We start from the raw sequence: 115343 nt of genomic DNA on the forward strand, positions 1-115343 counted from the left end.
CCTGATGCCGATAGCAGGTTTTATGTGCTTCAGAAGGGACATTACAACAATTATCTACTTTCAGGCAATGGCATCCCGTTGTATCGCTTTTACGAATATGTCTTTCCGGAACACCATGATAGCTAAAAAGTATATGATCATAGTCTAATTGTAAATAGGGTTGAATGCTGGAAGCTAATGCATGAATGTATTCGGGATGATTATAATAAGGTTGAATAGTTTGTAATTGAAATGTATAGCCATTTTTCCGATGTACTTCCTTCATATATTCTACAGCAGTTTCATAACTACTCATGGCGTAATGCGGGTATAAAGGAAATAAAAGTACCTCTTCAATATCGGGGCTTTGTTGCAACAAAGCCTGATATGCCGCTTCGGGTGTTGGATTCCCGTAACGCATGGCAATGGTTACCGGCACATGTACAGTTTGTTGAACAGCCTGTTGTAATTGATGGGTTAAAACAATGAGTGGTGAGCCTTCTTTAGTCCAAATAGTTTTATAAGCCTCAGCCGACTTGGGTGCACGAAAAGGAACTATAATTCCGTTAATTAATAAAAATCGAGATAAATAGGGCATATCAATCACCCTTTCATCCATTAAAAATTCTTTCAAATATTTCTTAACATCGCTTACTGAAGTTGAATCGGGCGAACCCAAATTCATTAATATAACACCTCTTTTTTTTGCTTTCATACTATTTTAATATTGGCAAATGTATTATTTCAAAAATTGTTTTCAACTATAGAACCCAATAACATTTAGGGCAATCAACAAAACATTTTTTATTTGGTTTGAAAAAACCTTAAAAAGGGGCAGTAAAACCTGAAATGAGGAAAGAAACAAGTAAAATGACAATTAAATGACAAAGACATGACTTAAGTCATACATTTCTGCCATCTATCCGAGATACTTTTGCGTAAGTAATTAGACCAATATTTAAGAATAACAGATGATGAATCTTTCCAACTTTTTTGCAATAGGCATTAACTACAAAAAAAATGATGCTTCCGTTAGAGGGCAGTTTGCCATTAGCTCAGAACAATATGCCGCTATTTTGCAAAAAGCAGTTGATTACGCTATAAAAGAACTGGTAATTTTAAGCACTTGCAATCGTACAGAAATTTACGGCATAGCTCAACAACCGACAGACTTAATTCATTTGCTATGTAGTGAAACCATTGGTAGTGAAGAGCTTTTTATGGAACGCTGCTACATTAAGCAAGGCGAAGAAGCTATTCACCATATTTTCACAGTTAGCGCCGGGTTAGACTCTCAAATTTTAGGTGACTATGAAATTGTTGGCCAAATGAAACTTGCAGTAAAATTTGCCAAAGAAAAAGGCTTTGTAGGCTCATTTTTAGAAAGACTTTTTAATACAGTATTACAATCATCCAAAACCATCAAAAATCAAACGGCATTAAGTGGTGGAACTGTATCGGTTTCATTTGCTGCTATACAATATTTAAAAGAACATTTAACGGATATTCCCAATAAAAATATTTTGTTGATTGGTACAGGAAAAATTGGCAAAAACACTTGTAAAAATTTAATTGATTATTTAAATACCACTAATATTACACTCATTAATCGTACCAATGAAAAAGCAGTTGAGTTGGCAAATGAGTTAGGCATTGGTACTGCCAATTTCCATCACCTCCCTACTCTAGTAAACAACGCCGATGTTATTATTGTTGCTACCAATTCAGAAACTCCCATTCTTTTTAAAGAAAACTTTGAACAATCCGGTAAAAAAATTCTGATTGACTTATCTATCCCAAACAATATTGATCCTAATACTGCACAGTTACCGCATATAGCATTAGTAAATGTTGATGATCTTGCTAAAATTAATGATGCAACTTTACAAATGCGCAAAGCAGAAATACCCAAAGCACTTACTATAATTCAAGAATTTGAAGCAGAGTTTACAGAATGGTTAGATAGTAGAAAATTTGTACCCGTAATTAAAGCCGTTAAAAAGAAACTAGAAGACATGAATAACTGCGAAATGTTTCATGCAGTGTATGCAACAAAACAACACCAAACTACCACAGATGAAGCATTACAAAAAGCAGTAAAGAATATGGCAGTAAAATTGCGCACCCAGTATCAACCGGGTTGTAATTTTATAGAAGCCATCAACGATTTTATTACCATTAGCAGTAATTGATTTTATTAATATCATGGCAATTATTAAAATTGGAACCAGAGAAAGCCAATTAGCTGTATGGCAGGCCACACTGGTTCAAACAATATTAGCACAACACCAAGTTAAAAGTGAATTACATTATATTAAAAGCGATGGAGACATTGATTTAATTACACCACTATATGCACTTGGCGTACAAGGTGTTTTTACAAAAACTTTAGATGCAGCACTATTAAGTAAAAAAATTGACATTGCTGTTCACTCAATGAAAGATGTACCTACGCAATTAGCGAAAGGTATTGTACAAGCTGCCGTATTACCACGTGCCTCTTTTAATGACATACTAGTTTATAAAAATGATACAAATTTTTTAGAAAACACACAATTACCGGCAGTTATAGCCACCAGTAGTATTCGCCGAAAAGCACAATGGCTACACCGTTACCCTAACCATACCATAGAAAATTTAAGAGGCAATGTAAATACACGTTTACAGAAAGTAGCTAATAGCCAATGGCATGGAGCCATATTTGCGGCTGCCGGCTTGGAAAGAATATATTTAAGACCGGAAAAATCTATAGACTTAACTTGGATGCTACCTGCACCGGCTCAAGGAGCAATTATGGTTGTTTGCCGAGAAGAAGATATAGCAACCTATCAAATGATTAATGCAATTAATGATGTTCCTACTGAACTTTGCACAAAAATTGAACGCGATTTTTTACAAGCATTAATGGGCGGATGTTCAACACCTATTAGTGCTTTAGCAACATGCACAGACAAGGAAGTGATTTTTAAAGGGAATATTACCGCTACTGATGGTAAACTTCAATACAATATTGAAAAACGAGCCGCTATTAATTTGGCAAAAAATTTAGGATTTGAGGCTGCCAATGAATTATTATTAACCGATGCTAAAATGTTGATAGAATCTATTAAAAATGCAAAATAATAATACGATACAGGTTTTATGTACCCGGCCATTAGACTCACTTTTGGTTACGAATGCATTTAACAGAGGTATAAGCATTGATACTATACCTTTTATTGAAACCATTCCCTTAGCCGATGAGGACATTTCAAATACCATTAACGACCTGGCACAAAAAAAAATTACGGCCATTTTTACTAGCATGAATGCAGTTGATGCAGTTACGGCTCGCTTAAATCATGTGCCCAAATGGGATATCTTTTGTTTAGGTGGAGTTACAAAAGAGAAAGTGTTACAATTTTTTGGCGAAAAACATTTTAAAGCAAGTGCAAAAAGTGCAGGATTACTGGCAGAAAAAATTATTGAACACAAACCAGAAAATCAGCTAGTATTTTTTTGTGGCGATCAACGCATGGATGAACTGCCTGAAACCTTAGCCGTTAATGGCTTTCCAACGCAACAAGTGGTTGTATATAAAACCATTCAAACACCGGGTGAAACCTCAAAAAATTACCAAGGCATTGTATTTTTTAGCCCCAGTGCAGTACATAGTTTCTTCTCCGTAAATACCATACCGCTATCAACTGTTTTATTTGCTATTGGAAAAACTACCGCTGCCACCATTCAAACCTATGTTCAAAATAAAATTATTACCAGCGAATGGCCCGGTAAAGAACAAATGATTGATGTGGTACTAAACTATTTTAAACCTATTAACATTAATGCATGAGTGTAATAAAAAACGATTTAATATTAAGAACATTACGTGGTGAAAAAACTGAAAGAGTGCCTGTTTGGATGATGCGACAAGCGGGTAGATATTTACCTGAATACATGGAATTGCGGAGAAAGTACGGTTTTTTTGAACGTTGCCAAACACCTGAATTAGCTTGTGAAATTACTTTACAACCTGTTGATATTATTGGCGTTGATGCGGCTATTTTATTCTCAGATATTTTAGTTGTACCCCAAGCAATGGGGCTTGAAGTACAATTAATTGAAAGCAAAGGACCTATATTACCCAACCCCATTCAAACAAGTAATGATTTACAACGCATACATACACCCGATGTACATGAATCATTAGGCTATGTATTTAAAGCCATTCATTTAATTAAGCAAGAATTAAATGGACGAGTACCCTTAATAGGTTTTGCCGGAGCACCTTGGACATTGTTGTGCTATATGGTACAAGGTAAAGGTTCAAAAACATTTGATGAAGCTAAAGCCTTTTGTTATCAACAACCACAACTGGCACACCAACTTTTACAAATGATTACCAATACTACTATTGCCTACTTACATCAACAAGTTGCTTCCGGTGCTGATACGGTTCAAGTGTTTGATAGTTGGGGCGGACTATTAAGTAAAGCTGATTTCGAAACATACTCATTGCCCTATTTAGAACAAATTGTAAAAGCCATACAACCCATTGCACCCGTTATTCTGTTTGCAAAAGGAGCATGGTATAGCCTAACTGAAATGGCAAACACCGGTGCTGCAGCTTTGGGTATTGATTGGTGTACGCCTCCCAATATAGCACGGCAATTGGCCGGAGAAAAAATTACCCTTCAAGGCAATTTCGATCCCGCAAAACTATTATCACCGATTTCTGAAATAAAAAAAGAAGTGAAGAATATGCTTCAAGCATTTGGTGGCCAACACCATATTGCCAATTTAGGACATGGCATTTTACCGAATGTACCGGTTGACCATGCCAAAGCTTTTGTTGATACCGTAAAAGAATGGCAACCTAATTAATGTTTAATGTTTTGCACATGAGTAGCAATAACAATTTTAAAAATGAGTGGATTGATTTTATTCACAATTTGCAAGACACTATTTGCCGTGCATTAGAGTTAGCTGATGGTAAAGCTAAATTTATGCAAGATGAGTGGCTGCGCAAACCCGATGGAACAGGCGGTGGTGGAAAAACAAGAGTAATTGCCAATGGAAATGTGTTTGAAAAAGGTGGTGTAAATACTTCAGTAGTATATGGTAATATAACCGATGCTATGCGCAATCAATTACAAATGGATGGCGATGAATGGTTTGCTTGCGGCTTAAGTTTGGTTATTCATCCTTACAATCCATTTGTTCCTACAATACATTGTAATTATCGCTATTTTGAATTATATAAAAACAACAACGTAGTTGATAGATGGTTTGGAGGAGGTACAGATCTTACTCCTTATTATTTATTTCCGGAGGATTCTATTCATTTTCATCAAACTCACAAAACAGCTTGCGATCGGTTTGATGCTTCCTTTTATCAATCCTTCAAAATAAATTGCGATAACTATTTTGTAAACACACATCGGCAAAATGAGCGGAGGGGCATTGGCGGAATTTTTTATGACCACCAACGCCCTACTGAAGAAAAAAATGAACAATTTTGGTTAAACTTTGCCAAAGCTTGTGGTGAAGCCTTTATAAAAGCGTACATACCAATAGTAGAAAAAAGAAAAAACACCTACTTTTCTCTTGAACATAAGTATTGGCAAGAAATAAGACGTGGTCGCTATGTTGAATTTAATTTATTACATGACCGCGGCACCATATTTGGATTAAAAACCAACGGAAGAACTGAAAGCATTTTAATGAGCCTGCCGCCTACCGTTAGGTTCGATTACAACTACCAACCACAACCCAATTCTGCCGAAGCAAATTTATTAGCGGTATGCTTACAGCCAATAGATTGGCTAAGTATACAACAACCCACTTCCGTTAGTGAAGAAAAATGGGCAAAAAAAACGAACCAATGTTAACCATTTAAATACGATTTTATGTATTTACAAAAACGAAATAGAATTTTACGGAAATCGGCTGCTATTAGAAGTTTGGTAGCTGAAAGCATTTTAACACCCAATGATTTTATTGCCCCCTTATTTATACAAGAAGGCCACAATGAAAAAAACCACATTCCTTCCATGCCCGGGTATTTTAGAAATAGTCTCGATATTACCGTTAATGAGGTAAAAGAACTCTATAATCTAGGCATTAAAAGCGTACTGCTTTTTGTGAAAGCATTAGATGAAACAAAGGATAATGAAGGTAAAGAAGCATGGAATCCAAATGGGCTAATGCAAAGAAGCATAAAAGCCATAAAAGAAGCTGTACCGGAAATGTTTGTAATGACAGATGTTGCTCTCGATCCTTATTCCATTTATGGCCATGATGGCATTGTTAAAGATGGAGAAATTGTAAACGATGAAACGGTTGATGCATTAATTAAAATGAGTGTAAGCCATGCAGCAGCCGGAGCAGATATGGTTGCCCCAAGCGATATGATGGATGGAAGAATAGGTGCAATAAGAGAAGCATTAGAAGAAAGCGGTTTTACCAAAACAGGCATCATGAGCTATAGTGCTAAATACGCTTCCTGTTTTTATGGACCATTTAGAGATGCATTAGACAGTGCTCCCGGATTTGGTGATAAAAAAACCTATCAAATGAATTATGCCAACCGAATAGAAGCAATTAATGAAACACTACAAGATGTTGAAGAAGGAGCAGATATCGTAATGGTTAAACCTGCTATGGCTTATTTAGACATAATTCGAGAAGTAAAAAATGCAGTAACAATTCCTGTGAGTGCTTATCATGTAAGTGGTGAATATGCCATGATTAAAGCTGCAGCAGAACGTGGTTGGCTTGACGAAAATAAGGCTATTATCGAAAGTTTAACTTCTATAAAACGTTCCGGAGCCGATTTAATTGCTACTTATTTTGCTAAACAAGCAGTTTTATTATTAAATCAATAATTCTTAAAGCCATGTTTATCATTAATATTACCTACAAAGCACCCGTACAAGAAATTGACCAACACATGGAAGCACATGTGGCATTTTTGGAAAGGTATTATCAATTAGGAAAATTCATTGCTTCAGGAAGAAAAGAGCCAAGAACCGGCGGAATTATTTTGGCAATAGCTGAAAGTAAAAAAGAAATAGAAACCATTATGGCAGAAGACCCTTTCTTTACCAACAACTTGTCGGAATTCAGTATTATTGAATTTAAACCTACCAAAGCCGTGAAAGCTTTTACTGCAATGTTAGATAACTACCACTCATAAATTTTATCATATGCATATTAAGAATAGTGAGCAATTATTTCAACGGGCACAAAAAAGTATTCCGGGTGGTGTAAACTCACCGGTTCGTGCATTTAAAAGTGTGGGCGGTAATCCCATTTTCATTCAAAAAGCCAAAGGGGCATATTTGTATGATGAGGATGAAAATGCCTACATAGATTACATTGCTTCATGGGGACCCATGATTCTTGGACATGCCTACGAACCGGTAATAAAAGCTATTCAGGAGAAAGCTGTTTTTTCAACTTCATTCGGTGCACCTACACAACTTGAAATTGAAATGGCAGAATTAATTATCAGCATGGCACCTAATGTTGATTTAATAAGAATGGTTAGCAGTGGAACCGAAGCTTGTATGAGTGCTTTACGATTAGCGAGGGGTTATACAGGCAAAAATAAATTTATTAAATTTGAAGGTTGCTATCATGGGCATGCCGATGCATTTTTAGTAAAAGCAGGTAGTGGTGTAGCCACTTTTAACATTCAAACTGTGCCCGGTATACCTGCAGCAGTAAGTGATGACACATTAACTTGCGCTTACAACGATTTAAATGCTGTTGAAAAAATAGTAGCCGATTATCCAAATGAAATTGCAGCTATCATAGTTGAACCAGTTGCCGGAAATATGGGTTGCATTTTACCGGAACAAGGATTTTTAGAAGGTTTAAGAAAAATTTGTACACAGCATAACATTGTGTTAATTTTTGATGAGGTAATGACCGGTTTTAGGTTAGCTGCCGGCGGTGCCCAACAACGTTTATCTATTGACGCAGATTTGATTACCTATGGTAAAGCAATTGGCGCAGGTATGCCGGTGGGGGCATTTGGTGGTAAAAAAGAAATAATGCAACATATAGCTCCCTTAGGCAATGTTTATCAGGCTGGCACTTTAAGCGGTAATCCAATTGCAATGATTGCAGGCTATACTCTATTAAATGAATTAAAAAACAATCCTAGCATTTATAAAGAACTAGATGATAAGACTGCTTATTTGCACAAAGGATTGGATGAAGTATTTGCAGCATCAAAGACCCCATATACCATTAACCGATTAGGTTCCATGATTAGTGTTCATTTTAGCAATAAACCTGTAACTAATTTTGAAACTGCTGCTGCTGCCAATAACGATTTATTTAAAAAATATTTTCATGCCATGTTGAAGCGTGGTATTTATTTACCCCCTTCGCCATTTGAAAGTTGGTTTTTGAATAATGCACTTACCTATGCCGATTTAGACAAAACAATAGCAGCAAGTAAAGAAAGTTTGCAAGAGATTTTATAGAGCATTTAAATACTACAACGAAAAGGCAACTACGTTAGTGTTAGTTGCCTTTTTATTAAGTTACAAAATATTTTAGGGATTATTTCAACAAATCGCAAGGTTTTAAGCCGGTATGTTTTTTAAATGCCGCAGAAAAATGCGATATGGAAGAATATCCCAACAATGCTGAAACGTCGGTAACACTCAAGCCTTTTTCATACAACAAATATTTAGCATGTTCCATACGCTGTTGTTGGTAAAAATCAAAAATAGTTGTACCAAACACTTCTTTAAAACCTTTTTTCAAGTAGCACTCATTCATAGCTACTTTTCTACTTAATTCTTTAATAGTAATGGGTTCTCCAATGTGTTGCAACAATAAATCACGGGCTTTATAAATTTGTTCTTTGCCTCTATCATCTGCTAAAAATTTACAAACAAAGCCTTCCTCTTTTTCTTCTACCAAACAATCTAAACTAAATAACAACAACTCATGAATCTTTGCATTCGCAAAAATATTTTCCAAAACGCCACTATAAGAATGGTTTAATAAGCTGTTTAAAATGCTACGCTTCTTCGGACAAATTGGGAATACTTTAGTAAATGGATGTGGATGTTTAAATGCCAATACCTCATCTTTTCTACTACTTAATTTCACATTATGTGTAAATTGATGCAAGAATGTAGCGGAAAAATGAAAATTAAACACATCAAGCGTATGAATATTTCCATCACAATTTTCGGTAGGTAACTGTTGACAATTGGCGCAGCTTTTTTCAGAACAGTAACGGTTACCAACGGTACAGAAACGCAATTCTAAGTATTGTTTTTCCGGACTGGAAGCATCATAATGGTAAATCAACATACCAGTATCTTCAGTAGTTAAATTTTGCTCTGCATTGTATCTTCGAATAATATATTGAATAGAATCCGGAATATGCTGCGATTTCTGATACAGCAAATTCATACTAAGTTCAATGTCATTTTTGTGTGCTTCTTTCAAAATTTCTAATGCCTGTATCATATTAAGGCAAAATTAAGTTGAACTGCAAAAAATTAAGTCACAATACTGTAAAACAGAAAATTTCAAAATTGGCTGAAAAGCTGTTAAAATGGCACTTTTATGGCGTTAAAAAGTACCTGAAAATAGTGGATAAATACCTATAAAATATGCAATTTTAGGCATCAAATTCATTATCTTCGCCAATTATCGTATAGTTGAAAAAATATAAAAACTATTCATAATTTATGAGTGAAACACAACAAAGTTTAGCAGAAGCCCAAAATAAAAATTACGGAGCAGATAGTATTCAGGTATTAGAAGGATTAGAAGCTGTAAGAAAAAGACCGGCGATGTACATTGGTGATATCGGTATTAAAGGATTACACCACCTAGTTTATGAGGTTGTAGATAATTCAATTGACGAAGCTTTAGCCGGTTATTGTAAAAATATAGAAGTAACTATTCATGAAGATAATTCTATAAGCGTTAAAGATGATGGTCGTGGAATTCCTACAGCTATGCACAGCAAAGAAAAACGCAGCGCATTAGAGGTAGTAATGACTGTACTCCATGCCGGTGGCAAATTTGATAAAAATACTTATAAAGTATCGGGTGGTTTGCATGGTGTTGGTGTAAGTTGCGTAAATGCACTCAGTTCAAAATTAATTGTTACTGTTCAGCGCGAAGGAAAAATATTTGAACAGGAATACAAAATTGGTGTTCCTCAATATGCGGTAAGAGAAATTGGCGTGAGTGAGAAAACAGGCACTTCAATACACTTTTGGCCCGATACCACCATTTTTCAGGAAACAGTTTACAAACGTGAGATTTTAGAAGGCCGTTTACGCGAACTGGCTTTTTTGAATAAAAGAATTCACATAACATTAAATGATTTACGCGAAAAAAATGAGGATGGAACAACCTATAGTAAAACATTTTATAGTGAAGGGGGAATTGTTGAATTTGTGGAAATGTTAGATGAAATTGGCAAAAGAACCCCACTAATTACCAAAACGCTTTATTTTGAAGGACACGATGAAGCTACCAACATTGCCGTTGAAGTAGCTATGACCTATAACAATGATTTTAAAGAACACATCTTTTCGTATGTAAACAATATTAATACAATTGAAGGTGGTACACACGTTACCGGATTTAGGCAAGCACTTACCCGGGTATTTAAAAGCTATGGAGATAAAGAAGGATTGTTTGAAAAAGCGAAAGTTGAAGTTGAAGGCGATGATTTTAGAGAAGGTTTAAGTGCTATTATTTCTGTTAAAATTCCTGAACCACAATTTGAAGGTCAAACTAAAACAAAACTGGGTAATACAGAGGCATCAGGTATTGTACAAACAACTGTTTCAAAAGCATTACAAGCTTATTTAGAAGAAAATCCTAAGGAGGCCAAAAACGTTATTTCAAAAATAATTTTAGCAGCGCAAGCTCGTGTTGCAGCTAAAAAGGCACGAGATTTGGTTCAGCGAAAAACTGTTTTGAGTGGTGGTGGTCTTCCTGGAAAATTAGCAGATTGTTCAGAAAGAGATGCAGAAAAGTGTGAACTGTTTTTGGTTGAGGGAGATTCGGCCGGAGGAACTGCTAAACAAGGCCGCGATAGAAGTTACCAGGCTATTTTACCATTAAGGGGTAAAATTTTAAACGTTGAAAAAGCCATGGAACACAAAATTTATGAAAATGAAGAGATAAGAAATATGTACACGGCTTTAGGTGTTACTGTAGGTACTCCAGATGATCCGAAACAATTAAACTTATCAAAATTGCGGTATCATAAATTAATTATCATGACCGATGCCGACGTGGATGGTTCGCACATTGCTACCCTTATTTTAACTTTTGTGTACCGTTATATGAAGGAATTGGTAGAACATGGTTATGTTTATATTGCACAACCGCCTTTATACCTTGTTAAAAAAGGAAAAGAACAAGCTTATGCTTATACAGAAGAACAACGTAAAGCATTGATTGAAAAATTAGGAGCCGGCAAAGAAGATAGTGTTACCATTCAACGTTACAAAGGTTTAGGTGAAATGAATGCAGAACAACTTTGGGAAACTACGATGGACCCCAGTCGCCGTACATTAAAAAAAGTAACGATTGAAAGTGCAGCAGAGGCTGATAGGATATTTAGCATGTTAATGGGCGATGAAGTAGCTCCAAGAAGAGAATTTATTGAAACACATGCCCGTTATGCTCGTATTGATGCATAACAATAAATACCAAATTTTAAACTATATTGCAAACAAGTAGCAATACAGAATAGATTGTTACTTGTAATAATGAAAAAAAATTATTCATTCATTCTCGTAACAGAGAATACAAAACCACAAAACAATGGACACATCAAAAATGATTAAAGCATATTGCTTAAAAACAAAAGAAAAAAATGTACCTATGCATGATGCTGTTATTACTAAAACTGCCAAAGGTGGTTATATGGCCAGTGGTAACGATGGTAAAGGCAACAAAATGGCTGCTATTTTAAGCGAAGCAAAGGCTTTACAAGCCATAGCTGATGGCGTAGCCAAAAAAGGATTTTAATTAGTAATTTAAATTTTACAATAGAGCAGCCTTTTAAATAAAAGGCTGCTTTTTTAACCTTTCAAAACTAAAACGGAAAACGTTTGCCCATTTTACGGGTAATTTTAAACATAACATCAGTTCCAGAAACATACCAATTGGTAGGCTTTTGATAACTTGCAGACCATAAAGTTTCTCCTCCTTTCACTAACACACAATTCGCATATACATCGGCAGTTTTGTTGCTAACACTTGCTCCAACTACAGGATCCATGCTAGTACCCCAAAAAATAATATTACGTACTGCGCCTATACCCATAGAAGCTAAATCGCTCATAATTCTATTACTAGTTACATTCATTTTAATTACAGCATCAACACCCAGTATTTTGCACAATACATCCGGATCAGCATTAAATGCAGCCTTAGCAGAAATTCCCGCACTGCTTAATAATCCATTCGTTTTATCAGGACTTTGTATTTGTGCTTCAGCAATTTTCTTTCTAGGTCGGCTATAGCGCTGCAAATTAGCCAACAAAATTTGCTGATATGTGTAACCGGTTTTTACTGCAGCAGAATCTAATTGCGCTTGTGTTACATTTCGCGGCATATTGCCAGTATATTGAACAAGTACAGGTAATATGGCCATTGTTTTAATTTTTGCATTTACTGCATTGGCACTTAAAACAGGCTTATTAGTACTACAGCTTATACAAAACAATAAGAGTAAAGCACTAAGCAGGGTAAATTTCATTTTCATACAGAATTAATTTTTTTGTAAAAATGAAGAAGCCTATTGAAATGCGAAGCAGTTAAAAGAATGAATGGGAGCTTTTATATATAAATGGAGTTAATAAAATGATAATGCAATACTTAATTGGTATGCAATTACAAAGCAGAAGCATTAACAGTAGCAGCTTGCATTTTTTGTAGAAACTGAAGCATGGCCTGCATGGAAAGCATATCATCAACTACCAGTAAAAAGTTTTTACCTGCTTGTTTTAATTTGGCTTTATTAGTGGCAGTTTGTATGTAGGTTAAAATATTTTTAAATAAATCAGATTCAAAATATGGTGAATCGGGTTTGTTAATAAAATAACAACGAAGCACATTTTCTTTTAAAGTCATTTTTTCGAAACCCAAGGCAACACCTGCCCAACGGGCTCTAACCATATCAAACAAATCAACAACCGGTGATGGTAAAGGTCCAAAGCGGTCTTCCATTTCTTGTTTAAAGGTGGTTAATTCTGTTTCGTTTTCACAATTATCCAGACGAGTATATAATGAAAGGCGTTCAGTAATATTAGCAACATAATCATCAGGAATTAGAATTTCTAAATCTGTATCAATGGTACAGTCGCTTACAAAATCATCTTGTTGTGAAATCTCTTCCTGAAATAATTCTTTGAAACTGCTGCGTTTTAATTCACGCATAGCTTCATCTAAAATTTTCTGATACATTTCAAAACCAATTTCGGCCATAAAGCCGCTTTGCTCTCCGCCCAACATATTACCTGCACCGCGAATATCTAAATCGCGCATAGCAATTTGAAAGCCACTGCCTAAATCGCTGAATTGTTCTAAGGTTTGTAATCGTTTACGCGAATCGTTGGGTAATGTAGCCATAGGTGGTGCTAACAAATAACAAAAAGCCTTTTTATTACTTCTACCTACACGTCCGCGCAATTGGTGTAAATCACTTAACCCAAAATGATGTGCATTATTAACGATGATGGTATTGACGTTAGGAATATCTACCCCGCTTTCTACTATGTTGGTACAAACTAAAACATCATATTTCTTATTAATAAAATCTAATATTCGTTTTTCTAGTTCATGGCCTTCTAATTGGCCATGTGCATATCCAATACTTAAGTCGGGACAAGATGCCTGTATCAATGCCGCCATTTCTGCTAAGCCTTGTACACGATTATGTATAAAAAATACCTGGCCGCCACGCTCGGTTTCAAAATATATTGCATCGCGAATAAAATCTTCATTAAACACGTGCACTTCCGTTTGAATAGGTTGCCGATTAGGTGGTGGTGTATTAATGATACTTAAATCTCTTGCCCCCATTAATGAAAATTGCAGTGTACGTGGAATTGGGGTTGCCGTTAATGTTAAGCAATCAACATTTGATTTTAGTGTTTTTAGTTTTTCTTTATGCCCTACGCCAAATTTTTGTTCTTCATCAATAATCATTAAACCCAATTCTTTAAACTTAACTTCTTTACTTAAAATAGCATGCGTACCAATTAATATATCTATTTTTCCTTCTGCAACACGTTGTAAAGTTTCTTTTTTTTCTTTCGTCGATTTGAATCGATTTACAAAATCGATAGTAACCGGAAAATCTTTTAAACGTTCTTTAAATGTTTTATAATGTTGGAAAGCCAAAATGGTAGTGGGCACTAACACTGCCACTTGTTTCCCATCCACACAGCATTTAAATGCTGCACGGATGGCAACTTCTGTTTTGCCAAAACCAACATCACCACAAATAAGCCTATCCATTGGGCTAGGGCTTTCCATATCTTTTTTAATATCAATGGTTGCTTTGCTTTGATCAGGAGTATCTTCGTAAATAAAGGAAGCTTCTAACTCCGTGTTCATATAATTATCAGGTGAAAACTGAAATCCCTGTCTGGCCTTACGTTCAGCGTACAAGCTAATTAAATCAAAAGCCAGTTCTTTTACCTTAGTTTTTGTTTTTTCTTTTAACTTATTCCAAACATCACTACCTAGTTTATTGATTTTAGGAATTGAGCCATCTTTCCCTGTAAATTTGGATATTTTGTGTAATGAGTTGATGTTTACATACAAAATATCATTGTCTTTGTAAATAATTCTAACCGCTTCCTGCCATTTACCATTTACTTCAATTTTTTGTAAACCACTGAAAGTACCAACACCATGATCGATATGTGTAACAAAATCGCCCGGTTGTAATTCGCGCAATGTTTTAATAGTAAGTGCTTTGCTTTTACTATATGCCTGTTTTATTTTGTATTTATGATAGCGCTGAAAAATTTGGTGATCAGTATAACAAACTACCTTTTGTTCGTGATCAATAAATCCTTTATGAATACTAATGGGTACAGGAATGAATTTTATTTCAGCAGACAAATCTGTAAAAATGCTATTTAAACGTTCTAACTGTTTGGCTTGATCGGAAAAAATGTAAATAGCATATCCGTTAGCTTCATAGTTACTTAAATTTTGCATTAACAGCGGAAACTGCCTGTTAAAAGAAGGTTGTTCTTCTGTTTGAAAAGTAATAGTTGTTTTTCCGAAATACGGCGCATAGCCAAATTCAATAATGTTATGTTGCTGAATTTGTCGTGTTATGGTAGTGGAAGGAGTAAAATCATTTAATCCAACCGATTTTAAAATTTTGGTTTCATCTTCATCAGATTCTAACAGCAAGGCATCATCGTAATTTTTTTCTAAAAACTGTCCCAGCTCTTCTTCTTGCACTTCCAGTTTATTCAAAACAATATCCCAATCGCTTAACCATATTAATGTATTGCTACTTAAAAAGTCAAACAATGAAATTTTTTCGCCTTCCCCAAAGTTGGTTTCGACATTTGGAATAATACTTACTTGCAATATTTTACGTTCACTTAATTGCGTTTCAGGATCAAAGATTCTAATACTATCAACTTCATTTCCAAACAATTCTATTCGATAAGGCTTTTCATTTCCGAAAGAATAAATATCTAAAATACCTCCGCGAAGCGCAAACTGACCAGGTTCATATACAAAATCGTTACGCACAAAACCAAAGCTTACCAGTGTTTCCATTAATGCATCTGGAGTAATGGTATCATTGGTTTTGATTAGGATGGTGTTTTTATTGAGAGTTTGTGATTGAATTACTTTTTCTGCTAAAGCTTCTGGATAGGTTACAATTATTTTTTTATTGCCTCCGGCAGATAAGCGTGTAAGCATTTCAGTACGAAGCATTACATGCGAAGTATTCAGCAGCTTAAAATTTTTTCGCAATTTGAATGAAGAAGGAAAATAAAATACATCTAATGCGTTAGTTAAACTTTCAATGGCATTATAAAAATATGCTGCATCTTCAGCATCACTCAAAACAATAAGATGGTTGTATTGATTGAATTGCGGATGTTGGTACAAGGCTGCAATGAAACATTCAGGACTACTTCCTTTTAATCCTGATAAATAGATCTTAGATTTCGGGGGGGTGGATTGGGCAAGAGAAATCTGTTCCACCAGTAATTTAGCCTGGGGGGTATTGATAAAACCATTCAATAGCACACATATGTTCATACAACAGGGTGCAAATTTACAATTAATTCAAGGGAATTTAAAAAAACAGTATGGTCCAATCAATTAATACACTGCATTATTACTAATTTGAATGGTAATTTGAGCTACTGAGTCTTTTTGCACATTTACAGGTTGAATATTATTCTTGTCATCATAAGCATTTGCATAAAACAATCCATTTACTTTAGTAAATAATGAATAATTACCCACAGGAAGCGTCTTATAAAAGTAACCCTCTTTATTACTAGTTACAGAATCAACAAATGAAGTAAAAATTTGTCGGTAAATAGGTGCCTCATCTACCCTTACCACCTGCGAAAGGTTAGTTATTTTATAAATGTATATGGTAGTTGAAATGGGCTTTGGGTGGGGCATTGGGGCATTGGGGGCAGGCATTTGATTACCGGAAATTAAAAAAACTTTTCCCGCAATACCTTGTTTAATATAATTTGTGGATATTGCTTTTTTTTGAAACAAACAGCTTGATAAAATAAAAAGTAGAGAAAATAACACAAAAAGATTTTTATACATAAAGCATTTTGAATGTTTAAAGTATCTAATTTAGTAAAATTAAGCTGTTCACATACAATACTGTACTATGTTTAAAAAATTACACCTTGCTTATTTTTTATTTTTAATGATGTGTAGTGGAAGTTTGTTAGCGCAAAATGTTCACTCCAATCAAGAATATCAAAAACTTTCAGAAGCCATACGCACAAAGGAAAATTCTAATTTTCAAAAAGCTTTGCAAATGGCAAAGCAGGAGGGATGGTTTATTAGACGGGTTACTCCTACCGGTCGTGTAATTTCATTAGCCGGGGTTGATGAAAAAGGTAATCCGTTATATTTAAGCACATTTAATAATACAACTGCTGCTGCAACCACCAATACTAATCAACTTTGGCCGGGAGGAACCTCTAATTTAAACCTTTCGGGTTCCTCGAATAACATAGTTGGTAAATTGGCTATGTGGGATGGAGGAACTCCTTTACCCAATCATGTGGAGTTAATTGGCAGAATTGTAAATCCAGATTCGGCAGCTGTTAGCGACCATGCCACACATGTGGCAGGTACATTAATTGCCACTGGTATTAACCCCATTGCAAAAGGGATGGCTTTCAATGCTCAAAAACTAATTGCGTACGATTATAATAATGACCAGTCAGAAATGATGGCCGCTTCACCCAACTTATTATTGTCCAACCACTCTTATGGATATTTAGCGGGCTGGAACTATGACGGTACTAACTGGAGTTGGTATGGTGATACAACTATCAGCACCAGTAAATCATATGGTTTTGGGTATTATGACCAAAGTGCGCAAATGTTCGACTCTATTGCCTACAATGCCCCTTATTACCTCATTAGTATGTCTGCAGGTAATTCCAGAAATTCAAATGGACCAGCCGTAGGTAGTAAGTACTTATATAATGGTAATAGTAACAAATCAATTTACAGAACTACTTCTATACCCAACAACCCCGATTATGGATCAATTGCTTATACACAAGATGCGAAAAACATTTTAGCAGTAGGTGCAGTAAATGGTATACCATTGGGCTATAATTATCCAAGTGATGTGGTAATGAGTAGTTTTAGCTCATGGGGGCCTACCAGTGATGGCCGAATTAAGCCGGATGTAGTAGCAGATGGTGTAAATGTTACTTCAAGTTGGAGTACCTCTACTACGGCGTACCAAACAGAAAGTGGTACTTCTATGGCAGCACCCAATGCTACAGGATCATTGTATCTGCTTCAGGAGTATTACAACAAATTGCATCCTAGTGGCTTCATGCGTTCAGCTACTTTAAAAGGCTTGGCAATTCACACTGCTAATCAAGCAGGAACAGCAGCCGGACCAAGCTATCAATTTGGATGGGGATTGTTGAATGTATTAAAAGCTTCATCCGTAATCACTTCCTCTTATAATCAACAATCAGATACAATTATTGAAAAAACCTTATCGAATACTGTACCTTATACCATGAATGTTGTTGCATCTGGAAAAGGCCCTTTGGTAGCAACATTAGCATGGTTAGATCCACCCATTACGCCATTATCAACCACTAATTCGGTGAATAATACAACACCTCGCTTGGTAAACGATTTAGATATGCGTATTTCCAATGGCGGCAACACTTATAAACCGTGGATCTTAAATCCCACTAATCCTAGTGCAGCTGCAACAAAGGGAGATAATTATTTAGATAATGTTGAAAAGATATCGGTTGATAGTGCTGTGCCAGGTCAAGTTTATACATTAACTATTACGAATAAAGGCAACTTACAACGAGGAACACAAGCATTTTCTTTAATTGTTAGTGGCATTGGTGGCACTGCTTACTGTGCATCAGGTGCAACTAACAATACCGGAACACGAATTGATAGCGTTTCATTTGCGGGCATTAACAACAAAAACACCACCACTAATACTACTTATAGCAACTTTACTAATTTAACAGGCAAAATACAACCCAACCAAACATTGCCATTTACCATTGTATTGAACAGTTCTGATGCTACCAATAATCCTAAAGTGGTGAAAGTTTATATTGATTATAATAACAATGGCAGCTTCTCCGATCCGGGTGATCAAGTTGGAGCAATTGTTGCAGCTGGCAATGGTACTTATACCATCAATATCACCACACCTGGCAACTTACCTTTAAACAACTTAACATTAATGCGTATAGTGGCTGTAGAAACCACAGATTCTTCTACTGTTACTTCTTGTGGAAATTATGGTTATGGCGAAACGCAAGATTATAGAATTCAGTTTATCGCTCCTTCTAACAACTTAACTTTAACTGGCATTATTTCACCAACTGCCGGAAACTGTGCTGCTAATAATCAATACCTTACTGTTCAAATTTTAAACAAGGGAACTATAAGTGCAAGTAATTTTACCTTAAATGCTACTGTAAGTAACGGTGGCAACGTAATTGCCAATTTAAGTGGATTATATACTTTAACGTTAGCAGCAGGAGCATCAGACACTTATGTTTTTCAAACACCTTTTACCACCGTTGCAGGTAACACCTATACTATTAGTGCTAAAGTAAATTATGTAGCGGATCAAGATACCACTGACAATACCAAAACATCCATTTTAGCTATTTCAAGTGCATCCACTGCACCCCAAGGTACAGCAACTATATGTGGTTCAAATACTGCTTACTTAAAAGCAAGCAATGTAAATAGTAATAGTACATATTTGTGGTTTAGTTCAGATACTGCCACCTCACCCATTGCTGTTGGATCGAATACTTCTACCACAACTATACCCAGTAATAATACCTATTATTTACAAACGGGCAGTAAAGCTACCATTGGACCCGCTAATAAAGCAGTATATGGAACAGGAGCATACAATGCATTTGCAGGAAATTATGTCACTTTCCATGCTTATACCCCCATTACCATTGAAACAGCGAAAATGTATATTGGTAACCCCGGTACAATACAAATTACATTGGCTTCAAATCTTACAGTTAGCAGTGATGGATCTAGCTATTCTTATATTCCTGTGCAAAGTGTAAGCTTTAATGTTGCCGCCACAAATCCCAATCCTCCAAGTACATTGCCCGGAAGTGATAACCCAGCTGATACTGGTGCTATATTTAATTTAAATTTACAAGTACCTGCAGCAGGCGATTATGCTTTAATAATGCAATGTAGCAACGGAGCAAGCATATTTAGAAATAGTGGTATTACCGGAACCATTTATCCATTGGGTTTGAACGGTTTATTTATGATTACCGGCAATAGTGTTCCAACAGCTTCTAATCCACAATCATATTATTACTTCTTTTACAACATAAGAGTAAGCACTCCTGATTGTATGAGTGCACGTACAGCCATTACTGCAACAAGTTTACCTACACCAACTATTACACAAGTAGGTGATAGCTTAGTGAGCAGTAGTAATACCGGTAATCAATGGTACTTTAACAATAATCCAATTAGTGGCGCAACGAATCGTTCTATTAAACCAACACAATCTGGTGGCTATGCAGTGATAGTAACCGATTCATCAGGTTGTCAACGTGGCTCCGCAACATTTAATTACGTGTTTACTGCTGTACAAAATGTTAATCCATCTGCCATTGGCTTACAGGTAAATCCTAACCCGGCCAATAGTAATTTTACTATTAGATTTACTATGAATACCGCAGGGCCACTAAATATTGCCTTATTTAATGATGTTGGTCAGTTAATGATGCAGGAACAATATAGCAACTTTAACGGCAGCTTTAACAAGCAATACAATTCAGCTGGTTATGCACCCGGAACCTATATTTTACAGGTAAAACAAAAAGATAAGGTATACAATCAAAAAATTCTAATTGTACATTAAAAAAACATTTAACCCCTCAACAATACAATACCCCGAACACTCGGGGTATTTTTTTAAAAAACATCATTCATTTAACCACTAAATTTTAAATTTAGAAAAAATAAGCAAATGAAAGATTGGCAAAAGGGTATTATAGTTGCAATTGAAGTGGAAACTCCACATACAAAAAAGTTTTTTATTCAGGTTCCGGAAATAGAAAAATTCGATTTCATTCCTGGCCAGTTTGTGACTTTAGATTTACCCATTAATGAACAAAAAAATAAAAGATGGCGCAGCTATTCAATTGCATCTGCACCCAATGGCACAAATGTTTTTGAATTAATTATTGTTTATTTAGAAGGTGGAGCCGGCACTAATTATTTATTCAAAGAAGCTACCATTGGTACTGAATTTCTATTAAGAGGCCCTTTAGGTAAATTTACATTACCCGAAAAAATTGAAAAAAATATTTTTTTAATTTGTACTGGTACCGGTATTGCTCCCTTTCGTTCTATGGTACATTATATACATGAACACAAAATTCCCCACCATCAAATACATTTAATATTTGGGTGTAGAAAATTTGCTGATGGATTATACCTTAAAGAACTAAGTGAATTGACTAAAATAGAATCCAATTTTCATTTCCATGCTTGTTTTTCCAGAGAAAATGAAGTACATGAACCAGGGCATTATACCGGATATGTACATCAAGTATATGAACATCTTTTACAAAAAAATAAAACTGCAGCTTCATTTTACTTATGTGGTTGGAAGAACATGATTGATGAAGCAAAAGAAAGAATATTGGCTTTAGGATATGATAGAAAGGATATTCATTTAGAGTTGTACGGATAATTAAAAGCTAAATAAACCTATTTAACTAATTGACTTTTTGATTCTAAAAATAGTTGCCTATTTACTTTTCTGCAAGTTTTTAAATACGCATAAGTTGAATAAAAAAAGTTGCCCCATTGAGGCAACTTCTTATATAGTATTGATTTAAAAACTATTAATGATGGTGGTGATGCAGTTTTTCTGCAAAATCTTCTGCACTAATAGCTTCTTCTGATTTATTAACTTTTTCAGCTACTGCAGTAAACATTTTTTCAGTAGCAATACGGTGGTAACTATCTTCCACGAATTTCTTATCCTGCATCATACGTGTAGCATAATCTTCAACCCATTGTTCATTATCAGCCAAGTTCAATTGACCGCCAAGGTATTGCAACAATTGTTGTTTGGCCAAATTGCGAATATCATCGGGAAGTACTTCTACTTTAAAATCAGCAGTTAATTGGTTATTGATAAGTGTCCATTTTAATTGTTCTTTAAATGTTGGGAACTCAGCTTCAACCTCTTCGGTTGTTTTAGCTTTTTCGCCGCTTACCTGCAACCAACGCTTTAAAAATGCTTCAGGGAATGAGAAATGGGTATGTTCTAATAATTGGTGATAAATTTGGTCGTGCACTTGATTAAGAGCCTGGGCCTCATAGTATCCTTCAATTTCTTTTTTTACAGCCTCTTTAAATTCTTGAATTGTTTTGATGTTTTTGCCCGGATAAACGGTTTCGAAAAATGCTTCATTTAATTCAGGACGTTCAACCAAACCTACTTTAGTAATTAATAAATTAAAGTAACGATTTTCATCTTCTTTTTTTCCCTTTTCCAATCCTAAATCTGACAAAATAAATTCTAATTCTTTATCGTCAAACGCTTTCTTTAATTGCAAATGAATATAATCATTGGCTTTTTTGCCCATTAAATTCTTTCTGAATTTTTCGGCAAAATACTTTACTAACAAAGAGTTTTCTTTAGTAATACCACCTTCTACTTCGTTCCCTTCTTTGTTGGTTTCAACAAATTTTACGTTCAAAACATTATCATCACCGGTAACAGTTTCAGGTTCAGTCATTTTACCATTGCGAACTTGCAAACGGTCTATTTCCTGATCAACCATCTCATCAGTAACATTCACTTTATATTGTGTTACTTGCAGTTTAGTAACGTCAATAGAAACGTTGGGTTTCAACCCAATTTCAAAAACAAAGGAATAATCGGTTGGATTATTCATGTCCAATGCAGGGGTAGTTTGTTCAACAGGTAAGGGTTGAGCAAAAATATCAAGCTGTTCATGCTGCAAATAGTCAAACAATGATTTTTCAACCTGGCGCATTATCTCTTCACTAAATACGCTTTGGCCATACATTTTTTTTATGAGCCCAGCAGGAATCATCCCCTTACGAAAACCGGGAATATTTGCCGTTTTAGCGTATTTTTTTAAACTTTTTTCAAAATCGGGAAGATAGTCCTCTTTGGAAAGGGTAACTATAATTTTATCGTTTAACTCGCCGAGGTTCTCACGGGTAACATTTGCCATAATGCTTGTTGTTTTCCTATTAAAAAAATCCACTTAAAAAAGCGGAATATTGGTAAATTTTGTGCGGATGGAGGGGGTCGAACCCACATGCCTTGCGGCGCTAGATCCTAAGTCTAGTGCGTCTGCCAATTTCGCCACATCCGCATTCGGGGACGCAAAAGTAAGGTTTTTAACCAAATAAAGATAAGTTTCCTGCTTAAACCTATTTTTTTGTAAAAATCCATTACTCAAATAGGGGTTAAAGGCTAAACATTTAAATAAATGTTATAACCTACATTTTTCTTAACAAGCCATGTTATTTCTGTACCCTTTTATAGTCATATATCCGAACAACAAAATTTGAAGATTATGAAAAAATTATTAATAGCTGCATTTGCTCTGATGTTTGTTACCGGAGCTTCAGCAACCGTAAAACCTCATTTTAATAACGGAGCATTTCAAAGAGGATTTGGTGGTGGAGGTTTAAAAGGAGGAAGAACTACCGTGGTGGTAGGAGGTTATGCTCCTTATTATGCCCCCTATTATAGTCCATATGTTGGTTTAGGATGGGGAATTGGTTTTGGCTATCCTTGGTTCGGTTACCCTTATTACGATTATGGTTATGGTTACAATCCAAGACCTTCAAGATTAGATCGTGAAATAATGACTATCCAACATGATTATGACCAGAAAATAAGGTCAGCCCGGGAAGATGATAGCATGACCGGCAAAGAAAGAAGAGCTACTATTAGAGAATTAAAACAAGAAAGAGATCAAGCCATAAGTAATGCTAGAAAGAATTATTATAAACAAGGCACTACCTATTATAACAATAATAGCAACAAGCCTACATACTATAATGGATATGATGGTACTCCCTCTGATAATTAATTAAAACCGGCAGTGGGCATACAGGAAATAAATTGAGGAATAATGTAGCCGGTTTTTTAAACAGATTGTGTTCTATGATTACCTTACAAAGCATTGCTTCTTGAATGAAGTGATGCTTTTTTTATTCATTTAAGTATACGCGCTTAACACGTTGACTAATACCGGTTAAGATTTCGTAAGGTATGGTTGCACACCATTTTGCTATCTCTTCCACACCAATATTTTTTCCAAAAATTTCTACACTATCGCCTTCTTTAACATTAGGTATGTGTGAAATATTTATCATTGTCATATCCATACATACACTTCCAATTACAGGTGCACGATGCCCATTTATAAACACAAATCCAATACCGTTACTTAATCGTTTACTAAACCCATCAGCATAACCAATTCTTATAGTGGCAATGGTTGTGGGTTCCTGAACAACAGCTGTTCGATTATATCCCACACTATCTCCCGGCTTTAGATGTTTAATTTGAGCAATGGTTGTTTTTAATGAAGCGACAGGCTGTAAATGTAAATTGGTTTCAGCTGCACTATTAACTCCATACAAACCAATGCCTAATCGCACCATATCATATTGCAAATTTTTATGCCTAACAATAGCAGCAGAATTGGCAATGTGACGTAAAAATTGATAATTTAAAATGGAATGTAAAGTTGAACTGAAATAAATAAATTCATCATTTTGTTGTTTTGTAAAATGATCATGCAAAGCATTTTCTGCTGAAGCTAAATGGGAAAAAACAGATTTAACATGCATGGTATAATTGGAAGACAACAAATTACCTAAGGTATTAGCTTCATTTGAATTGAAGCCTAGGCGATGCATACCGGTATCAACTTTAATATGCACCGGAAAATTTTCAATGCCCTGATCTAACAAAAACTTATGTAATAGATGATATAATTGAAAAGAAAAAATTTCAGGCTCTAACCCGTATTCTACCATGGCATTAAAACCACTCTCTTCAATGTTCATTACCATAATTGGCAAAGCGATACCTGCTTTTCGTAAACTTACTCCTTCATCAATGTATGCTACAGCTAAATAATCGGTATGGTAAAACTGTAAAACTTTTGCTACCTCAATACTGCCACTGCCATAGCCAAATGCTTTAACCATGGCCATTGTTTTTACAGTGGGAGCTAATAGTTGTCTATATGTTCGTAGATTTTGTGCAAGGGCTGTTAAGTTCACTTCTAAAATTGTTTCATGAACTTGTAATTCTAAAATATTGGCAATTCTTTCAAAAGCATACTTGCGTGCTCCTTTTAATAAAATATATTCAGACTGAAAAGAAAAACGAAACCATTCATTTAGAAAATGTGTTGTATCCATGAAAAAGTATGCTTCTTCAACCGCAGCAGCAATGGTTTGTTGATAATGACCAACATTGTTGCCAATGGCAATACAACGATTAATTTTCTTTTGCTTTAATAATTGAGATACATTTTCATACAACTGTTGAGTGGGTATTCCTGATTCTAAAAAATCAGAAACAATTACCGTTGTTCTGTTTCCAGCTGCTTGTTGTTGTAAATAATCTAAAGCAATTCCAAAGGAATCAATATCATTACTGTAGCTATCGTTAATAATGGTACAATCTTGTATTCCTTTTTTTAATTGCATACGCATATCTATAGGTTGCAAAAGCTGCATGCGTTGGTGAATAATAGTTTCACTAACCTTCAAATACAGTAAACAACAAAAACAAGTTAATGCATTATGTATAGATGCTTTATCGGTAAAAGGTATTTCTAACGTATCTACATTTTCGTTATACTTGTAACGAACAAGGGTCTTATTAAGTTGGTAATTATAATCGATAATCTGAACTTTTGTAGCTATATCACTTCCCCAAGAAAAAGTGGGGACGTTGGGTAAAATTGATTCTTTAGGAAGATCATCTGTACAGTAAATAAAACAGTCTACTTTTTGAAACAACGATAACTTCTCCTGAATTTTTTGCTGCAAATTTTCAAATCCCTCATTATGGGCATCGCCAATAGAAGTAAGTATACCAATAGTTGGTTGAATAACTTTTTGCAAAGAGGACATTTCATTGGGCAAAGAAATACCTGCTTCAAAAATACCCAATTGATGATATGATGCCATGCGCCAAACGCTCAATGGTACACCAATTTGTGAATTGTAACTGCGAGGACTGCGTACAATTTTATAATCGGAGTTAAGTAACTGAAACAACCATTCTTTTACTATTGTTTTCCCGTTACTGCCGGTTATACCAATTACGGGCAAATTAAATTGTGATCGATGAAAAGCCGCTAATTTTTGTAAAGCCTCCAAAGGTTTATACACTTTAAAAAAATTAGCATTCGGATATGGAGAATCATCAAAATCAAGTTGAACCACAAAATTTTTAATACCGGTATTATAGGCAATAGGAATATAATGATGCCCATTTCGGGTTGGATGCGTACCTAAAGCAAAAAACAAACTACTATCCGCGTCAATTACTTGCCGAGTATCTGTTAATAAATAATTGATATTGCATGGATAATTAATCTTAGCAGAAGCTTGAATAATATTGGCAATTTGTTGAACAGAATAACTCACAACAATTTATTTTTTTTCCGTTGTTGATTAACATAAAAAATAGAATACAATACCGACCCTCCAATACAAACTATAATTAACAATAACGAAACAAATACCTGTTCATTTTTGGTTAAAATTAAATCTATCCAATGCTCACCAATCATTTTTAAACCTATAAATATTAGAACAATAGCAATACCCTGTTGAAGGTATACAAATTTGTTTACGGCACCTCGCAGTAAAAAAAACAAACTACGAAGCCCTAATATGGCAAATATGTTGGAAGTATAAATAATCAGACGGTCTTGAGAAATACCCATTACGGCAGGAATTGAGTCGAGTGCAAATACCAAATCAACTGTAGCTAAAATTACTACTGTTACAAACAGAATGGTGTATTGGGGCTTATTGTTTACTCTAATAATAAATCGGCCATTCCCATCAGAAGCAGTTAATGGAAAAAATTTTTGTAGAAAAAGGTATACCCTACTTTCTTTTGGATTAAATTCTTTTTCATCATCAGCTTTAAACATTTTAAAGCCGGTATATAGCAGAAATATACCAAACAAATATAACACCCAATGAAAACGCTCAACCATGCCAACCCCTATGGAAATAAAAACTACACGCAAAATAATTGCCATTAAAATACCTATTAATAACACTCGGGAATAAAATATTTCCTTTATTTTAAACGCGTTAAAAATCAGGATAAAAACAAAAATATTGTCTATGCTCAAGCTCCACTCCATTAAATAAGCACTGATATATTCTATAGCTTTTTTCTGTCCTTCCTCTATCCACATAAACACAAAAAATGCCATAGCTAATGCAACCCAAAAAATGGTAAGATATACAGCTGATTTCATTTTAATAGCTTTCCCCTTCTTGCTCATTAAACCTAAATCAGCAGTTAAAGCAATTAATAACACTACACCAAAAACAAGGTAAACAATTTGATTAGCTAACATTCAATTAAATATTTGTGTACGTTTTCTTTCTATACCATTGTAAAATTATGCCAAATATTAATATAATAACAATTGGCAAAGCAATATTGATAAACTGCCAAAAGGTTTTATTATCTTTTACTTTTGTTTTGTCTAATAAACGAAGTGTAAATTCTTTATTTCTGGTTTCAATAATACCACGATTACCGACTAAATAGTCAAGACAATTCAATAAGAATTCTTTATTGGCAAACTGATAATTTTCAAACTGCTGTGTACCCATGGGTAAAGGGCCATTAGATTGAGTAACGACATTAGTAACAATATCCGCATCACTCGCAACAATTTGTGTGGCTACTTTCTCACCTTGCGACATAAAGGGCACTCCAGTTAGTTTTTCAACTGAATCTTGCATGGCCTTATCAAAACGATTGGCATAAAGTGATTTAAATTTTCCTTCTAATAATACCACCACTGGCACTTTACTATCTGTAAATGTTTGCAAATCGCCTTCGGTTCTTATGCTTCTTAAACTAACAATAGCAGGTGTTCCCAATTTTCGACTGGTTGTATCAGTTGCCAATAACACGGTTTTTTTTATACCTTTTGCTTCAACCGTATCAATTGATGATGGAAATATGCTTAATACCTGATCTAAATTTCGAGAAATAGGATGATTTTCCGGTGCAGTTAATAGTGGATAATATGGAAATGGTATGCGTTGTATTTGGGGTTGCCCACCCATGTTGCCAACCACCAAAGGTTGTTTAGCTGAATTCAAATCCTGCAATAAATCGGGATTAATTCGTACGCCATATTTAAACAACTGGTCATCAATATTCAATCCTTTATCAAAAGCAACAAAATCACTTTTAGCTCTTAGTAAACTATCAAATTCAGCGTATAATCTATCAATAAACCAAAGTACATTACCACCCTGCATGATGTATTGATCAATTTTAATTTTTTCATCTTCAGTAAATGCCGTTTGTGGCTTTACTATCATTAAAGCCTTAATAGTATCGGCATTTAAAATACCATTTTTTAAATCGAATATGCCAAAGCGATAATTATTGCTTAGAGTGGTAAACAAATCATTGACTGTTGGATTTAAAGGCTCGCCATTTCCAACAGCATAGGCAACAACAGGAAATTGTTTGGTAGTTAATTTTTGAATAGCATCATCAAATTTAAATTCCAACAAAGCCTCTGAATAATTCAAAGTACTTTCTTCATCCATGCCACTTTTACCACTCATTAAATCAACAGGAATTAACTTTCCATTATACTCAACAATAGCTGCGGGAAAAATAATTCTTTCGGTTTGTGCATCATCACTTTCTTGCAATTGATTATTAAAAGGCTTGATACCCATGTGTACTAAACTATCGTACAGTTGCATTTTTAGAGAATCAGATAACCCTTCTCCAGGTTGTATGAAGGTAAAATGAAGATGTCCATTAGAATAAGAGCGAAAATTTTCTAATAATTCCGAAGTACTGTTTTTTAGTTTCCTGAATCCTGCACTTAATTTTCCACTCAATAATACTTTTATTTCTACATCGCCCTTTAATTGGTTAAGCAATTGTTTTGTTGAAGTGCTTAATGAATAACGCTTTTCTTTTGTAAGATCAATACGTGTATGTAATTGTGCCGATAGTAAAATGAGCAATGCGAATAATATGAGAAGTACAATCCATCCATATTTCTTTTGCAGTATTTTTTGTGGGTTCATGAGTTGCAAATTTTCTACCGACTATTTATTTATTTCAAATTAATGGCTGATTTAAAAAATTATCGTTGAATGATATTTTTTTGAGTAATGAATAAGAAAAAGAAAATAATCACAAAAAAATAAACAAGGTCACGGGTATCTATAACTCCACGACTCACACTTTGATAATGAAAATTGATTCCCAACATTTCAATATAATAATCAAGCGTTCCACTAAAAACGGGCAGTTTACTTAGGGCATCAAAGCCAATATATAGCATAAAACAAACAAAGGCTCCGGCAATAAAAGCTACAACGGTGTTATTAGTAAAACTACTTGCCGCTAAGCCAATGGAAATAAAAGCGCCGCTTAATAGAAGTAATCCAATATAACTGCCTATGGTTGCACCAATATCTAACCCCCCACTGCTACTTAAATGTTGCAAAGAAAATGCGTATACCAAGGTAGGAATTAAGGCTGCAATAATGATTAAAAAAGCACCTAAAAACTTTCCAAAAACCAAAGCAGCCGGTTTTAATGGCCAGGTTTTTAATAATTCAAAAGTTCCCGATTTATATTCATCGGCCAAACTGCGCATAGTAATTGTTGGAATTAAAAAAAGCAATACCCAAGGTACAAAATCGAAAAATGGGGTTAAAGTGGCATAGCCGAAATTGAGCATACTTGAATCGGGAAAAACAAATAAAAACAAACCATTCAGCAATAAAAAAATAATTAGCGCTACGTATGCTGTAATGCTGCTGAAAAATTGGTTCCATTCTTTTTTACAAATCATCCACATAACTCTTCAAAACTAAGCGATAAGTTAGTTCTACAACAAGGTTTTAAAAAAAATTATACGTTTATTTATAAAAAAAAGCTGCAATCTTAACAATTGCAGCCTTATATATTGGTTATCACTCAATTTAAACAGCAAAACTTTCACCGCATGCACAAGTACGGCTGGCATTGGGATTATTAAATTGAAAACCTTTACCATTTAAGCCATCAGAATATTCTAAAACTGTATTTACTAAATACAACAAGCTTTTAATGTCGGTTACTATCTTAAATCCATTATCATCAAACACCTGATCGCCGGCTTTTATTTCATTATCGAAGTCCATTTTATAACTTAATCCGGAACAGCCGCCACCTACAACACCTACGCGTAAAAAATGTGTAGCAGCATCTTTTCCTTCTTCTTTCATTAGCTCATATACTTTTTCACGAGCCTTATCGCTAATGTGTATTGCATTTTCCATTGCTACCATAAAACTTTAATTTTATTATTATTACAAAGTTATTAAAACTTTGTTGAACAGAACGCATTTACAATTTTAGGGCTGATTGGTTCAATTTTAAAATGCACTAGTTTAACAAAAGCTTACCGGTTCCGTTTAAATAGTTGGCAGTTGCTGCAAAGTTTTTTCTATAAGTTGAATGGCTGCATTTACTTCCGTTTCTGTAGAAAATCTACCCAAACTAAATCGCACTGAACTAAGCGCCAAATCATCCGGCATGCCAATAGCTTTTAACACATGGCTAGGTTGTAAAGTAGCTGAAGTACAGGCCGAACCTGAACTAACGGCTATATGCTTATTAAACGCCCTTAATAAGGCATCCCCATCCCTATTTTGGAAAGACACATTGCTAACGTGCGGCAAGCGATGTTCAACACTTCCATTAATAATGGTTCCTTTTAGTTGTAATAAAGCAGCTTCTAACTTATTACGCAAGTAAGCTGTGTTGGTAGCATCTTGTTCCCTTTGTTGTTGACAAATTTCAGCTGCTTTTCCAAAACCCACTATGCCTGGCACATTTAAGGTACCGCTGCGCATACCTTTTTCATGGCCGCCACCATCTATTTGAGACATTAATTTTACTTTTGGATTTTTTCTGCGTACATATAAAGCGCCTACCCCTTTTGGACCGTACATTTTATGTGCACTAAAAGCCATTACATCAATGCCATCTTGCAATACATTAACTGGAATCTTGCCTACTGCCTGTGTGGCATCGGAAAAAAACAACACATTATGTCTTTTAGCTATGGCAGATATTGCCGCAATATTTTGTATAACGCCAATTTCGTTATTGGCATACATTACAGCAATTAAAATGGTATTAGGTTGAATTGCTGATTCTAAATCACTCAAATTCACCAAACCGTTTGATTGTACTGGCAAATAAGTAACGGCAACGCCTTTCTGTTCCAAATGCTTACAGGTATCTAATACAGCCTTGTGTTCTGTGATTAATGTAACTATATGATTACCTTTTAATGCATAACTTTCAGCTATTCCTTTTAAAGCAAGGTTTACACTTTCCGTTGCACCTGAAGTGAAAATAATTTCATTTGCATTTGCATGAATTAATGCAGCAATTTGTTCACGGGCAATATTTACCGCTTCATCGGCTTGCCATCCAAATACATGGTTTTTACTGGCAGCATTACCAAAATGAACAGTGTAAAAAGGCAGCATCGCCTCCAATACTCTTGGGTCAACGGGAGTGGTAGCATTGTAATCAAAATAAATAGGCAATTGCATCATACATCAAACGCTTTATATCCACAAATTACACGAATGTAGTATATTCAGTTGTATGATAGGTTATTGAAAATAACACAACTGTTTTCTTAATCATAATCTCAACATATTTATGTAAAAATCTTAAACATATTGACATAGCGGTAAATGGTTTAATACAATCTGTTCCTTTTTTTGAGGCTTTATTAAATACTATTTGCTACAAAACCGAAATGGTTGAAACAGAATAGTAAACACCGAATTTTTAAAAATAAGAGATGCGAAGGTTGAATTATTGGAAAGTTTGCAACCAGAAGGAGTTATTTCCAAATTTATTGAGCACCGTGGCGAAAGGATTCACCATATTGCCTTTGAAATTGCAGATATACTTGAAGAAGTGAAACCACTTGAAAATGAAGGATTCAGTTTTATTAATAGTAAACCGCACCAGGGTGCCGATAATAAATTAGTTTTTTAATGCCTAAAACAACAAATGGTGTATTAGTTGAATTGTCTCAAGAAATTCAATCGAAATAATTAAAGATTGTAAAACTCAATGTTCACCTGGCTTCCAACTGCAACATGATTATTGGAATGACTAACTAAAATTGTTCCTGCTAATGTTGTTTCAACCACTAGCAAATAAAAATTACCATAAAACAATACTTCTTTTACGCTGCCTTGTAGTGAAGTTGGGGCATTGGAATTACTTATTTGAAGTTGATGCGGCCTAACGATAAAACTATTGCTGTGTTTACGATTTTCGGGCATGAGTTGAGCTGGCACTATACCTGAAGGAAGCACATTGTAATATCCAAAAAGTGCAGCAGCATATTCATTGATGGGATTATAGTAAACTTCGTGTGGTGTTGCCTTCTGAATTAAAGTTCCCTTTTGCAAAACCAACACCAAGTCGGCCCAAGGCAAAACATCATTAGCATCATGCGAAGCCAAAAGAAAATTCATGTTTTCGTATTGCTCTATATCCGACAAAATTGCTTTTAGAATTTGCTTATGTTCATAATCTAAGTTAGAAAAGGGCTCATCTAATACAAGCAATTGAGGTTTAGTAATTAGTAAGCGTGCTAAAGCAACCCGTTGACGTTCTCCTCCAGAAAGTTGATTGGTTTTTCTTTTCAATAAATGTTCTATTCTACAAATTTGGAATAGCTCTTTCGATTCTTTTTCAGAAAGTTGGGTATTATAATGCAAAATTTCATGAATAGTATAATTGTTCCATAACTCAAAATGCTGAGAAAGATAGGCAATGCCTTTATGCCCGGGTAACAACTGTTCTTCAGGTCCTTTCACATTTTCACCTTTAAATATAACCACACCCAAATCAGGCTGTTCCCAACCGGCAATAATTTTTAAAAGTGTTGTTTTCCCGGATCCGGAAGCTCCTGTTACCGCTATTTTTTGTCCTTCTTTTTGCTGAAAAGAAATATTATTGAGTACTAATGAAGAAGAGGTAGGGGGGGTGTACTGTTTTTTAATTTGAGATACTTCTAATAGCATGTTACTTGATTTCGCTGTATAAAAATTTCGAATGCAAGTTAACTACATGTATTAAATAAGTGCTTAATCAATTTTAGAGCCCTAATTTTTCAATGGCTAATTGTGCTGCGGCCTGGCTGGCATCTTTTTTATTAAAACCTTTACCTACGGATAATATTTCACCATCTAATACTGCATTAATAGTAAATACACGCCTACTTCCTTCTAATTTCTCATCTACCAATTCAAAGTTTAATAATTTACCATTTCGATTTGCCCAGCCAATCAATTTATTTTTTAGGTTAATATCAATTAATTCCAAATCTTCAATAAACATATGTGGAATTAATATTTGCTTGATTACCCATTTTCGGGCTTTTTCATAGCCTTTATCTAAGTAAATAGCGCCGGTAATTGCTTCTAATGTGTTACCAAAAATTTGGCTGCTTTTTAGTGAGCCATCAAACTTATTAAAGCGCGTTATTTTTTTTAAACCCATTTTCACAGCAATATCATTTAATTGCTGTCTATTCACCATTTTGCTGCGCATTTCGGTTAAAAACCCTTCGCCCTTTGCGGGGTAACGCTTAAATAAATAGTCAGCAACTACCGCACTTAAAACGGCATCACCTAAGTATTCCAAACGTTCATTATTTTCTTCAGGAGTATCTTTTACCGAACGATGACTTAAAGCTATTTTGTACAATAAAATTTTACCAGGCTTAATACCCAGTACGTTTTTCAATTCTTTTACCAAAGCTGTATCTGATGACCTAAAAATATTCGGTAACATTTGCACAGCGTTAAGCTACAAATTTTTTTACAATTACACAGGCATTGTGTCCTCCAAAGCCAAAGGTATTGCTAAGTGCAGCATTGATGGTTTTAGATTGTGCTTTATTGAAAGTAAAATTTAGTTTAGGATCTAATTCAGGATCGTCGGTAAAGTGGTTAATGGTTGGTGGAACAATATTATGCACCACACTTTGAATACAGGCAATAGCTTCAATAACTCCGGCAGCACCTAAGCAGTGTCCAGTCATTGATTTGGTAGCACTAATATTCAAATTATAGGCATGTTCTTTAAAAACATTTACAATTGCCTTCACTTCGGCAATATCACCTAATGGGGTAGATGTACCATGCGTATTAATGTAATCAATCTCTTCAGGCTGCATGCCTGCATCTTCTAAAGCAGCTTTCATTACATTTTGAGCGCCTAATCCATCGGGATGAGGTGCTGTAATATGGTAGGCATCAGCAGTTGCTCCGCCACCGGCTATTTCACAATAAATTTTTGCACCACGAGCCAAAGCATGTTCTAATGTTTCCAACACTACAACGCCGGCTGCTTCACCCATTACAAAACCATCGCGGTCTTTATCGTAAGGACGGCTGGCAGTAGTGGGATCATCATTGCGCTCACTCATGGCTTTCATGGCATTAAAGCCACCTACGCCTGCTTCACTAATTACGGCTTCACTTCCACCTGTAAGTATAATGTCGGCTTTTCCTAGGCGCAATAAATTATATGCCTCAATCATTGCATTTGTGCTACTGGCACATGCACTTACAACAGCGAAATTAGGACCACGCAAATTGTGACGCATTGATATTTGCCCTGCGGCAATATCTAAAATCATTTTAGGTATGAAGAATGGATTAAAACGAGGAGTTCCATCACCTTTTGCAAAATCCATTACTTCTTGCTGAAAAGTAATCAAACCACCAATTCCACTGGCAAATACAACACCTACTCTATCGGGATTAATATTTTCTTTATTTAATCCGGCATCGGCCATTGCCTGATCGCTGGCAACTAAAGCAAATTGTGTAAAGCGGTCAATTTTCCTTGCCTCTTTTCTATCTAAATACTGAACAGGATCAAATCCTTTTACCTCGCAGGCAAATTGCGTTCTAAATTTTGAGGCATCAAATTGGGTAATAGGAGCAGCACCGGAAACCCCTTTTATAAGGTTTTCCCAGTAATCAGCTACCGTATTACCTAAGGGAGTAAGGGCCCCCAAGCCGGTTACGACAACGCGTTTTAATTGCATAGTTTAAGTACCTGTTTTTAAGAGATAATCCGCCCATCTTTAGCATGTTGCCTTAGAAAGGCGGATTCATTATTCCATCAATGGAGTAAAAGCTTATTTGGCATGTTCTTCCAGATAAGTAATTGCTTGGCCAACGGTGGTAATGGTTTCAGCCTGCTCATCAGGAATAGAAATGTTGAATTCTTTTTCAAATTCCATGATTAACTCAACGGTATCCAAAGAATCGGCACCGAGATCGTTAGTAAATGAAGCTTCATTGGTTACTTCTGCTTCATCAACACCTAACTTGTCGACAATGATTTTCTTTACTCTTGTTGCGATGTCTGACATTGTAAAAAGTTTTGTTACAGGCGCAAAAATATGTTTTTTGGCAAAACTCCAATAAATTATACCAATTTTGTTTTAACAAGTTTTTTAAACAGCTTAATAACATTTTTTGATTTGCACATTTTTCGACAATTTTAGAAATGATTTTTATCTTGTAAAAAATTAGGAAAGAATGGCTATTAAGATTATTGATTATGGCACTGAAGAATACCGACAAATGGTAGAATTACGTTACCAAATTTTACGCAAGCCGTTGGGTTTGTTTTTTAACGAATCAGAACTGGAAAAAGAAAAAAATGATATTTTAATTGGGTGTTTTGAGGAAGATAAATTAGAGGGTTGTTGCATTTTAACACCAATAGACAAACAGAAAGTTAGGTTACGTCAAATGGCCGTTATTGACGGGTTACAGGGCCGAGGCATTGGGCGCTCACTGATGAGCTTTGCGGAAAACTTTGCAAAAGATATGGGCTATTCAATCTTATGTATGCATGCAAGAAAGTCGGCGGTTGGATTTTATGAAAAATTGGGCTACCACATAGCTTCGGAAGAATTTTTAGAAGTAAACATTCAGCATTACATAATGGAAAAAATGCTAATTTAATTTGGAGCATGAATATGCAGCTTAAACAGTTCTCGAAGCGCATGTTTATATGTATCGTCTAAACCTTCTTTGGGCACTAAAAAAAAAGATTTTGGATTAAAGTACAGGTGAAAAAAATGGGGGCTTTCCATGTATTTTGAAAAATCATCCCATTGCCAATGCGCTTCGCCCCTTTCATTTTCCAATAATATTTTTTCATCCGTAAATTGTATAATAAACTTATCGGTAAAGGTTTTAATACTACGTTTATAAATGGTGTAGGGTAAAATATACCAAACGGCCAATAACATTAAAATCCAAATAAACGAACCTAATACAAATGGTTCGGGTCTAATTTTTTTAAAAAAGAACAAAATAGCAGCCAATATTGCATATAAGTTAACTATAATAATCATGAATTTTACTTCCTGGCGAGCATAAAAATGGTAACGAAGAGCTTGTATTACCTTCTTTTTGTTGTAAGAAAAGCTGAATTGCATCATAGTTAGAATGTAAAAGTAATGGTTTAGACCCTATTCAGGAACAAATAAAAACAACCTGCTTCATAAATAGAAACAGGTTGTTGTAAAAAAATGATTAATAGAATAATTTAACTGCAACCCATGCTATTGCCACAATTTAAACATTTATAGCAAGTACCACTTCTTACAGTAATATGCCCACAGGTATTACAAGCAGGTGCATCGCTTTGCATATTTTTGGCTGCCGCATTTACCATATCCAAATCGCTACTATTTACTGTTTTTGAAACAGCAGTAGCATTTTTGCTAACTGCAGTTGATGCAGGTGAACTACTAGCAGGTGCTACAACTCGCATGTTACTTAATTCCGGCTTACCTAAGTAAGATAGTTCAGATGAGTCATCATCTGTATTTCCTACTTCAGGTTTATTTAAAACATGAACTAAATCTGTTCTTCCCAAATAATCGAAGGCCAATGCTCTAAATACAAAATCTACCAATGAAGTGGTTGTTTTAATATTAGGATGATCTACCATTCCGGCTGGTTCAAATTTTGTGAAGACAAATTTTTCAACAAATTCTTCTAATGGAACACCGTATTGCAAGCCTACCGAAACAGCGATAGCAAAACAGTTCATTAAGCTACGTAAAGTTGAACCTTCTTTGGCTAAATCAATAAATATTTCGCCTAAAGTGCCATCGGAATATTCACCGGTACGCAAAAAGATGACTTGCCCACCTACTTTTGCCTTTTGTGTATATCCTCTACGTTTTGCTGGCAAGGCTTTTCTTTCAACAATTCGAGATAAAGCCCGTTTCAATTTGGTGTCTGTAGAGGCGTTCATGCGTTTGGTTACTTCCTCTAACAACTCATCAACCGTAAGCTGGCCTAAATCTACAATATTACTACTTTCAACAGGTAGTTTTACTGCTTCGGTAGTGGCTTCTTTTGCTGTTGATGCTGTTTCGTCGCTTTTTTTCTTTTTGTCTGATTTGTTGCTTAACGGTTGAGAGAGTTTAGAGCCATCCCTATATAAAGCACACGCTTTTAAACCTAATTTCCAGCTTAAATAATAAGCCTCTTCAATTTCCTGAACGGTAGCTTCATGAGGTAAATTAATAGTTTTAGAAATTGCCCCACTTAAGAAAGGTTGACAAGCTGCCATCATTTTAATATGTCCATGTGCATGGATGTAACGCTGACCACGTTTTCCGCATTTATTGGCACAATCAAATACCGGCAAATGCTCAGGTTTTAAATGAGGCGCACCTTCTACCGTCATGGTGCCACAAACATAATCGTTCGCTGCATCAATTTCTTCTTCTGTAAAACCTAATGCTTCTAACATATTAAAATTCCAATCGCTGTATTCCTCTTCTTTAAATCCTAATCTTTGCATGCAGGCATCGCCCAAAGCATATCTATTAAAGAGGAAACTAATTTCAAAGGCTGATTTAGCTGCTTGATTTATTTTGGCAATCTCTTCTTGCAAAAATCCTTTAGCAGCCAAAGTAGTATTGTTAATGAAGGGAGCACTTTCAAAACTAGCGGTACCTACTGCATAGTTTATAATTTCTTTTATTTGTGCTTCTGTATAACCCAAAGTTTTTAAAGCATTTGGAACCGCTTGATTAATAATTTTGAAATAGCCACCACCACTTAATTTTTTAAATTTCACTAAAGCAAAATCGGGTTCAACACCGGTGGTATCGCAATCCATAATTAAACCAATTGTTCCTGTTGGTGCAATAACAGTGGTTTGTGCATTTCTATAACCGTATTTTTCACCCATTTGCACAGCATCATCCCATGCTTTTGTGGCTGCTTTTAATAAATAATCCGGACAATATTTTGCTTTTATACCGGCAGGTTTAATTTCTAATCCTACATATGCTTCTTCAGCATCATAGGCTGCTGCTCTGTGGTTACGCATAACCCGAAGCATATCTTCTTTATTCTCTTCATATTTTTTGAAGGGCCCTAAGAATGTAGACATTTCAGCTGAAGTTTTATAAGCTGTACCCGTCATTATTGCCGTAATTGCACCGGCAATACCGCGGGCTTCTTCACTGTCGTAAGGTATACCGCTTAACATTAAAATGGTACCCAAATTCGCAAATCCCAATCCTAAAGTGCGATAATCGTAGGAAAGTTGAGCTACTTCTTTTGAGGGGAATTGTGCCATTAAAACAGAAACTTCTAAAACAACAGTCCATAACCTACTGATGTATTCAATTCCTTCAACATCTATTGTACTATTCTCCTCATCAAAAAATTTACGCAAGTTAATGGAGGCCAAGTTGCAAGCAGTATTGTCTAAAAACATATACTCACTGCAAGGGTTAGATGCATTGATGCGGCCACCTTTTGGGCAAGTATGCCATTCATTAATGGTTGTATCATATTGTGTACCGGGGTCGGCACAGCGCCAGGCTGCATAGGAAATATTATCCCACACTTCGCGGGCCGGAATTGTTTTCATTACCCTGCCATCTGTGCGAGCTTTTAATTCCCAGTTTTCATTTTTTTCTAATTTCTCAAAAAATGAGTTCGGAATACGTACTGAATTATTGGAATTTTGACCTGAAACTGTTGCATAAGCTTCGCCCTCATAGCTGGAATCGTAACCTGCTGCAATTAAAGCAGCCACTTTATTTTCTTCTTCTACCTTCCAGTTAATAAATTTCATTATTTCAGGATGGTCTAAATCCAAGCAAACCATTTTAGCTGCACGGCGGGTAGTTCCACCTGATTTTATAGCACCTGCTGCTCTGTCACCAATTTTTAAGAAGCTCATCAATCCACTTGAAGTACCGCCACCACTCAATTTTTCACCTTCACCCCTTATTTGTGAAAAATTGGTACCAACACCACTTCCATATTTAAAAATGCGGGCTTCGCGTACCCATAAATCCATAATGCCTCCCTCGTTTACCAAATCATCTTTTACGGATAAAATAAAGCAAGCATGAGGTTGCGGCCGTTCATAGGCATTTTCAGATTTTTTTAGCACCTCATCTACAGGGTCAACATAATAATGGCCTTGTGGCTTTCCGGTAATTCCATAGCTTTCATATAAGCCGGTATTGAACCATTGAGGTGAATTTGGAACGCATGATTGGTTTAATATGCTAAACACCAATTCATCATAAAAAATTTGAGCATCTTGCTCTGATGCAAAATAATGAAAACGCTGCCCCCACACCTTCCAACAATTGGCCATTCTGTGGGCAACTTGTTTAACGGAAGTTTCTCTTCCAGTTGTTCCATCGGCTTGAGGAACGCCGGCTTTTCTAAAATACTTTTGAGCTAATATATCTGTGGCAATTTGGCTCCAATGTTTCGGCACTTCAACATTATTCATCTCAAATACCACTTTACCGCTAGGGTCTTTAATGATACTGGTACGATAGTCGTATTCAAACAAATCAAATACACTTATACCTTCCCGGGTATAACGGCGCTTGAATTGTAGTGCTTTTTGTTTAGATGCAGGTGCCATGGCCATTAGTTTAGAGTTGCGAAATGTTTTTTAAAGGATATCCTTTTATTGGGATAGCTTCTTACGAAAATATCTTTTAGGAACTAAAAAACAACATCTTAAATATTAACAGATTGTGGAAAAATGTTGTGGAAAATTTGCTAACCCAAACCCCTATTGCATTTCGAAAAATATTAACACATGTAGATAATATTTTTTGAAAAATTGCTTGCTATTTCGTTGATTTTCGCTATATGTGAAAATGTTTTTTTATATTGATTGCAGGCTTATAGAACCTTTCAAACACAAGTTATTGCTACTGTTCAAGAAAACATTTCTATGACTGTTTTTATGAAAATTAATAAAAAAGCAGCTGAATGCACAATTACTTGGTCTAAAATAAATGCTAATATTTTTTTATTAATTCCAAATTATGGTCAACTATTTGTAGTAAATAATATGAATAAGAAGTATTTTGATAGGAAAACAAAGATTTTCAGCAGTTTATAGCAGATACTTCTTAATTTAAGCTATTAAAACAAAAAATTTTTGCATTTTTGCAATAAGTCAGTCACTTACAATTTTTTGCATGAAGCAATATTTGTACCATCAACTTACGGAAAAAAAGCAGGCAGGGAAAAAGTCATTTGCTGTTTTAATTGATCCTGACAAGGTTAATGAAACCTCTATTGAAGCTTTAGTGCAATTATCTGTACAAGCTAAAGTGGACTATTTTTTTGTAGGTGGTAGCTTGGTTATTTCCAATCATTTAGACGAATGTATTCGGCAAATTAAAAAAGCGTGTAACATACCTATTGTGTTATTTCCCGGTTCCCCATCACAAGTAAGCAGGTATGCCGATGCTTTACTATATCTTTCATTGATATCAGGCCGTAATCCAGAGTTATTAATTGGCCAACATGTTGTGAGTGCTCCTTTTGTTAAAAAAAGTGGATTAGAAATAATGCCCACCGGTTATATGGTTATTGATGGTGGTGCCCCTACCACTGTTTCGTATATTTCCAATGCCACGCCAATTCCCAGCGATAAAAACGACATAGCCATGTGTACTGCTATGGCGGGTGAAATGTTGGGGATGAAGTTAATTTATATGGATGCGGGCAGTGGTGCGAAACGTCCCATAACAGAAGATATGATAAAGTTAGTAGCTCAACATATTGAAGTACCTTTAATTATTGGCGGCGGCATTACTGATGCCGAAAAAGCTTACTTAAATTGCAAGGCAGGTGCCGATATAATTGTTGTAGGTAATGCTATTGAAAAAGATGCATCGCTCATTAAGGAAATAAGCGATGCAATTCATTCCGTTCCCGTAAAAATTTAGTGCTTAACGCAATTGGGTAGTATCCACTCTTGATGGGGTATCTTTTCCATTAACTATACTTTGTGCACTTAAAGCAATAGCTTTAATAATGGCTGTCATGTTTTTTAAGTTTAAAGTGCTCACTTCATCACTAGGTTTGTGATAATTGGGTTCATTATCCATTTTAGAAGTTGAAATAGTATGTGCCGGCACACCTTTTTTAGCTAAAGTTGCATTATCGGAACGATAAAATAAGTTTTGCTCGGTGTAGGGGTCAGGATAAAAATTAAATGGCGTGCCTTTTAAATTTTTTTGCATTATCTCGCCCATATTAGTTTTATCATAACCGGTAATATATGCACTATTGGTGCCCCATTTACTTTCTGTACCTATCATTTCAATATTAAACATAGCCTTTACTTTTTCGGGATTAAATTGTTCAGAAAAATATGCTGAGCCATATTCACCAATTTCTTCAGCAGTAAAAGCAGCAAAAATTAGCGAACGAGCATTATTATGTAATGTTGCATAATATTTCGCTAACAAAATTACAGCGGTTGTTCCTGCTGCATCATCATTCGCACCATTGTAAATTGAATCGCCATTAACCGGTTTGCCTATCCCTAAATGATCATAGTGACCGGAAAAAATAACGTATTCATTAGGCAAAGTTTTACCGGGTAAAATGCCCACAATATTGCTTAATGGCATTTCTTTAAAGCTTTGTTGCGCCTTTATTTCAAAGCTTTGAGGATTTGTTTGTGAAGTAAGAACAAAGATTAAACTGGCAGAATTTTGTAAAAACTGACGCGAAAAATAACTTAATCGTTGAAAGTTTTTAGCAAATGAAGTATCTACAAACACTATTTGATTTTCATGCGATTGCAGTAAAGGTGCAATATGAGAAAAGAAGTCAGTACCTGCAGCAATTGAGGTTAAATGATAACCCGAATGTTCATTGATGGTAAGCTTTTTTTCGGGCGAACGAACAATGCAATTATTTTGGGGAATCTGCATGCCATTAATGCTGGCATTAACAGAAACCTGATCGGGCTTTAACAACATAAAATTTTGCCTGTAACTACCATTGTTGTCGAAGGGTTTCAACCCTGCTTGTTTAAATTCATTAATAATGAAATTGGCAGCTTTTTCAACACCCGGCGTAAAAACTCGCCTTCCCTGCATATCATCTGCAGCTAAAATATTTTCAATGGTGGTTACTTCTTTTTCATTAATTACTTTATCAAGTAACCCTTGAGCATTTGATTCATAAACAAAAAATAAAGCAATGATTAAAAACACATTTTTAGTGTAGCACATAAATTAGGTTTAACATTAAAAAAAATGTGCTGCAAATGCAACACACAAAAAAAGTTGCAGTATATACAACGAGTTATAAACTCATCATTTCCTTAAACTTAACGGTTTGTCTGCGGCTCACTTCTACTTTTTCGCCTCCTTTTAAGTCAATAAGCAGACCGCCGTTAAAGTAAGGTTCAATTTTTTCAATCCAACGAAGATTGATGATATGCTTACGATTGGCTCTAAAAAACATTTTATCATCCAACCGATCTTCTAATGCATTTAGTGATTTTAGAATTAATGGCTTGTTATTGCCAAAATATACTTTAGCGTAGTTACCAACACTTTCAAATAATCTTATTTCGCCCAATTTTACAAACCAACAACGCTCGCCATCTTTTACAAAAACCTGATCGTTTTCAGTAAGTGGTCCACGATTAGGCTGCCCGTTTAAACCTAATTTTTCTTTAAATAATTCATCTTGCAACTTAGCTACTGAATCAGCAAGACGTTTGGGTTCAATAGGTTTTAATAAATAATCCAATGCATTTACTTCAAATGCTTTAATGGCATATTCATCATAAGCAGTAGTAAAAATTACTTTTGGTGTTTTTTCAATTTGTTCTAATAAATCAAAACCGGTTTTGCCGGGCATTTGAATGTCAAGGAAAATTAATTCGGGTTGATACATTTCAATTTTTTCAATCCCTTCATCTACATTGGCAGCTTCTTCAATTACTTCAATATCGTTGTGGTTTTGCAATAATTTTTTTAGCTCATTTCTGGCTAATCGTTCATCATCAATAATAATAGCTTTGATAGGCATATTTTATTCTATTTAAAAATATTTTTTTCAACTTGAACCGGGAGCCTTACTTTGGCTTGTACAGTATGTTCATCAATTGCTTTCAACTCAAATTTAGCATCTTTGCCGTATAATAAATTTAAACGGGTTTGCGTACTGGTAATTCCAAAGCCTTCCGGATTGTTTTCCATTTTTAAAGTTCCTGAATTTTGCACAATTAATTCGTGATAATTTTCATTGAAGTCAGAAACAATTTTAATAGTACCTCCATTCATTTGCTGGCCAATACCGTGTTTAATAGCATTTTCAACCAATGTTTGCAACATCATTGGCGGAATAGGTTGGTCTAAAGTATCCTCATCTATATCATATTCTACTTGTAATCTTTCCTCAAAACGAATATGTTCAAGTGCTAAATAATCTTTTACAATATTCAATTCCCTTTCAAAAGGCGCTAACTCCAATTTTTCAGAATGCATACTACTGCGCAAAATATTGCTTAACTCAGTAATAGCCGTTCTGGCACGTTGCGGATTTTCATCAACCAAAGCCCTAATACTATTCAAAGCATTAAAAATAAAATGTGGATTAATATGCGATTTAATAGTTTTTAATTCTAATTCCTTCACTAGGCTTTGCAAGCGAATTTTATCTAATTCATCTCTACGGCCTTTTTGGATATAATGATATGTGAAATAAATAAAGTTCCAAATTATGTAAAATAGTGAGGTAGTTAATAATGCCCTTACTACCCTATTTATATAGCTAAACTGCTTTAACTGAGGTAATTCCCAGTTAAAAAAGTTAATAATGGATACAAACACCAATGAGTCGATGAATGCAAACACCAATGCAGTAAGTAGCAAAAGGGAAATTTGTTTTTGCAAATCAAGTCTCATTATATTAAAACCCTTAATAACGGTACGCATTATATGGGTAATAATCAAGCCTAAAATAGCATCGGTAAATAAACTTTGGAAAAAATAGGGTTGCGGTTTAGAACGTATAGCAAAATAAAAAAAAGTCCAAACTAATGTGTAGGATCCCCAGCCCAAAATCTGGCACCACCAGTATGTTGATATTTTGTTTCTCATGCAGTATGAAAATAGGGCGAAATTATTTGCCGAATATAAGTATTTTGATTAAAGGCAAAATTTCAGTGATTTTTGGTTAAAGCAGCTTTTTCAGAAACTGAACCAAACCAATTTTGCCGTGTTTATTTAAGTTGGCTTGAATTTATTATTTTTACATTTTAATTTTTTTCAAATGAATATACAGCCCGGCGAATTATTGAAATCGATTGATTCACCAAACGACTTAAAGAAATTAAGCCGCACTCAACTACATCAGGTTTGCGATGAACTAAGGCAATACATTATTGATGTGGTGAGTGTTTATGGTGGGCATTTTGCTGCTAGCCTGGGCGTAGTTGAGCTTACCGTTGCACTACATTACGTTTATAATACACCATACGACCAGTTAGTTTGGGATGTAGGCCACCAAGCCTATGGCCATAAAATTTTAACCGGTAGAAGAGACAATTTTATTACCAATCGCAAATACAAAGGGCTTAGCGGTTTCCCCAAAAGATCTGAAAGCGAATATGACACTTTTGGGGTTGGGCACTCTTCTACATCTATTTCTGCAGCATTAGGTATGTCTATTGCAGCAAAATACAAAGGCGAAAACAGAAAAAGTGTTGCCATTATTGGAGATGGTAGTATGACAGCCGGAATGGCTTTTGAAGCCATGAACCATGCAGGTGTTGCTGATAGTGATTTGTTGATTATTTTAAATGACAACTGCATGAGTATTGACCCCAATGTGGGTGCTTTAAAAGAATATTTAACGGATATTACCACTTCGCACACCTACAATAAAATGCGCGACGAAATTTGGAATATTCTGGGAAAATTACCTGCCGGAAAAAATTTTAGTAGAGATATTGCCAGTAAAGTAGAAGCTGGCTTAAAAGGCATGGTAAGTAAAAGCAGCAATTTATTCGAATCATTAAAAATTCGGTATTTCGGGCCTATTGATGGACATAACATTACCAAACTGGTTGATACTTTGAAAGACATGCGGGATATTCCCGGACCTAAGTTATTACATATTATTACGGTTAAAGGAAAGGGCTATGCTTTGGCTGAACAAGATCAAACCAAATGGCATGCACCCGGGCTATTTGATAAGGTTACCGGTGAAATTTATAAAAAACATTACGATACACCTCAACCTCCTAAATATCAAGATGTATTTGGCCATACAATAATAGAATTAGCCGAAAAAAATAAAACCATTATGGGTATAACCCCGGCTATGCCTAGCGGTTCTTCCTTAAAATTTATGATGGAAAAAATGCCCGATCGTGCTTTTGATGTAGGCATTTGCGAACAACATGCCGCCACTTTAAGTGCAGGTTTGGCTACACAAGGTATGCGAGTGTATTGTAACATCTATTCTTCCTTCATGCAAAGGGCTTACGATCAGGTAGTTCATGATATTGCCATTCAAAAATTACCGGTTGTACTTTGTTTAGATCGTGCAGGGTTGGTGGGCGAAGATGGCCCAACACACCATGGATGCTATGATATTCCTTATTTCCGCTGTATTCCCAACATGATTATTAGTGCCCCCATGAATGAACAGGAATTGCGGAACTTGATGTACACGGCACAATTGCCTTCTACCCAAATGCCTTTTGTAATTCGTTATCCACGAGGTGAAGGTGTTATGCCGAATTGGAAAACACCTTTCGAAGAACTTGAAATTGGAAAAGGGAGAAAACTAAAAGATGGTAAAGATTTAGCAATACTCTCTATTGGTCATCCGGGTAATTTTGTTCAAGCTGCCATACGCCAATTAAGAACAGAAGGAATTGATCCTGCTCACTACGATATGCGTTTTGTTAAACCTATTGATGAGGCCTTATTGCACGAAGTATTTAAAAATTATTCCAAAATAATTACGGTTGAGGATGGTGCCATTACCGGCGGCTTTGGTAGTGCTGTTTTAGAATTTATGGCAGAACACCAATACCAGGCATCAGTAGTTCGTTTAGGAATACCAGATAGGTTGGTTGAACATGGCACGCTGAAAGAATTACACAAGGAATGCGGTTATGATGCCGAAGGCATTGCCTCTACAGCCCGTAATTTATTAAGCGAAAAAGTAGCTATTCAATTTGCCTAGAACTAAATAATGGTTGGAATTAAACACGCATTATTCCCCAAAATATTCAACATATATTCTGGCAGTTTCATATAGTTTAATGCAATGAAGTTGAACATTTTCGGGCAAGTGTGGTTGTAATTGCTCCCAAATAGCAATAGCCAAATTTTCCGTGCTGCACATTTTGCCCAGCATAAAATCAACGTCCAGATTTAAGTTCTTATGGTCTAATTTGTCAATTACTTTTGTTTTAATTAATTGACTCAATTTTTTCACATCATATAGAAAACCTGTTTCCGGATCAGGATTCCCTTTAATGGTTACAAATAAATCATAATTATGGCCATGCCAATTTTCGTTAGCACAAACGCCGAAAACTGCCTCATTTTTTTCTTTACTCCAATTGGGATTGTATAATTTATGCGCAGCGTTAAAATGTTCCTGACGGGTTAAATACACCATTCTACACTAATATTTGCCGCAAAGGTAGCATTTGCACCAAATAATTACAAGGGTCTATGAAATTCTCATTTATTTAGCCGATGTTGTATTAGAAGCTGTGTACCAAGTATTTACGCAATTATGTGCACCTTGAATAACCAATTTTAAAACCGCTGTTTGTTCTTTTGGTAAGGGCAATTCAAAGCTTTGTTGTTGATTGGGAACAGTTGCAATTAAAGTGTAATGATCAGTTCCGCCTGTTTTAAATTGATTGGTGGTAGCTGCATAAATTTTTACCGTACCGGAATCTTCTAATGCCTGCCATTGTAGTTGAAGAGAATTGCTTTTTAAAACCACCGAAGGTTTTGCTACCGAAACAGCACCTATTAATGGAACACCATCTAATTCATACTGCAATGAAGTTGGAATACTTACATGCATGAACCGGGCAATAGTAGGATAAATATCTACCACTGCCGGCTCATCTTTATGGGCATAATTATTTAATTTTTTAGTATTTAAAATCATCCAGGTCGTTCTTTCCCGCTCCGATTGCCCACCATGATTACGACCTGTTTGTGCATCACGACCATGGTCAGTAGTAATAACTACTAACCATTTTTCGTTAAAGTTTTTTTCTCTATACTGCACTGCCTGCCATATTTTGTTCATTTGTGCATCAAAATAAGTAAGTGCATTGTGGTAATCTGTACTATTAGTACCATGCATATGTCCCATATCATCCGTATACTCCAAATAAATCCATGAGGCATCAGGGCCATTCTTCTTAATAACGCTATCGGCTTTATGTATTACCATTTCATCAATACGGTGCATGTAGCTGTGTGCAGCATCGTGTGGAAAATGTAAAGTATCTAATTCAAAGCCATCAAAATAAAAATCAGTGGTATAATCACCGGCCTGTGGTAATCCATCACCTAATAATTTGGTTCTGTTATCTAACCAACTGGAAAAAACAGCCACTTTTTTTTGCGGATATTGATCTTTCAGCAAACGAAGTATGTGCTTGTAATGATAGTTGGGATTTTGAACATTATTTGAAAACACATTATGCTTATATGCCCATGTACCGGTTAATAAATTATTATAACCCGGTGCAGAAATAGTTGGCATTTGCGAATAAGTTTGCAGTATTCCGCCGGTAAATGAACGCAAATAAGTGCCCGAATCAATAATTTTCTGCAAGGCAGGTATGTTCATGTTTTCAATCATATCTGCAGGAATACCGTCTGCAATTACAAACAATACTTTGTGTTGAGGTTGCGCATCAGCAGCCCGGAAGCCCCAAAAACAACACATTATGCAGCAAAAAAATACTTTGTATATTTTCATTTCAGCAAATTGAATTGTAAAATTGACGATTTAACTTTTTTGTGCTCATTATTTTATTGTAAACAAAATGAGTACAAGCCATTTACAACAATTAATTTTACAAATTGAATTTTTAAAAACTATAGCTGTAAACAAGGCTAAAACATTAGGTATGAATATTTGGATAATAGCTGCAACTGATTTTGAAATACAGGCCGCCAAAAAGGTTTTATTAAATGAAACTTTTGAAAACTGCAGTGTACATTTTTTAACTACCGGTGTAGGCATGTTATTGTCAGCAGTAAAGCTTACACAATTATGTCTTGAACAAAAGCCCGATTTGCTATTACAAGCAGGTGTTGCAGGCAGTTTTACGAACAATTTTCCACTTAATAGTTTAACCATTGTTGAACAAGAAGCATTCGGCGATTTAGGCGTAGTGGAAGATACAGTTTGGAAAGATTTGTTCGATTTGAAATTACTATCGAAAAATGAAGTTCCATTTAAAGATGGTTTTATTATAAACCAACATATTGCAAAATGGAACGTTACAAATTTGCCGAAAGCTAATGCAGTTACAGTTAATACCATTACAACTGAACCACATCGCATAGATTTACTTCAAAAAAAATATGCTGCACATATTGAAACGATGGAAGGCATGGTATTACATTATGTAGGTGCCTATTTTCAAATTCCCTATTTGCAAATAAGGGCTATTTCCAATTTTGTGGGTGAACGCAATAAACAAAACTGGACCCTACAAGCGGCCATTGAGCAATTAAATAAACATTTGGTGGCATATGTTCATGCAATTCATAAAAACAGATAATTAGTTAATAAAATTGAGCGGTATGAAATACACATTGGGTTTTTCGCCTTGTCCTAATGACACCTTTATTTTCGATGCCTTAGTCAATCATAAAATTGATACAAAGGGAATTGAATTTGAAGTAATGTTGGAGGATGTAGAAACTTTAAACCAATGGGCAATTCAGCAAAAGCTCGACTTTTCAAAAATCAGTTGTGGCGTATTACCCATTGTTACGCAGAATTACCGGCTATTAAAAAGCGGAGGTGCATTGGGCAAAGGTGTAGGCCCTCTGTTAATCAGTTTACCCAACAATCCTACTTTTCAACAGCAACCCGAAATAGCAAGCGTAGCTATTCCGGGTGAAAATACCACAGCACATTTATTGTTTTCATTAGCCTATCCAATGGTGAAAAACAAGAGAATGATGGTGTTTAACGAAATTGAAAATGCCATACTAAATGGCGATGTTGATGCCGGTGTAATAATACACGAAAACCGTTTTACCTACTTACAAAAAGGATTAATGAAACTGAAAGATTTAGGTGAATATTGGGAACAAACTACCAATGCACCCATTCCTTTAGGTGGTATTGTTGCAAAACGTAACATATCCTTACCTATTGTTCAACAAGTTGATGCTTTAATTAAAGAAAGTGTAACATATGCTTACAATAAACACTATAATGTACCCGCAGAATTTGTGCAAGCACATGCACAGGAAATGGACCCGATGGTAATGCGTCAGCACATTGATTTGTATGTAAATGATTATTCAAAAGCATTGGGTGAATCGGGTAAAAAAGCGGTAATGACTTTATTGAATACCTACCGGCAAATGCACAATAGCGCTAACCCATTGCCGAAGGATATATTTGCTGAGTAATACACCAACTAAGCATTAAATTTTATTTTTTAATACTTTACTATACACTTCCAATGCTCTTTTACGGGCAATTTCATGTTGAATGATGGGAGCAGGATAGTCAAAACTATCTAATTCCGGTACCCATTTCCGAACGTATTGTAAGTTTTTATCGAATTTTTCTGTTTGCAGCGCCGGATTAAAAATTCGAAAGTAAGGTGCCGCATCGCAGCCACTACCTGCAGCCCATTGCCATCCGCCGTTGTTGGCTGCATAATCAAAGTCTAACAATTTTTCGGCAAAATAGGCTTCACCCCAGCGCCAATCAATTAATAAATGTTTGGTTAAAAAAGAAGCCACAATCATGCGTACCCTGTTGTGCATAAAGCCGGTAGCATTCAATTCACGCATACCTGCATCAACAATAGGATAACCGGTATTACCCATACACCATTTTTCAAAAGCTGTTTCATCATTTAACCATTCAATTTGGTCATAAATTAACTTAAACGATTTTCCGGCACGCACATGTGGAAAATGATAGAGAATAGCATGATAAAAATCACGCCAAATTAATTCATTCAAAAAAGTATCATTTAATTGTTGTGCTTTAGCAGCTAATTGTCGAATACTAATGGTACCAAAACGCAAATGCAATCCTAACCTTGATGTACCCTGAACAGCCGGAAAGTTTCGTTGTGCATCATAATGCCGAATTAATACTTCATCAAACTTTTGTGGTGGAATTGCCATATTACTTAGCAAAAAACCTAATGATGCTAATGTGGGAATAGTTGTATTATGCAAATGCACAAGTTGTGTTGATTGCAATTTTATGGGATACGATTTTATGTAAAATGAACGCATTAAAGTTTTCCATTTTCTACTGTATGGGGTGAAGACGGTATAAGGTGCGCCATCATCTTTTAACACCTCGCTACCATCAAATATAACATGGTCTTTATAGCTATGGAACCCTGCACCCAGCTGAGTTAAATAATCAGCAATAATTTTATCGCGGTCGTAAGCATATTGTTCATAATCGCTGTTAGTAAATACATTTTTAATGGTGTATTTTTCAGCCAGTTGTTGAAAAGCCTGCAATGGAGTACCATGATGAATGTACATACCACTGTTATACTTTTTAAGATGCACATGCATATCTACTATGGTGTCATAAATAAAATTTACACGTGCATCGTGTTGATTACTAAGCTTATTTAAAATATTTGTATCAAATACAAAGAGTGGTATAACGGGATCTGGTTGACGTAAGGCATGGTATAGTGCTGCATTATCATGCAATCGCAAGTCACGCCTAAACCACATAACGGTAACTTCAGGTTTCATGTTCCAATCAAATTGCTTCCCAAACAAATAATAAGCCTGAATTGTTTACTGATTCCATAGGGGAGCAATAAATTTTTCATACAATAATGGAGCAGTTTGGGTTTTGTAATATACATCATTCACTTCTTTAACCCACTTTATACCAAAAATGGTATTGGTAAAAAAAACTTCAGATGCATTTAATATATCATCCGGCGAAATGGTAGTTTCTTCAACTGGAATGTTTTCCTCTCTTAAACACTTTAATAAATATTTACGCATAATTCCCCCCACACAACCTTCGGTAAGTGCAGGAGTTTTTATTACACCATTTTGAACAATAAACACATTCGCAATTGTAGTATCGGCAACATTGCCTTGTGCATTTAACACCAAAGCATCATTTAGCTTATTTTCTTTAGCCCAATAGGCAGCCATGGCATAACACAAATAATTGTTGCTTTTTATATGTGAAAATGCATCATTTATTTTTCGGGCATCGGTATGTATACCCACTACCAGCCCATTTTCGTTTAGCCGGTTATTGGCACTGTTTAAATCCCATGTTTGAATAACATAATTGGGAAAATCGTTTTCGGGATCATACAATCCACCATCACCACGAGCAATAGTGATACGTACACGGGCTGCTTTTTTATGATGATTTTTCTTGGCCACTTCCAAAACCTGCTCTTGAAAAGAATCGGTAATAAAATAGTTGGGGCGGTTAAAATGCAGTTGCTGTAATGAAACAAATAATCTTTCTAAATGCATGGTATGCAAACAAATTTTACCATTTAGCATTTTTAAGGTTTCAAAACACCCATCGCCATAACGGAAGGAACGATTGCTGACAGAAATTACCGACTTTTCATTTTTATACAATTTGCCGTTGTAATTGAAGTAACCATCAGGTTGCATAGCTGAAAATTAATTAGTTTTATTTTGCAGTTATATTTTTACAGTATATGAAAATAGGAGAAATTACTCAAACTTTAAGCAATTTTGCACCAACAGCTTATCAAGAAAGTTATGATAATATTGGCCTGCTAATTGGTGATGAGAACAATACTTGTTCAGGCATCATTTGTACACTCGATGTTACAGAAGCCGTTGTAAAAGAAGCATTAGAAAAAAATTGCAACTTAATTGTAGCACACCACCCCATTATTTTTAAAGGGCTGAAACGACTAAATGGATATTCTGATGCCGAAAAAGCCATTATCTTAGCCATTCAGCACAATATTGCTATTTATGCCATACACACCAATTTAGATAATGTATTATATGGGGTAAATAGTAAACTGGCACAAAAACTAGGTTTATTACATACACAAGTACTATTGCCCAAACCGAATACGCTTTGTAAATTATACACTTTTGTACCCGTGGCTTATTCCGAAAAAGTAAGAAATGCCCTTTTTGAAGCCGGAGCCGGAAAAATTGGTGGTTATAGCGATTGTAGTTTTTCAGTATCAGGAAACGGAACATTTACAGCAGGGGAAGGCACCAATCCTTTTGTTGGCAAAATTTTGGAAAGACATTTAGAAAAAGAGGAAAAAGTAGAAGTAATTTTTCCTGCGGTTCTTCAAAATGCTATCATTAAAGCGTTAATAAATGCCCACCCTTATGAAGAAGCAGCCTATGATATTATAGCACTTCAAAACGAGTTTCCCCAAGTAGGCAGTGGCATTATTGGGCATTTACCCGAACCTAAAGAAGCCGCCAAGTTTCTTTCAGCATTAAAAGCCTTAGTTGGGGTTGCGGTTATAAAACACTCCCCCATTTTGGAAAAACCTGTTCAAAAAATAGCCATTTGTGGCGGAGCCGGTAGTTTTTTAATAAACCAAGCCATTCATGCGGGGGCCGATATTTTTATAACCGCCGATTTGAAATACCATGAATTTTTTGAGGCGAACAATCATTTAATTTTGGCCGATATTGGTCATTGGGAAAGTGAGCAATTTACGATTGATTTATTGGCAGAGGTTTTACAAACCAAATTCCCTACCTTTGCCGTCCTTAAAAGTACGGTAAGTACTAACCCGGTTCATTACTTTTTATAAAAATGCTACTGATGCCAAACCAACCGAACGATGAACGGATTGCGACGCAACAGAAGCCCAATAAGGGTTAATGCAGCCGGTAACCAAAAAAGTAAACACAAAAACACAATATACAATATGGCAACAGCGAAAGAATTTTCTGTAGAAGAAAAACTGGTAGGCCTTATTAAGCTGCAAAAAATTGACAGCCAATTAGATGAATTTAGAATTTTAAAAGGCGAATTACCCATTGAAGTGAGTGATTTAGAAGATGAAATTGCCGGTATTTTAAGCAGAAAAAACCGCATTGAAGAAGAAATTAATGGTATTTCGGAGTTTATAGAACAAAAAAAACAAGCCATTGCCGATAGTGAGGCCATGATTAAGAAATACGAAAAACAAAGCGACAATGTGAAAAACAGTCGTGAGTTTGAAGCTATTTCAAAAGAAATTGAAATGCAGCAATTGGAAATTAAATTGTGCGAAAAAAACATTAGAGATGCTAATGAAGAATTAGCAGGAAAAGTAAAACAGCTTGAAGCTGCAAAAAAACAAATTGCTACCAAAGAAGGGATTTTAACAGTGAAAAAAAGTGAGTTGGAGAAAATTATTGCTGAAACTGAAAAGGAAGAGCAACACTTTAAACAAATAAGCGATGCAGCCCGTAAAGGCATTGATGAGCGCTTATTGTATAGTTATGACCGCATTCGGAATAGTTACCGCAATGGTTTAGCAGTTGTACCTATTGAAAGAGATGCATGTGGTGGATGCTACAATGCCATTCCTCCGCAACGCCAAAGCGAAATTAGAATGCATAAGAAAGTAATTGTATGCGAGAACTGTGGGCGAATATTGGTTGATGCCGACTTGAACGATTCAGTTACCGTAAAATAGCGTAATATTAACTTTTTTATAATTGTGTCAGGAGCTTTTAACAGAAGCTCCTGTTTTATTTTGCAACATTATTCAAACAGTATTGATTGTCTGTATGAAATTTATTGGCCTTGTCACTTTTGCTATTTCATTATTTTTTTCAAGCAATTGTTTTGCACAATACAGCTTTGACTTTAGCCCCGATTGCAGGCAAGCCTATAACGAAATAATGCAACTACAAATTGGGAAAGGTTATCGTTATTTAGAAAATGCTGAAAAAAACAATCCACAAAATTTAATCCCAGCTTACCTATCAAGCTATATTGATTTTTTTACGCTTTTTTTAAATGAAAACCCACAGGAATACGCTCAAAAGAAAGATGCGTTTGACGAAAGAGTTGCATTAATGCAAAAAGGAAACAAAAACTCGCCTTGGTACTTGTACACACAAAGCGTTTTATACCTTCAAAAAGCAGCAGTAGCCATTAAATTTGGCGAAACATGGACAGGAGGTTGGGCTTTTAGAAAATCGTTTTTATTGGTAAAAGAAAATCAAAAAAAGTTTCCCAATTTTTTGCCCAACCAACTCATTTATGGAGCATTAGAAGCAGCCGTTGGCACAATTCCAAAAAATTATAAATGGTTAGCATCATTATTAGGCATGCGAGGCTCGGTAAACGAAGGCATGCAAAAGGTTAGCAACTTTGTATACAGCAATAACGAGTGGGCACAACTAATGCAAATAGAAGGTGCCTTTATTTATGGATATTTAAATTTTTACTTAGAAAATAAAAAAACTGAAACCGTTAATTTTCTAAAATCGGGAAAGTTTGATTTGGTGCACAACCATTTAATGGCATATATGGCTGCTAATTTGGGAAAAAATGATAAGCAAACTGAATTTGCCAAGCAGGTTATTTTAAATCGTAGCATGGCATCAGGATACTTAGAAACACCGGTATGGCATTTAGAAATGGGCTACAATTTGTTGAATCACTTACAATATGCCGATGCAGCACGTGAGTTTAACACCTTTGTGCAAAATTTTAAAGGGAAGTTTTATGTAAAAGACACTTACCGCCGTTTAAGTTGGTGTTATTTTTTAATGGGTAATATACCTGCTGCTGAAAACGCCCGTAAACAAATATTGAAATTCGGTAGTACAATGGCCGATGCCGATAAAGAAGCACAGAAAGAAGCCCAAAACAATAAATGGCCCAATACAACTTTGTTGAAAGCACGGTTATTGGATGATGGCGGTTACAGAGAAGAAGCACTTCAAATGCTTAATCAGGTTTCAATTAACAGCTTTTCGGATTTTGCCGACCAGTTAGAATACACCTATCGCATGGGCAGAATATATGATGGTTTAAATAATTACAACAAAGCTGTTGAATATTATAATCAGGCCTATAATATGGGCAAATTAAGAACCGAATATTACGCCGCCAGAGCAGCATTGCAGGCAGGTATGATTTATGAAAAAAACGGCGCTAAAAAAGAAGCCATTCGTTATTATCAATTATGCCTTGACTTGGGTGACCATGATTACAAAAGTTCATTAGACCAACGCGCCAAAAGTGGTATTGCCCGTTGCACAGGCCAGTAAACATTATTTACCCATTTAATTCACTTAATTTGCATCTTGTTGGTTAATAGTAATTTTTTATTGTATTGAACATGTTACAAAAATTATTCATACAAAACTATGTATTGATTGATTCGGTAACCATTGAGCCGAATGCACATTTAAATATTATTACCGGTGAAACAGGAGCAGGAAAAAGCATTTTAATGGGTGCACTAAATTTAATTTTAGGGGAAAGGGCTGATAGCAATGTATTGATTAATTCGGAAAAAAAATGCATCATTGAAGGCACTTTTATAACTGAAAACAATATAGCTGTTAGTAATTTTTTAAAAGATAATGAACTGGATATTGATACCATTTTACTGCTACGCAGAGAAATAGCACCCAATGGAAAGTCGAGAGCATTTATTAATGACACACCCGTTAGCCTGCAACAATTAAAAGCATTAGGTAATTTATTAGTTGATTTACACCAACAGTTCGACACATTAGATTTAGCCAAAGCTGACTTCCAACGGCAGGTAATTGACGCATTAGCGCAGTTAACCGATACTTTAAAGCAATATCAATCTATTTATAAAAACTGGCAAAGCAATTCACAACAATTAAAGCAATTACAAAATCAAAAAGAACAATTTGAAAAAGAAGCTGACTATAATCGTTTTTTGCTTGAAGAATTAACCGCACTGCAATTAATACCCAATGAATTAGAAAATTTAGATCAGGAATTAAAATTATTGAGCAACAGTGAAGGCATAAAAGCATCTTTAAATGGTGTTGTTGAGCTTTTAATGGAAAGTGAGCAACCTATTATACAGCAATTAAAACAAATGATACAGCAACTACAAGCTTATCAAAATATACATTCGGATTTGCCGAGCATTATTGAACGACTTACAGCTACCCACATTGAATTAAAAGATATTGCCAATGAAGTAAACAGACTCAATAATCATATTTCGTTTGACGTAAATAGAATTGCCGAAATTGAAGAAAGACTGGCAGCCGGATATAAATTATTAAAAAAGCATAATGTTTCAGGCACCAATGCTTTATTGGAATTACAAGAACAACTAACCCAGCGCTTAAATGAAGTATTGGCGATTGATGACAATATTATAGCCTTACAACAAAAAGTGCTTGCGCAAAAAAATGAAGTTAATGTTTTAGCTGAAAAAATTTCAGAAGCAAGAAAAAAAGCAATTCCGCCTTTCCAACAACAAGTAAACAATTTATTAAAACAGGTAGGCATGCCTAATGCCCGCCTTATAGTACAAATTCAACCCATACAACCGGGGGAATTTGGAGCAGATGAAATAGAGTTTTTATTTGATGCGAATAATACCAACAAATTCGAATCATTAAAAAAAGTGGCAAGTGGAGGTGAACTAAGCCGATTAATGCTTTGCATTAAATCATTAGTGGCAAAATATATTGATTTACCCACTTTAATTTTCGATGAAATTGATACCGGCATTAGTGGCGAAGCTGCTAAACAGGTGGGTATTATAATGAAGCAATTAGCCGGTAACCGACAAATAATTTGCATTACCCATCAACCACAAATGGCAGGGAAAGCAGATGCGCATTTTTTTGTTTATAAAGAATCAGGCAAGGCTACTACCAAAACACAAATTCGCTTGTTAAATAAAGAAGAAAGAGTAATGGCCATTGCACAAATGCTGGGAGGTGAACAACCGGGAGCAGCAGCTATACAAACTGCCAAAGAAATGATGCAGGTATAATTTACATAATAGCTTTTGAACAAAATTCTAATCACATTGAAATTTGTAGTATTAAATCTTTATGTTTGGGTTTATAATTTATTTTCCATTCACGAAAAATACGAACTATGGCATACAATTTATTAAAAGGAAAAAGAGGGATAATTACTGGAGCTTTAGATGAAAATTCTATTGCATGGAAAGTGGCTGAAAAAGCGAATGAGGAAGGCGCCACTTTTGTATTAACCAATGCACCCATTGCCATGCGTATGGGCCAAATAAATGCTTTAGCCGAAAAAACAGGTTCAACCATTATTCCGGCCGATGCTACCAATGTTGATGAATTGACTAATTTATTTACACAAAGCCAAGAGGTATTGGGTGGAAAAATTGATTTTGTGCTACACTCCATTGGCATGAGTGTGAATATTCGTAAAAACATTCCTTATACTGCTTTAAACTATGATTACTTTTTAAAAGGTATTGATGTTTCAGCTTTATCTCTGCATAAAATGCTGGCTGTAGCTAAAAAGCTAGATGCGATTAATGAATGGGGAAGTGTTGTAGCTTTAACTTATGCAGCAGCACAACGCACCTACCCTTTCTATACTGATATGGCCGATATAAAAGCTATGCTAGAATCTATTGCCAGAAGCTTTGGCTATCATTATGGTGTTGAGAAAAAAGTACGCATTAATACCGTTTCACAATCGCCCACTAAAACTACTGCCGGAACTGGCATTAAAGGCTTTGGCGATTTTTTTGATTATGCAAATGCCATTGCCCCACTGGGCAATGCTACTGCTGAAGATTGTGCCAATTTTTGCATTACGCTATTCTCTGACCTAACCCGAATGGTTACTATGCAAAACCTTTTCCACGATGGCGGTTATTCTTCTACCGGTGTAAGCAATGTGATTATGGAAAAAATGGGATTGGAATAAACAAAATAAAAAAAGCATGTTCAATAGGTTCAAATTACAAATTGTAATTTGAACCTATTGATTTATGCAAGCAAACTATTGCAATTTATACATAAAAAAACCACCGCTCAGGTGGTAATGTATTTAAAATGAGGTAGTTGTGTTTTAATATTCATCTTCATTAAACATAAAATCTTCCTGACTAGGATAATCGGGCCAAATGTCTTCAATGCTTTCATAAATTTCTCCTTCGTCATCTAATTCCTGCAAATTTTCAACCACCTCTATAGGTGCACCACTGCGGATAGAGTAATCAATTAACTCATCTTTAGTAGCAGGCCAGGGTGCCTCTTCCAGATAACTTGCCAGTTCTAATGTCCAGAACATATTTAAAAATTTTGTGCAAAAGTAACCGTATCTGCGAAACTATCAAAATGGGTTTACCCGTATTTTTGAAATGTTTAAAAAAAGTGATAAAATGATAAAATTTAACCGATGTTTACACGGTTATTTGTGAGAAGCCTATGTTAATTGCTAAAAATATTATTAAAAACTACGACCAACTTAAGGTATTAAAGGGGGTTAATTTAGAGATAAAACAGGGAGAAATTGTATCCATAGTTGGCTCATCCGGAGCCGGGAAAAGCTCTTTATTGCACATTTTAGGAACATTAGATGCTTTAGACGAGGGCGAAATTTGGTTAAATAATCAACCTTTACACCAATTAAAAGGGAAAAAATTAGCTGCTTATCGCAATCAACATATTGGATTTGTATTTCAATTTCACCACCTATTACCCGAATTTTCGGCACTGGAGAATGTCTGTGTACCCGGCTGGATTTTAAAACGTAGTAATAAAGAATTGCAATCCCATGCTACCGAACTACTCACTTTATTGGGATTAGCAAATAGGTTACACAATAAACCGGGCGAATTAAGCGGCGGAGAGCAACAACGCGTTGCAGTAGCCAGGGCTTTAATTAACAGACCCGATATTGTATTTGCCGATGAGCCCACTGGTAACTTAGATAGTGCCAATGCCAAAGATTTACACGACTTATTTTTACGCCTGCAACAAGAACTGGGATATACTTTTTTAATAGTTACACACAATGAAGAATTAGCGGCATTAAGCAACCGAGTATTGCATATGAAAGATGGCCTAATAGTTTCTTAACAACATTTGTTGATTTAAGAAATCCTTGGCTTCCAGGCCACTTCGGGAACATGCAAGCTGTGACCAATATAACGTGCTAACACAAACAAATAATCGCTTAAACGATTGAGATATTGAAGAACCAATGGCGGCATAAACAAGTTTTGCAATTGCATGGCCACACATAAACGTTCTGCCCTGCGACAAACACAGCGGGCAATATGTGCAATAGATACAGCAACATGCCCCCCGGGCAAAATGAAATGCTTCATTTCGGGTAATTCACGCTGCATATCATCTATGCGTTGTTCTAACCAATGCACATCATTTTCAGTTAAATCGGGCAACTTCATACGGGTTTCTTTATCTGGGTCGCATGCTAATGCCGAGCCAATAGTAAATAACCGATCTTGAATTTCTTTCAAATCAATATTTAATTGTTTTAATGCATCAAAGGTTAAAAGGTGATCATTCAATAATCCTATAAATGAATTCAATTCATCAACAGTGCCATAACTTTCAATTCGCAAATGACTTTTAGGAACCTTAGTTCCACCAATTAAGCTGGTATTACCTGCATCACCGGTTTTTGTATAAATTTTAATTGACATATTTTTATGGAATATACATGCGTATGTTCAATACAAATGTATTCTTTAAAAAGTTTGAAAACACAGAAAATAAATTTGAAGAAAGGATTTTAAATGAAGGCCGGATGGGCATCGGGCTGCTTATTATCACTTTCAATTAAACCATCGCGTAAGCGTATAATTCGCTTTGCATAATGAGCAATATCTTCTTCATGTGTAACCAATACAACAGTGTTACCGGCTTCTTGAATTTTTCCAAAAATTTCCATTACTTCAACAGATGTTTTTGAATCAAGATTTCCGGTAGGCTCATCAGCTAATAAAAGGGAGGGATTATTAACTATAGCACGTGCTATGGCAACCCTTTGTATTTGTCCGCCACTTAATTCATTGGATTTATGGTGGCTTCGTTCACCTAAACCCACTTTTTGTAGCGCTTCAATAGCTCGTTCCATTCTTTCTTTTTTACCAACACCTGCATAAATTAGCGGCAAAGCAACATTTTCTGCAGCGGTTAATCTAGGTAACAAATTAAATTGTTGAAATACAAAGCCAATTTCTTTATTACGAACATCTGCCAACTTATCATCAATCATTTTACTTACATCTTGACCATTCAGTATATAATGGCCCGCTGTGGGTGAATCTAAACATCCCAAAATATTCATGAGTGTACTTTTCCCGCTTCCCGATGGGCCCATTAATGCAACATATTCATTTTTTTGTATGGAAAGGCTAATACCTTTAAGCACTTTTATTACTTGGCTACCCATGTAATAATTCTTCTCAATATTTTGAAGTTGAATAACGGTTTCCATACAAATAGTATTTAATTTATTTTTTTATAACAGTAGGCACTTCAAAAAATTCATTGTTATGCAATGGCGCATTCTTCAAAGCTTGCTGTTGATTAATTTCATAATTTACCTCATCTTCTCTGAACACATTCATAGCTTGACCCACAAACATAAGCGGTTGAACATTCGATGTATCAACTGCTTGCAATTGCTCCACAAAACCAATCATATTTTCTAAATCGTTAATCACTTCAGGCATCTCATTTTCTGCAATAGTTAAACGCGACAAATGCGCCAACTTTTCTACCAAATTTTTATTTACTTCCATATTAAAAAAATTAAATACTCTAGCACAAGCCTAGTACTTCAAAAATAAATGAAACCCTTTAAAATGCTTTTATAGCTTTATACTAACGGTAAAATTAGCTGATTAATAAATAATAAACGTATGCGACAGATTTTCCTTAACTACTTTTGAGCTTTGGCTAATGCCGCATTGGCAAATTTTAAAAATGCTTTAGGCCCCATATAGCCCATGGCATATAACACCGGCTTTCCCGATGCATCAGTAAATACCAAGGTGGGATAGGCTGTTACACCAAAATAACGAGCCACTTGTATACCGACACCTTTTTCAGCATCAACAGATAGATTAACAAAGTGTGTATTAAAAAAGGCACTTACTTTTTTATTATGAAAAGTTTTGCTTTTAAGTAACATACAGGGTAGACACCAGGTAGCATAAACATCCACAAATATTAATTTCTTTTCTTGTTGTGCTATTTGTTTCGCTAAATTCCAATCTTGCTCTATAAACTGAATTCTGTTTGCCGTGGTATCGGCTTTCAATTGATGGAAATTTTGTAGTTGTTCTGAACTATTAGGTATAACCCATAGCCATAAGGAGAAGAGGAAGGTTTGTAGCATATGTTCAATAAACGATGAAATGGTAATAAAATTGCTGCATTTCTTCAATACAATGTGTAAATATACAGAAGGTAAAGTGTGGTGTTAATACTACAACAAATAACGGCAAAACTATTATGTTAGTTTAAATAACTTTATAGTACCAATTTAACAATCATTTACAAGCGAAACATCGGCTACAAAAAGATAATTACGCAATGATTGTTGGTGGGTAGAAAGGTTTATTCAATATCGATTAATACAAACCTATTATTTTATGAAAATACTGGTAGTAGAAAGCAACCCAATTTTGTTAAAAATTATTGCTATAAAGTTACAACATCAAAATTATTTAGTTTATAGCAGTATTGATGGAGAGCATGTTCGCCAGTTAATTACACAAATAAAGCCGGATGTTATCATAACTAAATTACGCTTAAAATATATATCGGGCTTTGAACTTATTCGGTTTGCAAAACATGAACTGCCGAATGCTTATGTAATAGTGATTACAAAAATTAATCAAGAAACCATTCTACAAGACTTACTGAAAACCGGAGCAAATGTTTGCATTAAAAGACCCTTTGACATAGAGCAATTAATCAATTACATATCGGAATTTAAATTTAAAAAAACAGCACCAATAACTGAACTACAATTGTCCAAAACCATTCCGATATATAAACAACCTATTCAACTATATAAAGATGCTACAAACAAATCATAATATATTTCAACAAGTTAATTTTTTGTATACCCCAAGTGTTGAAGCCTTACAAAAGGCTGCTATACTATTTTTTTGGGTATCGGTTATACTTACCATTATTATTTACAGTAATACATATATAGAAAAAAGATACTTCTTGTTGAAAATAATGATTCAAAAAAGAATGACAAAGTGGCTAGCAGAACAAATTACAACAACAGACCTACCCGCAACTGTAATACCTAAAACAATAAGAAAGATTTTAAATTCGAAATATGGAAAAAAAATAATTACAGATGAGTTAATCACACTTAAAAAAAACTTACAGGGTAAAGAAGCAGCTAACATCATTTATTTATATATAGAACTTGGTTTAAAAAATGATTCCATAAAAAAAATATATAGTAAAAAATGGCATATAAAAGCTAAAGGAATAAATGAATTATATACGATGGATCAGAGAGATTTGTTGAAAGTAATTTATAAAAATTCAAACAGTAAAAATGACTTGGTTAGGACAGAGGCGCAAACAGGGTTAGTACACATGTATGGATTTGATGGACTAAGATTTCTGAATGTCATATCTAATCCAATTTCAGAATGGCAACAAATAAAGTTGTTAGCACAACTGCAAAACCAACAACCAGATAATGTATTTTATCAAAAACTAAAAAACTGGTTACAATCTAAAAATGATAGTGTAGTTATTTTTTCCCTTAAAATTGCAGCCACTAAACATATTCATCAGGTAATACCTATTATAGTCCAAAATTGTTTATACCACAACAATAGCATGATTCGAAAAACTGCTATTGAAAGCCTGATTTTTTTCCCAGAGCACATCAATACTTTGAACTTAAGAAAAATTTATCCAACAGAAATAATACAAAACAAATTAAGCATACTTTCTGTATTACAAAAATTAGGCGGTCAACAAGATATCAATTTCTTAAAAGAAATAATCTTAAACGAAGAAATAGATATTGCCAAAGCTGCTATGATAACACTGTTAAAAATTGCACCGGAAATGATTAATTGGAAAGAACATTTACTAATACAAAAAAATAAAGTAACACAATACACTCTACATGCCTTAGATGAGATTGCATTTCAATAAAAGATATTTAATGTATTTGCCCAAGCCTTGAACCTTAATTAATGATAGCTATATCCAATATATTACATGATATAACAACAGTTAACCATAACTTTCATACAATAGGTTACAATAATTTACCCTTACTTTTACTGGCTTCTGGGCTATTAGAAACCCTGTATCATTTTATATCTGAAATAATATTTTTATACTCCGCAACACTCATTACAACATATCTTCTAATTGGCATTTATTCAATTGGAGAAACAAAAAAGTATTTACACAAAAACACTTATACTGATTATGATTTACTGTTTACCAGTAATTATGCGCCGGGAATTAGTGTACTGGCTCCTGCCTACAATGAGGCTAAAACCATTGTAGAAAATGTACATTCGCTTTTATCAATTGATTATATTAATGTAGAAATAATTGTAATAAACGATGGTAGTAAAGATGATAGTTTATCGCGAATGATTGCAGCATTTGATTTAAAAAAGGTAAATTTTTGCATAGAAGAAAAAATAATTACAAAAAAAGTTAGAGGTATATACAAGAGTAAAAACCCACTTTATAAAAAACTAATTATAGTTGATAAAGAAAATGGCGGGAAAGCAGATGCATTGAATGTAGGAATTAACATTGCAGCAAAAGATTATATTGTATGTATAGATGTAGATTGTATTATTGAACCCGATGCTCTTTTAAAAGTAATGAAACCATTTTTAGAAGAACCGGATAAAAAAGTAATTGCATCGGGTGGAGTAGTTAGAATAGCAAACTCTTGTGAAATTATTGATGGTAAATTAGTAAAAGTACGACTACCGGAAAAATATTTACCCAGAATACAAACATTAGAATATATAAGGGCCTTTATACTAGGTAGAATGGCCTGGAGCCGATTAAATGGTTTAATGCTAATTTCAGGCGCGTTTGGTGCATTTGATAAAGATATTGTAATTAAAGCCGGTGGATACAACCACCATACAGTAGGTGAAGACATGGAGTTAGTGGTAAGAATGCGCCGATATATGGAAGAAAGAAAATTGCCTTATACCGTTAAATACATTCCTGATCCACTTTGCTGGACAGAGGCGCCCGACAGTTTTAAAATTTTAGGTCGTCAACGTAATCGCTGGTTACGTGGAACATTTGAAACACTTATTCTACATAAAAAAATGTTCTTCAACCCTAAATATGGAATTTTAGGAATGATCAGCTACCCATATTGGTTCTTTTTTGAACTATGCGCCCCTATAATTGAATTAATTGGATTTATTAGCTTTTTCATTTTTGCACTTACAGGTATGATGAATTGGAGCTATTTCATTTTATACTTAATTGTTATTATATTTTTTGGTTATACATATTCCATTTTCGCTATTTTAATGGAAGTGCTCTCCTATCATCAATACAAACGAAGAATCGATATCACTAACTTAATATTTACAGCATTTACTGAACCTTTCTATTTTCACCCTTTCATTGTTTGGTCTGCTATCAAAGGATTTATAGACAAAATCAAAAAAAAATCGAAGTGGGGCGAAATGGTAAGAGTTGGATTTAATAAAAAAACAGATATAGCAGCTACAGATTTCGCTATAATAATTTCTAAATCAAAAAATAAAAAAAAATTTAAGTTATTAACTAAATTTGGTAACTATTTTTTGAAATTAATTTATTTTTCAAAATTATATACAAACTACGTTATTGTATTTGTATTCGTTATACTTTTTATCAGCACTCTAGAGTTGCTGCTAGAAATACATCGAAACGGCCAACCCGATCATTTACTCCAAATTATTCATAGCTATTTTTATAATAATATTAAGCTAATATCGATTGTAATTATAGGAGGTTATATTCCGTTTTATATTATTTATTTATTTAGTAGAAAACTCTCCAGCATTTTTATATCAATTGTATTTTTCACAATAAACATTATACAGTTTCTATTATCAATATATTTTTATACAACGCAGGTACCATTAGGGGCAGATTTATTTGGCTACAGTTTTACTGATATTTATATAACTATCCTTTCAAGTAAAATATCTATAATTCAAATTTTTCAATACAGTTTACTGGTTTTAATACTTTTTTACATGCAAATAATATTACCTAAAAAATTAAAACCCAGTAATGTGTCAATAAGTATTTTGGGAGGAATATTAGTTGTGTTATTATTCACGGGCTTTTCTTCCTTTATGAAAATAAAAGAGTACAACAATTATTATTACAATAATTTGGCAAGAAATAAAACTTTCTATTTTTTTAAAGAAACCTATCAATACATTTTTCCTGAAAAATTGAAAAATTTGAATGAGAATAATAAGAGCAAAACTTTATACAATAATTTCAAATATGTTGACTCTCAAAATTATCCATTTCTGCACCTTACAGATAGCAGTGCCGAAACCCTTTCATCGTACTTTCATACAGATTCAACCCTTCCAAACATTGTATTAATCATTGTAGAAGGTTTAGGAAATGCCTTTAGTAATGAAGATGCTTATTTAGGAAGTTTTACCCCATTTTTAGACTCCTTATCGCATCATAGTTTGTACTGGCGTAACTTTTTAAGTTCCGGCGGTAGAACATTTGCTGCATTGCCTTCCATTACCGGATCATTACCTTTTGCAAAAAATGGATTTGCTGATTTAGGAAATGATATGCCCCCTGCTTTTACATTAATGAATTTGTTAAAAAGGCATGGGTATCAAACCGGCTTCTTTTACGGTGGTGATGCTTCTTTTGATAATATGAAACTTTTTATGCAACAAAATGGCACAGAGCGTATACTTGACATGCATGACTTTGATGCAAAAACATACCAAAAAATAAGCCCCATTAAAAATTTTTCATGGGGCTATGAAGATGCAGCATTGTATCAATTTTATTTACAGCATCTTAATAATAAAACACCTTATTTCAACATATTATTAACTCTTTCTACACATGACCCATTTACACTGAATCAATCAAAAATGTATAGTCAAAAATTTGATTCTTATTTACGTCAACTTTCAATAAACCAATCAGTTAAAGAGAATATTAAACATTATAAACAAATGTTAAGTACTGTTTTATATGCCGATGATTGTATTAAACATTTTTTTGAATTATATAAACAAAGAGCCGATTTTGCTCATACAATTTTTATTATTACCGGCGATCACAGGATGCCGGAAATTCCTCTTTCAGATAAACTAGATCGTTATCATGTACCACTCATTATCTATTCTTCTTTATTAAAGGAAAATAAAGTATTTAATAACATTTCTACACATTTTGATATTGCACCTACTTTAACGGCAATGCTTCAAAAGCAATATAAATTAACTATGCCTGATACAGTAGCTTGGATAGGAAGCGGCTTAGATACTGCTACGACATTCAGAAACATTCACCAATATCCGTTAATGCAAGCAAAAAACACTTTAGTAGACTTTATTAGCAATAACTATTTAGAAAATCAGGAAAACTTGTTTAGGATATATCCTAATTTATTTATTGAACCTGAAAAAAATGATAGTATACTTTCTATAATTCAACAGCAATTCAATCAATACAAACAAAAAAATGCACAGTTTGTAAAAGATTTAAAATTAATTCCTGAAAAATTATTCAAAAAGCATATTGAATAATTTATATACAAATAAAAATAATTAATACAATTAAAATCTAAACATCCATGATACACCTGCCTGATATTGATTACCTTTAGTTTGTGGTAAATATTCTTGATTAACCCAATTAAAATCTACAGATAAAACATTCATTTTTCCGATAGTTTTACGATACAATAAGCCAGCTTTATAGGCAGCTAAATTAGCTCTGTTATCTAATAATACTGCATTATACCTATCATCTGGGGAAATGCCATATCCGGCAGTCAAGCCAATAAAATCATAAGCTCCGCCAAAATAGTAACGTGCCATTGCACTATATACAAAACCTGCCTTTGAGGTATAATTAGATGGAATAATATATGTACGTGCTCCCAATAGCCAGTTCTTCAAATACTTACCTACATAAGCAGTATACAACCAAGTGGGGTTGTTACCAAATTGCAAATAACGTAACCCCATTTCAGCTTCATAGCTCTTTGGTAAATTGGCATATAAGGAAAAAGCACCGCGCCATTGTGGGAAAACACCATTATCATTATTGGTATAACCTACATTAATAAAACTATAAAAAACTTTTGAAATATGAGGATATGATTCAACTTCAAATTGAAAGGCATTTTCGTTAAATCGATTGGCATAATTTAATCTTCCGGTTAATAAACCAAATGACGTTGTGCGCCCATAATCAACACTGGCCAAATGCCAGGGATTATTAAATTGCCGATCAAAGTATACAAAATCATAACTAACATCAACCTGATTCTTCGACAGTAATGATTTAATGCTACCCGCTAACGCCCTTGCAGCATCAACATCCTTTTTTTGATGAATTAAAATTTGAATTATTTGGTAGGCACTATCATAATTTTTTTGTGCTATAAAAATTTTAGATTTAAGTAACTGTAAAGAAGCTGATTCGGGATGAGATTTCAGACCAAAATTGCATATTTGTAATGACTGCTGGTACTGATTATTCCAATACAACATTTTTGCATATGCTAAAGAAGCATCTTCATAACTGGGTTGAATCAACAAAGCGTGTTGAAAAAAATAGGCAGCACTGTCATAATTTTTTTCCCAACTGTTTATTCGTCCCAAAAAAACCCATAAATCAGTATAATCAGGGCTCTGCTGAATAGCCTGATGCAGGTATTGCTTTGCCAAAGTATAATTTTGCTGCTGAAAACTAGCTTTGCGTGCTAAAATGAGTAAACTATCGCTCGACAAAACAGTTTGCGAATAGATATTTAAACAAAAAAACGAGAGGAATAATAAAAATAAGTATTTCTTTATTAACATAGGATAGTTGTTAAAAATATAATAAAGGTACTAAGAGTCGTGCATTTTGAAAATAGTTACAGCTTTTTTATTATAAAAAAGTGGTATTAGCTTTATAAAAGATTCTTATTTCTTACTTATTTATTGATTACTTTTGACTTTAAATATAAATCATTGCTATGAAGCTTTTTGTAGGAGGGTTACCGGGGGATATTGATGAAACCGACTTGAAAGAAATGTTTGAATTATATGGCGATGTTCGCTCAGCCATAGTAATTAAAGACAAACAAACCGGAAAAAGTAAAGGATTTGGTTTTGTTGAAATGCCCAATGAACATGAAGCAAAAGAAACCATTGAATTATTGAATGGCGTAAAAATGCTCGGCAAAAAAATATCAGTAACGCAAGCCGAAGAAAATAATAGAAACAGTAGCAGTAATAATCGTTTCCAACAAAATCGGCCTATGAATAACAACAGGCCGAATAAAAGAAACTATTAACAAAATACTTTGTACAATTTCACACAACAAAAATTTGTGTGTAACTTTTGCTAAAACGCTTCAGCTAAATTTACATAAAAGTTAGTGGCACTGCCGCTTCTAGCCACATCAATACGAATATTTATTTTATTATTTTTCGTAATTCTTCGCCTAAACCCTATTCCATAGCTTGCATGTACATTGTGCACATCCAATTCATTCATGGTATTAGCCACTTTTCCTAATGCAGCAAATGTTGTAAAGCCCCATTTTTTACTGAATTGATAGCGCCATTCAGATTGTGCAGCTAAAAGATAATTATCGCGATACCTACCTGCATACAAACCACGCATCATATTACTACCCCCCAAAGCAGCCGTTTGCCAAAAGGGTACATTGCCTGAATTACCCTGATACAATAATTGACCCGCCAATACAGTTTTACTATTGGTACGAAAATAGTAGCGAGCATCAACATTTGATTTGACAAAATTATATGCACTGCCAAGTTGTTGATTAAAGCTTACAACATTTGCACATAAATACCATCCTTTTGTAGCATTAAAAGCATTATCACGGTTATCGTGTAAAATACTTGCACCGAGTCCTAATGTGTAACCACCATTGTTCCCCAATTCTGGCAAGGGAATTTTATTAGGATCATTCGCATGAATACTAAAATAATCAAGCATATTAATAACTCCACCCACATACCAATATGATTTAATTTGTTGATACCATTCAATGTTAACACGCAATGAATGTGTTGAAATAAGTTGCGATAGGGAATCGGGTGTAGAATTGCCCAATCCATAAAAATATTCCGGAAAATTTTTATACACTGTATTTGCTAACAATAAGTTTTTATTACTATGAAAATAATGTCGCAATGCAGCATCTAAAATAGTTTGCTGATTGAAGGTATAAATAGCAGTTAATTGCAAGTAAGAAGTATCTGACGAAGGTTTTTGATAACTGCATATTCCACTAATACCCAAAGCAACATTAGTTTCCGGTGCATAGGTAATTACCGGTACAAAAAAGATAAGAGATTTTGGTAAAGTATCATTTATATCACCACTATAATAGTTAAAATAATTCTTGTAAAGATGAAAAGTGGCTTGCGCTGAATTAATAATAAACAAAAACAACACAAAAGAGAGAAAATAAATTTTTCGCATATAGAAATAACACTATTTAATTTGAGTCAACAAATATTGAACAGCTGCATTTAACACCTCATCTTTACCGGAGAGAATACCTGCAAGTGTAGCACTTACCTGAACATCTGGAATAACACCTACACCAACAAATTCAGTTCCATTTGCCATTACATCACGCTTGGTGCAAATAAAACCCAAACCGCCGCCCGGTAAGTTATATCCCAAAGGTTGACCGGTACTTCCCCCTGTAGCCGATCCAAATATTTTTCCACGCTGCATTTGTTTATAGGCAACAGTAAAATCTTCAGCAGCCGAATAAGTTGCAGCAGAAGTTAATACTGCCACAGGATTACTATACAAAACTTTTTTGTAAGGTTTCCAATCATCCGTTTCTAATTGTAAAGCAACAGCACCATCACCCCATGCCCTTTGCGAAGGACGATAAGTATGCAAAACATTTAACGAAGTAAGAAAAGGCTTGTCGGTTAAGCATCCTAAAATTTCATAGCCAATATTACTATTACCCCCACCATTTAAGCGCACATCGATAATTAAAGCTTTTGATTTTTGAATAGCAGGAAAAAGACTATCAAAACTTTTTACAATATCATCGCTTTCAAAGCTATTAACAATTAAGTAGCCAATATTATTGGGCAATACCGAATACATAATTTTAGGTAAAAAGAAATTAGAAGAGCGAGTAAAAGTTTTATTTACGATACGGTTGTTAAGATCCTGAAATGTTAGCTGAACGTTACTTCCGCGTAACCCTTTAAATAATTCGTAAGTGTATATTCTACTAATACTATCCTGCGGGGTTGAAAAATGAATATAGGGGCTTATATTTTCTTTAATATATTGCTGGATGGGAATATTATCAATTGCAGTTATAACGGTGCCCGGCGTTACAGATTGATAAGCAGTATCATTACTCAAATTTTTTATAACGACAACTTTATTATCTATATTTCCACAAATGAAGGGTAATTTATCATTTTCCTTTAAAAAATAATACAAGGGTTCAATAATTCGCGAATGGCCATCGCGTAATAGTTGATTCATTTGCTGTAATAATCTGTATGATTCCATAATATTTTTAGTTGCCAGCATCTTCGGTAAAAAAGCCCTATACACACTATCCCAATTTAAATGGGGTACTTTATCAAAATTGGCAAAGTTGAATTTAGCTTCATACCAGACTTTGCTAATTGCTTCAATCTTTTCTTCATCGCTCAATGAGGTAATATGCGTAGAAGAATCAATAATCATTGACGGGAATAGTTTATTATAATATTGATTATAAGTTGCGGAATCAAATTTTGCTTGTGCACTTAATTGCAAGGCAAAAAAAAGCATGAAACCAAATAAGCTAAAACACTTTTTCATATTGATACATTTAGTCATTATAGAAATTTGAATGCACGAAATAAAACTATTGATTGAAGATGCCGAATTATAAAAAGAAGAATGCCCTAAAAACCAGGAGCAATGACAGATTTACGCGTTTAGAAGTATTTTATATCTGTATTTACCGTTAAAGTACTCTTTCATTTTTATTACGTTATGGGTTTTAACATCCACCCACCAAATACTATAATTATGAGAATTGGGATAATTAATTCTTATTTGATAGCACTGAATAGATTTTTGTGCATAACGAGATATAGTAGTCATCCCTTCAACGTTGTACAAATAATAATACGGTAGTATAGTAGAACCCGGATGATAGAAATTAATGACGAAGAATTTTCCTATCTGTAAAGGCAAAATGGAAAATGTTTCCAAATCTAACTCCCAGTTAAATATGGGATGCGCTATTGCCAACTTAAATTTTTTGTTACTAATTAAAGAATCTGTATAAATTAATTTAGGTGTAAACAAATAATGCTCTGTATGTGGAGGTCTACTAATTGCAGAAAGAATAGTATGGTGTAATGTAGGCAAAAATGTGTGCGAATCTACTTCGGAATGAATAGTTCTAACAAAAAGCTGACTGTCTAAACTGAACCATTTCTGATCAATTACAATAGGATTATTTGAATGATGTGGAAAAGCAATATTTCTTTCCCAAATATACACACCTGATTTTTTATGCGTTACTGAATCCTCACTGTATACTAAATATTTACGTTGACCAGAGTGTAAATTTTTTAAATGGAAATGTTGATAATGAAAATCAACTGTATCAACACTTTGGGCTATTGAAATGTAGAAACTACTTAAACAAATAAAAATAAATAGATTTTTGAGTGCCATATTTTTTTACAAATATGGAAGCAGTCACTGATTGGAAAAATTAGAAATAGGATGAATAACAGCTTTGCAATGACGAAAGCAAGAAATAGCTATACCGATGAAATTATATTTTCAGTTGCTGCAAAAATTTAAGCAATACAACTGCCTGATTATGTTCGGTATCTTTTGCACCAAACAATAAAGTGCATTTTTGTTTAGAAGCAATTTGAGATATTGTATTTACAGCGCTTTTGTTTAATTTTAATTCTGCTTGATATTTTTCAACAAAAGCCGGCCATTTATTAATATCGTGTGCAAACCATTTCCGTAGTGCCGAAGAAGGCGCAATATCTTTTAACCAAAGGTCAACTTTTGCTTTTTCTTTTGTAAGTCCACGAGGCCAAACTCTGTCAACCAATACACGAAATCCATCATTAGTAGAGGGTGTATCATAAACGCGTTTTAAAAAAATATCTTTTCCCATAAATCAGGTTTAAGAAAATGCCGACCCACACATTCTGGTAAGCAGGCAAGTAAAAATAGAAAACTGGAAATAGTTTATGTATTTATTGTTTCAAGAACTGACGTAAAACATATTGAAGAATACCACCATGCTTATAATATTCAACTTCAATATCAGAATCTAGACGAGCATTTACTTTAAATTTGAAAGTTTTACCCGCATCATTCATTACAGTAACTTCAAGTTGTTTTAATGGTTTTAATTTTTCAGTAATGCCGGTTATAGAAAAAGTTTCTTTACCTGTTAACCCCAATGTTTCTGCATTTTCACCGTTTACATATTGCAATGGCAATACACCCATACCCACTAAATTGCTACGGTGTATTCGTTCATAACTTTCCGCTATTACAGCTTTAATACCTAACAAAAAAGTACCTTTCGCTGCCCAATCCCTAGAGGAGCCACTACCATATTCTTTTCCTGCTAAAACAATTAATGGTGTATGTTGTGCTTTATACTTCATAGCTACTTCATAAACGGTCATTTCCTCATTAGTTGGCAAATAAACAGAGTAGCCTCCTTCTTTTTTAGCAATTTTATTTTTTATTCTCACGTTAGCAAAAGTGCCTCGCACCATTACCTCGTCATTACCACGTCTTGAACCATATGAATTAAATTGAGATTTTTGAACACCTCTGCTAATTAAATATTTTCCTGCTGCGGAATTTTCAGAAAAAGATCCTGCTGGCGAAATATGATCAGTGGTAATACTATCACCTAACATAAGTAATACCCTTGCTTTTTCGATATTTTGTAAACCAGAAGGTTCGTCAGGCATGTCATGAAAGAAAGGAGCTTGCTTAATATAAGTTGATTCAGGATTCCACTGGTATACCTTATCATTTGAAGTTGATAGGTTTTGCCAAATTTGATTGCCTTCAAAAATTGTTTTGTAATTATTTTCAAAATCTTTTGGAGAAAGTACTTTTTGCATGATTGCGTTTATTTCATCATTACTGGGCCATATATCTTTTAAATAAACAGGCTGCATATTTTTATCATAACTAATTGGCTCATTCATCAAATCTATATCAACCCTCCCTGCTAAAGCATAAACTACCACTAACATTGGCGACATTAAGAAATTCATTTTCACTTGTGGGTGAATTCTTGCTTCAAAATTTCTATTCCCTGATAGCGCAGAGGCTGTTATCAAATCATGATCCTCAATAGCTTTTGCAATATGGAAGGGTAACGGACCTGAGTTGCCGATACAAGAAGTGCAACCATATCCTACTATATGAAATTGCAGTGCTTCTAAATCGGTTAGTAAGTCCGCTTTCTTTAAGTAGTCAGTTACCACTTTAGAACCTGGCGCCAAGGATGTTTTTACCCAGGGTTTAACATCAATACCCATTTCACGAGCTTTTCGTGCAACCAATCCTGCACCAAGCATTACATAAGGATTAGAGGTATTAGTACATGAAGTAATTGCAGCTATAACCACCGCGCCATCATTAATCATAAATTGTTGTTCACCCAAGCTTACCCAAACTTTTTTCATGCCATTTTCCACTTCTACCCCAACTATATTTGCCGGCTCATTATCCTGCACATACATAGGTTGACTACCTCCCTCTCCTTTCCATTTTTCAATTAGGGTATCGTTAGTGGCTATATAATCACGACCAAATCCGGTTTTTAATAACTGAACAAAAGTTGATTTAAAATCTTTTAATAAAATTTTGTCTTGAGGGCGTTTTGGACCTGAAACAGTTGGAGAAACTGTTGACAAATCGAGTGTTAAAATATCTGTATAATGAATGTTTTCTTCTCCAGTACGCCATAACATATTTGCCTTGCAGTAATCTTCTACCAATATCAATTGTTCTTCAGATCGATTACTTAAGCGCATATATTCAATGGTTTTAGCATCAATTGGAAAGTAAGTAATGGTACAACCAAATTCGGGAGACATATTACCTATTGTTGCTCTGTCGGGAACAGTTAAATTATTCAAGCCATCGCCAAATACCTCTACAAATTTTCCTACAACACCATACTTGCGTAATAATTCCGCAATAGTTAGTACCAAATCTGTGGCAGTAGTACCTACTGGAAGTTTTCCAGTTAGTTGTAAACCAATTACCTCGGGCATAATAAAATATACAGGCTGTCCTAATAAAGCTGCTTCCGCCTCAATTCCACCAACTCCCCAAGCTACTACACCTATACCATTTACCATAGGAGTATGACTATCTGTACCTACCAAGGTATCAGGGAAAACAATACCATTTCTTTCAATAACTCCTTTAGATAAATATTCCAAATTCACCTGATGACAAATACCCATTCCGGGAGGTACAACACTAAAATTGTTGAATGATTTTTGTGCCCACTTTAAAAATTGATATCGTTCTTCATTACGTTTATACTCCTCGTTCATATTTTTATTGTAGGCATATTCTGTTCCAAAATAATCTACCTGAACAGAGTGATCTATTACTAAGTCAACAGGTATTAGAGGATTGATGATATCAGGATTTTTTCCCTTTTCAGCAATGGCTGTACGTAAGGAAGCTATATCAACTACAGCAGGTACGCCCGTAAAATCTTGCATTAAAACTCTGGCAGGTTTAAAGGGAATGTCTTTATCTGAAGCCTTAGGTTGCCAATTTAAAAGTGTTGCTACATTTTCTTTGGTAATAGCAAAATCATCAAAATTTCTTACCGCATTTTCTAAAAGAATCCTTATTGAAAAGGGCATTTTTTCAATATCATATCCCTGCCTTTGTAATTCCGGTAGACTATAGTAGGTAAAATTTCCCTTTGTTGTATTTAATTGTCGAGTAATTTTCAAATAATCATTTTGCATAATTGAATATTTATAAATTTTACGAATTTGCACCCATTAAAAAAAGAGCTCAGGAATAACTACATAAATTTAATTCATTTAGTGGAAAAAATTGAATTAAAAAGGCAGTCAAAGTTTAAGGATTTAAATTAAACCACTATTTGCCTGTTGCAATTGCATTAGATATTTTTCAATATAAATTTGCCTTTGATTGTGCTTGTATTGCATAATAAACCTGGGATGCTCTAGCGGAACTATTTTCTTAAAAAAACTGTATTGCTCATTTAACTGATTCAAATAATTAAAATTTTTGCCACTACCTAAACAAAAAACAATATGGGTATGTAAACCAAATTTGATTTGCTTTCTAATACTTTGTACAATAAATGATTTTAATGTATTTTTTAACCCAATATCATCATAATAATTATAATTCAACCATTTGTTATTCGATGATAGCTTAGCAAATCCTAAAGGGACAATAGAATTAATGTAAAAATGCTTGTAGAACTTTTCAACTCCTCCAAATGCCTTAATTACTTCATAAACAAACACAGAGGATGGTTCATGTGTAATTTTACCCTTAAAATCAATTCCGCAATATCCAATTAATCTTTTTGAATCAGTAAATGGGATACCGGTAACGGCTGCACCAAAACGTCCGGGATTAATACCAATGATAAAAAAACGCTGAAGGTTATCATTATAAAATTTGCGATAAAACTGCTCCATAACCATCACTGCATAAGCATCATTTTTAAATGGATTAAAGGCCATTATATTTTGAGGTAAGCTATGTGGAATATGCAGCTGTTGATTAAACCGAATAATTTTTTCAGAAAAAAGCATAGAAAATATATGATGCAATTAAAGTTACATCACAAAACATTTCTATCAATAAAATGGATACAGTGTTATACAAGTTAAGGGCTAATTTTATGAACATCGTTTGTGCTTATTGTAAACCATTTATTTCTTATCCAAAATGCCACATTTACCAATGCTATTAACGCAGGTACTTCTACCAAGGGACCTATAACTCCTGCAAAAGCCTGACCACTGTTAATACCAAACACTCCAATTGCAACGGCAATGGCTAATTCAAAATTGTTACCTGCTGCTGTGAATGCAATAGATGCGTTAGTAGAATAATCAGCTCCCATTTTTTTCCCAACAAAAAAGCTCACCAAAAACATGATGGCAAAATAGATGACTAACGGAATAGCAATTCTTATTACATCAAATGGAATTTGAACTATCAGTTCACCTTTCAAACTAAACATCACAACGATTGTAAAAAGTAATGCTACTAGTGTAATGGGCGAAACAACGGGGATGAATTTTGTTTGATACCATTCTTCACCTTTCATTTTTAAAAGAATAACTCTTGTTAAGAATCCTGCTAAAAAAGGAATACCTAAATAAATAGCCACACTCTTTGCAATCTGACCGATGGTAATATCCACTACTGAACCTCTGATACCAAACAAGGGTGGCAGCAAAGTAACAAATACATAAGCATATACACTGTAAAGAAGTACCTGGAAAATACTGTTTAATGCAACCAGTCCTGCTGCATATTCCCTGCTGCCCTCGGCCAATTCATTCCAAACAATGACCATGGCAATGCAACGGGCAAGGCCAATAAGAATTAATCCTATCATGTATTCTGGATAGTTATGCAAAAAAGTAATTGCCAATACAAACATCAATACCGGGCCAATGATCCAATTCAGGAATAAAGAAATGCCAAGTATTTTGGTGTTTTTAAAAACTTCTTTCAGTTTATCATATTTTACTTTGGTAAAAGGAGGGTACATCATTAAAATTAAACCTATTGCCAAAGGAATATTGGTAGTGCCTGATGAGAATGAATTAATAAAGGTGGATGAGGTTGGAAAAAAATAGCCAATTGCAACTCCAATTGCCATTGCTAAAAATATCCATAAAGTTAAGTAACGGTCTAAGAAACTGAGCTTTTTTCTTTCGTGTGCCGGTGTACAATTATTCGATGACATACTATTATATATTGTTTTATTGCAATATTACGATAAGTTAAAACAAAAAAATTTAACCAATGGGTTCACCTTTACTGGCAAAAAGTGAATCAAATTCCTTCTTTACCTGCATCCACACTTTCTGATTAATGCAATAGCTGATGCTTTTCCCTTCTACACAACCTTTTATGATACCGATATTCTTCAACTCTTTTAGGTGTTGAGAAATGGTTGGTTGTGCCAAACCTAATTCATTAACCAAATCGCTGCATATGCAATGTTCAAACCGCGTAAGCTGTTGAATAATAGCTATTCTTGCAGGATGGGCCAACGCTTTTAGCATGGTTGCAATCTTATTTTGCTTCGCTGTAAATATTTCTGACTTGGTAATCCCCATACGTATCGCAATATTACGATGTTAATTTTTAACGGACAAATAGTTTTTTTGCAATAGCCTAATTCTCCCGTTTGATGCAGTACTTAAAGTTAGCAGGGTTACATATCCCTGTATCAAACCGGCATCTTTCAGCTCATTTAGGTGCTGTGATTAGGTTGATTTGGCAATGGGGTGGTTATTCAGCCATATTGCCATGAAAACAACATGCCTGTGAATGGAGCCATTGCAAAATAGCAACACGTACTGAATGCCCAAACGCTTTTACAAAACGAGCTGCTTGTTCCTATTCTTTGGTAAAATAAAATTTGCTTTTGTTGCTACTGACATATTTAATATTATTTGTATATATACGAGCAATATTTTGATATCCAGAAGTTTTTAAGTTTTTAGCATCCTGTATTGGATTAGCTATTTCACCATAAAGTATTTTAACACAAGAGTTTGCCTATTCGCATAAAAAAGACTAATTTTACCGCTCTTTATGGAAAAAAGCAACTCTATCAATTTACTTCCTCCAGTTACTCCACCTTAGTAGCGTAGTTTCCATTGTTATAGTAGTTTATAATTCTCTGGTTTTTAAACCAGACAGGATATCATTTTATTTAAAAAATACATTTCATGAAGCAATATTTAAACCTATTTGATTTTAAACAAAAAGTAGATTACAAAACTGAGGTTCTTTCGGGGCTTACCGTAGCACTTGCCCTTGTACCCGAAGCTGTGGCGTTTGCGTTGATTGCGGGTCTTTCGCCCCTTACAGGGCTTTATGCTGCATTTGTTATTGGATTAATCACTTCTATTTTTGGCGGCAGACCCGGTATGATTTCAGGAGCTACAGGGGCCGTTGCGGTAGTTATTGTGGCACTGGCAAAAACACATGGCGTTGAATATGTATTTGCCACTGTGCTACTTGCCGGTATCCTTCAAATGGCAGCCGGTTTGCTGCGTTTAGGAAAACTCATTCGGCTTGTGCCGCATCCGGTAATTTTCGGTTTTGTAAATGGCCTGGCTATTATCATTTTTATGTCGCAGTTGGCACAGTTTAAAGATAGCTCCGGCAACTGGCTTACAGGCACACCGCTGTATATTTTGTTGGGACTTGTGCTATTAACAATGGCAATTATTTATGGACTACCTAAAATAACGAAGGCCGTACCGGCTTCACTTACTTCCATACTGGTGGTATTTGGTATCGTGTCTGCTTTTGGTATTGAAACTAAAACAGTGGGAGATATTGCGTCCATACAAGGCGGATTTCCACCATTTCATATACCCGATATTCCCTTTAATCTGGAAACACTGAAACTGATTTTCCCTTATGCAGCGATAGTGGCCGGTGTAGGTTTGATTGAGAGTTTGTTAACCCTGAATATTGTGGATGAAATAACCGAAACCCGCGGCCGGGGCAATAAAGAGGCGGTTGCCCAGGGTGCCGCCAATATTTTATCGGGGGTTTTCTCCGGTATGGGCGGCTGTGCCATGATTGGGCAGAGTTTGATAAATATATCCAACGGAGCCAGGGCCAGGCTCTCGGGCATTGTGGCTGCTGTAATGTTGCTGGTGTTTGTAATGTTTGGCTCGAGCCTGATAGGAAAAGTACCTATGGCAGCACTTACCGGGTTGATGATTATGGTGGCTATTGGAACTTTTGAGTGGGCCAGTCTGAAAACCTTTAGGCGTATGCCCAAATCTGACATATTTGTAATGATAATGGTAACCCTTGTTACGGTGGTACTACACAATTTGGCATTGGCCGTAATTATTGGTGTTATTATTGCCGCTTTGGTATTTGCCTGGGATAACGCCAAACGCATCCGGGCAAGAAAGTATGTAGATGGCAATGGCATTAAGCACTATGAAATATACGGTCCTTTATTTTTTGCCTCGGTAACTGCTTTCAATGAAAAATTTGATGTGCTGAACGACCCTGAAGAAGTTATTATTGATTTTGCAGAAAGCCGGGTGGTTGATATGTCGGCTATTGAAGCCTTAAATAAGATTACAGAACGCTACCAAAAAGTTGGGAAAAAACTGCACCTGAAACATTTAAGCCCCGATTGCAGAAAACTGCTTAAAAACGCAGAAGAAATAATTGACGTAAATGTGCTGGAAGATCCTACTTACAAGGTAGTAATTGATAAAGTTTAAACGGATGTGGGCGGTTGTTACCCGCCCACATCTATTTTGCACAATGTACGCAGTACAGGCTTTCGGGTCTGAGGAATATTCGCCCAAGCGGTATAGGTGCCTTACATTTCAGACAGATACCAAAATCAGGGCTACCCACCCTTGTGAGCACATATTGTAGTTTCTTTAGCTTCTCCTCGGCTTGCCGCAAGGCAGCCTCCATCACACTTTTATTATTAATGGCATCCATGCGTGAAAGGCGACCAATAGCCACATCAGGAGCAACTGGTTTCGTTATTTCCCGGTATTCTTCAATTTGCTTTTGTGTCTTAACTATTTCCTGCTCTATGCGTTCTTTTAGTTGATTATTTGTCATAAAAATCCATTTTATGAATTATAAGAAATTACATTGTAAAGGTTTGCTTAACTCACTACATAATTTAAGTATTTTCTGTCGAATTCAAGCAATATTTCTTTCCTTTTGCCTGTATTTTATTGTAGTGCCTCAAAGTGATAGAGTGTTACAATTTGTCATATTTACTCTCCTACTTAACTTATTGTGCAATAAAAAAGGGCAACTTTTCAGAGCAATAATTTGGCAACAAATAAGAGAAGGATAAATCAGCTAAAACCCAATAAAAACAAGCATTTATGAAACAAAGGAAAGATAGTTACTTTCCAATACAGAATTTACTAAATATGGCGCCTAAAATATCTCTATCAGTTTCAATTTTTCCGGTTATTGTACCCAAAAAATAAAGGCAACGGTTAATATCGATGGTTAATAAATCGCCGGATAAATTTTGTTCTAAGCCATTTTGAACATCAGTTAATGCATTTTTTAATTCAATTAATGCATTATAATGCCGTAGATTAGTGATGATAGCCTGTTCAAAGTTTAGCTTACCACCAATAACCATATCATATAACATGGTTTTAATTGAATCTATTCCAATTTTTTGTAATGCAGAAATAAAAATTTTTTGCTGAATAGGAAGCGCAGCAAAATGCTGCTGCAAGAAAGATAAACTATTACCCGATAAATCGCATTTATTACCAACGGCAATGCATTTGTATTGTAGTAAATTCCAATTATTAATTTGTTTAAGTATAGAATCTATCGAATCATTCACGTCAAATAAAAAAATCACAATATCTGCTTTTTCTAGTGCTTTTTTGCTTCGGGCAATACCAATTGCTTCAATCTCATCCACTGTATGTTCACGAATACCAGCCGTATCTATCAATTTATAAATGATGCCATTGATATTAATGGACTCTTCAACAGTATCACGTGTAGTTCCGGGTATAGCACTTACTATGGCACGTTCTTCGTTTAATAAAGCATTTAATAGCGTGCTTTTCCCGGCATTAGGTTTTCCAACAATTGCAACATTTACACCATTTTTAATGGCATTACCTAATGAAAATGATTGTATTAATTGATTGGTTTTATTGTTAAGTTTATTCAGTAATTCAAGCAATTGTGTTCTATCTGCAAAAGTTACATCTTCATCACTAAAATCGAGTTCTAATTGAATCAGTGCAGTGAAATGAATAAGCTGTTCACGCATACCATCCAAAACATGTTTAAAGCCACCTTTTAAATTATGCATGGCCGCTTTATGTGCGGCAGCTGCATTACTGGCAATTAAATCTGCAACAGCTTCTGCTTGTGTCAAATCCATTTTCCCATTTAAAAAAGCACGTTGTGTAAACTCACCAGGCATTGCAAGTTGGGCACCATTGGCAATGCACAATTGAATAATCTTGTCAATAATGTATGAAGATGCATGACAGCTTATTTCAACCACATCTTCGCCTGTATAACTTTTAGGTGCTTTGAATAGAGTAATTAGTACTTCATCAATTACTTCATCATTGTTTATTATTTCTCCAAAATGAAGTGTATAGCCTGATTGTTTGATGAGGTTTTTGCCGCGAAAAAACTTTGAAACAATTAATATAGCCTCATTCCCACTTAAACGAATAACAGAAATTGCACCTTGTCCGTAGCCTGAAGCTAATGCTACAATGGTTGTTGAAGAAAGAATTGGTTGCATGGTTTAGAAAAATAAATTCTGACAAATTAAGGTAATAAAAATGGTAAAAATGTATTTATAAAGCATAAAAAAAGCCTGTATTAAATACAGGCTTTTTTTATAGTATCAATTGTTGAATTTACTCATCAGCTACCTGGAAGGTAATGCTTTGACGTTGGCGATAGATTACGTTTCTACCGTTTTGAACAGCAGGCTTCCAATTAGGGCTCTTTTTCAATACACGAATAGCTTCTTCTTTTGTGCCATATCCTGGATCATTTTCAGCTTTAATATCACTGATAGCACCGGTTTTATCAACTATAAAGCTTAACACAACTGTGTATTTACCGGGAGGAGCTCCATTGTCAACAGGAACGCTAGCATTTAAATTTCTTTCCAAAAATTTTTGCCAAGCAGCCATACCGCCCGGGAATTCGGCTTGTATTTGCACAACAGTAAAGATTTTGTCATAATCTTCTTGTTGTTTGGGTGCTTCAACCACACCAGTTCCTTTGTTTTCAACTACAGGGGCAACTATCCCCATGTCCTTCGCACCTTCCTGATTAATAGTACCAATTTTAGTATCTTCTAATTTTGCAACTTCTGGAGGTGGTTCTTTTACTTCCTGATCTTTTACAATTTTAGGAGGAGTGAATTTGGTAATCTCCACTTTAGGTGGTTCAACCTTTGGAGGTGGTGGAGGTGGAGGTGGTGGCGGTTCCTTGGGTTTATCTGTAACATTCGCCAAAGAAACATCCTGCACAAATATTTGTGCTTTTGCTTTTTTGGTTGAATTCCCTAACACCGTAAGCAGTAGGAACAGCGCTGTAAAAACAAGCATAACAATTATACCAGTAATTATTCGCTTATTGTAAGTTTTGCGCAATTCGTATGCTCCGTATTCTTTGTTCCTACCTTCAAACAGGATGTCAAGGAAGTCGGCATTTAAAATTTGTTTTGCGTCCATGATAATTTACTTTAAAATGAGATGCGGTTACTAATTATTTTCACATCTTTTATTACTTACTTTGAGTTGCAGCAGCAGCTTCTGATTTTTCAACCAGTTGCTCTTCTACCGGAGAAATATCAACCAAGGCGTAACGTTTAATTACGTTAATTGACATTTCATCTAAAGCATCTACAACATTTTTGTAAGTACATTGAGGTGAAGGTTTAATTACAACCATTAAATCTTTTTCAGGTGTACTTGCTTTCTTTCTTAAAATTACTGCTCTTATACCATCATCACCATTACTATAATTTGCCGATTTGAAATTAGCGCCATTGGGTGCTAATTCACCTTCATAATAAAAGACAGTATTGTCACCGCCTAATAATATGGTTAAGGCACCCGATTCTTTGATTTTATTTTGCTCATCCGGCTTATCTGCATCTTTAGGTAAAAAGAGCTTCATTGCCGTGGGTTGGCTCATAGTAGTAGTAAAAATGAAGAAAGTAATTAATAGAAACCCTAAGTCTACCATTGGCGTCAGGTCTACACGAGTAGACATTTTCTTCCCTTTTTTGACGCCCGGGCCTTTCTTATGTCCCCCGCCAGAGGACGAGGTATCCATTTCTGCCATATCAGGATAATTTTAATGTGTAAAAATTGGGTTTTCTTAGTCTTCAGTTCTTTGTCCTTTCTGTGCTAATTTCCATAATTCACTACCGGTTGGTACTGCTTCAGGATTAGTTACCATTTCAAATTTTAATTGATCGGTCTTTTTAAAGGCATTAATAACTCCTTCAATAGAAGGATATTTAGCTTTATTATCACCCTTCAACAACAAATTCATTTTTTTACCTTGGTAAGCACTTACCGCATAACGCATCCAATCTATCATTTCATTGGGTCCTTTTGTTGTATCAACAGGTATCCCCGGTAACATATTGGCTTTCCGTTCTGTTTCAGGCATTGCTAAAAATGATTTTAGTTGGCTAAAAGGAACTCCAATAAATGGGGCATTTACAAAAGCATTTACATCTATGCCTAAGTTTTTAGTAGTATTAATTTCATTGGCAATTTCTTTTTTTACATCGGCATCTTCTACCGAAAAGAAAACTTTGCCATCTCTATCCACACTTACTAATACTACATCTTTCGAAGGAGCAACTTTAGAAGCGACAGATTTTGGAGTCACAATTTCAATAGCCTCGGGTGGCTTAAATTTTGTTGCTAATATGAAGAAGGTTAGCAGCAAAAAGGCCACATCGCACATAGCAGTCATGTCTACATTCGTGCTTTTTCGTGGTAATTTTGGTCTTGCCATTTTTCTAATTTTACATTAATTCACTAATGAGATACTGATTCCGAATTTTTCCACAAACTTTTATTATTTATAGTTTGCAGCAAAACTTTGAGTTAAAGTAAAACCAGATTCGTCAATACCAAAAGTAATACCATCAATTTTGGTAGTGAAAATGTTATAGAAAATAATTGAGATTGCTGAAGTACCAATACCTAAAGCAGTATTAAACAAGGCTTCAGAAATACCTACTGAAAGTTCACGAGCAGCATCTCCACCGGCACCTTCTTCACCTAATGAAGAGAAGGCTTTAATCATACCTAATACAGTTCCTAACAAACCTAACAAAGTTGCAACAGATGCAATAGTTGAAAGGAATACAAGATTCTTTTCTAACATAGGTAATTCAAGTGCAGTTGCTTCTTCAATTTCCTTTTGAATATTTAAAATTTTTTGTTCTGTATCCAATTCAGTGTTTGTAATCATTTCTTTATACCTACGTAAGCCGGCTTTCATCACATTACCAACTGAACCTTTTTGTTTGTCACATTCAGCTAAAGCTTTGTCAACATCTTTATTAGCTAAATGAAATTGCACTTTACGAATGAATTCAGGAACGCTACCAGTGCCTGTTGACTTTGTAACGGTTAAAAATCTTTCAACCACAAAAGTTAATACAGTTAAAAAGGTACCAATTAATAAGGGTACGATAATACCTCCTTCATACATTTTAGCAATAGGTACGGTTGTTTTGGGTCCTTTATGACTTGGCCAAAACCAGTGACTTGCATCGGGATCTGGTTGAGAAAAATGGTCAGGAGCACCTAAATAGAATCGCCAAAATAAATATCCAACAATTACACAAATTAAAGGTGCAATCCATGAAATAGCATTTCCTTTTCTTTTAGGATGTTGAGCTGATGATGCTGGTTTAGCAGCAGTTGTTGAAGCTGTGGGTTTAATGTCCGCCATGGTTCAATTGTTTTTTGGTTTTTAAATTACAGTGTTAAAAAGATTTCACAATTCTACTGAAAATTATTTTGAAAAAACAAAACAATGTTTCAATTTTTTTTATGGGGCTGTAAAATAGTTATTTTCATTAAAGTTGCAAATTAGTTTTTTTATAACATTTTACTTATATCGTTTAAAATCGTGTTTTACCCGATATTAGTAATGGTTTGGTCTATAAAATTACTCTTTTAAACCGCTCATCAAAAATTATCAAAAAGCAATTTTTTTTCAATTGCTCTCGTTATCTTCATCCATTAAAATTTTAAATAACACTATATGAAGAAAACGTTAACCTTTTCCCTTATTTTACTAAGTGGAACTTGGTTGTTTGCCCAGCAAAGGCCCGACACATCAAGGTTTCCCATGCTAAACGGAAGAGCAGGCATGCCAAACATGGCTGCTAAACCTGCTACAGGTCCTAAACCCTATAAAGAAGTTATTACCAACAAAGCCATTACCCACAAGGGCTTATTTACAGTACACCAAGTAGAAGATAAATATTATTTTGAAATACCAGACTCCCTTTTAGGAAGGGAAATTTTGGCGGTAACTCGTTACAGTAAAACACCAGGTGGTGGAAGAAATTATGGAGGAGAATTGGTAAATCAACAAACCGTTGAATTTGACAAAGGCCCTGATAATAAAGTATTTATGAAGGTAATTACTCTAATTAATTATGCTGATTCAACTAATGAAATTTCAAAAGCAGTTAAAAACTCTAACCTTAACCCTATAGCTGCAGCTTTCCCAATTGCAGCATTTGGAAAAGATTCAACCTCTTCTGTAATTGATGTAACCGATTTCTTTAAAGGCGATAATCAAGCAGTAAGTTTAACCCCTGCCATAAAACGCAGATTAAGCCTTTCCATGTTAGCTGCCGACCGTTCTTATATTGAAAGCATACATACTTATCCTATCAACACTGAAATAAGAACTGTAAAAACATATAGTTCAACCCCCTCTCCTGCCGGTAATCTTTTTGGTGGTGCACCATCGCCAATGCCTCAAAGCGAGCCTTTACCAGCTGCAATGGATGCAGGTGCAGTAACAATTGAACTAAACACTTCTATGTTATTGCTACCTAAAACTCCTATGCACAAAAGATTATTCGATCCACGTGTTGGTTTCTTTGCTGATGATTATACTATTTATAGTGATAACCAACAGAAAGTTGATAACCAAGTGTTTGCAGTTCGCTGGCGTTTGGAACCTAAACCTGAAGACATGGAAAAATACAAACGTGGTGAACTAGTGGAACCTGCTAAACAAATTGTTTATTACATTGATCCTGCAACTCCAAAACAATGGCGCCCCTACTTAATTGCCGGTGTTAATGATTGGCAAAAAGCTTTTGAAAAAGCCGGTTTTAAAAATGCAATTGTTGCCAAAGAATGGCCGGAAAATGATACTACCATGAGTTTAGAGGATGCTCGTTACTCAGTTATCCGCTACTTTGCCTCCGATATTGAAAATGCCTATGGGCCAAATGTTCATGACCCTCGTAGCGGTGAAATTTTAGAAAGCCACATTGGATGGTACCATAATGTAATGAAACTTGTTCACGACTGGTATATGATTCAAACTGCAGCTGTTGATCCTAAAGCCAGAAAAATGAAATTTGATGACTCATTGATGGGCGAATTAATTCGTTTTGTTTCATCACACGAAGTGGGACACACATTAGGCTTACGCCATAACATGGGTAGTAGCAGCAAAACACCTGTTGAATTATTGCGTAACAAAGCATGGGTTGAAGCCAATGGCCATACTGCTTCAATTATGGACTATGCTCGCTTTAACTATGTTGCACAACCCGAAGACAATATCAGCGAAGCCGGCTTATTCCCACGCATTGGCGACTATGATAAATGGGCTATTCAATGGGGATATACTTATACAGGTATTAATGACCCTAAAAAAGATGAACTGGTTACGAACAAATGGGCTGTAGATAGTCTTAAAAATCCACGCTTATGGTTTGGTGGTGAAGGTAGAAATGTAGACCCCCGTGCACAAACTGAAGATTTAGGTGATGATGCGGTTAAAGCCAGCAATTACGGCATTATGAACTTGAAAAGAATATTGGTTCAATTACCCGTTTGGACAAAAGAAGAAGCAGATAAATACCAAAATTTAAGTGATATGTACCAGCAGTTGGTAGGACAATTTGCACGCTATATGGGACATGTAACAAAAAATGTAGGCGGCATTGAAGAAACCTTTAAAAGTGTAGAACAAAAAGGCGATGTATATGCACCTACCCCTAAAGAAAAACAAAAAGCAGCAGTAGCATTTTTAAATGCACAATTGTTCCAAACACCTAATTGGTTATTAGACAAAGAAATTTTAAATAAAATTTCCAACCCCACTGCTAATGAAGCAATACAGAACCTTCAAGTGAGCACTTTAAATAGTTTGTTAGATGCAGGCCGTTTATATCGCTTACAAACCAGTCGAAACCGCTTTGGTAATAACACTTATGGTTTAGATGAAATGATGGATGATGTACAGAAAGGTATCTTCAATGAAATATACAGCAATAAGCCAATTGATGCTTATCGCAGAAATTTACAAAAAGCTTATGTTGCTAAATTGATTGACTTGACTGATCCTACTAAATCAAATGCCGCAAGCCTTACCCCAACTGCACGTGGATTCAATCTTTCAATTATCAACACTGCTAATACCGATGTGCCATCTGTTGCAAGAGGTGAATTAAGAACTTTGTTGGCCGCCGTTAATGCCGCTATTCCTACAACAAGCGACAGATTAAGTAAATACCACTTACAAGATTTATCTGAAAGAATTAAAAAAGCCTTAGATCCTAAAAGCTAGTTTAGTTAGAATAATTTCGTTTACAAAAAGAGTTGCTTTTCGCAACTCTTTTTTATTTCCCAACATACTTTAAAATAATAGCATAGAGCAATAACTTTGTAACAAGAAATAAACCTCATGAAAAAAAACTGTGTATTAGTTTTATTAGCCATGCTTGTGCTGCAAAATTTAACTGCCCAAAATTTTAAAGCAACTATTAAAGACAGCCTAACCAAAGAACCGATTTACTTTGCCAGCATTACCAATTTAAATAATAAAAAAACTGTGCTATCTAATGAAAAAGGCATTTTTTCTATTCCGGCAAAAGCAGGAGATATACTTTCAATTGCTTCCATAAGTTATTCATTCGATACAATTAAAGTAACTGCGGCACTATTACAGCAACCAGGTTACGTTGTTCACTTACACCCACTTTCCAACCTACTCAATGAAGTTACTGTAAAAGCACATCGGGGTTATTCGGCATACCAGTTAGATAGCATTCATCGAAGAAAAGATTTCTTTTCCACCACTACTGATTACACCATACCAACTGTATCAAATGGCAATTCAGGCGTAGGAATGGGAATTAATATTGATCACTTTTTTGGTCCCGACAAACGTAAACGTGAAGCAATTAAATTATTTAATCGTATGGAGCAAGAGCACTATATTAACTACCGTTTTAATCCAACTGTTTTAAAACAATATGTAACCTTACCAACCGACTCCCTTTTATTGTTCATGGAAACCTACCGCCCAAGCTTCAAATGGCTTAGACAACACCCATCGAAGGAAGATTTAATTTACTACATTAATGATAAACTAAAATTATTCTTGAAGCAATAATTTAAAACACAAATACGTTACCGTTATTCATAACGCAAGGCTACAATTGGGTTTAAGCGTGCTGCTTTAATGGCAGGATAAAGGCCTGCCGCAAATCCAACTAATGAACATATTATAATACCAATAGTTACCCATATCCAGGGTACAACAAACCCGGTTTTGAGAAAAATAGAAAATATATTCCCCACCAAAACGCCTAAAATAATTCCAAATAAAGCACCCAATAAGCTTATAATCATGCTTTCAAATAAAAATTGCTGACGCACGTTCTTACTTTTACCTCCAATTGCTTTTATAAGTCCCACTTCCCTAGTACGTTCATTAACTGATACTAGCATAATATTCATTAATCCAATAGCAGCACCAATTAGCGTAATCATACCAATAGCCGCTGCAGCTGCGGTAATGCTACTTAAAAAAGTAATAAACAATTCAGCAAACTTATCACTCTTTTCAATGGAAAAATTATCAGCATCCGTAGGTAATAATTTTCTAATGCCTCTAAACTGCGCAGTTGCTTCGCCAATTGCAGGATCTAACATTGCAACATTATCAACCTTCACACCAATAAAATATGACGGTGATGCATTGGCTAACCTACGTGCACTGTTGTAGGAAGTAATCACAATATCATCTTGCCTTAGTAAACCACTCGAACCTTTACTTTTCAAAACACCTATCACTCTATAAGGAATACCCCCTACTTTAATAATGTGATCTAATGCTGTTTCAATATTTTCTCCAAATAATTTAGTGGCCACATTGCTACCTAAAATACAAACATTGCGCCCACTTTGCACATCAAGACTGTTTAAATTTCTTCCTGCCTGCAGGGTAAAACCATTTACCATTAAATAATTTTCATCGCCACCCCAAACCGTAACAACAGGATTGGTTTTTTTATTACCATAATAGCACTCCACATTACCCGGACCACGCATGTAAACACTTACTAATGACGGATAATGATATGCATTTTTAAAATAAACTGCATCCTCGCGTCGAATGGTTTTATCCAAGTTCGATATTTTAGTTTTAGCACCACGGGAAGTTTTCTTTACACTTTCGCCCCTCCCAAAACTTATTCGCGATTCCTTATATTTAATAACAAACGCATTAGCACCCATTAATGAAAAACTTTCACGCAAGCTTTGGTTCATTGCCTGAATAGCCGTAATAATACCAATCAATGCCATTATGCCAAAAGCAATAATGGCAATCGTAATACCTGAGCGAAGCCTATTGCCCTTTACATTTTTATAAGCTAAAGTAAATGAGTCGGTAATGGTCATGCTATGTTTTTAAGCAAAAAATCTTTCTAAAGATAAGGGCTAAAGCATAACAATAAAACACAAAAGGATAAACGCAGCAAAACATAAACAGACGGCAGCAAAAGCCACACCATCAATTTATTTTTTAATTTTTTATGTTATCGGCTGCAACACAATGGTCATCGTCGGTTGTGTCACTCACTTGTACGTTCCGTTTTTATGGCAACATAGTTAATGGCAATACATACAAATGCTAATACGAATGAATACTTAAATACTAAAAGTAAAACCAGTTTAAAATAATAGTTGGGAAAATACCAATTAAAATAGTAATGGCTGCTAAAATAACAAGCATAAAACAAAAGCCCTTATTATAACTACGCACTTCTGCGTTGCCTGTTTTAAAATACATAGCTTGAATAACCCGGAAATAGTAATACGCACTAATAGCAGCAAAAATTACAGCAACAATTACCAACCAAGTAACAGTACTACCGCCGTACTTAATTACCGATAACAACATATAATACTTAGCAAAGAACCCGGCAGTAAGCGGTATACCCGTTAATGATAATAGAAAAATAGTATTGGTAGCTGCTAATAACGGATGCTTTTTGGCCAAGCCATTATAACCGGCTAATGAAATATCTTCCATTTTTTCTAATATGGCAAAAATACCAATCGTAGCTACGGAATAAGCAACAGTATATATTAAAATACCTTCTTTTGCCATATCATTTTCAGCAAAAACGGCAAACAGCATAAAGCCAGCTTGTGCAATACTGGAATAAGCCATCATGCGTTTTACACTTTGCTGAAAAATAGCCGTAATGTTTCCTACCAACAAAGTAGCTATAATTACCAAAGGCAAAATAATTCTCCAGGATAGTCCTAATTCAACATATTTATTATCAAACAAACGAATAAAAGCAATGAAACCGGCTGCTTTAACAATAGTAGCCATAAATGATGTGAACACACTAGGTGAGCCATCATAAACATCCGGTGTCCAAAAATGAAAAGGTGCTGCTGAAACTTTAAAAGCAATGGCAATGAACACCAACACCAAACCTAAAGGATCTAAAATTCCAAACTCGTTTGATACTGCTGAAGGTTTTATGGCACTAATTTCAAAACCACCATGCGCACCATACATTAATGCAATACCCATTAATAAAATACCTGTGGAAAATGAACCCATTAAGAAATACTTTAATGAAGCTTCATTACTTTTTAAATTTCGTTTATCACCTCCGGTAAGAATATATAGCGGAATAGACATAATTTCTATTCCTAAAAAAAGCAATAACAATGAGTTATATGAAGTAATAATGGCAATTCCGGACAATGAGAAGAAAATTAGTGCAAAAAATTCTGCAGCATGTTTCCCTTCACCAACTTGCGTTACATCGGCACCACTTATAAGTATAAACAACAAAGTAGCTGCATAGGCCAGTGTATTAAAATAAAGCCCAAATTTTTGAAAGTTCAACATTCCATGTGTACCAATGTGAATACTTAAAATGCCATACGTGTCAAAAATATTGGCTAATAAAAGTACTATCAATGCAATGATAGCCACATTTCTAATGGCTTTCCTTTGCCGGGTAATAATGCCTGTAAACATCATTACAACACCACTTATAACCGAAAATATTATTGCGTTCATATTGTAAAATATAGTTATTCGCCCTTTTAATTAATTCCTTATATTATGTATGTTATACAATTTTCAAATCAAAACTCATACTTGCACTATTCAAACCAGTATTGTCATTTTATTATTTTGCCAACAATGCATTCACTGTATCATTGGTAAGGTGTATCATAGGTTCAGGATAAATGCCAAAGAAGAAAATGACAATCACCAAAACCCATAATATTAAACGCACATTCAAACCGGCATCAATTGCATTATTTGTGGTGCTTACCAATTCTCCATAAAAAATTTTTTGCACTGTGTTTAGTGTATAAACAGCAGTTAATATAATGGTAATTAATGCAAAAATGGCAATAACAACATTGTATTGAAACAATCCATTAAACATTAAAAACTCACCTATAAAGCTATTGGTTAAGGGTAGTGCAACATTAGCTAAAGCCATTATAACAAATAATAATGCCAATTCAGGTGCTTTTTGTGCCATCCCTCCCATTTCACTTAATTTACGGGTACCAATTTGTTGTTCAATAGCATCGGCTACAATCCACAAGCCCAGCACAACAATACCGTGGTTAAACATTTGTACCATCACGCCATTCCATCCTGCCTGCTTTTGAGCAAAAATAGCAGCACACATTAAACCTATGTGGGCAATGGAAGAATAGGCAATTACACGTTTAACATCATCTTGCCGTATTGCAATTAAGGAAGTATACAACATGCCTATTACAGAAAGAATGATAATAAGCATTGAAAAATAATTTGTTGCTTGTGGAAATACAGGTACTAACCAACGAATGGTAGCGTACACACCCATTTTCACCATTAAAGCACTCAATACCATTGTAACGCCAGTTGATGCTTGTTCGTAAGCATCGGGTTGCCAGGTATGGAAAGGGAATATGGGCATTTTAATAGCAAATGCTATAAAAAATAACCAGAAAAAGAAATATTGTTGACTGGTTTTAAGATGCAAATGATAAAATGCATCAATTGAAAAAGAATGATTACCCGGTGTTTGAAAGTATAAGTAAAATATACCTATTAACATGAGTAAAGAACCTACGAAAGTGTACACAAAAAACTTAAACGTAGCTGCAACACGTTTTTCACCACCCCAATTAGAAGCCAAGAAATAAGCAGGTATTAAAGCTAATTCCCAGAAAAAGTAAAATAATAAAGCATCTGCTGCAACAAAAACGCCCATCATGCCTGCCTGTGTTAATAACATACCGGCATAAAAATTACCCGACTTAGCATACTTATTTTTATAAATAGCAACAAAAATTACGGGCAACCCAATAGCAGTTAATAAAGTAAGCATATTGCTCATGCCATCCATGTGTAAATTGAAGCTTGTACCTAATGCAGGCATCCAAGGCCAATCTAAGGTTAAGGCATCGGCGTTGTTAAAAAAATAAATACCACTTAAAGAAATGGCTAACGTAATTAGTGCAATTAATAACGACCAACTTTTGGCAGCTCTGTCTTCTTTTAATAAGAATGAAATTAGACCGCCAATTAATGGAACTAGTATTAGTAAAAAAGGAATCATAGCTAAATTTTGCCTGTGGCTTTTTAAAATATTTTACTTAAATAGATATAAATATATCCGTCATTTATCCAAATTAAAACCAATACAATAATGGCCAAAACCATAAACAAAATGTAACTACCCACTTGGCCACTTTGAACTAACCGTACCTGCCTTGATGAATATAAAATGAAACGGCCAACACCATTCACAATTCCATCAATACCGCTTTTTTCTATAACATTTTTAAAGAAACCGGCTAATGCATTTAACGGGTTAACAATAACAACATCATACAATTCATCAATATACCATTTATGTGCTAAAAAGCCGCCCAAACCCTGGGGTTCATTTAATTCAGGACGTTTGGTGAATTTACCTAAGGCGATTAAGATAGCTATTGCAGCCACTGCCACAGAAACGGCCATTAACAACCATTCAGTTGCATGAGGCATTTCAGCAATGGCTTCAGTAGTAATAACAGGTTGTAAAAAATGATGAAAAGCATTGGAATCGGGAATCATAACTGCAGGTATGCCAATCCATCCGCCAATAACACTTAAAATTGCCAAAGCTATTAAAGGCAATGTAATAGCAGCAGGGCTTTCATGTAAATGATGCTCCTGATCATGCGTTCCTCTGAATGAACCTAAAAAGGTAGTAGCATACAAACGGAACATATAAAATGCAGTTAGTGCTGCACCGGCCACACCCAATACCCATAAAACAGGATTTTTAGCATAAGCTGCAGCCAAAATTTCATCTTTTGAGAAGAAACCACTGAAAGGTGGAATGCCCGAAATAGCTAAACATCCCAGTAAAAAAGTTATGTGTGTAATGGGCATGTATTTACGTAAGCCGCCCATTTTACGAATATCTTGCTCATTACCCATGGCATGAATTACCGAACCTGCGCCTAAGAATAAAAGTGCTTTAAAGAAGGCATGTGTCATTACATGGAATACAGCGCCGTTGTATGCACCTACACCTAATCCCAAAAACATATAACCCAACTGGCTAACAGTTGAATAAGCCAGTACTTTCTTAATATCGTTTTGTTTAATAGCTATAGTAGCCGCCAATAATACGGTTGCTATACCAATTATAGCAATTACATTTTCTGTAACTACACTCATGCTGTATAATATGTTACTACGAGCAATCATGTAAACACCGGCAGTCACCATGGTTGCAGCATGTATTAAAGCCGATACAGGGGTAGGACCAGCCATGGCATCGGGCAACCAAGTATATAAAGGTATTTGGGCACTTTTACCGGTAGCACCAATGAATAATAGAATGGTTATTCCGGTTACATCTACTGCACTTAAAGTGCCGGCAGCTGCGAATACATTACCATAGGTTAAGGTACCCAATTTAGCAATCAACCAAAAAATGCCTAATAAAAAACCAACATCACCAATACGGTTCATAATAAAGGCTTTCTTGGCCGCATAATTATAATCAGTATTCTTAAACCAATATCCAATTAGTAGATACGAGCATAAACCTACTCCTTCCCAACCTAAAAATAAAATAAGGTAGTTACCACCCATTACTAATAAAAGCATGGAGAATACAAAAAGGTTTAGGAAAGAAAAATAACGAGCGAAATGCGGAGTATTTTCTTCATGCATGTAAGAAGTTGAATACACATGTATAAGAAAACCAACACCGGTAATAATGAGCATGAATAAAACAGAAAGTGCATCCACCTGAAATGAAAACGGAATATTCAGGCCTTTAATATCAATGAAATTAAAATAAGTTTGAATAATAGGGCCATTGGCTTTCACTTGAAAAAACAATCCCAAACTAATTAAAAAAGCAATGAGAATAACCCCACAGCCTATTATGCTAACTGCCTGTTTTGATAATGATTTGCGAAGCAGGCCATTGATTAAAAATCCGGCCAGTGGCAGTAATGGTACTAAGTAAACTAATTGGCTCATAATATTTATTTAAAGCATGGCTTACAACAAGGGTATAGCGTTGTGCTTATATTTGAATATTTTAATTTTTTAATCTGTTTAAAAAATTCACATCTACTGAATGTGCATTTCTATACATCATAACAATAATAGCCAAGCCCACACTTACTTCTGCCGCAGCCACTACCATTACAAAAAATACAAAAATTTGACCATCAGTCCCTACGTTATTTACTTTATCAACAGCTGTTGCAACTGCATGGTGCATTTTTGAAAAAGCTACTAAAAGCAGATTTACTGCATTCAACATTAACTCTACACTCATGAAAATGATAATAGCATTTCGGCGAGTTAATACACCGGCAATACCAATGCAAAACAGTGCAAGACTCAAATAAATGTAATACTGTATAGGCATAACCTTAGTTGGTTGTTTAAATATAAAACTAAATACTAATCTTTTTTCCCTATTACTACCGCACCTACCATTGCACTTAAAAACAATATGCTACTAATTTCAAATGGCACTACGTAAGTATTGAATAATGCTTTTCCAAGATTAGCAATTAACCCAATACTTCCTTCATTCATCATTGCTGTTTTAGCTTGTAACTCGGGTGCTTGTTTTATTAATGAAACTAAAATCATTAATAAGCATCCGGCAGAAATGGCACCGGCTAATTTCATCCAAATGTTTTTCTGTGGTTCAGTGTCTTTATTCAAGTTCATTAACATAATTACAAAAAGAAACAAAACCATGATGGCACCGGCATAAACAATTAAATTAACAATGGCAATGAATTGGGCATTCAATAATATGTAATGACCTGAAATGGCAAAAAACACAGCCACCAACCAAAGTACACTATGCACAGGATTTTTGCTCAATAAAACCATTAAGGCACTTACTAATGCCATTGCACTTAAAATCCAGAATAATACTTGTATAACATTCATTTTGTTGGTTTTATTTTAAGCGATAACTTATTAGCCAAGCTACATTCAATTTGTAATACTGCTTAGTTCAAACCTTTTGCTTGAGCATAAGCTTCAGGTTCAGTTACCGGGTTGGGTATTAATAAATCTTTTTTACTGTATATAAAAGTGCTTCTATTAAAATTGGCAGGAGCAAAGGTTTCGCTTAAATAGATTGCATCTTTCGGGCAAGCTTCTTCACATAAGCCACAGAAAATACAACGCAACATATTTATTTCGTAACGAGCTGCATATTTTTCTTCGCGGTATAAATTTTCTTCGCCGGGTAAACGTTCAGCTGCTTCCATAGTAATAGCTTCAGCAGGACAAGCCACTGCACATAAGCCACAGGCAGTGCAACGTTCTCTTCCCTCTTCATCTCTGTTTAAAACATGTAACCCTCTGAATACCGGACTGAAGGGGCGCTTTTGTTCGGGATATTGTATGGTTGGTTTTTTCTTAAAAATATGACTGAAAGTGATTAACATTCCCTTGAAAATATTCACGAGGTATATTCTTTCCCAGAATGTCATCGGTGCTCTGTTAACCGCTTGTGCTCTATTGGTAAGTGCTTGCATGATTTTACCGATGTTTAAAGTTTTACAAAATTATTTTTATTGTTAGTAGTATCCAAGTTTATCATTAGTTATTCAGGCTATATAGCCAATTTTATAGTGGCTTATTTTCCAAACCACAATATGAACAATCCCGTAATAATCATATTAAACAAAGCCAATGGCACCAGTGATTTCCAACCCAAGTTCATTAACTGATCATACCTAAACCGTGGAATTGTCCAGCGTACCCACATAAAGAAGAAAATGAAAATGACTACTTTAATTAATAGTGCAATAACCCCAATAACTGCTGCAACATTAGGTGATAAAAGGCTTTCATTTAAAAAAGGAACATCATAACCACCAAAATAAAGGGTAGCCATTACCACACTACTAATAAACATATTTACATATTCTGAAAACAGGTAAAACCCTAATTTCATGGATGAGTACTCCTGGTGATATCCAAAGTTTAATTCATTTTCGGCTTCTGCTAAATCGAAAGGCGTTCTGTTACATTCAGCGAAAGCACAAATTAAAAATATAAGAAAACCGAGTGGTTGATACACAATATTCCACCAATGGCCCGGTGCCATTTGTTGTTTTACAATTTCGCCTAATTGAAGGGTTCCTGTGGTCATTAATAATGCTATTAAACTTAACCCCATGGCCAATTCATAACTAATGGCTTGCGATGCTCCACGTAATGCAGCCATTAATGAGAACTTATTATTTGAAGCCCATCCACCAATCATTATGCCATATACACCCAAGCTCACAACGGCAAAAATGTATAAAATGCCAATATTTACATCTGCAATTTGTAAAGGAATTATACGACCAAACAAATGTACATCGCTACTCCAAGGTATTACAGCACTGGTCATTAATGCAGCAGTCATTGCAAGGAATGGACCTAAAATGAACAATATTTTATTAGATGTGTTAGGTATTATTTCTTCCTTCATAATTAATTTCAAACCATCTGCAAAGGGTTGAAATAACCCGAATGGACCCGCCCGATTAGGCCCTGGTCTGTCCTGTAAAGCAGCTGCAACTTTTCTTTCTGCAAAAGTGGTATACAATGCTATTCCCAAACTTGCAAAAATGATAATGGCAATTAGAATAAGTTTTTCCAAAAATAATATCCAGTCTATACTTAATAACATATGCATGATGATTGAAGTGTTATTGGTTAAAATCGGTTGAATGTGCCGGACGTTCTAACTGGCTTAAATGTATGTTGGGTTTGTTTACTTCACTCACCGAATGAATATCCATTAATAATTTTGGATTTCTGCCCCTCATAATTTTAGGGAATGTTTCGGTGGGTTTTACTAATCCAACATATTTATTTTGTGAAATAACTGAATGGCGATTTACATTGGTTGGGCCTTCAATAATCCAGTCAGCTAAATTTTTCTTTTCAAAACGGCAATCATTACAAATCCATCCGGTTTTACCATTTGAGGCCTCTTTAATTTCTCCCCATTCATCTTTACGAGCAGTAACTCGGAACACTTCATCACCTCTTAACCAAAGTTGTACTTCACCACAACATTTATCGCAATGACGATGTGCATTTACGGGCTTTGTAAACCAAACCCTATTTTTAAAACGAAATGTTTTATCGGTTAAAGCACCAACAGGGCAAACATCAATAACGTTACCGATAAATTCGTTGTGCAAGTTTTTTTGAATGAATGTAGCAATTTGTGCATGATCGCCACGGTCTAATACCCCATGCTCTCTTTTTGGGGAGAGCTGATCGGCAGTAAATACGCAACGATAACACAAAATGCAACGTGTCATGTGCAATTGAATATACTCTCCTAAATCAACCTTTTTAAAAGTTCTTTTTTGAAACTCATAACGGCTACCTTCTTTACCGTGCTCATAGCTTAGGTCTTGCAAATGACATTCACCTGCTTGGTCGCAAATAGGACAGTCTAAAGGATGATTCAACAATAAAAATTCTACTACCCCGGCTCTTGCTTCTAATACACGTGGAGAGGTAATATTTTTAACTTCCATACCATCCATAACCGTTGTGCGGCAAGAGGCTACCAATTTAGGCATTGGTCGGGGATCTTTTTCAGACCCTTTACTTACTTCTACTAAACAAGTGCGGCATTTACCTCCACTACCTTGTAGTTTACTATAGTAACACATAGCAGGAGGTGTAACATCACCGCCAATTTTACGGGCTGCCTGCAAAATAGTAGTTCCGGCAGGCACTTCTACCGTAATATTATCAATTGTTACTTTTAATAGAGTTTCGTCTGACATATTTAAAATTTCAAATATTCAATATTTAATTCCTGTTGGCATTAAGCACCTGCAGGTACTTGAAGTGGATCGGCATAGTGGGCCAGTCCAAAATTACGCACCTGGGCTTCGTGAGGATGCAATACATGCCATTCAAACTCATCGCGGAAATGACGTATTGCAGCTGCTACCGGCCAAGCAGCAGCATCACCTAAAGGGCAAATTGTATTTCCTTCAATTTTGCTCTGAATTTCCCACAGTAAATCAATGTCACTCATTTTACCTTCCCCTTTATCTAAGCGCAACAATAATTTTTCCATCCATCCGGTGCCTTCACGACAGGGAGAACATTGTCCGCAACTTTCATGACGATAAAAACGAGCTAATGTATAAGTATGCTTAACAATACATTGGTCTTCATCTAACACAATAAAACCACCACTTCCCATCATACTGCCTGTTGCAAAGCCCCCATCACTTAAACTTTCATAGTTCATATAACGAGTTTCACCTTTAGCAGTCTTCAATAGTAAATTAGCTGGCAAAATAGGTACTGAAGAGCCTCCGGGAATACAAGCTTTTAAGCGTTTGCCATTTTTTATACCGCCACAGTACTCATCGCTGTATATGAATTCTTCAACGCTAATAGTCATGTCTATCTCATATACACCTGGTTTATTGATATTCCCACAGGCAGATATTAATTTAGTACCTGTTGAACGTCCAACACCAATTTTAGCATATTCTTCTCCACCCATATTGATAATTGGCACCACTGCAGCTAATGATTCTACATTATTGACAACGGTGGGTCTTTCCCATAAACCTTTTATGGCAGGAAAAGGTGGCTTAATACGAGGGTTGCCTCGCTTACCTTCCAACGACTCAAGTAAAGCCGTTTCTTCCCCGCAAATATAGGCACCCGCCCCTCTTTGAACGTGTATATTACAATCAAAACCTGAGCCTAAAATATTTTTTCCTAACCATCCGTTTTGATGGGCTTCTGCAATTGCTTTTTCAAGAATATCTACTATCCAAGCATATTCTCCGCGGATATAAATGTATGTATCATTAGAACCCAAAGCGAATGATGAAACAATTAAACCTTCAATTAAAAGGTGTGGAATATGTTCCATTAAATAGCGATCTTTAAAAGTTCCGGGTTCGCTTTCATCGGCATTACAAACTAAGTGGCGGGGTACACCTTCAGGTTTGGCAATAAAACTCCACTTCATGCCAGTAGGAAATCCGGCACCTCCACGCCCCCTTAAACCGCTTTTTTTCACTTCCTCAACAATTGCCTCGGGAGTCATGGTTTTCAGGGCTTTTTCAACTGATTGATAACCACCTTCGCGTCTATAAACATCATAATTTCTGATGCCTTCAACATGCGCTTTTGCTAATAATAATTTTACGCCCATTGGTATTACTAATAATGTGAATGAATGATTCCATTAGTTGTTTCGTGCAGCATTGTTTCTGCATTCTTCAATAATGGCATCTACTTTTTCTTTGGTTAAATGTTCGCGATAATGTTTACCTAATTGCATCATAGGCGCATATCCACATGCACCTAAACACTCAACGGTTTTTAAAGTAAACATACCATCGGGTGTGGTTTCTCCTATATTTATGCCTAATTTTTCTTTTATATAGGCAATTATATCGTCGCTACCATTTAGCATACATGGCCCGGTTTGGCAAACTTCAAACATATACTTACCTACCGGCTGTGTATTAAACATGCTATAAAAAGTAGCAACTTCATAAACTTCTATGGGTTCTAAGTGTAACAAATTTGCAACATAATCCATTGTTTCAACACTTAGCCAACCACCGAAACTTTCCTGTGCCAAATGCAACACAGGTAATAATGCACTTTTTTGTTTTCCTTCCGGATAACGTTTTACCAGTCGGTTAAATTCTTGCATTTGCTGTTCTGAAAATTGTACCACTACAATATAATTTTATAGTTATTATTTATGCGTCTAATTCACCTGCAATTAGGTTTAAGCTACTCATGGTTATAATGGCATCACTTAACATACTTCCTTTAGTAAGTTCGCTGTAAGCTTGATAATAAATGAAGCTTGGGCGTCTAAAATGTAAGCGATAAGGAGTTCTTCCGCCATCGCTAATTAAATAAAAACCTAATTCACCATTTGCGCCTTCTACACTGTGATAAACCTCACCTTTCGGAATTTCAGTTTCACCCATAATTATTTTAAAATGCCATATTAATTGCTCCATTTTGGTATACACATCTTTCTTCTCGGGCAAATAATAAGCTGGTGCATCAGCATGATATACATCTGCTTCAGCGCCTTTAAATTCCTGTACTTTTCTGTAAGCTTGCTCAATTAAACTTAAGCTTTGCCACATTTCAGCATTGCGAACCAGAAAGCGATCGTAATTATCACCTGTACTACCTACGGGCACAGTAAATTCAAAATCTTCATAACTACTGTATGGACTATGTACTCTTACATCATAATCAACACCTGCGGCACGCAAATTAGGGCCGGTAAACCCATAATTTAATGCACGTTCGGCACTTATACCACCGGTGTTTTGTAGGCGATCCATGAATATACGGTTGCGTGTAAAAAGGTTTTCAAATTCTTTTAAAACTTTAGGATATTCACGCAAAAATTTTTCTATTTTTTGAAAAGCCGTATCGGAAAAATTACGTTCGAAGCCACCAATACGACCAATATTAGTAGTTAAACGTGAACCACAAACTTCCTCATAAATCTCATAAATCAGTTCACGATATTGCATTACATATAAGAACCCTGTATAGGCCCCACTATCAACTCCAACAATGGAATTACAAATTAGGTGGTCAGAAATACGTGCCAATTCCATGATAATGATGCGCAAATAATCAACCCTTTTGGGTGTTTTTACGCCCAACAATTTTTCGCAGGTCATGTGCCAACCCATATTATTGATGGGGCTGCTGCAATAATTTAGCCTATCTGTTATGGGTGTAATTTGATAAAGTGGTCTGCGTTCGGCTAATTTTTCAAAAGCACGATGTATGTAACCCACCGTTTGTTCGGCAGAAACAATTCTTTCACCGTCTAATTCAATTATATTTTGAAACACACCATGTGTTGCAGGGTGTGTAGGTCCTAAATTTAGGGTGGTAGTTAATTTTTCAATGGAACCATCGGGTAGTTTAACATGGTGTGGTTTCATTTCTTTTGTTTCCAACATAATATATTAATTAAATTGAAGAAGGCAGTTTTTTCTAACCGCTTTTCCAATTGGATTTAAAATATTGAACCTCCGCGGCCAAACATAGCATCATCTTTATCAATACGGGTTTGGTCTTCTAATGGATATTCTTTTCTTAATGGGAAATAATCCATTTCGTCTGCATTTAAAACACGTTTTAAATTTGGATGCCCAATAAAGTTTACGCCAAAAAAATCATAGGTTTCTCTTTCCATCCAATTAGCCGCTTCAAACAATTTAGTTGCGGTAAAAATATCGGGTTGTTGTATGTCGGTAAAAATTTTATACCGAACTCTAATGTTTTCGCGTAAATTATGCAACAAGTATACAACCGCTAATTCCCGACCTTTATTGTCAGGATAATGTACAGCACATAAATCGGTTAAAAAAGTAAACTGCAATTGTTCGTTTTCATACAAAAACTGCAGTACTTTTAAATTCATTTCTTTTGAAGATTGAAAAGTTAGCAAACCAAAGGGCGATTCAAAATTATACACTTGTTCGCCGAACTTTTCGGTTAATTGCTGTTGAATTATTTCGTTGGTTAATGCCATAACTGATTGATTCTTTTACTACTTGTCGTGTAATAATGAATTTAAAATTATTGAATACCGTAACTTTCTAATAAAGCTGTGTATTGTGGACTATTACGACGACGAATGCTTTCTTTACCCACCAACTCTTGTATTTTCATGAAACCATCTAAAATAGCTTCGGGGCGAGGAGGGCAACCCGGAACATATACATCTACCGGAATAATTTGGTCGATACCTTGCAAAACACTGTAAGTATCAAATATACCCCCACTGCTGGCACATGCGCCAACACTTAATACCCAACGTGGCTCGGCCATTTGCAAATAAACTTGCCTTAGTACTGGTGCCATTTTTTTGGCTATGGTACCCATTACCATTAATAAATCACACTGGCGGGGTGAAAAACCTACCCTTTCAGCGCCGAATCGAGCTAAATCATAATGCGACCCCATTGTAGCCATAAATTCAATACCACAACAAGAAGTTGCAAAAGGCAATGGCCATAAAGAATTTTTGCGTGCTAACCCTACAACATCACTTAATTTAGTTGTAAAGAAGCCTTGGCCACTATAGCCTTCCGGCGCTTCGGTCATTAAAATAGATTTGTTGGGCTCACCTTGTTTTGGATGAATATTAAAACGTACCGGACGCATACCTAAAAAATTAAATTATTAACTAAATACAGACGAAAACTTATGGTTTTCGTCATTTTTTTTGGAACCTGGGATATTCTCCCATTCCTTTAATATAACACTTCAACGAGCATTCAGTTGAAATAGCAACTATAATTAATCTTCCCAATTAAGGGCACCTTTTTTTATTATATAAATAAAGCCGATTAGGAACAAAATAACAAATAATACAATTTCCCAAAAACCTGCCCAACCTAAAAATTTAAAGTTTACAGCATAAGGATAAAAGAAAATGACTTCCACATCAAACAAAACAAATAAAATGGCAATTAAAAAGTATTTCACAGCCATAGGTTGCCTAGCATTACCATGACTGGCAATACCACTGGAAAAGTTTTCTAACTTGTCGCTTGTTTTGCGCTTTGGACCTACAAAGGCACTTAAACCTATCATGGTGGCTACAAAACCAATAGCAAAAATAATTTGTACACCAATCGGAAAGTAGTTTTCAGCTGTGTTATTGAGCTGATTAATTTGGAGAAGCGTGTATAAACCTGTCATAACCTTCTAAAATGTGCTGCAAAAATACGATAGTCTATTTAATACGTTCATTATTCTTTTGCAGTTTTTATAATATTCAGCGATTTATAAGTTTATTTTTTGAATGAAAGGGCAAGTTTATGTAGCACGATGAGTTTTCATGGAATCATTTGCCCAATGTGCATTCACGCAGAAGTTAGAAGGAGTTGCATCATTATAAAAAACAATGCCTTTAATTGTACACATAGCTTTGCTAGTAAAAAATTGCTATTAAGTGGCTATAGGGCATCACTTAAACAATTTTTGAGCAAATACCAGCAAATAATCACGCCAATTAGTCCATGTATGGCCACCTGTACTTTCCATGTACTCATATTTCATTCCCATACCATCCAGCTTTTTCCGGTAGTCTTCCACATTTTTATATAAGAAATCATCTTTACCAATGGCAATCCAATACAACTTATACCCATTGTGCATTTGTTGTTGCAATTTTTGATCAATATTTTGATATACCGGTGTTGCCTCTGCTTGCTCAGGCTTTACATTTAATGCTGGTGAAAATAATCCTACATAGTCAAATGTGTTAGGATAATAACGAGAAATAAAGGCAGTATGGAAGCCACCCATAGATAATCCTGCGATTGCTTTATTTTCTTTGTTTGCCTTTACACGATAGTTGCTTTCAACAAATTTCATGATATCGGGAAAGGTTTCCTCAAATTTTCCATCCATTGTATGCGGCAGCATAAAAGAAGGTTTCACCATACCCTCACTCCCTTCGCCGGGTGCAGCTTCCTGAGACACATTGCCATTGGGCATTACAACAATCATAGGTACAGCTTTTTTCTGTGCTATTAAGTTATCCATAATTTCTGGGGTTCGGCCTAAGCCACCCCAAGCATCTTCATCACCGCCAATACCATGTAATAGATATAAAACCGGGTATTTTTCATTACTATTTTCATAACCTGGAGGAGTGTATATGGTTATTCTTCTGGTCATTTTATTACCGGGCGATGAGTACCAACGATGGCTAACTGTTCCATGGGGTACTTCATTCACCATGAAATCATTTCCTTTGCCACCACCCACAATAAAAAAGCTGAAAATATTAGCTACATCACGCAAAACATATGCATTATTGGGATCAATACTTTTTACGCCATCAACATTCAAGGTATAACTATACAAATCAGATGGCAAAACAGGCGATGTATAGGTCCATATTCCGCTATCACCTTTTACCAAAGGCGCCGGGGTTCGCATATAACCTTGCATTGGAAGCCAATCACCTGTAATCGTAATTGCTTTTGCTTCAGGCGCTAATAAGCGAAATGTTACTGTATGATTAGCATTTATTTCGGGAGAAATAATGTTGGAAGTACGAAAAATATTTTGTTGTGACAAACCCTTTCCTATCATTGAAATGCATAGTGCAATTAGCAATAAGTATTTTTTCATATAAAAAATATTAATACAATAAATTTACAGGATTTTCGTACGCACATTATCAACTTGGTATTTTTTTAATTAATATCAAATAAAGGAAACACAACCATGCTATAACTTATTGAGATAAACGGCCCAAGTTTATTTGAAACTTATACAAAGAGAGAAGATGAATTTTTTAATAAATACAAGCAGAACTACGAAAAAAAATAAATCGCTTGAACCAAATAAAAACATAAGGGACAGATAAACTGTCCCTTAAAAATTGTGTATTTAGTGAATGTTAATTTTTGGTTCCACCTGCTGCAGCAGCATCTTTTGAGCCTGAGCTATCTGTAGCCGATTTTTGGAATTTCAAATTATCCTTCATATTTTTTTCAATTACTGATCTGATTTTTAACATGTCCGGGTCATTAGGAATTAAAGCCAAAATTTTATCACAAACATCTAAAGCCTTAGCATAATCTTTAGCACGGTCATTATAGTATCCCATCATGTAATAATAATCAATTACAATGAAGCGCTGATTTTTAACACTATCCTTCATTAAATAATCAATTTGCTGTTGCAAGGCAGGGATGGCAATACCCGGATTAGTGGTTGTATCTAAAGCTTTAGCAGCCATTACATTGAAGTAATAACCTTGTGGTTTGTCAGGGAATGCTTTTATATAATTGGCGGCCACTTCCATTACTTTAGGATAATCTGCTGCCTGGTATGCTACGTTAGAAATATTGTAATAATCGTATTCACTCCAAGTACCTTTTAAAGCTTGTGCCTTTAACAGCCAGTTCAATTGTTCTTTATAATTTTTGGCTTTTGCAAATAAATCAGCAGCTTGTGTCATGTAATTAATTTTGTTCACTTTTGAAGTGTCGCTTTGAATAGCTGCATCAATATATTTTACTGCATCAGTAGCACTTTCCGGAAACTTAGAATAAATTTTTACTGCTAATTCATAATCAGCAGGTTTAACTTTATCGGTTGGCTCTAATTTAAAATAAGTATCAATGTTTTGTTTGGCTTGAATAGAATCGCCTAATTTGTAATAGTTGTAGGCGTATAACAAATTCAGTCCGGGCAATTGGTTAGTTGTACCTCCTAATGACTGCTGAATTTCTTTTTCTTTGGCTAATGATTCTTGGTACTTACCTGCTTGATATAAGTAATCAGCTAAATAAAAGTCGTTTTGTGGATCTTTATCAGCATATTTAATAAACTTATCCAAGTTGGTTTTGGCCATATCTACATTTTTATTCTTATAAAACTCAAATAAAGCCAAATAAGTATCGGGGAAAGTTGGATCTGCATCAATAGCTTTTCCAAAAGCAGGCATTAGTGCATCTTCATTGTTCTGGCTTAAATAAACCATTCCAATTCGGTAATAAGCCAAAACGTTTTTGGGATCAATTGTGGCTGCTTGTTCAAATGCTTTTACAGCTTCACCCCCATTTTCACCACCTAATTTTAGGTAGCATATACCCATGTATATATAAACCATTGAATTTTTGGGGTCAAGAGCCGCTGCTTGTTTCAATTTATCAATACCATATTGAGGATCTCCTACTTTACTACCCCCATCGGCATTAGCACGGCCAATGGCTTCTAAAATTTCAACACTGGGTTCGCCCTTGTGTCTTCCTTTAGTAGGAGTAGTAGCAGTAATAGCTTGCTCAAATTTTTGCTTAGCAGCATTCAAATCACCACCTTCTAATAAATCAATATGTGCAGCACCAACCCAAATTAGCGGTTCATTAACACCATCGGTTAATGCCTTTTGATAAACGGCTTTTGCAGCCTCCATTTGTGTTTTAGTTACATCATTTCCGCCAATTAAAGCCTGTCCGTACCAATAAATAGCTTGTGGATCTTTGGGTTTACTATCGTAAATTTTCTTTAAAATATCAATAGCGGATTGTACTTTAAACGATGAGTTTAAATCATTAATTCCGTCGGCCATTGATTGGGCCACCAGGCCATTTACAACCAAAAAGGCTGCTACTAGCAAAGTAATTGTTTTCTTCATCATGCTTTAAGTTTATAGTGGTTGTGTTTACTCCTCAATTTGACTTTTTCTGTTTACCAAATCCATTTTTGCCGGTGCTAAGCCACCGCTTCTAAATATTAATTGGCCACGTTCTAAAGTCATAAAATTTTTAAATCCGGTACCTAATGCTACTGCATTTTCTTTTAAAATATAATAAATAGGTCGGGTTAACGGGTACTGCCCGTAGGTAATACTTGCCTGCGATGGTTTTACAAATACATCTTTTTCACCACAGGCTGTGCATTCAACCAATCCTAATCTTATTTTTTTTAAGTTGGCTACTTGTTTGGGTTCGTTAGGGTTACCCACCCAACTAATTCCAACAAAACCAATTGCATCATTTCTTTGTTTAATTACTGATACCACTGAATCGCTTCCACCTGTTGCCATTACATTTTTACCAAAAGGTGCTCCATGCAATATGGTATCTTGTAAATAGCGAACGGTACTTGTTGCATTGGTACCATCCATTACTACCGGAATATTTTTTTGGCCCGAAAGAATGGCTTTTAAATCATTTAAAGTAAAAACACTATCCGGATTATTTTGATTTACAATAATAGCAACACCATCAAAAGCCATAATACCAAACAATGGTTTAAAGCCTAATTTATTTAAATAGAAAGCATCTTCTTGTTTATTTAAACCACGTGCAACAATAATCATGCGGGTACTATCGCTCATTAAATCTTTAAAACAATCAACCTCGGGTTCATATTTTGCAATAATATGTGCATTAGGGTAAGATGATTCATATACTTTAATTTGCTGCTCAATTACAGGCTGAAAACTTTCATCAACACTTATATGTATGGTACCATTTGAAGGCGTATCAGTAATTACATGTTCATTTTGCGGCTGCTGACAAGCACCCCATAACAAACTTAAACCTAACAAGCCGCATACAATCCTATTCATGAACATCTTGCTTAATACATTTTCTTAATGCCTCTATACATTCTAAAGCCACCATACAATAAACATACTGAACCTAAAAAATAACAAAACACATCTCCTAAAGCTATAATTTGGGGTATTTCCCAATGTTTACCGCCAAACAAAATTATTGCCATTCCTATGTACAATAAAGCCATAAAAATATCGCGAACCGAACTTAAAATGATAAAGTTTTTTCTACGCTTTTCTCGAACTGGTTGCTCCATTAAATGACTTTTATTATTATATGGGTTGGGCAATTTATAGAATAATTTCTTTGAGAAGCATTAAAAACCTATAAGAATTTTCTAAGAAAATTTTAAGAGACGGTTTTAATGTCCATAAAATGCCCGATTTTACTTGTATAAGAAGCCATTAAACATAAATTCCACAAAATATATTTTGTTAAAAATAACTTCACATTTGTTGGCTTTTTTTATTGAAATAGGCTTTCAAAACCTAATTCCAAGGGTGTATACACTAAATTGTTTAAAAAATCAAAACTGGCAGTGCATGTATATTTGCACCTATGAAGATATTAATGGTTTGTTTAGGAAATATTTGCAGAAGCCCATTAGCAGAAGGAATTTTGCAACACAAAGCAAAAGCGGCCGGTTTAAATTGGGAAGTGAATAGTGCCGGAACCGGAAATTACCATATTGGTGAAGCGCCTCATATACTTTCGCAAAAAGTGGCCTTAATGCATGGAATTGATATAAGCCAACACAAAGCGCGGCAGTTTGTAGCAAATGATATGTTGATCTATGATTTGATTTATGCAATGGACAACGATAATTACAAAGCAATAGCACAAATTAGCAAAAAACATTTTGAAGCACAAAAAACAGACTTAATTATGCATGTGCTATTCCCTAACACCCAAACGGAAGTTCCGGACCCCTGGTTTGGTACTGAAACTGATTTTCTAAAAGTATATCAAATGTTAGATGCTGCTACTGATGCCATCATTGAAAAATACAGCAACAAATAATTATAAATAACTTATATGAACAAACCTACCCTGCCACAAGGCACCCGCGATTTTAACGCCTCCACTATATATAAGCGCAATTATATTTTCAATACCATTCGCAAAGCTTTTCAACTTTACGGTTTTGAACCGCTTGAAACACCCGCTATGGAAAACATAGATACCTTAATGGGCAAATATGGTGAAGAAGGCGACAAATTAATTTTCAAAATTTTAAATAATGGATTAGATAATCCTGCCAAGAAACCAGAAGTAACAGAGGCATTTAATAAAGTTTTAGAGGGAAAATTGACCAAACAAATTACAGAAAGGGCACTACGTTATGACCTTACCATTCCCTTTGCCCGCTATGTTGCCATGAACCATGGACTGCTAACATTCCCATTTAAACGATACCAAATGCAGCCGGTATGGCGTGCAGATAGACCGCAAAAAGGCAGATACAGAGAATTTTATCAATGCGATGCCGATATTGTTGGAAGTACTTCTTTACTTAATGAAGTTGAATTGGCGCATTTATATGCGCATGTTTTTAGATTGTTAAACTTACCCGTTACTATAAAAATAAACAATAGAAAAATTTTAGCCGCCCTTGCAGAATTATGTGGTGGAGCTGAAAAGCTTATTGATATTACTGTAGCTATTGATAAGCTGGATAAAATTGGTATTGAAAAGGTAAAAGAAGAATTACAACAAAGGCAGTTAACAACGTCTCAAATTGAAATTATTTCAAAATTTTTATCCATACAAGGTAATAACCAAGAAAAAATTAAAGCGCTGCATAGTACAATTGCACATATCCCTTTGGGAAAGCAAGGCATTGAAGAAATGGAATATATTTTAGCACATCAACAAAGCAACAATACACTACCGTTAGAAATAGATGTTACTTTAGCAAGAGGTTTAAATTATTATACGGGCACCATATTTGAGGTAAAAGCCAACAATTTTGCCATAGGAAGTATTGGAGGCGGCGGACGCTACGACAATTTAACGGAATTATTTGGCGTTCCTAATATGCCCGGTGTAGGAATTTCATTTGGCGTAGATAGAATTTATGACGTACTGGAAGGTTGCAATCTTTTCCCGCCGCAAATTAGTAGTGGTAGTATGGTTTTGTTTTTTAATTTGGGACAAAAAGAAAGCAATCGTGCTTTTGAACTGTTGCAAAGCTTACGTGAACAAGAAATTAGCGGGGAAATATATCACGAATCAAGCAAATTAGATAAGCAGTTTAAATATGCGGAAAGAAAAGGTATTCCTATTATTATTATTATAGGTAGTAAAGAATTGGAAGATGCTACTTGCACCATTAAACAATTAAAATCAGGCCGTCAAGAAACTATTGCGCAAAACGAATTACTCAATTACCTAAATGAATTAAACACAAGTTTATAATTAACAAAACCAATGTAAAAAAGCGACTTCAATTTTAAGAAGCCGCTTTTTTATTACAGAATACAGAATGTTCAAGAAAAAAATTAAATAAAGTAAGCTATACACTCGGTCCTGAAACAACGGCAACTTCTTCTTTCTTACCTTCTAAATGGTAACCCATAGCATCAATAATAACCGCTTTAATTTTATTATTTTCATCGCGTTTAAATACAACAACCCCTTGAAATGATACTAACGCAAAGGAATCTTTTCCTAATTGCTGTAATACAGAAGTACCTACGTCTGAAGTCATACTTAGCCCTGTACTGTCTAATATCACCTCCACTTTCTCCACTGCACTTCCATCAGGAAAAGTATATTTTCCAATTAATTCTTTAAATGTAGTATCAGTAGTTGCAGTAGATGGCTGGGTTTGTGCTTTTGATACAAAAAATGTAGACCCAACAAATAACAGAATGAATACAAATGCTTTCATTTTTTTAGCGGTAAATTACGATTTTACCCAACAAGTTAAAATCTTTCGGTAAAAATTAATTGTAAAGTAATTGCTAAGGCTTTTACCAGTTCAATCACCAATCGTCAATTATGGCATGATTTTTTAAAGTTGTAACAAAAATGAACTATGAAAGTTGCTCGCATATTAGGTCTAATATTACTGCTTTATTGGTTACAAAGCTGTTCGCATAAGGTTCAGCCAACCAAAAACATCACTGCAACTACCAACCCCGCTCCGGTTGCCTTTATTGTAGTAGATGGTATGGGCAACATTCGTACGCCCAAAAACCAATTACCCACACCCGTAGCACAAAAAGCAAATTATACTACAATAGCCCGTGCTTTTACCCCCAATCAACGCAAAAACCTGCTCTACAGGTTTAATACCATTCCCCCCAGAATCATTTATGTATCACCGGCCTATGCCCGGCAATCATTAAAAGGTACTTACTGTATTTACAAAAAGAAATTCTGGTATTGGCAACATGCCGATGGTTTATTCTACCTTGACGAGACCTACTACCAGTAGCCTAATCATCATTTGCTATAAAATGTGAAAAAAATTAACAGCATTTAAATTTCAATAAACTAAATAATTGATTAATTTTAATCTGTTCGATATTGACAACGGGAACAGAAAAAACTATTACACTTACGAAAAATATATCATTGTATGAGAGGCGTTAATAGAGTAATGCTCATTGGCAATTTGGGTAAAGACCCGGATTTACAAGTGTTAGATGGAAACATTGGTGTAGCAAAATTTCCCTTAGCCACCACCGAAACTTATAAAGACCGGAATGGCAAATTAGTATCGCAAACTGAATGGCACACCATAGTATTATGGCGTGGCTTAGCCGATTTAGCCCAAAAATACTTACATAAAGGTAGCCTTATTTATGTAGAAGGCCGTTTAAGAACCCGCAGTTGGGAAGATAAAGAGGGTAATAAAAAATTCGCTACAGAAGTAGTTGGCGATAATTTAATTATGTTAGATAAACGTGCCGAGGGCCATAATGCCCATAATGCAGACAATACCAATAGTTTTAATGGAGATGATGTTCCACCCATCATAGATTCGGATGAAAATATGCCCTATTAATTTTACAAACTGAAAAACAATACTTTTGTAAAAGAGGAAGTGATGCATTTTTTTTAAAAAAAAGTTACTTCCACATTATTCATTAAAACAAATTATTTTGGACCATCACCCGGCATTTCTTATATTTTATTTGCTAAACGCCGCAACTCCGCAAGGCAGTATAGCATTGCTGATTTTGCTTTTCATTTTATTAATCATTTCATTTTTTGTTAGCGGTGCTGAAGCTGCTTTTTTTTCTTTGAAACAAAAAGATATTAACCTGCTTAAAACAAAACAAACTCCCTCTTACAAACGCATTATTCATTTACTAAGCGAACCTAAAAAGCTATTAGCATCATTATTAATTGCCAATAGTTTTATAAATATTGCCATCATCATCATCTTTAACATAGGTATTGACCAATGGATAGCTACCTACCAACCCAATTTTTTTATTGCCAATGCATGGATTGAATTTATTATTAAGGTAGTCATTGTTTCAGTTGTATTACTATTGTTTGGAGAAATAATGCCTAAAATTTTAGCTACGCAAAACAATATTCGATTTGCAAAAGAGGTAGCACCTTTTATTGAGTTCGTTCATTACATCTGTAAACGTCTAAGCAAGGTTTTAGTAAAATATTCAGATATTATTGAAAGAAAACTCAGTAATAAAAGCAGTAGCATTACAAGCGATGAATTATATCAAGCTATAGAAATTACCAAATCGGGCACTAATGAAAATGAAAAAAACATTTTAAAAGGTATTATAAAGTTTGGCAATATTACAGTAAAACAAATTATGAAAGCCAGATTAGAAGTTCATGGAGTTGATTATAATATGGACTTTCATTCCTTATTACAATCAGTTGCGGATAATAACTACAGTCGTGTACCTGTTTACAAAGAAGATTTGGATGAAGTAGTAGGTATTTTACGCACCAAAGATTTACTACCCTTTTTAAATGAAAGCGAAAATTTTGAATGGCACAAATTAATATCACCGCCTTATTTTGTGCACGAACACAAAATGATTGAAGATTTATTGACCGAATTTCAAGCCAAACGAATACACTTTGCTATAGTTGTTGATGAATTTGGTGGCACTAGCGGCATTGTTACCTTAGAAGATATTTTAGAAGAAATAATTGGTGATATTAAAGATGAATTTGATGAAGAAGAATATGGTTATAAAAAATTAGATGAAAACAATTACATATTTGAAGGTAAAATAATGATTAATGATGTGTGCAAAATTATGCAACTACCCGTTGATACTTTTGACACTTTAAAAGGTGAAAGCGACTCATTAGCAGGATTAATTTTAGAAATTGCGGGCGATATCCCTAAAAAGGGCCAAGTGGTAAGTATTCCCGGTTTCGACTTTATGATATTGGAGGTTGAAAAAACCAGAATTAACAAAATAAAAGTTACCATTACCAAAGTAAAAGAAGATGAAATAATATAATTTACTACCACATTCACCTCTACAAAATGCTTTCAAAAATATTACAATCGTTTATCCTATTTTTATTGGCAGCCTGTATTAGTGTTATGCAATTCAGCTGCAACAGTCCATTTGTACCAAAACCAAGAGGCTATTTTAAAATTAATTTTCCCAAACATCAATACCAACTATTCAATCAACCCGGATATCCCTATACTTTTGAATATCCCGTGTATGCACGTGTAGTGAAAGACTCTACTTTTTTTGGAGGGAAAACAGAAAATCCCTGGTGGATAAATATTGACTTCCCGCAATTCAATGGGCGTATTTATGTTAGCTACAAAACCATAGGTCCCAACAATTTTCAGAAACTGATTAACGATGCATTTACCTTAACCAATAAACATAGCGAAAAAGCCTATTCTATTGATGATTCGTTAATGGTAACACCCAATGGGGTACATGGTATGTTTTTTAAAGTGGGGGGAAATGTAGCAACAGCTAACCAATTCTTTTTAACTGATTCTACTCATCATTTTCTACGTGGAGCATTATATTTTGATGCAACTCCTAATCAAGATTCATTAGCACCCGTTAATCGGTTCTTAGTAGAAGACATGAAACATTTAATCAACACCTTTCAATGGAGGTAGCAACTACCATTTATTTTCTTAAGTAGTTTTATGAAACAAAATAATGAAATACAGTATTCAATATTTACACGGTATTTCTACCTAACAGTTAACATTTACAAATATTGTTTCAATAAATTTTTGTAGTATCCTAATTCATCGCAACTTTTGGCATAACGTTTCTCGGCTTGCCGCAGTTGGCGATTTCGGAGCACACTTCTCCGTAAACCTACACGAAAGTTTGATAGAAGCACAAATTTTCAATTTCGCACGTCACCACCAATTGAGGCA

The 115343-nt window shown here is 35.0% G+C and carries 103 protein-coding genes and 1 tRNA gene; 38 read left to right on the top strand and 66 right to left on the bottom strand.

Annotated features, from left to right (window positions below; translation table 11 throughout):
* A partial coding sequence (gene hemH / locus ACP5P5_RS04065; RefSeq protein WP_428284834.1) for a ferrochelatase occupies positions 1–694 on the bottom strand: 694 nt, incomplete at its 3' end.
* 256 nt (positions 695–950) lie between these two features.
* Between hemH and hemA the strand changes: the two genes are divergently transcribed.
* Genes hemA through hemL form a run of 8 tightly spaced genes read left to right on the top strand, consistent with a single transcriptional unit; the run spans position 951 to position 8456 of the window.
* Positions 951–2171 carry a glutamyl-tRNA reductase gene (hemA, locus tag ACP5P5_RS04070; protein WP_428284835.1) on the top strand — a complete coding sequence of 407 codons (1221 nt, stop codon included), beginning with the start codon at positions 951–953 and terminating at the stop codon, positions 2169–2171.
* Positions 2172–2184: 13 nt separating this feature from the next.
* The gene (hemC, locus tag ACP5P5_RS04075) at positions 2185–3102 is read left to right on the top strand and encodes a hydroxymethylbilane synthase (RefSeq protein WP_428284836.1); all 918 of its coding nucleotides are present in this window, start codon (positions 2185–2187) and stop codon (positions 3100–3102) included.
* A complete protein-coding gene (locus ACP5P5_RS04080; protein ID WP_428284837.1) occupies positions 3092–3811 on the top strand; it encodes a uroporphyrinogen-III synthase in 720 nt (239 codons plus the stop codon). The genes hemC and ACP5P5_RS04080 overlap by 11 nt, the downstream gene beginning before the upstream one ends.
* A complete protein-coding gene (gene hemE / locus ACP5P5_RS04085) occupies positions 3808–4842 on the top strand; it encodes a uroporphyrinogen decarboxylase (RefSeq protein ID WP_428284838.1) in 1035 nt (344 codons plus the stop codon). Before ACP5P5_RS04080 ends, hemE begins: the two co-directional genes overlap by 4 nt.
* Positions 4843–4859: 17 nt before the next feature.
* Positions 4860–5849 (top strand): oxygen-dependent coproporphyrinogen oxidase, encoded by a 990-nt coding sequence (hemF, locus tag ACP5P5_RS04090; protein WP_428284839.1) that lies wholly within the window; start codon positions 4860–4862, stop codon positions 5847–5849.
* 18 nt (positions 5850–5867) lie between these two features.
* On the top strand, positions 5868–6845 hold the full coding sequence (gene hemB, locus ACP5P5_RS04095) for a porphobilinogen synthase (RefSeq protein ID WP_428284840.1): 978 nt from the start codon (positions 5868–5870) through the stop codon (positions 6843–6845).
* 11 nt (positions 6846–6856) lie between these two features.
* The gene (locus ACP5P5_RS04100; protein ID WP_428284841.1) at positions 6857–7156 is read left to right on the top strand and encodes a YciI family protein; all 300 of its coding nucleotides are present in this window, start codon (positions 6857–6859) and stop codon (positions 7154–7156) included.
* A 10-nt stretch (positions 7157–7166) separates the two neighbouring features.
* Entirely contained in the window at positions 7167–8456 is a 1290-nt protein-coding gene (gene hemL / locus ACP5P5_RS04105; protein ID WP_428284842.1) for a glutamate-1-semialdehyde 2,1-aminomutase, read from the top strand.
* Positions 8457–8535: 79 nt separating this feature from the next.
* Here the strand turns inward: hemL and ACP5P5_RS04110 are convergent, their stop codons facing one another.
* The gene (locus ACP5P5_RS04110) at positions 8536–9459 is read right to left on the bottom strand and encodes a helix-turn-helix domain-containing protein (protein ID WP_428284843.1); all 924 of its coding nucleotides are present in this window, start codon (positions 9457–9459) and stop codon (positions 8536–8538) included.
* Between the two features lie 224 nt (positions 9460–9683).
* On the opposite strand from ACP5P5_RS04110, the gene gyrB reads away from it, so the two are divergent.
* Together gyrB and ACP5P5_RS04120 are read left to right on the top strand one after the other, a co-directional pair.
* Positions 9684–11663 (top strand): DNA topoisomerase (ATP-hydrolyzing) subunit B, encoded by a 1980-nt coding sequence (gene gyrB / locus ACP5P5_RS04115; protein WP_428284844.1) that lies wholly within the window; start codon positions 9684–9686, stop codon positions 11661–11663.
* A 124-nt stretch (positions 11664–11787) separates the two neighbouring features.
* Complete coding sequence (locus ACP5P5_RS04120) at positions 11788–11994, top strand: hypothetical protein (protein WP_428284845.1); 207 nt, start codon at positions 11788–11790, stop codon at positions 11992–11994.
* A 67-nt stretch (positions 11995–12061) separates the two neighbouring features.
* Here ACP5P5_RS04120 and ACP5P5_RS04125 read toward each other — a convergent pair whose 3' ends face one another.
* The 3 genes from ACP5P5_RS04125 to ACP5P5_RS04135 form a co-directional block, all read right to left on the bottom strand.
* Positions 12062–12733 carry a hypothetical protein gene (locus ACP5P5_RS04125; RefSeq protein ID WP_428284846.1) on the bottom strand — a complete coding sequence of 224 codons (672 nt, stop codon included), beginning with the start codon at positions 12731–12733 and terminating at the stop codon, positions 12062–12064.
* 128 nt (positions 12734–12861) lie between these two features.
* Positions 12862–16272 (bottom strand): transcription-repair coupling factor, encoded by a 3411-nt coding sequence (mfd, locus tag ACP5P5_RS04130; protein WP_428284847.1) that lies wholly within the window; start codon positions 16270–16272, stop codon positions 12862–12864.
* A 63-nt stretch (positions 16273–16335) separates the two neighbouring features.
* Positions 16336–16803: a hypothetical protein gene (locus tag ACP5P5_RS04135; RefSeq protein WP_428284848.1), complete on the bottom strand. Its 468-nt coding sequence runs from the start codon at positions 16801–16803 to the stop codon at positions 16336–16338.
* A 67-nt stretch (positions 16804–16870) separates the two neighbouring features.
* On the opposite strand from ACP5P5_RS04135, the gene ACP5P5_RS04140 reads away from it, so the two are divergent.
* Positions 16871–20629, top strand: a complete 3759-nt coding sequence (locus ACP5P5_RS04140; RefSeq protein ID WP_428284849.1) for a S8 family serine peptidase — start codon at positions 16871–16873, stop codon at positions 20627–20629.
* A gap of 108 nt (positions 20630–20737) precedes the next feature.
* Complete coding sequence (locus ACP5P5_RS04145; RefSeq protein ID WP_428284850.1) at positions 20738–21466, top strand: ferredoxin--NADP reductase; 729 nt, start codon at positions 20738–20740, stop codon at positions 21464–21466.
* Between the two features lie 154 nt (positions 21467–21620).
* Here the strand turns inward: ACP5P5_RS04145 and tig are convergent, their stop codons facing one another.
* Together tig and ACP5P5_RS04155 are read right to left on the bottom strand one after the other, a co-directional pair.
* On the bottom strand, positions 21621–22988 hold the full coding sequence (gene tig, locus ACP5P5_RS04150) for a trigger factor (protein ID WP_428284851.1): 1368 nt from the start codon (positions 22986–22988) through the stop codon (positions 21621–21623).
* Between the two features lie 62 nt (positions 22989–23050).
* A tRNA-Leu gene (locus ACP5P5_RS04155) sits at positions 23051–23132 on the bottom strand.
* Between the two features lie 204 nt (positions 23133–23336).
* Between ACP5P5_RS04155 and ACP5P5_RS04160 the strand changes: the two genes are divergently transcribed.
* A complete protein-coding gene (locus tag ACP5P5_RS04160) occupies positions 23337–23858 on the top strand; it encodes a hypothetical protein (RefSeq protein WP_428284852.1) in 522 nt (173 codons plus the stop codon).
* A gap of 121 nt (positions 23859–23979) precedes the next feature.
* Here the strand turns inward: ACP5P5_RS04160 and ACP5P5_RS04165 are convergent, their stop codons facing one another.
* From ACP5P5_RS04165 to ACP5P5_RS04190, 6 genes are all read right to left on the bottom strand, one after another.
* A complete protein-coding gene (locus tag ACP5P5_RS04165) occupies positions 23980–26442 on the bottom strand; it encodes a bifunctional UDP-N-acetylmuramoyl-tripeptide:D-alanyl-D-alanine ligase/alanine racemase (protein WP_428284853.1) in 2463 nt (820 codons plus the stop codon).
* Positions 26439–27395 carry a TerC/Alx family metal homeostasis membrane protein gene (locus ACP5P5_RS04170; protein WP_428284854.1) on the bottom strand — a complete coding sequence of 319 codons (957 nt, stop codon included), beginning with the start codon at positions 27393–27395 and terminating at the stop codon, positions 26439–26441. The genes ACP5P5_RS04165 and ACP5P5_RS04170 overlap by 4 nt, the downstream gene beginning before the upstream one ends.
* A gap of 4 nt (positions 27396–27399) precedes the next feature.
* A complete protein-coding gene (gene gldG / locus ACP5P5_RS04175; RefSeq protein ID WP_428284855.1) occupies positions 27400–29109 on the bottom strand; it encodes a gliding motility-associated ABC transporter substrate-binding protein GldG in 1710 nt (569 codons plus the stop codon).
* 59 nt (positions 29110–29168) lie between these two features.
* Complete coding sequence (locus tag ACP5P5_RS04180) at positions 29169–29891, bottom strand: ABC transporter permease (protein ID WP_428284856.1); 723 nt, start codon at positions 29889–29891, stop codon at positions 29169–29171.
* Between the two features lie 124 nt (positions 29892–30015).
* A complete protein-coding gene (locus ACP5P5_RS04185; protein ID WP_428284935.1) occupies positions 30016–30354 on the bottom strand; it encodes a HesB/IscA family protein in 339 nt (112 codons plus the stop codon).
* A 135-nt stretch (positions 30355–30489) separates the two neighbouring features.
* Positions 30490–31644, bottom strand: a complete 1155-nt coding sequence (locus ACP5P5_RS04190; protein ID WP_428284857.1) for a cysteine desulfurase family protein — start codon at positions 31642–31644, stop codon at positions 30490–30492.
* A gap of 280 nt (positions 31645–31924) precedes the next feature.
* Between ACP5P5_RS04190 and ACP5P5_RS04195 the strand changes: the two genes are divergently transcribed.
* Positions 31925–32098 carry a VOC family protein gene (locus tag ACP5P5_RS04195; protein ID WP_428284936.1) on the top strand — a complete coding sequence of 58 codons (174 nt, stop codon included), beginning with the start codon at positions 31925–31927 and terminating at the stop codon, positions 32096–32098.
* A gap of 59 nt (positions 32099–32157) precedes the next feature.
* Here the strand turns inward: ACP5P5_RS04195 and ACP5P5_RS04200 are convergent, their stop codons facing one another.
* From ACP5P5_RS04200 to ACP5P5_RS04215, 4 genes are all read right to left on the bottom strand, one after another.
* Positions 32158–33138: an ABC transporter ATP-binding protein gene (locus ACP5P5_RS04200; protein WP_428284858.1), complete on the bottom strand. Its 981-nt coding sequence runs from the start codon at positions 33136–33138 to the stop codon at positions 32158–32160.
* A 73-nt stretch (positions 33139–33211) separates the two neighbouring features.
* Positions 33212–33910, bottom strand: a complete 699-nt coding sequence (gene rnc / locus ACP5P5_RS04205; protein ID WP_428284859.1) for a ribonuclease III — start codon at positions 33908–33910, stop codon at positions 33212–33214.
* A gap of 10 nt (positions 33911–33920) precedes the next feature.
* A complete protein-coding gene (gene fabF, locus ACP5P5_RS04210; protein ID WP_428284860.1) occupies positions 33921–35174 on the bottom strand; it encodes a beta-ketoacyl-ACP synthase II in 1254 nt (417 codons plus the stop codon).
* Positions 35175–35267: 93 nt separating this feature from the next.
* Positions 35268–35504: an acyl carrier protein gene (locus ACP5P5_RS04215; RefSeq protein ID WP_068244159.1), complete on the bottom strand. Its 237-nt coding sequence runs from the start codon at positions 35502–35504 to the stop codon at positions 35268–35270.
* 169 nt (positions 35505–35673) lie between these two features.
* Here ACP5P5_RS04215 and ACP5P5_RS04220 point away from each other — a divergent pair, with 169 nt between their 5' ends.
* The gene (locus tag ACP5P5_RS04220) at positions 35674–36105 is read left to right on the top strand and encodes a GNAT family N-acetyltransferase (protein WP_428284861.1); all 432 of its coding nucleotides are present in this window, start codon (positions 35674–35676) and stop codon (positions 36103–36105) included.
* On the opposite strand, the gene ACP5P5_RS04225 is transcribed toward ACP5P5_RS04220, so the two are convergent.
* Entirely contained in the window at positions 36102–36587 is a 486-nt protein-coding gene (locus ACP5P5_RS04225) for a YcxB family protein (RefSeq protein WP_428284862.1), read from the bottom strand. The two genes, ACP5P5_RS04220 and ACP5P5_RS04225, sit on opposite strands and share 4 nt — an antisense overlap.
* A gap of 107 nt (positions 36588–36694) precedes the next feature.
* On the bottom strand, positions 36695–40069 hold the full coding sequence (locus tag ACP5P5_RS04230; RefSeq protein WP_428284863.1) for a vitamin B12-dependent ribonucleotide reductase: 3375 nt from the start codon (positions 40067–40069) through the stop codon (positions 36695–36697).
* Between the two features lie 568 nt (positions 40070–40637).
* Here ACP5P5_RS04230 and ACP5P5_RS04235 point away from each other — a divergent pair.
* Positions 40638–41393 (top strand): geranylgeranylglyceryl/heptaprenylglyceryl phosphate synthase, encoded by a 756-nt coding sequence (locus tag ACP5P5_RS04235; RefSeq protein ID WP_428284864.1) that lies wholly within the window; start codon positions 40638–40640, stop codon positions 41391–41393.
* A 3-nt stretch (positions 41394–41396) separates the two neighbouring features.
* Here ACP5P5_RS04235 and ACP5P5_RS04240 read toward each other — a convergent pair whose 3' ends face one another.
* From ACP5P5_RS04240 to ACP5P5_RS04250, 3 genes are all read right to left on the bottom strand, one after another.
* Positions 41397–42692 carry a M28 family peptidase gene (locus ACP5P5_RS04240; protein WP_428284865.1) on the bottom strand — a complete coding sequence of 432 codons (1296 nt, stop codon included), beginning with the start codon at positions 42690–42692 and terminating at the stop codon, positions 41397–41399.
* A 73-nt stretch (positions 42693–42765) separates the two neighbouring features.
* Positions 42766–43500, bottom strand: coding sequence for a LytR/AlgR family response regulator transcription factor (locus tag ACP5P5_RS04245; RefSeq protein ID WP_428284866.1), 735 nt, complete (start codon positions 43498–43500; stop codon positions 42766–42768).
* Positions 43501–43508: 8 nt separating this feature from the next.
* Entirely contained in the window at positions 43509–44573 is a 1065-nt protein-coding gene (locus ACP5P5_RS04250; RefSeq protein WP_428284867.1) for a sensor histidine kinase, read from the bottom strand.
* Positions 44574–44745: 172 nt separating this feature from the next.
* Between ACP5P5_RS04250 and dxs the strand changes: the two genes are divergently transcribed.
* A complete protein-coding gene (gene dxs / locus ACP5P5_RS04255; protein ID WP_428284868.1) occupies positions 44746–46671 on the top strand; it encodes a 1-deoxy-D-xylulose-5-phosphate synthase in 1926 nt (641 codons plus the stop codon).
* Positions 46672–46701: 30 nt separating this feature from the next.
* On the opposite strand, the gene ACP5P5_RS04260 is transcribed toward dxs, so the two are convergent.
* Positions 46702–47112, bottom strand: a complete 411-nt coding sequence (locus tag ACP5P5_RS04260; RefSeq protein ID WP_111293726.1) for a 6-pyruvoyl trahydropterin synthase family protein — start codon at positions 47110–47112, stop codon at positions 46702–46704.
* Between the two features lie 69 nt (positions 47113–47181).
* The gene (locus tag ACP5P5_RS04265; protein WP_428284869.1) at positions 47182–48444 is read right to left on the bottom strand and encodes an alkaline phosphatase family protein; all 1263 of its coding nucleotides are present in this window, start codon (positions 48442–48444) and stop codon (positions 47182–47184) included.
* A gap of 67 nt (positions 48445–48511) precedes the next feature.
* On the opposite strand from ACP5P5_RS04265, the gene mqnB reads away from it, so the two are divergent.
* Both mqnB and ACP5P5_RS04275 read left to right on the top strand, forming a co-directional pair.
* Complete coding sequence (mqnB, locus tag ACP5P5_RS04270; RefSeq protein ID WP_428284870.1) at positions 48512–49255, top strand: futalosine hydrolase; 744 nt, start codon at positions 48512–48514, stop codon at positions 49253–49255.
* A gap of 22 nt (positions 49256–49277) precedes the next feature.
* Positions 49278–50120, top strand: a complete 843-nt coding sequence (locus ACP5P5_RS04275; protein ID WP_428284871.1) for a 1,4-dihydroxy-6-naphthoate synthase — start codon at positions 49278–49280, stop codon at positions 50118–50120.
* Positions 50121–50135: 15 nt separating this feature from the next.
* Here the strand turns inward: ACP5P5_RS04275 and ACP5P5_RS04280 are convergent, their stop codons facing one another.
* Together ACP5P5_RS04280 and ACP5P5_RS04285 are read right to left on the bottom strand one after the other, a co-directional pair.
* Positions 50136–51449 (bottom strand): cryptochrome/photolyase family protein, encoded by a 1314-nt coding sequence (locus tag ACP5P5_RS04280; RefSeq protein ID WP_428284872.1) that lies wholly within the window; start codon positions 51447–51449, stop codon positions 50136–50138.
* Between the two features lie 45 nt (positions 51450–51494).
* Positions 51495–52349, bottom strand: a complete 855-nt coding sequence (locus ACP5P5_RS04285) for an aminotransferase class IV (protein ID WP_428284873.1) — start codon at positions 52347–52349, stop codon at positions 51495–51497.
* Between the two features lie 47 nt (positions 52350–52396).
* On the opposite strand from ACP5P5_RS04285, the gene ACP5P5_RS04290 reads away from it, so the two are divergent.
* The 5 genes from ACP5P5_RS04290 (at position 52397) to ACP5P5_RS04310 (ending at position 58605) form a co-directional block, all read left to right on the top strand.
* A complete protein-coding gene (locus ACP5P5_RS04290) occupies positions 52397–53494 on the top strand; it encodes a Nif3-like dinuclear metal center hexameric protein (protein WP_428284874.1) in 1098 nt (365 codons plus the stop codon).
* Positions 53495–53611: 117 nt separating this feature from the next.
* The gene (locus ACP5P5_RS04295) at positions 53612–54367 is read left to right on the top strand and encodes a zinc ribbon domain-containing protein (RefSeq protein WP_428284875.1); all 756 of its coding nucleotides are present in this window, start codon (positions 53612–53614) and stop codon (positions 54365–54367) included.
* 208 nt (positions 54368–54575) lie between these two features.
* Positions 54576–55955, top strand: coding sequence for a tetratricopeptide repeat protein (locus tag ACP5P5_RS04300; RefSeq protein WP_428284876.1), 1380 nt, complete (start codon positions 54576–54578; stop codon positions 55953–55955).
* A gap of 71 nt (positions 55956–56026) precedes the next feature.
* Positions 56027–57682 (top strand): DNA repair protein RecN, encoded by a 1656-nt coding sequence (gene recN, locus ACP5P5_RS04305; RefSeq protein ID WP_428284877.1) that lies wholly within the window; start codon positions 56027–56029, stop codon positions 57680–57682.
* A 107-nt stretch (positions 57683–57789) separates the two neighbouring features.
* A complete protein-coding gene (locus ACP5P5_RS04310) occupies positions 57790–58605 on the top strand; it encodes an enoyl-ACP reductase FabI (RefSeq protein WP_428284878.1) in 816 nt (271 codons plus the stop codon).
* A gap of 144 nt (positions 58606–58749) precedes the next feature.
* On the opposite strand, the gene ACP5P5_RS04315 is transcribed toward ACP5P5_RS04310, so the two are convergent.
* Complete coding sequence (locus tag ACP5P5_RS04315; RefSeq protein WP_111293716.1) at positions 58750–58971, bottom strand: DUF2795 domain-containing protein; 222 nt, start codon at positions 58969–58971, stop codon at positions 58750–58752.
* Positions 58972–59108: 137 nt separating this feature from the next.
* Here ACP5P5_RS04315 and ACP5P5_RS04320 point away from each other — a divergent pair, with 137 nt between their 5' ends.
* The gene (locus ACP5P5_RS04320) at positions 59109–59762 is read left to right on the top strand and encodes an ABC transporter ATP-binding protein (protein WP_428284879.1); all 654 of its coding nucleotides are present in this window, start codon (positions 59109–59111) and stop codon (positions 59760–59762) included.
* A gap of 14 nt (positions 59763–59776) precedes the next feature.
* Here the strand turns inward: ACP5P5_RS04320 and ACP5P5_RS04325 are convergent, their stop codons facing one another.
* From ACP5P5_RS04325 to ACP5P5_RS04340, 4 genes are all read right to left on the bottom strand, one after another.
* On the bottom strand, positions 59777–60352 hold the full coding sequence (locus tag ACP5P5_RS04325) for a cob(I)yrinic acid a,c-diamide adenosyltransferase (protein WP_428284880.1): 576 nt from the start codon (positions 60350–60352) through the stop codon (positions 59777–59779).
* 89 nt (positions 60353–60441) lie between these two features.
* Positions 60442–61149, bottom strand: coding sequence for an ABC transporter ATP-binding protein (locus tag ACP5P5_RS04330; protein WP_428284881.1), 708 nt, complete (start codon positions 61147–61149; stop codon positions 60442–60444).
* A gap of 16 nt (positions 61150–61165) precedes the next feature.
* Positions 61166–61456, bottom strand: coding sequence for an Asp-tRNA(Asn)/Glu-tRNA(Gln) amidotransferase subunit GatC (gene gatC / locus ACP5P5_RS04335; RefSeq protein WP_428284882.1), 291 nt, complete (start codon positions 61454–61456; stop codon positions 61166–61168).
* Between the two features lie 140 nt (positions 61457–61596).
* On the bottom strand, positions 61597–62055 hold the full coding sequence (locus ACP5P5_RS04340) for a thioredoxin family protein (protein ID WP_428284883.1): 459 nt from the start codon (positions 62053–62055) through the stop codon (positions 61597–61599).
* Between the two features lie 256 nt (positions 62056–62311).
* On the opposite strand from ACP5P5_RS04340, the gene ACP5P5_RS04345 reads away from it, so the two are divergent.
* The 3 genes from ACP5P5_RS04345 to ACP5P5_RS04355 all read left to right on the top strand — a co-directional run bounded on the left by ACP5P5_RS04345 (position 62312) and on the right by ACP5P5_RS04355 (position 67483).
* Positions 62312–62761, top strand: a complete 450-nt coding sequence (locus tag ACP5P5_RS04345; protein ID WP_428284884.1) for a response regulator — start codon at positions 62312–62314, stop codon at positions 62759–62761.
* Between the two features lie 148 nt (positions 62762–62909).
* Entirely contained in the window at positions 62910–63857 is a 948-nt protein-coding gene (locus ACP5P5_RS04350; RefSeq protein ID WP_428284885.1) for a hypothetical protein, read from the top strand.
* Between the two features lie 41 nt (positions 63858–63898).
* The gene (locus ACP5P5_RS04355; protein ID WP_428284886.1) at positions 63899–67483 is read left to right on the top strand and encodes a sulfatase-like hydrolase/transferase; all 3585 of its coding nucleotides are present in this window, start codon (positions 63899–63901) and stop codon (positions 67481–67483) included.
* Between the two features lie 30 nt (positions 67484–67513).
* On the opposite strand, the gene ACP5P5_RS04360 is transcribed toward ACP5P5_RS04355, so the two are convergent.
* Positions 67514–68767, bottom strand: a complete 1254-nt coding sequence (locus ACP5P5_RS04360) for a YaiO family outer membrane beta-barrel protein (protein WP_428284887.1) — start codon at positions 68765–68767, stop codon at positions 67514–67516.
* Positions 68768–68925: 158 nt separating this feature from the next.
* On the opposite strand from ACP5P5_RS04360, the gene ACP5P5_RS04365 reads away from it, so the two are divergent.
* On the top strand, positions 68926–69246 hold the full coding sequence (locus ACP5P5_RS04365; protein WP_428284888.1) for an RNA recognition motif domain-containing protein: 321 nt from the start codon (positions 68926–68928) through the stop codon (positions 69244–69246).
* Positions 69247–69296: 50 nt separating this feature from the next.
* Here ACP5P5_RS04365 and ACP5P5_RS04370 read toward each other — a convergent pair whose 3' ends face one another.
* The 8 genes from ACP5P5_RS04370 to ACP5P5_RS04405 all read right to left on the bottom strand — a co-directional run bounded on the left by ACP5P5_RS04370 (position 69297) and on the right by ACP5P5_RS04405 (position 78280).
* Positions 69297–70406, bottom strand: coding sequence for a BamA/TamA family outer membrane protein (locus tag ACP5P5_RS04370; protein ID WP_428284889.1), 1110 nt, complete (start codon positions 70404–70406; stop codon positions 69297–69299).
* A 12-nt stretch (positions 70407–70418) separates the two neighbouring features.
* Positions 70419–71774, bottom strand: coding sequence for a S41 family peptidase (locus tag ACP5P5_RS04375; RefSeq protein ID WP_428284890.1), 1356 nt, complete (start codon positions 71772–71774; stop codon positions 70419–70421).
* Between the two features lie 111 nt (positions 71775–71885).
* Positions 71886–72644 carry a hypothetical protein gene (locus ACP5P5_RS04380; RefSeq protein ID WP_428284891.1) on the bottom strand — a complete coding sequence of 253 codons (759 nt, stop codon included), beginning with the start codon at positions 72642–72644 and terminating at the stop codon, positions 71886–71888.
* A gap of 103 nt (positions 72645–72747) precedes the next feature.
* Complete coding sequence (locus ACP5P5_RS04385) at positions 72748–73107, bottom strand: DUF488 domain-containing protein (RefSeq protein WP_428284892.1); 360 nt, start codon at positions 73105–73107, stop codon at positions 72748–72750.
* Positions 73108–73189: 82 nt separating this feature from the next.
* Positions 73190–75961: an aconitate hydratase AcnA gene (acnA, locus tag ACP5P5_RS04390; protein WP_428284893.1), complete on the bottom strand. Its 2772-nt coding sequence runs from the start codon at positions 75959–75961 to the stop codon at positions 73190–73192.
* 123 nt (positions 75962–76084) lie between these two features.
* Entirely contained in the window at positions 76085–76789 is a 705-nt protein-coding gene (locus ACP5P5_RS04395) for a uracil-DNA glycosylase family protein (RefSeq protein WP_428284894.1), read from the bottom strand.
* A gap of 74 nt (positions 76790–76863) precedes the next feature.
* The gene (arsB, locus tag ACP5P5_RS04400; protein WP_428284895.1) at positions 76864–77958 is read right to left on the bottom strand and encodes an ACR3 family arsenite efflux transporter; all 1095 of its coding nucleotides are present in this window, start codon (positions 77956–77958) and stop codon (positions 76864–76866) included.
* A 52-nt stretch (positions 77959–78010) separates the two neighbouring features.
* The gene (locus ACP5P5_RS04405; protein ID WP_428284896.1) at positions 78011–78280 is read right to left on the bottom strand and encodes an ArsR/SmtB family transcription factor; all 270 of its coding nucleotides are present in this window, start codon (positions 78278–78280) and stop codon (positions 78011–78013) included.
* 672 nt (positions 78281–78952) lie between these two features.
* Between ACP5P5_RS04405 and ACP5P5_RS04410 the strand changes: the two genes are divergently transcribed.
* Entirely contained in the window at positions 78953–80482 is a 1530-nt protein-coding gene (locus ACP5P5_RS04410; protein WP_428284897.1) for a SulP family inorganic anion transporter, read from the top strand.
* Between the two features lie 31 nt (positions 80483–80513).
* Here the strand turns inward: ACP5P5_RS04410 and ACP5P5_RS04415 are convergent, their stop codons facing one another.
* The 6 genes from ACP5P5_RS04415 to ACP5P5_RS04440 all read right to left on the bottom strand — a co-directional run bounded on the left by ACP5P5_RS04415 (position 80514) and on the right by ACP5P5_RS04440 (position 85721).
* Positions 80514–80837 (bottom strand): TraR/DksA family transcriptional regulator, encoded by a 324-nt coding sequence (locus ACP5P5_RS04415; RefSeq protein WP_428284898.1) that lies wholly within the window; start codon positions 80835–80837, stop codon positions 80514–80516.
* A gap of 295 nt (positions 80838–81132) precedes the next feature.
* The gene (gene mnmE, locus ACP5P5_RS04420) at positions 81133–82524 is read right to left on the bottom strand and encodes a tRNA uridine-5-carboxymethylaminomethyl(34) synthesis GTPase MnmE (RefSeq protein ID WP_428284899.1); all 1392 of its coding nucleotides are present in this window, start codon (positions 82522–82524) and stop codon (positions 81133–81135) included.
* Positions 82525–82642: 118 nt separating this feature from the next.
* Positions 82643–83470, bottom strand: coding sequence for an energy transducer TonB (locus tag ACP5P5_RS04425; RefSeq protein ID WP_428284900.1), 828 nt, complete (start codon positions 83468–83470; stop codon positions 82643–82645).
* 52 nt (positions 83471–83522) lie between these two features.
* A complete protein-coding gene (locus ACP5P5_RS04430) occupies positions 83523–84086 on the bottom strand; it encodes an ExbD/TolR family protein (RefSeq protein WP_428284901.1) in 564 nt (187 codons plus the stop codon).
* A 36-nt stretch (positions 84087–84122) separates the two neighbouring features.
* On the bottom strand, positions 84123–84773 hold the full coding sequence (locus tag ACP5P5_RS04435; RefSeq protein ID WP_428284902.1) for an ExbD/TolR family protein: 651 nt from the start codon (positions 84771–84773) through the stop codon (positions 84123–84125).
* 63 nt (positions 84774–84836) lie between these two features.
* A complete protein-coding gene (locus ACP5P5_RS04440) occupies positions 84837–85721 on the bottom strand; it encodes a MotA/TolQ/ExbB proton channel family protein (RefSeq protein ID WP_428284903.1) in 885 nt (294 codons plus the stop codon).
* Between the two features lie 315 nt (positions 85722–86036).
* Between ACP5P5_RS04440 and ACP5P5_RS04445 the strand changes: the two genes are divergently transcribed.
* Both ACP5P5_RS04445 and ACP5P5_RS04450 read left to right on the top strand, forming a co-directional pair.
* Positions 86037–88595 carry a zinc-dependent metalloprotease gene (locus tag ACP5P5_RS04445; RefSeq protein ID WP_428284904.1) on the top strand — a complete coding sequence of 853 codons (2559 nt, stop codon included), beginning with the start codon at positions 86037–86039 and terminating at the stop codon, positions 88593–88595.
* Positions 88596–88712: 117 nt separating this feature from the next.
* Positions 88713–89423 (top strand): hypothetical protein, encoded by a 711-nt coding sequence (locus ACP5P5_RS04450; RefSeq protein ID WP_428284905.1) that lies wholly within the window; start codon positions 88713–88715, stop codon positions 89421–89423.
* A 23-nt stretch (positions 89424–89446) separates the two neighbouring features.
* Here ACP5P5_RS04450 and ACP5P5_RS04455 read toward each other — a convergent pair whose 3' ends face one another.
* The 19 genes from ACP5P5_RS04455 to ACP5P5_RS04545 form a co-directional block, all read right to left on the bottom strand.
* Positions 89447–90715 carry an ABC transporter permease gene (locus ACP5P5_RS04455; RefSeq protein WP_428284906.1) on the bottom strand — a complete coding sequence of 423 codons (1269 nt, stop codon included), beginning with the start codon at positions 90713–90715 and terminating at the stop codon, positions 89447–89449.
* Between the two features lie 256 nt (positions 90716–90971).
* Positions 90972–92363 carry an NADH-quinone oxidoreductase subunit N gene (locus ACP5P5_RS04460; protein ID WP_428284907.1) on the bottom strand — a complete coding sequence of 464 codons (1392 nt, stop codon included), beginning with the start codon at positions 92361–92363 and terminating at the stop codon, positions 90972–90974.
* Positions 92364–92475: 112 nt separating this feature from the next.
* The gene (locus ACP5P5_RS04465; protein ID WP_428284908.1) at positions 92476–93912 is read right to left on the bottom strand and encodes a complex I subunit 4 family protein; all 1437 of its coding nucleotides are present in this window, start codon (positions 93910–93912) and stop codon (positions 92476–92478) included.
* Positions 93913–93935: 23 nt separating this feature from the next.
* On the bottom strand, positions 93936–95843 hold the full coding sequence (gene nuoL, locus ACP5P5_RS04470; protein ID WP_428284909.1) for an NADH-quinone oxidoreductase subunit L: 1908 nt from the start codon (positions 95841–95843) through the stop codon (positions 93936–93938).
* A gap of 61 nt (positions 95844–95904) precedes the next feature.
* On the bottom strand, positions 95905–96240 hold the full coding sequence (nuoK, locus tag ACP5P5_RS04475; RefSeq protein ID WP_111293693.1) for an NADH-quinone oxidoreductase subunit NuoK: 336 nt from the start codon (positions 96238–96240) through the stop codon (positions 95905–95907).
* Between the two features lie 35 nt (positions 96241–96275).
* The gene (locus tag ACP5P5_RS04480) at positions 96276–96779 is read right to left on the bottom strand and encodes an NADH-quinone oxidoreductase subunit J family protein (RefSeq protein WP_428284910.1); all 504 of its coding nucleotides are present in this window, start codon (positions 96777–96779) and stop codon (positions 96276–96278) included.
* Positions 96780–96841: 62 nt separating this feature from the next.
* Positions 96842–97375: an NADH-quinone oxidoreductase subunit NuoI gene (nuoI, locus tag ACP5P5_RS04485; RefSeq protein WP_428284911.1), complete on the bottom strand. Its 534-nt coding sequence runs from the start codon at positions 97373–97375 to the stop codon at positions 96842–96844.
* A gap of 101 nt (positions 97376–97476) precedes the next feature.
* Positions 97477–98529, bottom strand: a complete 1053-nt coding sequence (gene nuoH / locus ACP5P5_RS04490) for an NADH-quinone oxidoreductase subunit NuoH (protein ID WP_428284912.1) — start codon at positions 98527–98529, stop codon at positions 97477–97479.
* A gap of 13 nt (positions 98530–98542) precedes the next feature.
* On the bottom strand, positions 98543–99643 hold the full coding sequence (locus ACP5P5_RS04495) for a 2Fe-2S iron-sulfur cluster-binding protein (RefSeq protein ID WP_428284913.1): 1101 nt from the start codon (positions 99641–99643) through the stop codon (positions 98543–98545).
* Positions 99644–99684: 41 nt separating this feature from the next.
* Positions 99685–101043: an NADH-quinone oxidoreductase subunit NuoF gene (gene nuoF, locus ACP5P5_RS04500; RefSeq protein WP_428284914.1), complete on the bottom strand. Its 1359-nt coding sequence runs from the start codon at positions 101041–101043 to the stop codon at positions 99685–99687.
* Positions 101044–101076: 33 nt separating this feature from the next.
* Positions 101077–101577, bottom strand: coding sequence for an NADH-quinone oxidoreductase subunit NuoE (nuoE, locus tag ACP5P5_RS04505; protein ID WP_428284915.1), 501 nt, complete (start codon positions 101575–101577; stop codon positions 101077–101079).
* A gap of 25 nt (positions 101578–101602) precedes the next feature.
* Positions 101603–102844 (bottom strand): NADH-quinone oxidoreductase subunit D, encoded by a 1242-nt coding sequence (locus tag ACP5P5_RS04510; protein ID WP_428284916.1) that lies wholly within the window; start codon positions 102842–102844, stop codon positions 101603–101605.
* 56 nt (positions 102845–102900) lie between these two features.
* Positions 102901–103419: an NADH-quinone oxidoreductase subunit C gene (locus ACP5P5_RS04515; protein WP_428284917.1), complete on the bottom strand. Its 519-nt coding sequence runs from the start codon at positions 103417–103419 to the stop codon at positions 102901–102903.
* A gap of 47 nt (positions 103420–103466) precedes the next feature.
* Positions 103467–104054 carry an NADH-quinone oxidoreductase subunit B gene (locus tag ACP5P5_RS04520; protein WP_428284918.1) on the bottom strand — a complete coding sequence of 196 codons (588 nt, stop codon included), beginning with the start codon at positions 104052–104054 and terminating at the stop codon, positions 103467–103469.
* Between the two features lie 135 nt (positions 104055–104189).
* Entirely contained in the window at positions 104190–104594 is a 405-nt protein-coding gene (locus ACP5P5_RS04525; RefSeq protein WP_428284919.1) for an NADH-quinone oxidoreductase subunit A, read from the bottom strand.
* A 267-nt stretch (positions 104595–104861) separates the two neighbouring features.
* Complete coding sequence (locus ACP5P5_RS04530; RefSeq protein WP_428284920.1) at positions 104862–106037, bottom strand: esterase; 1176 nt, start codon at positions 106035–106037, stop codon at positions 104862–104864.
* 271 nt (positions 106038–106308) lie between these two features.
* The gene (locus ACP5P5_RS04535; RefSeq protein WP_428284921.1) at positions 106309–108054 is read right to left on the bottom strand and encodes a hypothetical protein; all 1746 of its coding nucleotides are present in this window, start codon (positions 108052–108054) and stop codon (positions 106309–106311) included.
* A gap of 24 nt (positions 108055–108078) precedes the next feature.
* Positions 108079–108990, bottom strand: coding sequence for a PstS family phosphate ABC transporter substrate-binding protein (locus ACP5P5_RS04540; RefSeq protein ID WP_428284922.1), 912 nt, complete (start codon positions 108988–108990; stop codon positions 108079–108081).
* A gap of 11 nt (positions 108991–109001) precedes the next feature.
* Positions 109002–109235: a hypothetical protein gene (locus tag ACP5P5_RS04545; protein WP_111293680.1), complete on the bottom strand. Its 234-nt coding sequence runs from the start codon at positions 109233–109235 to the stop codon at positions 109002–109004.
* Between the two features lie 302 nt (positions 109236–109537).
* Between ACP5P5_RS04545 and ACP5P5_RS04550 the strand changes: the two genes are divergently transcribed.
* Positions 109538–109999 (top strand): low molecular weight protein-tyrosine-phosphatase, encoded by a 462-nt coding sequence (locus ACP5P5_RS04550; RefSeq protein WP_428284923.1) that lies wholly within the window; start codon positions 109538–109540, stop codon positions 109997–109999.
* A gap of 15 nt (positions 110000–110014) precedes the next feature.
* The gene (hisS, locus tag ACP5P5_RS04555; protein WP_428284924.1) at positions 110015–111397 is read left to right on the top strand and encodes a histidine--tRNA ligase; all 1383 of its coding nucleotides are present in this window, start codon (positions 110015–110017) and stop codon (positions 111395–111397) included.
* A gap of 97 nt (positions 111398–111494) precedes the next feature.
* Here the strand turns inward: hisS and ACP5P5_RS04560 are convergent, their stop codons facing one another.
* Entirely contained in the window at positions 111495–111872 is a 378-nt protein-coding gene (locus tag ACP5P5_RS04560) for a hypothetical protein (RefSeq protein WP_428284925.1), read from the bottom strand.
* A gap of 147 nt (positions 111873–112019) precedes the next feature.
* On the opposite strand from ACP5P5_RS04560, the gene ACP5P5_RS04565 reads away from it, so the two are divergent.
* The 4 genes from ACP5P5_RS04565 (at position 112020) to gldD (ending at position 115073) form a co-directional block, all read left to right on the top strand.
* Positions 112020–112421: a hypothetical protein gene (locus ACP5P5_RS04565; RefSeq protein WP_428284926.1), complete on the top strand. Its 402-nt coding sequence runs from the start codon at positions 112020–112022 to the stop codon at positions 112419–112421.
* Positions 112422–112565: 144 nt separating this feature from the next.
* Positions 112566–112994, top strand: a complete 429-nt coding sequence (locus ACP5P5_RS04570) for a single-stranded DNA-binding protein (protein ID WP_428284927.1) — start codon at positions 112566–112568, stop codon at positions 112992–112994.
* A 97-nt stretch (positions 112995–113091) separates the two neighbouring features.
* A complete protein-coding gene (gene gldE, locus ACP5P5_RS04575) occupies positions 113092–114441 on the top strand; it encodes a gliding motility-associated protein GldE (protein WP_428284928.1) in 1350 nt (449 codons plus the stop codon).
* 26 nt (positions 114442–114467) lie between these two features.
* Positions 114468–115073: a gliding motility lipoprotein GldD gene (gene gldD, locus ACP5P5_RS04580; RefSeq protein ID WP_428284929.1), complete on the top strand. Its 606-nt coding sequence runs from the start codon at positions 114468–114470 to the stop codon at positions 115071–115073.
* The last annotated feature ends 270 nt before the right edge of the window (positions 115074–115343 follow it).

Origin of the sequence: Hydrotalea sp., from assembly GCF_049968455.1 — a bacterium.
Taxonomy (GTDB): domain Bacteria; phylum Bacteroidota; class Bacteroidia; order Chitinophagales; family Chitinophagaceae; genus Hydrotalea.

What these genes read in the sequence shown, in the direction of transcription:
- ACP5P5_RS04360 (WP_428284887.1), bottom strand. Translation starts at nt 68,767, where the DNA reads ATGTTAATAAAGAAATACTTATTTTTATTATTCCTCTCGTTTTTTTGT.
- ACP5P5_RS04140 (WP_428284849.1), top strand. Translation starts at nt 16,871, where the DNA reads ATGTTTAAAAAATTACACCTTGCTTATTTTTTATTTTTAATGATGTGT.
- ACP5P5_RS04240 (WP_428284865.1), bottom strand. Translation starts at nt 42,692, where the DNA reads ATGTGCTACACTAAAAATGTGTTTTTAATCATTGCTTTATTTTTTGTT.
- mnmE (WP_428284899.1), bottom strand. Translation starts at nt 82,524, where the DNA reads ATGCAACCAATTCTTTCTTCAACAACCATTGTAGCATTAGCTTCAGGC.
- ACP5P5_RS04080 (WP_428284837.1), top strand. Translation starts at nt 3,092, where the DNA reads ATGCAAAATAATAATACGATACAGGTTTTATGTACCCGGCCATTAGAC.
- ACP5P5_RS04160 (WP_428284852.1), top strand. Translation starts at nt 23,337, where the DNA reads ATGAAAAAATTATTAATAGCTGCATTTGCTCTGATGTTTGTTACCGGA.
- ACP5P5_RS04450 (WP_428284905.1), top strand. Translation starts at nt 88,713, where the DNA reads ATGAAAAAAAACTGTGTATTAGTTTTATTAGCCATGCTTGTGCTGCAA.
- nuoI (WP_428284911.1), bottom strand. Translation starts at nt 97,375, where the DNA reads ATGCAAGCACTTACCAATAGAGCACAAGCGGTTAACAGAGCACCGATG.
- ACP5P5_RS04320 (WP_428284879.1), top strand. Translation starts at nt 59,109, where the DNA reads ATGTTAATTGCTAAAAATATTATTAAAAACTACGACCAACTTAAGGTA.
- arsB (WP_428284895.1), bottom strand. Translation starts at nt 77,958, where the DNA reads ATGTCATCGAATAATTGTACACCGGCACACGAAAGAAAAAAGCTCAGT.
- ACP5P5_RS04285 (WP_428284873.1), bottom strand. Translation starts at nt 52,349, where the DNA reads ATGCAACCTGATGGTTACTTCAATTACAACGGCAAATTGTATAAAAAT.
- ACP5P5_RS04310 (WP_428284878.1), top strand. Translation starts at nt 57,790, where the DNA reads ATGGCATACAATTTATTAAAAGGAAAAAGAGGGATAATTACTGGAGCT.
- hemE (WP_428284838.1), top strand. Translation starts at nt 3,808, where the DNA reads ATGAGTGTAATAAAAAACGATTTAATATTAAGAACATTACGTGGTGAA.
- ACP5P5_RS04290 (WP_428284874.1), top strand. Translation starts at nt 52,397, where the DNA reads ATGAAAATAGGAGAAATTACTCAAACTTTAAGCAATTTTGCACCAACA.
- hemC (WP_428284836.1), top strand. Translation starts at nt 2,185, where the DNA reads ATGGCAATTATTAAAATTGGAACCAGAGAAAGCCAATTAGCTGTATGG.
- ACP5P5_RS04545 (WP_111293680.1), bottom strand. Translation starts at nt 109,235, where the DNA reads ATGGAGCAACCAGTTCGAGAAAAGCGTAGAAAAAACTTTATCATTTTA.
- ACP5P5_RS04410 (WP_428284897.1), top strand. Translation starts at nt 78,953, where the DNA reads ATGAAGCAATATTTAAACCTATTTGATTTTAAACAAAAAGTAGATTAC.
- gldD (WP_428284929.1), top strand. Translation starts at nt 114,468, where the DNA reads ATGCTTTCAAAAATATTACAATCGTTTATCCTATTTTTATTGGCAGCC.
- ACP5P5_RS04465 (WP_428284908.1), bottom strand. Translation starts at nt 93,912, where the DNA reads ATGATTCCTTTTTTACTAATACTAGTTCCATTAATTGGCGGTCTAATT.
- ACP5P5_RS04125 (WP_428284846.1), bottom strand. Translation starts at nt 12,733, where the DNA reads ATGAAAATGAAATTTACCCTGCTTAGTGCTTTACTCTTATTGTTTTGT.
- nuoK (WP_111293693.1), bottom strand. Translation starts at nt 96,240, where the DNA reads ATGCCTATACAGTATTACATTTATTTGAGTCTTGCACTGTTTTGCATT.
- ACP5P5_RS04385 (WP_428284892.1), bottom strand. Translation starts at nt 73,107, where the DNA reads ATGGGAAAAGATATTTTTTTAAAACGCGTTTATGATACACCCTCTACT.
- ACP5P5_RS04430 (WP_428284901.1), bottom strand. Translation starts at nt 84,086, where the DNA reads ATGGCAGAAATGGATACCTCGTCCTCTGGCGGGGGACATAAGAAAGGC.
- ACP5P5_RS04230 (WP_428284863.1), bottom strand. Translation starts at nt 40,069, where the DNA reads ATGGCACCTGCATCTAAACAAAAAGCACTACAATTCAAGCGCCGTTAT.
- mfd (WP_428284847.1), bottom strand. Translation starts at nt 16,272, where the DNA reads ATGAACATATGTGTGCTATTGAATGGTTTTATCAATACCCCCCAGGCT.
- ACP5P5_RS04425 (WP_428284900.1), bottom strand. Translation starts at nt 83,470, where the DNA reads ATGGACGCAAAACAAATTTTAAATGCCGACTTCCTTGACATCCTGTTT.
- ACP5P5_RS04250 (WP_428284867.1), bottom strand. Translation starts at nt 44,573, where the DNA reads ATGAGAAACAAAATATCAACATACTGGTGGTGCCAGATTTTGGGCTGG.
- ACP5P5_RS04340 (WP_428284883.1), bottom strand. Translation starts at nt 62,055, where the DNA reads ATGCTACAAACCTTCCTCTTCTCCTTATGGCTATGGGTTATACCTAAT.
- nuoL (WP_428284909.1), bottom strand. Translation starts at nt 95,843, where the DNA reads ATGAGCCAATTAGTTTACTTAGTACCATTACTGCCACTGGCCGGATTT.
- ACP5P5_RS04330 (WP_428284881.1), bottom strand. Translation starts at nt 61,149, where the DNA reads ATGGAAACCGTTATTCAACTTCAAAATATTGAGAAGAATTATTACATG.
- ACP5P5_RS04365 (WP_428284888.1), top strand. Translation starts at nt 68,926, where the DNA reads ATGAAGCTTTTTGTAGGAGGGTTACCGGGGGATATTGATGAAACCGAC.
- nuoH (WP_428284912.1), bottom strand. Translation starts at nt 98,529, where the DNA reads ATGCATATGTTATTAAGTATAGACTGGATATTATTTTTGGAAAAACTT.
- ACP5P5_RS04535 (WP_428284921.1), bottom strand. Translation starts at nt 108,054, where the DNA reads ATGATGAAGAAAACAATTACTTTGCTAGTAGCAGCCTTTTTGGTTGTA.
- ACP5P5_RS04445 (WP_428284904.1), top strand. Translation starts at nt 86,037, where the DNA reads ATGAAGAAAACGTTAACCTTTTCCCTTATTTTACTAAGTGGAACTTGG.
- gyrB (WP_428284844.1), top strand. Translation starts at nt 9,684, where the DNA reads ATGAGTGAAACACAACAAAGTTTAGCAGAAGCCCAAAATAAAAATTAC.
- ACP5P5_RS04495 (WP_428284913.1), bottom strand. Translation starts at nt 99,643, where the DNA reads ATGTCAGACGAAACTCTATTAAAAGTAACAATTGATAATATTACGGTA.
- gldG (WP_428284855.1), bottom strand. Translation starts at nt 29,109, where the DNA reads ATGAACCCACAAAAAATACTGCAAAAGAAATATGGATGGATTGTACTT.
- hemA (WP_428284835.1), top strand. Translation starts at nt 951, where the DNA reads ATGATGAATCTTTCCAACTTTTTTGCAATAGGCATTAACTACAAAAAA.
- ACP5P5_RS04110 (WP_428284843.1), bottom strand. Translation starts at nt 9,459, where the DNA reads ATGATACAGGCATTAGAAATTTTGAAAGAAGCACACAAAAATGACATT.
- recN (WP_428284877.1), top strand. Translation starts at nt 56,027, where the DNA reads ATGTTACAAAAATTATTCATACAAAACTATGTATTGATTGATTCGGTA.
- ACP5P5_RS04145 (WP_428284850.1), top strand. Translation starts at nt 20,738, where the DNA reads ATGAAAGATTGGCAAAAGGGTATTATAGTTGCAATTGAAGTGGAAACT.
- ACP5P5_RS04300 (WP_428284876.1), top strand. Translation starts at nt 54,576, where the DNA reads ATGCAACTACAAATTGGGAAAGGTTATCGTTATTTAGAAAATGCTGAA.
- tig (WP_428284851.1), bottom strand. Translation starts at nt 22,988, where the DNA reads ATGGCAAATGTTACCCGTGAGAACCTCGGCGAGTTAAACGATAAAATT.
- mqnB (WP_428284870.1), top strand. Translation starts at nt 48,512, where the DNA reads ATGAGTACAAGCCATTTACAACAATTAATTTTACAAATTGAATTTTTA.
- ACP5P5_RS04275 (WP_428284871.1), top strand. Translation starts at nt 49,278, where the DNA reads ATGAAATACACATTGGGTTTTTCGCCTTGTCCTAATGACACCTTTATT.
- hemL (WP_428284842.1), top strand. Translation starts at nt 7,167, where the DNA reads ATGCATATTAAGAATAGTGAGCAATTATTTCAACGGGCACAAAAAAGT.
- rnc (WP_428284859.1), bottom strand. Translation starts at nt 33,910, where the DNA reads ATGTTACCGAATATTTTTAGGTCATCAGATACAGCTTTGGTAAAAGAA.
- ACP5P5_RS04345 (WP_428284884.1), top strand. Translation starts at nt 62,312, where the DNA reads ATGAAAATACTGGTAGTAGAAAGCAACCCAATTTTGTTAAAAATTATT.
- ACP5P5_RS04515 (WP_428284917.1), bottom strand. Translation starts at nt 103,419, where the DNA reads ATGGCATTAACCAACGAAATAATTCAACAGCAATTAACCGAAAAGTTC.
- ACP5P5_RS04405 (WP_428284896.1), bottom strand. Translation starts at nt 78,280, where the DNA reads ATGCTAAAAGCGTTGGCCCATCCTGCAAGAATAGCTATTATTCAACAG.
- ACP5P5_RS04370 (WP_428284889.1), bottom strand. Translation starts at nt 70,406, where the DNA reads ATGCGAAAAATTTATTTTCTCTCTTTTGTGTTGTTTTTGTTTATTATT.
- ACP5P5_RS04525 (WP_428284919.1), bottom strand. Translation starts at nt 104,594, where the DNA reads ATGACAGGTTTATACACGCTTCTCCAAATTAATCAGCTCAATAACACA.
- ACP5P5_RS04415 (WP_428284898.1), bottom strand. Translation starts at nt 80,837, where the DNA reads ATGACAAATAATCAACTAAAAGAACGCATAGAGCAGGAAATAGTTAAG.
- fabF (WP_428284860.1), bottom strand. Translation starts at nt 35,174, where the DNA reads ATGCAATTAAAACGCGTTGTCGTAACCGGCTTGGGGGCCCTTACTCCC.
- ACP5P5_RS04190 (WP_428284857.1), bottom strand. Translation starts at nt 31,644, where the DNA reads ATGATGCAATTGCCTATTTATTTTGATTACAATGCTACCACTCCCGTT.
- ACP5P5_RS04510 (WP_428284916.1), bottom strand. Translation starts at nt 102,844, where the DNA reads ATGTTGGAAACAAAAGAAATGAAACCACACCATGTTAAACTACCCGAT.
- ACP5P5_RS04200 (WP_428284858.1), bottom strand. Translation starts at nt 33,138, where the DNA reads ATGCTATTAGAAGTATCTCAAATTAAAAAACAGTACACCCCCCCTACC.
- ACP5P5_RS04325 (WP_428284880.1), bottom strand. Translation starts at nt 60,352, where the DNA reads ATGTCAATTAAAATTTATACAAAAACCGGTGATGCAGGTAATACCAGC.
- nuoF (WP_428284914.1), bottom strand. Translation starts at nt 101,043, where the DNA reads ATGGGCGTAAAATTATTATTAGCAAAAGCGCATGTTGAAGGCATCAGA.
- ACP5P5_RS04380 (WP_428284891.1), bottom strand. Translation starts at nt 72,644, where the DNA reads ATGGCACTCAAAAATCTATTTATTTTTATTTGTTTAAGTAGTTTCTAC.
- ACP5P5_RS04560 (WP_428284925.1), bottom strand. Translation starts at nt 111,872, where the DNA reads ATGAAAGCATTTGTATTCATTCTGTTATTTGTTGGGTCTACATTTTTT.
- ACP5P5_RS04245 (WP_428284866.1), bottom strand. Translation starts at nt 43,500, where the DNA reads ATGCCTATCAAAGCTATTATTATTGATGATGAACGATTAGCCAGAAAT.
- ACP5P5_RS04220 (WP_428284861.1), top strand. Translation starts at nt 35,674, where the DNA reads ATGGCTATTAAGATTATTGATTATGGCACTGAAGAATACCGACAAATG.
- ACP5P5_RS04565 (WP_428284926.1), top strand. Translation starts at nt 112,020, where the DNA reads ATGAAAGTTGCTCGCATATTAGGTCTAATATTACTGCTTTATTGGTTA.
- ACP5P5_RS04170 (WP_428284854.1), bottom strand. Translation starts at nt 27,395, where the DNA reads ATGTTAGCTAATCAAATTGTTTACCTTGTTTTTGGTGTAGTGTTATTA.
- ACP5P5_RS04180 (WP_428284856.1), bottom strand. Translation starts at nt 29,891, where the DNA reads ATGTGGATGATTTGTAAAAAAGAATGGAACCAATTTTTCAGCAGCATT.
- ACP5P5_RS04550 (WP_428284923.1), top strand. Translation starts at nt 109,538, where the DNA reads ATGAAGATATTAATGGTTTGTTTAGGAAATATTTGCAGAAGCCCATTA.
- hemF (WP_428284839.1), top strand. Translation starts at nt 4,860, where the DNA reads ATGAGTAGCAATAACAATTTTAAAAATGAGTGGATTGATTTTATTCAC.
- hisS (WP_428284924.1), top strand. Translation starts at nt 110,015, where the DNA reads ATGAACAAACCTACCCTGCCACAAGGCACCCGCGATTTTAACGCCTCC.
- ACP5P5_RS04455 (WP_428284906.1), bottom strand. Translation starts at nt 90,715, where the DNA reads ATGACCATTACCGACTCATTTACTTTAGCTTATAAAAATGTAAAGGGC.
- ACP5P5_RS04440 (WP_428284903.1), bottom strand. Translation starts at nt 85,721, where the DNA reads ATGGCGGACATTAAACCCACAGCTTCAACAACTGCTGCTAAACCAGCA.
- ACP5P5_RS04100 (WP_428284841.1), top strand. Translation starts at nt 6,857, where the DNA reads ATGTTTATCATTAATATTACCTACAAAGCACCCGTACAAGAAATTGAC.
- ACP5P5_RS04135 (WP_428284848.1), bottom strand. Translation starts at nt 16,803, where the DNA reads ATGTATAAAAATCTTTTTGTGTTATTTTCTCTACTTTTTATTTTATCA.
- ACP5P5_RS04355 (WP_428284886.1), top strand. Translation starts at nt 63,899, where the DNA reads ATGATAGCTATATCCAATATATTACATGATATAACAACAGTTAACCAT.
- ACP5P5_RS04375 (WP_428284890.1), bottom strand. Translation starts at nt 71,774, where the DNA reads ATGAAAAAGTGTTTTAGCTTATTTGGTTTCATGCTTTTTTTTGCCTTG.
- ACP5P5_RS04260 (WP_111293726.1), bottom strand. Translation starts at nt 47,112, where the DNA reads ATGGTGTATTTAACCCGTCAGGAACATTTTAACGCTGCGCATAAATTA.
- ACP5P5_RS04350 (WP_428284885.1), top strand. Translation starts at nt 62,910, where the DNA reads ATGATTCAAAAAAGAATGACAAAGTGGCTAGCAGAACAAATTACAACA.
- ACP5P5_RS04315 (WP_111293716.1), bottom strand. Translation starts at nt 58,971, where the DNA reads ATGTTCTGGACATTAGAACTGGCAAGTTATCTGGAAGAGGCACCCTGG.
- ACP5P5_RS04530 (WP_428284920.1), bottom strand. Translation starts at nt 106,037, where the DNA reads ATGAAAAAATACTTATTGCTAATTGCACTATGCATTTCAATGATAGGA.
- ACP5P5_RS04225 (WP_428284862.1), bottom strand. Translation starts at nt 36,587, where the DNA reads ATGATGCAATTCAGCTTTTCTTACAACAAAAAGAAGGTAATACAAGCT.
- ACP5P5_RS04185 (WP_428284935.1), bottom strand. Translation starts at nt 30,354, where the DNA reads ATGGAAAATGCAATACACATTAGCGATAAGGCTCGTGAAAAAGTATAT.
- ACP5P5_RS04120 (WP_428284845.1), top strand. Translation starts at nt 11,788, where the DNA reads ATGGACACATCAAAAATGATTAAAGCATATTGCTTAAAAACAAAAGAA.
- gatC (WP_428284882.1), bottom strand. Translation starts at nt 61,456, where the DNA reads ATGGAAGTAAATAAAAATTTGGTAGAAAAGTTGGCGCATTTGTCGCGT.
- ACP5P5_RS04435 (WP_428284902.1), bottom strand. Translation starts at nt 84,773, where the DNA reads ATGGCAAGACCAAAATTACCACGAAAAAGCACGAATGTAGACATGACT.
- ACP5P5_RS04460 (WP_428284907.1), bottom strand. Translation starts at nt 92,363, where the DNA reads ATGAACGCAATAATATTTTCGGTTATAAGTGGTGTTGTAATGATGTTT.
- ACP5P5_RS04265 (WP_428284869.1), bottom strand. Translation starts at nt 48,444, where the DNA reads ATGAAAATATACAAAGTATTTTTTTGCTGCATAATGTGTTGTTTTTGG.
- hemB (WP_428284840.1), top strand. Translation starts at nt 5,868, where the DNA reads ATGTATTTACAAAAACGAAATAGAATTTTACGGAAATCGGCTGCTATT.
- ACP5P5_RS04540 (WP_428284922.1), bottom strand. Translation starts at nt 108,990, where the DNA reads ATGAATAGGATTGTATGCGGCTTGTTAGGTTTAAGTTTGTTATGGGGT.
- ACP5P5_RS04570 (WP_428284927.1), top strand. Translation starts at nt 112,566, where the DNA reads ATGAGAGGCGTTAATAGAGTAATGCTCATTGGCAATTTGGGTAAAGAC.
- ACP5P5_RS04480 (WP_428284910.1), bottom strand. Translation starts at nt 96,779, where the DNA reads ATGAATGTTATACAAGTATTATTCTGGATTTTAAGTGCAATGGCATTA.
- ACP5P5_RS04235 (WP_428284864.1), top strand. Translation starts at nt 40,638, where the DNA reads ATGAAGCAATATTTGTACCATCAACTTACGGAAAAAAAGCAGGCAGGG.
- ACP5P5_RS04215 (WP_068244159.1), bottom strand. Translation starts at nt 35,504, where the DNA reads ATGTCAGACATCGCAACAAGAGTAAAGAAAATCATTGTCGACAAGTTA.
- ACP5P5_RS04295 (WP_428284875.1), top strand. Translation starts at nt 53,612, where the DNA reads ATGGCAACAGCGAAAGAATTTTCTGTAGAAGAAAAACTGGTAGGCCTT.
- ACP5P5_RS04280 (WP_428284872.1), bottom strand. Translation starts at nt 51,449, where the DNA reads ATGAAACCTGAAGTTACCGTTATGTGGTTTAGGCGTGACTTGCGATTG.
- acnA (WP_428284893.1), bottom strand. Translation starts at nt 75,961, where the DNA reads ATGCAAAATGATTATTTGAAAATTACTCGACAATTAAATACAACAAAG.
- dxs (WP_428284868.1), top strand. Translation starts at nt 44,746, where the DNA reads ATGAATATACAGCCCGGCGAATTATTGAAATCGATTGATTCACCAAAC.
- ACP5P5_RS04395 (WP_428284894.1), bottom strand. Translation starts at nt 76,789, where the DNA reads ATGCTTTTTTCTGAAAAAATTATTCGGTTTAATCAACAGCTGCATATT.
- ACP5P5_RS04520 (WP_428284918.1), bottom strand. Translation starts at nt 104,054, where the DNA reads ATGCGTCCGGTACGTTTTAATATTCATCCAAAACAAGGTGAGCCCAAC.